Origin of the sequence: Undibacterium sp. Ji42W (assembly GCF_049340405.1) — a bacterium.
GTDB lineage: Bacteria > Pseudomonadota > Gammaproteobacteria > Burkholderiales > Burkholderiaceae_D > Undibacterium.
In genome coordinates, this window is record NZ_JBMPOV010000010.1 from 115,343 (window position 1) to 229,108 (window position 113,766).

General features: G+C 50.2%; 114 protein-coding genes, 1 tRNA gene and 1 pseudogene (2 of these 116 only partly in view). 48 read left to right on the forward strand and 68 right to left on the reverse strand.

Features of this window, described 5'->3' with window-relative positions; translation table 11 throughout:
• Nucleotides 1-621: the 5' portion of a histidine ammonia-lyase gene (hutH, locus tag ACO0LG_RS21455; protein WP_423029595.1), read on the reverse strand. It extends 921 nt beyond the left edge of the window; the window shows 621 of its 1,542 coding nt (coding positions 1-621); the start codon lies at nt 619-621; its stop codon lies off the left edge, out of view.
• 404 nt (nt 622-1,025) lie between these two features.
• Nucleotides 1,026-2,726, reverse strand: coding sequence for a urocanate hydratase (gene hutU, locus ACO0LG_RS21460; RefSeq protein ID WP_423029596.1), 1,701 nt, complete (start codon nt 2,724-2,726; stop codon nt 1,026-1,028).
• 296 nt (nt 2,727-3,022) lie between these two features.
• Here hutU and ACO0LG_RS21465 point away from each other — a divergent pair, with 296 nt between their 5' ends.
• Both ACO0LG_RS21465 and ACO0LG_RS21470 read left to right on the forward strand, forming a co-directional pair.
• Entirely contained in the window at nt 3,023-3,430 is a 408-nt protein-coding gene (locus ACO0LG_RS21465) for a rhodanese-like domain-containing protein (RefSeq protein WP_423029597.1), read from the forward strand.
• Nucleotides 3,427-3,909: a GNAT family N-acetyltransferase gene (locus tag ACO0LG_RS21470; RefSeq protein ID WP_423029598.1), complete on the forward strand. Its 483-nt coding sequence runs from the start codon at nt 3,427-3,429 to the stop codon at nt 3,907-3,909. The genes ACO0LG_RS21465 and ACO0LG_RS21470 overlap by 4 nt, the downstream gene beginning before the upstream one ends.
• 65 nt (nt 3,910-3,974) lie before the next feature.
• Here ACO0LG_RS21470 and ACO0LG_RS21475 read toward each other — a convergent pair whose 3' ends face one another.
• On the reverse strand, nt 3,975-4,754 hold the full coding sequence (locus ACO0LG_RS21475; RefSeq protein ID WP_423029599.1) for a 3-oxoacyl-ACP reductase family protein: 780 nt from the start codon (nt 4,752-4,754) through the stop codon (nt 3,975-3,977).
• 169 nt (nt 4,755-4,923) lie between these two features.
• Here ACO0LG_RS21475 and ACO0LG_RS21480 point away from each other — a divergent pair, with 169 nt between their 5' ends.
• From ACO0LG_RS21480 to ACO0LG_RS21500, 5 genes are all read left to right on the forward strand, one after another.
• Nucleotides 4,924-5,859, forward strand: a complete 936-nt coding sequence (locus ACO0LG_RS21480; protein ID WP_423029600.1) for a LysR family transcriptional regulator — start codon at nt 4,924-4,926, stop codon at nt 5,857-5,859.
• Nucleotides 5,860-5,948: 89 nt separating this feature from the next.
• Complete coding sequence (hutC, locus tag ACO0LG_RS21485; RefSeq protein WP_423029601.1) at nt 5,949-6,659, forward strand: histidine utilization repressor; 711 nt, start codon at nt 5,949-5,951, stop codon at nt 6,657-6,659.
• 399 nt (nt 6,660-7,058) lie between these two features.
• Complete coding sequence (locus ACO0LG_RS21490; protein ID WP_423029602.1) at nt 7,059-7,256, forward strand: hypothetical protein; 198 nt, start codon at nt 7,059-7,061, stop codon at nt 7,254-7,256.
• A gap of 41 nt (nt 7,257-7,297) precedes the next feature.
• Complete coding sequence (locus tag ACO0LG_RS21495; RefSeq protein WP_423029603.1) at nt 7,298-7,960, forward strand: DUF2242 domain-containing protein; 663 nt, start codon at nt 7,298-7,300, stop codon at nt 7,958-7,960.
• A gap of 3 nt (nt 7,961-7,963) precedes the next feature.
• Nucleotides 7,964-8,179 carry a DUF3820 family protein gene (locus ACO0LG_RS21500; protein WP_423029604.1) on the forward strand — a complete coding sequence of 72 codons (216 nt, stop codon included), beginning with the start codon at nt 7,964-7,966 and terminating at the stop codon, nt 8,177-8,179.
• Between the two features lie 110 nt (nt 8,180-8,289).
• Here the strand turns inward: ACO0LG_RS21500 and ACO0LG_RS21505 are convergent, their stop codons facing one another.
• From ACO0LG_RS21505 to ACO0LG_RS21530, 6 genes are all read right to left on the reverse strand, one after another.
• Entirely contained in the window at nt 8,290-8,688 is a 399-nt protein-coding gene (locus ACO0LG_RS21505; RefSeq protein WP_422951212.1) for a hypothetical protein, read from the reverse strand.
• Between the two features lie 243 nt (nt 8,689-8,931).
• On the reverse strand, nt 8,932-9,759 hold the full coding sequence (locus tag ACO0LG_RS21510) for an SAM-dependent methyltransferase (protein WP_423029605.1): 828 nt from the start codon (nt 9,757-9,759) through the stop codon (nt 8,932-8,934).
• Nucleotides 9,760-9,880: 121 nt separating this feature from the next.
• On the reverse strand, nt 9,881-10,150 hold the full coding sequence (locus ACO0LG_RS21515) for a hypothetical protein (protein ID WP_423029606.1): 270 nt from the start codon (nt 10,148-10,150) through the stop codon (nt 9,881-9,883).
• A gap of 106 nt (nt 10,151-10,256) precedes the next feature.
• Entirely contained in the window at nt 10,257-12,014 is a 1,758-nt protein-coding gene (locus ACO0LG_RS21520; RefSeq protein ID WP_423029607.1) for a GGDEF domain-containing protein, read from the reverse strand.
• A 20-nt stretch (nt 12,015-12,034) separates the two neighbouring features.
• Nucleotides 12,035-12,250, reverse strand: a complete 216-nt coding sequence (locus tag ACO0LG_RS21525) for a hypothetical protein (protein WP_423029608.1) — start codon at nt 12,248-12,250, stop codon at nt 12,035-12,037.
• 102 nt (nt 12,251-12,352) lie between these two features.
• The gene (locus ACO0LG_RS21530; RefSeq protein WP_423029609.1) at nt 12,353-14,062 is read right to left on the reverse strand and encodes a M14 family zinc carboxypeptidase; all 1,710 of its coding nucleotides are present in this window, start codon (nt 14,060-14,062) and stop codon (nt 12,353-12,355) included.
• Nucleotides 14,063-14,167: 105 nt separating this feature from the next.
• Between ACO0LG_RS21530 and ACO0LG_RS21535 the strand changes: the two genes are divergently transcribed.
• Together ACO0LG_RS21535 and ACO0LG_RS21540 are read left to right on the forward strand one after the other, a co-directional pair.
• A complete protein-coding gene (locus ACO0LG_RS21535; protein ID WP_423029610.1) occupies nt 14,168-15,271 on the forward strand; it encodes a threonine aldolase family protein in 1,104 nt (367 codons plus the stop codon).
• 116 nt (nt 15,272-15,387) lie between these two features.
• On the forward strand, nt 15,388-15,729 hold the full coding sequence (locus tag ACO0LG_RS21540; RefSeq protein WP_423029611.1) for a hypothetical protein: 342 nt from the start codon (nt 15,388-15,390) through the stop codon (nt 15,727-15,729).
• A 31-nt stretch (nt 15,730-15,760) separates the two neighbouring features.
• On the opposite strand, the gene ACO0LG_RS21545 is transcribed toward ACO0LG_RS21540, so the two are convergent.
• The 3 genes from ACO0LG_RS21545 to ACO0LG_RS21555 form a co-directional block, all read right to left on the reverse strand.
• A complete protein-coding gene (locus ACO0LG_RS21545; RefSeq protein WP_423029727.1) occupies nt 15,761-16,045 on the reverse strand; it encodes an ATP-binding protein in 285 nt (94 codons plus the stop codon).
• Between the two features lie 129 nt (nt 16,046-16,174).
• Complete coding sequence (locus ACO0LG_RS21550) at nt 16,175-16,651, reverse strand: type II toxin-antitoxin system RatA family toxin (protein WP_423029612.1); 477 nt, start codon at nt 16,649-16,651, stop codon at nt 16,175-16,177.
• Between the two features lie 34 nt (nt 16,652-16,685).
• The gene (locus ACO0LG_RS21555) at nt 16,686-17,474 is read right to left on the reverse strand and encodes an AraC family transcriptional regulator (RefSeq protein WP_423029613.1); all 789 of its coding nucleotides are present in this window, start codon (nt 17,472-17,474) and stop codon (nt 16,686-16,688) included.
• A gap of 75 nt (nt 17,475-17,549) precedes the next feature.
• Here ACO0LG_RS21555 and ACO0LG_RS21560 point away from each other — a divergent pair, with 75 nt between their 5' ends.
• Nucleotides 17,550-17,807, forward strand: coding sequence for a hypothetical protein (locus ACO0LG_RS21560; protein WP_423029614.1), 258 nt, complete (start codon nt 17,550-17,552; stop codon nt 17,805-17,807).
• Between the two features lie 62 nt (nt 17,808-17,869).
• On the opposite strand, the gene ACO0LG_RS21565 is transcribed toward ACO0LG_RS21560, so the two are convergent.
• From ACO0LG_RS21565 to ACO0LG_RS21600, 8 genes are all read right to left on the reverse strand, one after another.
• On the reverse strand, nt 17,870-19,162 hold the full coding sequence (locus tag ACO0LG_RS21565; protein WP_423029615.1) for an acetamidase/formamidase family protein: 1,293 nt from the start codon (nt 19,160-19,162) through the stop codon (nt 17,870-17,872).
• A 269-nt stretch (nt 19,163-19,431) separates the two neighbouring features.
• Complete coding sequence (locus ACO0LG_RS21570; RefSeq protein ID WP_423029616.1) at nt 19,432-19,776, reverse strand: hypothetical protein; 345 nt, start codon at nt 19,774-19,776, stop codon at nt 19,432-19,434.
• Nucleotides 19,777-19,957: 181 nt separating this feature from the next.
• The gene (locus tag ACO0LG_RS21575; protein ID WP_423029617.1) at nt 19,958-21,304 is read right to left on the reverse strand and encodes a TAXI family TRAP transporter solute-binding subunit; all 1,347 of its coding nucleotides are present in this window, start codon (nt 21,302-21,304) and stop codon (nt 19,958-19,960) included.
• Between the two features lie 2 nt (nt 21,305-21,306).
• Nucleotides 21,307-22,107, reverse strand: coding sequence for a competence/damage-inducible protein A (locus ACO0LG_RS21580; protein WP_423029618.1), 801 nt, complete (start codon nt 22,105-22,107; stop codon nt 21,307-21,309).
• A gap of 20 nt (nt 22,108-22,127) precedes the next feature.
• A complete protein-coding gene (locus tag ACO0LG_RS21585) occupies nt 22,128-22,973 on the reverse strand; it encodes an EI24 domain-containing protein (RefSeq protein ID WP_423029619.1) in 846 nt (281 codons plus the stop codon).
• The gene (locus tag ACO0LG_RS21590; protein WP_423029620.1) at nt 22,970-23,950 is read right to left on the reverse strand and encodes a sterol desaturase family protein; all 981 of its coding nucleotides are present in this window, start codon (nt 23,948-23,950) and stop codon (nt 22,970-22,972) included. Before ACO0LG_RS21590 ends, ACO0LG_RS21585 begins: the two co-directional genes overlap by 4 nt.
• Complete coding sequence (locus ACO0LG_RS21595) at nt 23,950-24,705, reverse strand: polysaccharide deacetylase family protein (protein ID WP_423029728.1); 756 nt, start codon at nt 24,703-24,705, stop codon at nt 23,950-23,952. Before ACO0LG_RS21595 ends, ACO0LG_RS21590 begins: the two co-directional genes overlap by 1 nt.
• A gap of 52 nt (nt 24,706-24,757) precedes the next feature.
• Nucleotides 24,758-25,732 carry a cytochrome D1 domain-containing protein gene (locus ACO0LG_RS21600; RefSeq protein ID WP_423029621.1) on the reverse strand — a complete coding sequence of 325 codons (975 nt, stop codon included), beginning with the start codon at nt 25,730-25,732 and terminating at the stop codon, nt 24,758-24,760.
• Nucleotides 25,733-26,144: 412 nt separating this feature from the next.
• Between ACO0LG_RS21600 and ACO0LG_RS21605 the strand changes: the two genes are divergently transcribed.
• Complete coding sequence (locus tag ACO0LG_RS21605) at nt 26,145-26,501, forward strand: FKBP-type peptidyl-prolyl cis-trans isomerase (RefSeq protein WP_422951232.1); 357 nt, start codon at nt 26,145-26,147, stop codon at nt 26,499-26,501.
• A gap of 31 nt (nt 26,502-26,532) precedes the next feature.
• The gene (locus ACO0LG_RS21610; protein WP_423029622.1) at nt 26,533-26,967 is read left to right on the forward strand and encodes a VOC family protein; all 435 of its coding nucleotides are present in this window, start codon (nt 26,533-26,535) and stop codon (nt 26,965-26,967) included.
• 104 nt (nt 26,968-27,071) lie between these two features.
• Here the strand turns inward: ACO0LG_RS21610 and orn are convergent, their stop codons facing one another.
• On the reverse strand, nt 27,072-27,668 hold the full coding sequence (orn, locus tag ACO0LG_RS21615) for an oligoribonuclease (RefSeq protein ID WP_423029623.1): 597 nt from the start codon (nt 27,666-27,668) through the stop codon (nt 27,072-27,074).
• A 42-nt stretch (nt 27,669-27,710) separates the two neighbouring features.
• On the opposite strand from orn, the gene ACO0LG_RS21620 reads away from it, so the two are divergent.
• Genes ACO0LG_RS21620 through ACO0LG_RS21635 form a run of 4 tightly spaced genes read left to right on the forward strand, consistent with a single transcriptional unit; the run spans nt 27,711 to nt 30,895 of the window.
• Entirely contained in the window at nt 27,711-28,970 is a 1,260-nt protein-coding gene (locus ACO0LG_RS21620; RefSeq protein ID WP_423029624.1) for a M48 family metallopeptidase, read from the forward strand.
• 10 nt (nt 28,971-28,980) lie between these two features.
• Entirely contained in the window at nt 28,981-29,331 is a 351-nt protein-coding gene (locus ACO0LG_RS21625; RefSeq protein ID WP_423029625.1) for a 4a-hydroxytetrahydrobiopterin dehydratase, read from the forward strand.
• The gene (gene rsgA / locus ACO0LG_RS21630) at nt 29,331-30,236 is read left to right on the forward strand and encodes a ribosome small subunit-dependent GTPase A (RefSeq protein WP_423029626.1); all 906 of its coding nucleotides are present in this window, start codon (nt 29,331-29,333) and stop codon (nt 30,234-30,236) included. The genes ACO0LG_RS21625 and rsgA overlap by 1 nt, the downstream gene beginning before the upstream one ends.
• 23 nt (nt 30,237-30,259) lie before the next feature.
• Nucleotides 30,260-30,895, forward strand: coding sequence for an SMI1/KNR4 family protein (locus ACO0LG_RS21635; RefSeq protein ID WP_423029627.1), 636 nt, complete (start codon nt 30,260-30,262; stop codon nt 30,893-30,895).
• Nucleotides 30,896-30,958: 63 nt separating this feature from the next.
• Here ACO0LG_RS21635 and ACO0LG_RS21640 read toward each other — a convergent pair whose 3' ends face one another.
• From ACO0LG_RS21640 to ACO0LG_RS21665, 6 genes are all read right to left on the reverse strand, one after another.
• Nucleotides 30,959-31,654: an SIR2 family NAD-dependent protein deacylase gene (locus ACO0LG_RS21640; protein ID WP_423029628.1), complete on the reverse strand. Its 696-nt coding sequence runs from the start codon at nt 31,652-31,654 to the stop codon at nt 30,959-30,961.
• Nucleotides 31,655-31,761: 107 nt separating this feature from the next.
• On the reverse strand, nt 31,762-32,262 hold the full coding sequence (locus tag ACO0LG_RS21645; RefSeq protein ID WP_423029629.1) for a 2'-5' RNA ligase family protein: 501 nt from the start codon (nt 32,260-32,262) through the stop codon (nt 31,762-31,764).
• 25 nt (nt 32,263-32,287) lie between these two features.
• Nucleotides 32,288-33,424, reverse strand: coding sequence for an alginate O-acetyltransferase AlgX-related protein (locus ACO0LG_RS21650; RefSeq protein ID WP_423029630.1), 1,137 nt, complete (start codon nt 33,422-33,424; stop codon nt 32,288-32,290).
• Between the two features lie 9 nt (nt 33,425-33,433).
• Nucleotides 33,434-34,831: an MBOAT family O-acyltransferase gene (locus ACO0LG_RS21655; RefSeq protein WP_423029631.1), complete on the reverse strand. Its 1,398-nt coding sequence runs from the start codon at nt 34,829-34,831 to the stop codon at nt 33,434-33,436.
• Between the two features lie 20 nt (nt 34,832-34,851).
• Nucleotides 34,852-35,508, reverse strand: coding sequence for an alginate O-acetyltransferase AlgF (locus ACO0LG_RS21660; RefSeq protein ID WP_423029632.1), 657 nt, complete (start codon nt 35,506-35,508; stop codon nt 34,852-34,854).
• A gap of 39 nt (nt 35,509-35,547) precedes the next feature.
• The gene (locus ACO0LG_RS21665) at nt 35,548-36,207 is read right to left on the reverse strand and encodes an SGNH/GDSL hydrolase family protein (RefSeq protein ID WP_162040678.1); all 660 of its coding nucleotides are present in this window, start codon (nt 36,205-36,207) and stop codon (nt 35,548-35,550) included.
• A gap of 515 nt (nt 36,208-36,722) precedes the next feature.
• Here ACO0LG_RS21665 and argF point away from each other — a divergent pair.
• From argF to ACO0LG_RS21680, 3 genes are all read left to right on the forward strand, one after another.
• On the forward strand, nt 36,723-37,637 hold the full coding sequence (gene argF / locus ACO0LG_RS21670; RefSeq protein WP_423029633.1) for an ornithine carbamoyltransferase: 915 nt from the start codon (nt 36,723-36,725) through the stop codon (nt 37,635-37,637).
• Nucleotides 37,638-38,039: 402 nt separating this feature from the next.
• A complete protein-coding gene (locus tag ACO0LG_RS21675) occupies nt 38,040-39,272 on the forward strand; it encodes an argininosuccinate synthase (RefSeq protein ID WP_423029634.1) in 1,233 nt (410 codons plus the stop codon).
• Between the two features lie 70 nt (nt 39,273-39,342).
• A complete protein-coding gene (locus ACO0LG_RS21680) occupies nt 39,343-39,657 on the forward strand; it encodes a pyrimidine/purine nucleoside phosphorylase (RefSeq protein ID WP_423029635.1) in 315 nt (104 codons plus the stop codon).
• A gap of 43 nt (nt 39,658-39,700) precedes the next feature.
• Here ACO0LG_RS21680 and ACO0LG_RS21685 read toward each other — a convergent pair.
• Nucleotides 39,701-40,015 (reverse strand): annotated as a pseudogene (locus tag ACO0LG_RS21685) (WYL domain-containing protein); the annotation flags it as partial.
• 168 nt (nt 40,016-40,183) lie between these two features.
• Entirely contained in the window at nt 40,184-40,567 is a 384-nt protein-coding gene (locus tag ACO0LG_RS21690) for a glutaredoxin family protein (protein ID WP_423029636.1), read from the reverse strand.
• Between the two features lie 268 nt (nt 40,568-40,835).
• On the opposite strand from ACO0LG_RS21690, the gene ACO0LG_RS21695 reads away from it, so the two are divergent.
• A complete protein-coding gene (locus ACO0LG_RS21695; RefSeq protein ID WP_423029637.1) occupies nt 40,836-41,030 on the forward strand; it encodes a hypothetical protein in 195 nt (64 codons plus the stop codon).
• 170 nt (nt 41,031-41,200) lie between these two features.
• On the opposite strand, the gene ACO0LG_RS21700 is transcribed toward ACO0LG_RS21695, so the two are convergent.
• The 3 genes from ACO0LG_RS21700 to ACO0LG_RS21710 form a co-directional block, all read right to left on the reverse strand.
• Nucleotides 41,201-42,115, reverse strand: a complete 915-nt coding sequence (locus ACO0LG_RS21700) for a LysR family transcriptional regulator (RefSeq protein ID WP_423029638.1) — start codon at nt 42,113-42,115, stop codon at nt 41,201-41,203.
• 295 nt (nt 42,116-42,410) lie between these two features.
• Nucleotides 42,411-42,941, reverse strand: coding sequence for a GFA family protein (locus ACO0LG_RS21705; protein ID WP_423029639.1), 531 nt, complete (start codon nt 42,939-42,941; stop codon nt 42,411-42,413).
• A gap of 63 nt (nt 42,942-43,004) precedes the next feature.
• A complete protein-coding gene (locus tag ACO0LG_RS21710; protein WP_422951254.1) occupies nt 43,005-43,163 on the reverse strand; it encodes a DUF3096 domain-containing protein in 159 nt (52 codons plus the stop codon).
• Nucleotides 43,164-43,426: 263 nt separating this feature from the next.
• Here ACO0LG_RS21710 and ACO0LG_RS21715 point away from each other — a divergent pair, with 263 nt between their 5' ends.
• Nucleotides 43,427-44,050, forward strand: coding sequence for a glycoside hydrolase family 25 protein (locus tag ACO0LG_RS21715; protein WP_423029640.1), 624 nt, complete (start codon nt 43,427-43,429; stop codon nt 44,048-44,050).
• Between the two features lie 530 nt (nt 44,051-44,580).
• Nucleotides 44,581-44,919, forward strand: coding sequence for a c-type cytochrome (locus ACO0LG_RS21720; RefSeq protein WP_423029641.1), 339 nt, complete (start codon nt 44,581-44,583; stop codon nt 44,917-44,919).
• A 74-nt stretch (nt 44,920-44,993) separates the two neighbouring features.
• Here the strand turns inward: ACO0LG_RS21720 and ACO0LG_RS21725 are convergent, their stop codons facing one another.
• Both ACO0LG_RS21725 and ACO0LG_RS21730 read right to left on the reverse strand, forming a co-directional pair.
• Complete coding sequence (locus ACO0LG_RS21725; protein ID WP_423029642.1) at nt 44,994-45,581, reverse strand: NADPH-dependent F420 reductase; 588 nt, start codon at nt 45,579-45,581, stop codon at nt 44,994-44,996.
• A 37-nt stretch (nt 45,582-45,618) separates the two neighbouring features.
• Nucleotides 45,619-46,230: an FMN-dependent NADH-azoreductase gene (locus ACO0LG_RS21730; protein WP_423029643.1), complete on the reverse strand. Its 612-nt coding sequence runs from the start codon at nt 46,228-46,230 to the stop codon at nt 45,619-45,621.
• 98 nt (nt 46,231-46,328) lie between these two features.
• Here ACO0LG_RS21730 and ACO0LG_RS21735 point away from each other — a divergent pair, with 98 nt between their 5' ends.
• The gene (locus tag ACO0LG_RS21735) at nt 46,329-47,258 is read left to right on the forward strand and encodes a LysR family transcriptional regulator (protein ID WP_423029644.1); all 930 of its coding nucleotides are present in this window, start codon (nt 46,329-46,331) and stop codon (nt 47,256-47,258) included.
• A 316-nt stretch (nt 47,259-47,574) separates the two neighbouring features.
• Here ACO0LG_RS21735 and ACO0LG_RS21740 read toward each other — a convergent pair whose 3' ends face one another.
• A complete protein-coding gene (locus ACO0LG_RS21740; protein WP_423029645.1) occupies nt 47,575-48,552 on the reverse strand; it encodes a helix-turn-helix transcriptional regulator in 978 nt (325 codons plus the stop codon).
• A gap of 142 nt (nt 48,553-48,694) precedes the next feature.
• Between ACO0LG_RS21740 and ACO0LG_RS21745 the strand changes: the two genes are divergently transcribed.
• From ACO0LG_RS21745 to ACO0LG_RS21775, 7 genes are all read left to right on the forward strand, one after another.
• Entirely contained in the window at nt 48,695-49,363 is a 669-nt protein-coding gene (locus ACO0LG_RS21745; RefSeq protein WP_423029646.1) for a glutathione S-transferase family protein, read from the forward strand.
• Nucleotides 49,364-49,673: 310 nt separating this feature from the next.
• The gene (locus tag ACO0LG_RS21750; protein WP_423029647.1) at nt 49,674-51,266 is read left to right on the forward strand and encodes a DUF2138 family protein; all 1,593 of its coding nucleotides are present in this window, start codon (nt 49,674-49,676) and stop codon (nt 51,264-51,266) included.
• On the forward strand, nt 51,263-51,988 hold the full coding sequence (locus tag ACO0LG_RS21755) for a DUF1175 family protein (RefSeq protein ID WP_423029648.1): 726 nt from the start codon (nt 51,263-51,265) through the stop codon (nt 51,986-51,988). The genes ACO0LG_RS21750 and ACO0LG_RS21755 overlap by 4 nt, the downstream gene beginning before the upstream one ends.
• 9 nt (nt 51,989-51,997) lie before the next feature.
• Nucleotides 51,998-56,647 (forward strand): alpha-2-macroglobulin family protein, encoded by a 4,650-nt coding sequence (locus ACO0LG_RS21760; RefSeq protein WP_423029649.1) that lies wholly within the window; start codon nt 51,998-52,000, stop codon nt 56,645-56,647.
• Nucleotides 56,625-58,385, forward strand: a complete 1,761-nt coding sequence (locus tag ACO0LG_RS21765) for a DUF2300 domain-containing protein (RefSeq protein ID WP_423029650.1) — start codon at nt 56,625-56,627, stop codon at nt 58,383-58,385. Before ACO0LG_RS21760 ends, ACO0LG_RS21765 begins: the two co-directional genes overlap by 23 nt.
• A complete protein-coding gene (locus tag ACO0LG_RS21770; protein WP_423029651.1) occupies nt 58,382-59,161 on the forward strand; it encodes a YfaP family protein in 780 nt (259 codons plus the stop codon). Before ACO0LG_RS21765 ends, ACO0LG_RS21770 begins: the two co-directional genes overlap by 4 nt.
• 11 nt (nt 59,162-59,172) lie before the next feature.
• Nucleotides 59,173-59,967: a YfaP family protein gene (locus ACO0LG_RS21775; RefSeq protein ID WP_423029652.1), complete on the forward strand. Its 795-nt coding sequence runs from the start codon at nt 59,173-59,175 to the stop codon at nt 59,965-59,967.
• 451 nt (nt 59,968-60,418) lie between these two features.
• On the opposite strand, the gene murJ is transcribed toward ACO0LG_RS21775, so the two are convergent.
• Nucleotides 60,419-61,972, reverse strand: coding sequence for a murein biosynthesis integral membrane protein MurJ (gene murJ / locus ACO0LG_RS21780; protein ID WP_423029653.1), 1,554 nt, complete (start codon nt 61,970-61,972; stop codon nt 60,419-60,421).
• A gap of 102 nt (nt 61,973-62,074) precedes the next feature.
• Here murJ and ACO0LG_RS21785 point away from each other — a divergent pair, with 102 nt between their 5' ends.
• Complete coding sequence (locus ACO0LG_RS21785; RefSeq protein ID WP_423029654.1) at nt 62,075-63,169, forward strand: serine hydrolase domain-containing protein; 1,095 nt, start codon at nt 62,075-62,077, stop codon at nt 63,167-63,169.
• Between the two features lie 105 nt (nt 63,170-63,274).
• Here ACO0LG_RS21785 and ACO0LG_RS21790 read toward each other — a convergent pair whose 3' ends face one another.
• Nucleotides 63,275-63,814 carry a glycine zipper 2TM domain-containing protein gene (locus ACO0LG_RS21790; RefSeq protein WP_423029655.1) on the reverse strand — a complete coding sequence of 180 codons (540 nt, stop codon included), beginning with the start codon at nt 63,812-63,814 and terminating at the stop codon, nt 63,275-63,277.
• A gap of 129 nt (nt 63,815-63,943) precedes the next feature.
• Nucleotides 63,944-64,609: a hypothetical protein gene (locus ACO0LG_RS21795; RefSeq protein ID WP_423029656.1), complete on the reverse strand. Its 666-nt coding sequence runs from the start codon at nt 64,607-64,609 to the stop codon at nt 63,944-63,946.
• 115 nt (nt 64,610-64,724) lie between these two features.
• Here ACO0LG_RS21795 and ACO0LG_RS21800 point away from each other — a divergent pair, with 115 nt between their 5' ends.
• On the forward strand, nt 64,725-65,723 hold the full coding sequence (locus tag ACO0LG_RS21800) for a type II secretion system F family protein (RefSeq protein WP_423029657.1): 999 nt from the start codon (nt 64,725-64,727) through the stop codon (nt 65,721-65,723).
• Nucleotides 65,724-65,757: 34 nt separating this feature from the next.
• Here ACO0LG_RS21800 and ACO0LG_RS21805 read toward each other — a convergent pair whose 3' ends face one another.
• The 4 genes from ACO0LG_RS21805 to ACO0LG_RS21820 form a co-directional block, all read right to left on the reverse strand.
• A complete protein-coding gene (locus ACO0LG_RS21805; RefSeq protein ID WP_423029658.1) occupies nt 65,758-66,705 on the reverse strand; it encodes an MBL fold metallo-hydrolase in 948 nt (315 codons plus the stop codon).
• 200 nt (nt 66,706-66,905) lie between these two features.
• Nucleotides 66,906-67,655, reverse strand: a complete 750-nt coding sequence (locus ACO0LG_RS21810) for a hypothetical protein (protein WP_423029659.1) — start codon at nt 67,653-67,655, stop codon at nt 66,906-66,908.
• Between the two features lie 422 nt (nt 67,656-68,077).
• A complete protein-coding gene (locus ACO0LG_RS21815; protein ID WP_423029660.1) occupies nt 68,078-68,557 on the reverse strand; it encodes an NUDIX hydrolase in 480 nt (159 codons plus the stop codon).
• 36 nt (nt 68,558-68,593) lie between these two features.
• Nucleotides 68,594-69,070: an Lrp/AsnC family transcriptional regulator gene (locus tag ACO0LG_RS21820; RefSeq protein ID WP_423029661.1), complete on the reverse strand. Its 477-nt coding sequence runs from the start codon at nt 69,068-69,070 to the stop codon at nt 68,594-68,596.
• 478 nt (nt 69,071-69,548) lie between these two features.
• Here ACO0LG_RS21820 and kynU point away from each other — a divergent pair, with 478 nt between their 5' ends.
• Both kynU and kynA read left to right on the forward strand, forming a co-directional pair.
• Nucleotides 69,549-70,814 carry a kynureninase gene (gene kynU, locus ACO0LG_RS21825; protein ID WP_423029662.1) on the forward strand — a complete coding sequence of 422 codons (1,266 nt, stop codon included), beginning with the start codon at nt 69,549-69,551 and terminating at the stop codon, nt 70,812-70,814.
• Nucleotides 70,815-70,975: 161 nt separating this feature from the next.
• The gene (kynA, locus tag ACO0LG_RS21830) at nt 70,976-71,827 is read left to right on the forward strand and encodes a tryptophan 2,3-dioxygenase (RefSeq protein ID WP_423029663.1); all 852 of its coding nucleotides are present in this window, start codon (nt 70,976-70,978) and stop codon (nt 71,825-71,827) included.
• Nucleotides 71,828-71,840: 13 nt separating this feature from the next.
• On the opposite strand, the gene ACO0LG_RS21835 is transcribed toward kynA, so the two are convergent.
• Nucleotides 71,841-72,380 (reverse strand): alpha-ketoglutarate-dependent dioxygenase AlkB, encoded by a 540-nt coding sequence (locus tag ACO0LG_RS21835; protein WP_423029664.1) that lies wholly within the window; start codon nt 72,378-72,380, stop codon nt 71,841-71,843.
• 2 nt (nt 72,381-72,382) lie between these two features.
• The gene (locus ACO0LG_RS21840) at nt 72,383-76,603 is read right to left on the reverse strand and encodes a hypothetical protein (RefSeq protein WP_423029665.1); all 4,221 of its coding nucleotides are present in this window, start codon (nt 76,601-76,603) and stop codon (nt 72,383-72,385) included.
• 415 nt (nt 76,604-77,018) lie between these two features.
• Between ACO0LG_RS21840 and ACO0LG_RS21845 the strand changes: the two genes are divergently transcribed.
• A complete protein-coding gene (locus tag ACO0LG_RS21845; protein WP_423029666.1) occupies nt 77,019-78,188 on the forward strand; it encodes a serine hydrolase domain-containing protein in 1,170 nt (389 codons plus the stop codon).
• Nucleotides 78,189-78,254: 66 nt separating this feature from the next.
• Here ACO0LG_RS21845 and ACO0LG_RS21850 read toward each other — a convergent pair whose 3' ends face one another.
• The 3 genes from ACO0LG_RS21850 to ACO0LG_RS21860 all read right to left on the reverse strand — a co-directional run bounded on the left by ACO0LG_RS21850 (nt 78,255) and on the right by ACO0LG_RS21860 (nt 80,148).
• A complete protein-coding gene (locus ACO0LG_RS21850; protein ID WP_423029667.1) occupies nt 78,255-78,635 on the reverse strand; it encodes a hypothetical protein in 381 nt (126 codons plus the stop codon).
• A gap of 19 nt (nt 78,636-78,654) precedes the next feature.
• Nucleotides 78,655-79,047, reverse strand: coding sequence for an MAPEG family protein (locus ACO0LG_RS21855; protein WP_423029668.1), 393 nt, complete (start codon nt 79,045-79,047; stop codon nt 78,655-78,657).
• Nucleotides 79,048-79,188: 141 nt separating this feature from the next.
• Nucleotides 79,189-80,148, reverse strand: a complete 960-nt coding sequence (locus tag ACO0LG_RS21860) for a ribonuclease Z (RefSeq protein ID WP_423029669.1) — start codon at nt 80,146-80,148, stop codon at nt 79,189-79,191.
• 159 nt (nt 80,149-80,307) lie between these two features.
• Here ACO0LG_RS21860 and ACO0LG_RS21865 point away from each other — a divergent pair, with 159 nt between their 5' ends.
• Nucleotides 80,308-81,603: a GNAT family N-acetyltransferase gene (locus ACO0LG_RS21865; protein WP_423029670.1), complete on the forward strand. Its 1,296-nt coding sequence runs from the start codon at nt 80,308-80,310 to the stop codon at nt 81,601-81,603.
• Nucleotides 81,604-81,667: 64 nt separating this feature from the next.
• Here the strand turns inward: ACO0LG_RS21865 and sodC are convergent, their stop codons facing one another.
• The 8 genes from sodC to ACO0LG_RS21905 form a co-directional block, all read right to left on the reverse strand.
• Nucleotides 81,668-82,180, reverse strand: a complete 513-nt coding sequence (gene sodC, locus ACO0LG_RS21870; RefSeq protein ID WP_423029671.1) for a superoxide dismutase [Cu-Zn] SodC — start codon at nt 82,178-82,180, stop codon at nt 81,668-81,670.
• A gap of 133 nt (nt 82,181-82,313) precedes the next feature.
• Nucleotides 82,314-83,333: a Rieske 2Fe-2S domain-containing protein gene (locus ACO0LG_RS21875; protein ID WP_423029672.1), complete on the reverse strand. Its 1,020-nt coding sequence runs from the start codon at nt 83,331-83,333 to the stop codon at nt 82,314-82,316.
• Complete coding sequence (locus tag ACO0LG_RS21880) at nt 83,330-84,451, reverse strand: hypothetical protein (protein WP_423029673.1); 1,122 nt, start codon at nt 84,449-84,451, stop codon at nt 83,330-83,332. The genes ACO0LG_RS21875 and ACO0LG_RS21880 overlap by 4 nt, the downstream gene beginning before the upstream one ends.
• Nucleotides 84,448-85,605 carry an ATP-grasp domain-containing protein gene (locus tag ACO0LG_RS21885; RefSeq protein WP_423029674.1) on the reverse strand — a complete coding sequence of 386 codons (1,158 nt, stop codon included), beginning with the start codon at nt 85,603-85,605 and terminating at the stop codon, nt 84,448-84,450. The genes ACO0LG_RS21880 and ACO0LG_RS21885 overlap by 4 nt, the downstream gene beginning before the upstream one ends.
• Nucleotides 85,598-86,962, reverse strand: a complete 1,365-nt coding sequence (locus ACO0LG_RS21890) for a F390 synthetase-related protein (RefSeq protein WP_423029675.1) — start codon at nt 86,960-86,962, stop codon at nt 85,598-85,600. Before ACO0LG_RS21890 ends, ACO0LG_RS21885 begins: the two co-directional genes overlap by 8 nt.
• Nucleotides 86,959-87,813 carry an MBL fold metallo-hydrolase gene (locus ACO0LG_RS21895; RefSeq protein WP_423029676.1) on the reverse strand — a complete coding sequence of 285 codons (855 nt, stop codon included), beginning with the start codon at nt 87,811-87,813 and terminating at the stop codon, nt 86,959-86,961. The genes ACO0LG_RS21890 and ACO0LG_RS21895 overlap by 4 nt, the downstream gene beginning before the upstream one ends.
• Complete coding sequence (locus ACO0LG_RS21900) at nt 87,810-88,814, reverse strand: NAD-dependent epimerase/dehydratase family protein (RefSeq protein ID WP_423029677.1); 1,005 nt, start codon at nt 88,812-88,814, stop codon at nt 87,810-87,812. The genes ACO0LG_RS21895 and ACO0LG_RS21900 overlap by 4 nt, the downstream gene beginning before the upstream one ends.
• 9 nt (nt 88,815-88,823) lie before the next feature.
• Nucleotides 88,824-89,822: a 3-oxoacyl-[acyl-carrier-protein] synthase III C-terminal domain-containing protein gene (locus ACO0LG_RS21905; RefSeq protein ID WP_423029678.1), complete on the reverse strand. Its 999-nt coding sequence runs from the start codon at nt 89,820-89,822 to the stop codon at nt 88,824-88,826.
• Nucleotides 89,823-89,973: 151 nt separating this feature from the next.
• Here ACO0LG_RS21905 and ACO0LG_RS21910 point away from each other — a divergent pair, with 151 nt between their 5' ends.
• Nucleotides 89,974-90,708 (forward strand): helix-turn-helix domain-containing protein, encoded by a 735-nt coding sequence (locus ACO0LG_RS21910; RefSeq protein ID WP_423029679.1) that lies wholly within the window; start codon nt 89,974-89,976, stop codon nt 90,706-90,708.
• 7 nt (nt 90,709-90,715) lie between these two features.
• On the opposite strand, the gene ACO0LG_RS21915 is transcribed toward ACO0LG_RS21910, so the two are convergent.
• Nucleotides 90,716-91,429 (reverse strand): ArsR/SmtB family transcription factor, encoded by a 714-nt coding sequence (locus ACO0LG_RS21915; RefSeq protein WP_423029680.1) that lies wholly within the window; start codon nt 91,427-91,429, stop codon nt 90,716-90,718.
• 75 nt (nt 91,430-91,504) lie between these two features.
• Between ACO0LG_RS21915 and ACO0LG_RS21920 the strand changes: the two genes are divergently transcribed.
• The 4 genes from ACO0LG_RS21920 to ACO0LG_RS21935 all read left to right on the forward strand — a co-directional run bounded on the left by ACO0LG_RS21920 (nt 91,505) and on the right by ACO0LG_RS21935 (nt 96,799).
• Entirely contained in the window at nt 91,505-91,888 is a 384-nt protein-coding gene (locus ACO0LG_RS21920; protein WP_423029681.1) for a RidA family protein, read from the forward strand.
• A gap of 391 nt (nt 91,889-92,279) precedes the next feature.
• Nucleotides 92,280-95,240, forward strand: a complete 2,961-nt coding sequence (locus tag ACO0LG_RS21925; protein ID WP_423029682.1) for a site-2 protease family protein — start codon at nt 92,280-92,282, stop codon at nt 95,238-95,240.
• A 285-nt stretch (nt 95,241-95,525) separates the two neighbouring features.
• A complete protein-coding gene (locus ACO0LG_RS21930; protein WP_423029683.1) occupies nt 95,526-95,867 on the forward strand; it encodes a hypothetical protein in 342 nt (113 codons plus the stop codon).
• Nucleotides 95,868-96,100: 233 nt separating this feature from the next.
• Nucleotides 96,101-96,799, forward strand: a complete 699-nt coding sequence (locus tag ACO0LG_RS21935) for a phosphodiester glycosidase family protein (RefSeq protein WP_423029684.1) — start codon at nt 96,101-96,103, stop codon at nt 96,797-96,799.
• Nucleotides 96,800-96,865: 66 nt separating this feature from the next.
• Here the strand turns inward: ACO0LG_RS21935 and ACO0LG_RS21940 are convergent, their stop codons facing one another.
• Nucleotides 96,866-97,258, reverse strand: a complete 393-nt coding sequence (locus tag ACO0LG_RS21940) for an STM3941 family protein (protein ID WP_423029685.1) — start codon at nt 97,256-97,258, stop codon at nt 96,866-96,868.
• Nucleotides 97,255-97,425, reverse strand: a complete 171-nt coding sequence (locus ACO0LG_RS21945; protein WP_423029686.1) for a hypothetical protein — start codon at nt 97,423-97,425, stop codon at nt 97,255-97,257. Before ACO0LG_RS21945 ends, ACO0LG_RS21940 begins: the two co-directional genes overlap by 4 nt.
• A 389-nt stretch (nt 97,426-97,814) precedes the next feature.
• Here ACO0LG_RS21945 and ACO0LG_RS21950 point away from each other — a divergent pair, with 389 nt between their 5' ends.
• Nucleotides 97,815-98,189 (forward strand): VOC family protein, encoded by a 375-nt coding sequence (locus tag ACO0LG_RS21950; RefSeq protein ID WP_423029687.1) that lies wholly within the window; start codon nt 97,815-97,817, stop codon nt 98,187-98,189.
• A gap of 288 nt (nt 98,190-98,477) precedes the next feature.
• Here ACO0LG_RS21950 and ACO0LG_RS21955 read toward each other — a convergent pair.
• Nucleotides 98,478-98,552, reverse strand: a tRNA-Arg gene (locus ACO0LG_RS21955).
• 176 nt (nt 98,553-98,728) lie between these two features.
• Between ACO0LG_RS21955 and ACO0LG_RS21960 the strand changes: the two genes are divergently transcribed.
• Nucleotides 98,729-100,639 (forward strand): ATP-binding cassette domain-containing protein, encoded by a 1,911-nt coding sequence (locus ACO0LG_RS21960; protein ID WP_423029729.1) that lies wholly within the window; start codon nt 98,729-98,731, stop codon nt 100,637-100,639.
• A 198-nt stretch (nt 100,640-100,837) separates the two neighbouring features.
• A complete protein-coding gene (locus tag ACO0LG_RS21965) occupies nt 100,838-101,593 on the forward strand; it encodes an SDR family oxidoreductase (protein WP_423029688.1) in 756 nt (251 codons plus the stop codon).
• A 2-nt stretch (nt 101,594-101,595) separates the two neighbouring features.
• Here the strand turns inward: ACO0LG_RS21965 and ACO0LG_RS21970 are convergent, their stop codons facing one another.
• Nucleotides 101,596-102,129, reverse strand: a complete 534-nt coding sequence (locus tag ACO0LG_RS21970; protein ID WP_423029689.1) for a thioesterase family protein — start codon at nt 102,127-102,129, stop codon at nt 101,596-101,598.
• Between the two features lie 89 nt (nt 102,130-102,218).
• Nucleotides 102,219-102,926 (reverse strand): SDR family oxidoreductase, encoded by a 708-nt coding sequence (locus tag ACO0LG_RS21975; RefSeq protein ID WP_423029690.1) that lies wholly within the window; start codon nt 102,924-102,926, stop codon nt 102,219-102,221.
• A gap of 300 nt (nt 102,927-103,226) precedes the next feature.
• Between ACO0LG_RS21975 and ACO0LG_RS21980 the strand changes: the two genes are divergently transcribed.
• Nucleotides 103,227-103,907 (forward strand): hypothetical protein, encoded by a 681-nt coding sequence (locus ACO0LG_RS21980; protein ID WP_423029691.1) that lies wholly within the window; start codon nt 103,227-103,229, stop codon nt 103,905-103,907.
• Nucleotides 103,908-103,935: 28 nt separating this feature from the next.
• Here the strand turns inward: ACO0LG_RS21980 and ACO0LG_RS21985 are convergent, their stop codons facing one another.
• From ACO0LG_RS21985 to ACO0LG_RS22015, 7 genes are all read right to left on the reverse strand, one after another.
• Complete coding sequence (locus tag ACO0LG_RS21985) at nt 103,936-104,469, reverse strand: isochorismatase family protein (RefSeq protein WP_423029692.1); 534 nt, start codon at nt 104,467-104,469, stop codon at nt 103,936-103,938.
• A 75-nt stretch (nt 104,470-104,544) separates the two neighbouring features.
• On the reverse strand, nt 104,545-106,077 hold the full coding sequence (locus ACO0LG_RS21990) for a hypothetical protein (protein ID WP_423029693.1): 1,533 nt from the start codon (nt 106,075-106,077) through the stop codon (nt 104,545-104,547).
• Nucleotides 106,078-106,099: 22 nt separating this feature from the next.
• On the reverse strand, nt 106,100-107,353 hold the full coding sequence (locus tag ACO0LG_RS21995; protein ID WP_423029694.1) for an ATP-grasp domain-containing protein: 1,254 nt from the start codon (nt 107,351-107,353) through the stop codon (nt 106,100-106,102).
• 4 nt (nt 107,354-107,357) lie between these two features.
• Nucleotides 107,358-108,821 carry a pyridoxal phosphate-dependent decarboxylase family protein gene (locus ACO0LG_RS22000; RefSeq protein WP_423029695.1) on the reverse strand — a complete coding sequence of 488 codons (1,464 nt, stop codon included), beginning with the start codon at nt 108,819-108,821 and terminating at the stop codon, nt 107,358-107,360.
• A gap of 203 nt (nt 108,822-109,024) precedes the next feature.
• On the reverse strand, nt 109,025-109,957 hold the full coding sequence (locus tag ACO0LG_RS22005; protein ID WP_423029696.1) for a hypothetical protein: 933 nt from the start codon (nt 109,955-109,957) through the stop codon (nt 109,025-109,027).
• An 11-nt stretch (nt 109,958-109,968) separates the two neighbouring features.
• Complete coding sequence (locus ACO0LG_RS22010; RefSeq protein WP_423029697.1) at nt 109,969-110,361, reverse strand: flagellar protein FlaG; 393 nt, start codon at nt 110,359-110,361, stop codon at nt 109,969-109,971.
• A 221-nt stretch (nt 110,362-110,582) separates the two neighbouring features.
• Entirely contained in the window at nt 110,583-111,449 is an 867-nt protein-coding gene (locus tag ACO0LG_RS22015) for a LysR family transcriptional regulator (protein ID WP_423029698.1), read from the reverse strand.
• Between the two features lie 122 nt (nt 111,450-111,571).
• On the opposite strand from ACO0LG_RS22015, the gene ACO0LG_RS22020 reads away from it, so the two are divergent.
• The 3 genes from ACO0LG_RS22020 to ACO0LG_RS22030 form a co-directional block, all read left to right on the forward strand.
• The gene (locus ACO0LG_RS22020; protein WP_423029699.1) at nt 111,572-112,564 is read left to right on the forward strand and encodes a quinone oxidoreductase family protein; all 993 of its coding nucleotides are present in this window, start codon (nt 111,572-111,574) and stop codon (nt 112,562-112,564) included.
• 1 nt (nt 112,565) lies between these two features.
• Entirely contained in the window at nt 112,566-113,096 is a 531-nt protein-coding gene (locus ACO0LG_RS22025; protein ID WP_423029700.1) for a lipocalin-like domain-containing protein, read from the forward strand.
• A gap of 151 nt (nt 113,097-113,247) precedes the next feature.
• On the forward strand, nt 113,248-113,766 hold the 5' end (the start) of the coding sequence (locus ACO0LG_RS22030; RefSeq protein WP_423029701.1) for a YjgN family protein. It continues 564 nt past the right edge of the window; the window shows 519 of its 1,083 coding nt (coding positions 1-519); the start codon lies at nt 113,248-113,250; its stop codon lies off the right edge, out of view.

Sequence of the window (113,766 nt, forward strand, 5' to 3'; positions counted from 1 at the left end):
CAAGGCCAGTGCCGCCGATACCTGCGTACCATTGATGAGCGCCAGACCTTCCTTGGCAGCCAATACCACAGGTTTAATACCAGCCGCAGCCAGTGCTTCTTTGGCAGGCACAATTTTGCCATTGACACGCGCATCACCTTCACCGAGCATAGCCAGCGTCATATGCGACAATGGTGCCAGATCGCCGGATGCTCCCACCGAACCCTTGACCGGGATAGTCGGCATGATGCCAGCGTTATACATGGCAATCATGCTATCGATCACAGATGCGCGTATGCCGGAAAAGCCACGCGCCAGGCTAGCGATCTTCATCGCCAATATCAGGCGCACGACTTCATCATCAATCAATTCGCCAGAACCGACGGAATGCGAAAGGATAAGATTGCGCTGCAAGAGTTCCAACTGGTCGTCAGGAATACGGGTCTTGGCAAGCTTGCCGAAACCGGTATTGATACCATAAGCCGCATCACCTTTTGCCACAATTTTATCTATCGTGGCGGAAGCGGCATTGATGGCAGCATAGGCAGATTCTGCCAGCTTCAAAGGTTGGGATTTGGTCCAGATGGCGCGCAGGTCGCTCAGCGTGAATTGGCCGGGTTGAATTTCAAAATGATTACTCATGTTTTTTTCCTGAATACTTTAAATATCGTCGTTCCAGCCCAGGCTGGAACCCAATGTCGTTTGTGCAGTCAGGAATATCGACCTACCTTCCAGACCGCTAAAATCACTTTACAGCGACTGAGCTCTTAGATTCGCCCAACCTTAAATGGGACACAAAATATAAGATATCTGCCACTTCGCAGGTTGGGCTACGCCTCATCAGCCCAACACTGGGCCTTTGATAAAAAATACGTTCTTTAAATGCTGAGTGTTGGGCTGGTAAACCGTAGCCCACCCTACGACTAGCGTCCAACCGGCGATTACTATTTTACTCACACTAACTTCAGCTTTTCTTGGCATTTAGCCTTGAACTGAAGAAGCACAGGCAATTCTGTCACCGCTTAAATTCCAGTGACTGATTATGCTTACTTACTACCCTTAATCATAGGCAAATTCAAGCCCTCACGTTCAGCACAAGCAACCGCCTGCTCATACCCCGCATCCGCATGACGCATGACGCCAGAACCGCAGTCATTGACCAGTACGCGCGCGATGCGCTTAGCGGCAGCTTCGGTGCCATCAGCAACGATGACCATGCCAGAATGCTGGGAATACCCCATGCCCACACCACCACCATGATGTAGCGAAACCCAACTGGCGCCTCCTGCAGTATTGAGCAAAGCATTCAGCAAAGGCCAGTCAGATACTGCATCAGTACCGTCAAGCATTCCTTCAGTTTCGCGATTAGGGCTGGCAACCGAGCCTGTGTCCAGATGGTCACGACCAATGACGATCGGTGCTTTCAATTCGCCATTTTTGACCATTTCATTGAAGGCCAGGCCAGCAATATGCCGCTCACCCAGACCCAGCCAGCAAATACGCGCCGGCAAACCCTGGAAGGCAATGCGTTCGCTCGCCATGTCCAGCCATTTGTGTACGCCTTTATTTTCGGGGAACAGTTCCTTGATCTTGGTATCTGTCTTGCGGATATCTTCCGGGTCGCCAGACAAGGCTACCCAGCGAAACGGGCCTTTGCCATCGCAAAATAAGGGGCGGATATACGCAGGTACAAAGCCAGGGAAGTCAAAGGCATTCTTGACGCCGGTGTCAAAAGCCACTTGGCGGATGTTATTGCCATAATCAACCGTCGGTATGCCCATAGCATGGAAATCCAGCATGGCTTGCACATGCACAGCGCAGGCTTGTGAAGCATCGGCAGTTAGTTTCGCGTGCTGGGCAACGTCTTGTTGCGCAGCCTTCCATTCAGCGACGGTCCAGCTTACAGGCAGGTAGCCATTGATAAGATCATGGGCAGATGTTTGATCTGTTACCAAGTCAGGTTTCATGCCCCCCGCTTTTGCGCGCTTGACCAGTTCAGGCAATATTTCTGCGGCGTTGCCTAACAATGCAATCGACACCGCTTCTTTACGATCGCAATGATGCTTGATGAGCTCCAGAGCATCATCCAGATCCTTGGCTTGCTTGTCGACATAACGGGTACGCAGGCGGAAATCTATGCTGGATTGCTGGCATTCGATGTTAAGAGATACCGCACCGGCAAAGCTGGCCGCCAAAGGTTGTGCGCCCCCCATGCCACCGAGGCCAGCTGTCAATATCCAGCGGCCACCCCAGTCACCATTGAAATGCTGGCGGCCTGCTTCTGCAAAGGTTTCATAGGTACCCTGAACTATGCCTTGCGTACCGATATAAATCCAGCTACCGGCGGTCATCTGACCATACATGAACAGGCCCTTGCGGTCGAGTTCATTAAAATGTTCCCAGTTCGCCCATTTTGGTACCAGGTTGGAATTGGCGATCAGCACGCGAGGCGCATCTTCGTGGGTCTTGAACACGCCTACCGGTTTGCCGGACTGTATCAGCAGGGTTTCATCTTCGTTCAAATCTTTTAGCGACGCCAGGATCTGGTCATAGCACTCCCAGTTGCGGGCTGCGCGGCCTATGCCGCCATAGACGACCAGATGTTTTGGATTTTCAGCAACGGCAGGGTCAAGATTATTCTGAATCATGCGGTAAGCCGCTTCGGCTACCCAGGTCTTACAGGTTTTTTCTGGGCCATGCGGTGCGTGGATTACGCGGCTGGCATCCCAGCGTGGATCGTTGTTCATCGTCTCTCTCCATCAGTTAAATACAGGATAGCGGCAATTCAAAGATATGCCGCCCAAATATAAAAATCCGGCGAGCGCAAAAACTGCATACAGCCGGACAAAGCTGAATCACGAACAGAAATTTTAAGTTGTATATACAACTTTTGCAAGTGATTAATAAGGCGGGTGTGCAAAATTTTAGTCGCACTCATATTTGGCGCGATATTACCGTATCATGCCGTTAACGCCACTTTGCGTTTTAAACAGAGAGGCCGACAATAGCCACATGTTCAAACCGCTCATGAAAGGCAAAAACCATGTCCGTCGTCACTGAAGTCGCCGCAGCCAGCAACCAGGAAGCCATCGCCCATTTTGCAGACAGTCTGCGGTTTGAGACTGATTGCTGGGATACCCACCACGCCATGTCTGAAGGCAAGACTGATTTTGTCTTGCTGGACGTGCGCAGCCCAGAGTCTTATGCCCAGGGCCATGTATCGGGCGCGATCAACCTGCTCAGGGGCAAGATCATTGCTTCCAAACTGGCCAGCTATCCGGCAGATACCCTGTTTGTGACTTACTGCGCTGGCCCGCATTGCAATGGTGCAACCAAGGCGGCGATCAGGCTTGCACAGCTTGGCCGCCCGGTTAAAATCATGATAGGCGGCATCACCGGCTGGCTGGATGAAGGTTTCAGTCTGACAACAGAAGTGGCGGAACTGGCATGAACATGGTAGCAAACTGTGCATCTGCTTTTATCGTTCGCTATGCAGAGGCTGCCGATGCTTCTGCCCTGCTGGCAATGATGCGCGAGTTGGCCAAATTTGAAGGCTACCTGAAATCCTTTCGCGTACAGGAACAAGATTTGCTGGCAGGTGGCCTGGGGGAAGAAGCGACACAATTCCACGCCTTGCTGGCATTTTCAGCAGATGGCGTGCTGCTGGGCTATGCCGTGCTGGTAGAAATTGCGTTCACATTTGATTTACGTGCTGATTGCAGACTGAAGGAATTGTATGTCAGCCCGGCAGCAAGAAGGCTTGGTGTAGGCGCGGCATTGATGCAGGCTGTGCTAATGCATGCCAGATCACGCGGCTGCGGTCGCCTGAAATGGGATGTCTTGCCTGGCAATGAAAATGCCAGGCAATTTTATCGATGCTATGGCGGCAAGCCCGATACTGACTGGGAAGCATGGATACTGCCCTTATAATGGACTGAAGCAATTTGAGCACCCAATCCATCGCCAGAACCTTCTCCACTCCTCACCGCGCAATATCAGGCATCAAAGCCGCCATCCGCTTTCAAGTTGGCACCCGTGATAAATGCCGCGTCCTCGCTCGCCAGGTAAGCAACCAGGCTGGCGATCTGTGTGCCTGTACCGTATTTCCCCGTCGCCATGTAGCTGCGCATGGTATCCGCAAAAGCACCGTTGGCCGGATTCATTTCTGTATCAACCGGGCCGGGCTGTACATTATTGACAGTGATACCACGCGCACCCAGGTCACGAGCCAGGCCGCGGGTGAAAGAGGCTACAGCGCCTTTGGTCAGTGCATACAGGGACAGGCCAGGTACGGGCACATAATCACTGTTGACACTGCCTATATTGATGATACGGCCGCCCTCTTTCATATGACGCTGTGCTTCTTGCGACGCGACAAACACGCCTGTCACATTGACAGCGATCAGGCGTTGATAATCATCCATGCTGATATCTGCAATGCCACCGGCGACCAGTGCACCCGCATTGTTGACAAGGATATCGAGACCGCCAAATTCTGCGACCGTTTTTGCCACTGCCTGTTTAACCGCATCTGCATCTTGCGCATCAGCACGAATAGCCAGTGCCTTGCCGCCCGTTGAGCGTATATCCTCGACCAGTTGTTCTGCCTGCTGCGCACTGCTGGAATAAGTGATGGCAACTGCTGCGCCATCTGTTGCCAGCTTGCGTGCAATGGCTGCACCTATGCCGCGTGAACCGCCGGTGACCAGGGCTGTTTTACCCGCCAGGTTTGCTTTGGATGCATTATTTGCTTGCGTGTTGAATGCTTGTATCATGTCGTTCTCCTGTTTAGCTCAGCTTAATAAAGCTTGATTCGGTTGAATTTCTGTAATCCGTGATTGGATGAAGCTATTTTGTGCTTTTTTAATGATTACAATTAGTCCATAATCAATAACATTACTTTCAACCAAAGGTTGAAAGTAATGACTAAAAAAAGAGGAAATCATGGAAACGCTGGCTAGCATAGAATCTTTCGTCCGTAGTGCTGAGGCGGGCAGTTTTTCCCAGGCAGCTCGTAACCTGGGCCTGACGCCAGCGGCTGTCAGCAAGAACGTCGCCAAGCTGGAATCGCGGCTGGGCATACGCCTGTTCCAGCGCAGCACGCGCAGCCTGATGTTGACGGAGGCGGGAGAAGTATTCCTGGCACAGATCAAGGGTGGGCTGGACAGCATACAGGCCGCATTGGCAAATGTAGAAAATGTCGCAGGCAAACCCGCTGGCGTCTTAAAGATCAGCCTGGCGCTGGCCTTTGGACGCGATTATGTTTTGCCTGCTGTGAATGATTTTATCAACACCTACCCTGATGTGATTCCCGACCTGCATTTTGATAACCGCAGTGTAGATCTCATCGCTGAAGGTTTTGATGTTGCCATCGGCGGTGGCATAGAACTGGTGCCGGGTGTTATCGCGCGTGAAATCGGGCGCGCCCATGTCATACCAGTTGCCTCACCTGCCTATATCGCGGCGCACAATATGCCAGCAAAACCTGAAGACCTGGCTAAGCTGGATGGTATCATGCGCCGCTCGCCGCAAAGCGGCAGACTGCGCTCCTGGACGCTACGCAATGCTGCGGGTGAAGAAGCGCACATGGAACTGAAGACACGCATCATCATGGACGACCCGGAAGCCATGTGCAGGGCTGCCTTGCTGGATTTGGGTGTCGCCATGGTGCCGAGACTGCATGCGCTGCCTTATCTGGAAAGTGGCACATTGCTACGCCTGCTGCCCAGCTGGTATGCGGATATTGGCAACATTTCCCTCTACTACGCCAGCAGTAAGCTGATGCCTGCCAAGACCAGGCTGTTTGTCGATTTCATTCTCATGCGCTTTCGTGAACTGGATATTGCCGGTAAATTTTCTGCGTCACCGCACAAAAAATGACAGTAAGTGACAGTGTCGTCCAATATATTCGCCATCACTGCTGTGCTATGAGAAAATGCAGGCACCCATCACTCTAAGCCTCCTATCCTGTGAAACCCAGTAAGCCAGATACTCCAGCGTTTCAAGTCATCAAAGATACCCTGCTCCAGGAAATCCAGTCCGGCAAGTGGAAAGAAGGTGATGCCATCCCTGCTGAAACCGCACTGGCCAGCCAGTTTGGCGTCTCGCGCATGACAGTCAACCGCGCGGTGCGCGAACTGACCAGCGAACAAATCCTGACGCGCATACAGGGTTCCGGCACTTATGTGGCACAACAAAAATACCAGGCAACGCTGGTCGCCATCAAAAGCATTGCAGAAGAAATCCGTTCACGCGGCCACACTCACCGCAGCGAACTGCATGAGTTGAAAGCAGAAACCGCGAGCGAGCAACTGGCAGCAAAATTCCAGGTCAAGGCGGGCCACAGCTTATTCCATTCCGTCATTGTCCACTTTGAGAACGAAGTGGCGATACAGGTCGAAGACCGCTGGGTCAACTCCAGCGTAACGCCGGAATACCTGCAGCAAGACTTCAGCATCATGACCCCGAATGAATATCTGGTGGCAGTCGCCCCGTTGCAAGGGGTTGATTACAGCATAGAAGCCGTGCTGCCACCTAAACAGATCGCTGAGATGCTGCATATCTCAGCCAAAGAAGCTTCTCTGGTCTTGCATAGAACTACCAGATCGCGCGACATGATCGCTACCTGCGTAACGATGTGGCACCCGGGTAAGCGTTATCAGTTTGCGGGGAGTTTCTAAGACCTTTCAACACAGAGACATTGAGACACAGAGTTTGCACAAAGGATCACAGGGAAATTTTGTAGGAGCGGCTTTAGCCGCGAACATCTGACCATCTCTATTATTTTGGTTATGACGGACATTCGCGGCTAAAGCCGCTCCTACATCGATAACAAAGAACTCAAGTGACACGTTGCCTGCTTATGGAACGATGATCCTTTACAAAAAAAGAGCACTCCTATGTGGTGAACTCTTTGGCCTTAAAATTTTCTACAATACCTGTCACCCAAATCATGCCCCGCCACGTTATATCTTAATAATCTGGCACTTGTAATTGTGCATTTAATGTAGCGGTAACACCTTGCATGTGCTGACAAGTTAAAATACGGCTTACGCATATATAAGCAAGAAAGAAACATCATGGCAAAAAAGAATGAACTGGACCCGGAAACCGAGGCGCTGATTGCCTGGTGCACGCAAGTAGAAGGCTTTCTCGTCGATGGCGGTGCCACCGTGAGCCAGGCCCAGGATCATATAGAAGAACAGATAGAGTGGTTCACCGATCTGTTCTTTGATGGATTAACTCCGGAAGAAGCCGCTAAAGAAGCGCTGGCCTGAATGTCCGCGCAATGCGCTTTATCCGTACAATTGAAATGAAGATGATTCACCGCACATTTTTACTACCTCTCAGCCTCACCCTGGGCCTTAGCATGTTAAGCGCCTGCACCACCACCAAGCACGCTGGCTTGCAGCACGAAGAATTTGGTGCTACTGGCGTATTCACACGCGCCTTCCCTGGTACTGAAAAAAGCGCATGTGAAGCAGCGCGCCGTGCCTTGCTCAGCCAGGGTTACGTCATCAGTGAATGGAAACCTTCAGTACTCAAGGGTCGCAGAAAATACCAGCCAGAAGCAGACATTCACGCAGAAATTGAATTTAACGTCGTCTGTGTGGCCAACAACAAAGGCAGCAATAGCACGACCGTTTTTGCGAATGCCGTTCGCGACCGTTATTCCCTGAAAAAGAGTAACACTTCGGCCAGCATAGGCGTCAGCGCCCTGGGTTCAGTGTCACTGCCATTTGGCTCAACTGACGATGCCCTGGTCAAGGTCGCCAGCGAAACCATTCCTACTGGCCAGTTTTATGAGCAATTCTTTGAACTCGTTGATCGTTACCTGGATGCGGTTCCCTATATCCAGGATACGGAAGAAGAAAAAAAGACTGTTGGTGTAACGCCTGCGGCCCCAGCGGCAACGAGCGCAAGCCAGCCTGCTACCAGCACGCCGCCGCCCGTTGAGTCTGGCAAGAAATCCGAGGACTAGCTTATGCAAGCGGACGATCTGCAAAGACTGCTGAGTTTCAAGATGCCGTATGGTATGTACAAAGATACTGTCATCGCCGACCTGCCCGGTAATTACCTGGGCTGGTTTGCGCGGGAAGGTTTCCCCAAGGGGGAGATAGGCCGGCTACTGGAATTGATGTATGAGATTGATCACAATAACCTCAAAGAATTGCTGAAACCATTGAGGAAGAAGACCTGAGAGCGCTCTCCTCGTTTGCCACGGTCATGGCAGCAAATCGCAATGGCCACAAAATAAAAAAGCAGACATGCTCAACATATCTGCTTTTTTTGCCAACCTGAACTAATTGATTAGTTCGTTTTGACTTCTTTGCTTTGACGTTTGCCAGCAGCAGTTGCAGGCAGATATTTCATAGGATCATTCACGCCTGCTGCATACGCAGTTACCAGGCTACGCTGTCTCATGCAAGAAGCACTGAGTACTGTTGCATCAGGTGCAGCAGAGTTCACGCATACCTGCAAATCCTTGACGGTATCCAGAGGAATACCGGCTGCGGCAGCAACAGAAACGATGGATTGTGGATTAGCACCGCTGGCGACCAGGTTATCGACCGTAGCCTGCAAATTACTTGTCGTTGTCAGCGCATTGAAAATGCCATCAACAGAAGTATCTACGCCTTCCGCACAAGCTACCGACAAACCACTGGCTAAAGCCAGACCCAGCAATGTATTTTTGATCATTTTTTTCATCAGTATCCTCCAACTTGTTGACAAACCATTTTGTCGCACGCAAATGATTCTAATTAAGTGTAAATCAAATTGAAAGCAGATATTTGTAACCTGCGGGCTCAGATCAATATATTGATCAAATTAGCATTTAGCTACTTTTTAAAGGATTTTGTCACTGCTATGCAAGCAATAGCATTTATAGGCCACTCCTGTTTGAAGGGCTTTCACGCAAGAGCATGCGCAAAACCTAAGCTATCCTGGCTCTTAAGCTGCTTGCTGGATCTGCCCTCTCTGTGCAGCGATTGCATTGAGCTCATCGATAATTGACTGGTCTCTTTCCAGCGTTTTGGATGGAGGTATCACCAGCGTAGTTATTTGCTTGAGTTTCATTCGTGGTAAGTCTCCAAGACGAATCTTGTCTATACGTGTTTTTTCCAAAGGATCAGTGGCAGCTTCATATAAAATCACTTCATGATCCAATGAATAACTACGTGCAAGCTTGTTGACCAATATCTGTAAATACTCTTCATTGGTTTCAAGTTTTTTCAATGCCAGCTCACCTGCAATACCTGGCTGCCACAGTATCAGCAGCGCCGTTGTATCGATAGTGCGGTGGTAAATCATGAATTGTGTTGATTCCATCGATTGCATACCATGGGTACCCGGGTCTATACCCAAGTCTGCAACCAGGCAATCGAGGGCTGAAATACCGGGCTCCATATGTGCTTGATATCCCTCTGCTCTCGCATCCGCAATAGCCATGTGAGAAATACAGGCAAAAATTCCGGGGTGACCATAAAAGGCAGCGCATACTCGTTTGCCTGAGCGCATTTCAGACAATATGGTGTCTGCCATGCGCCTATATGTGTCCCGTCTATTTTTCCCGTCAATTTTCATGTCTTCATAATAGGAATTCAGGCAGATATATTCTTTAGCTACCCCTTGCAGCCATTTATGCGTAAAAATATTCGGCACCGCCGCAACGACAACGTCAAAAGATTCGATATAGCTTTGCGCAATTGGCGTCAATTGCCCCGCCATGCGCATGCCAGTACCCACACAGACGAGTGATCCTTGTTTTTGAATTGTCATAGATGTGAATGTAAGGGAGTTGGAAATAATTATTCAAACGATCCAAAAAAAAGCCATGCAACGAGTCACGTAAAAAGCACATGACTCATTGGCAGCAATCTATCTTTAACTTTAATAGCTATTAAGAAGGCACGAGCTCAGCTTCATTTTTCAAGCTAGTTTGTCCTGCATCAAGACTAGGCAACGTTTCAATGCTATCAATCGCATCGAAATCTTTGAAAGGCAAATCCAGAAAGGCGGATATTTCACGTCTGTCCTGACGCAGTATAAGAACCTGCTCATCTACGGACAGACCAAAATCAAGTGCAGCCTGCAGCGGGTCTTTTTTGTGTGCTTCGATAACTACTGCACTGGTGTCAAGAGCATTCAGATAATCTAACAACTTAGACATACTTTTCTCCTTGGTTGGCAAAACTTTCAGGAGTAATACCAAGAACGATTCTAAGCTCAAGCATTAACTAAAGCAAAACTATTTTAGTAAATTATCATCAGAAAATCTATGGTGTTTGCCTGAAGACACTAACGCAGTTTCTACCTTCGGCTTTGGAGATATAAAGTGCCTTGTCAGCCGCCTCCAGGGTTTCATCAAAATTCTTGAGCCCATTTCCATCTACTGTCGCTACACCAAAACTGGCAGACAGTGCGAATTTATGGCCGCTAGGTTCTGTATCTATCATTGTGATTGCCATACGACAGCGCTCTGCCAATTGAAGGGCTGAGGCCTGGCTTGAATCTGGCATGCAAATACCAAACTCTTCACCACCCAGCCGCCCAAATAAATCAACCTTGCGTAAATGCGTCTTGACGGTTTCACTAACGTTCTTCAATACCCAGTCACCCGTAGCATGGCCATACGTATCATTAATATTTTTAAATAAATCCATGTCAAACAGGATAATGCTGACGCTACCTGTACGTAATTTGAATGCTTCATTGGCGAAGCTGATGAAATGCATGCGATTGGCTGCCTGGGTCAACCCATCTGTTTGCGAAAACTGGCGGAATTGATTTTTTTGCTGTAAAGCCTTGAGTAACCAAAGACTCAGCACAACCAGAAAAATTATTACTAAGGCAACCAAGAGCAGGAGATTTTGATTATTCTTTTTTTCCAATTCACGCTCAACCGCCAGTATCTTATTCTTCTGTTCAAGCAGACTCATTTGATTGGCTTTGTCTTGAGTATCGAACTTAACACGTTGATAAGCAAGATTCTTATGAAGTTGATCGTCTAGCACACGATTTTTCAATACTAAGGCCGCTTCGTAATACTCTAGTGCTGCTAAATACAGTCCTTGCGCGCGCTTAATAGTCGCCATCGTTTCGGCAGTCTTTTCCATGAGATAAACAGCATTTCCAGCCTTTGCATGCTGGTAGGCCTGAAGACCATAACGTTCGGCAAGCTCTAAATTGCCAGAATTCATATACGCACGAGACAACGCGTCTTCAAGTTGAGTGAGGTAGTCAGAACTTTGATTAGTCTTTGCGAACTCGGCCAGCAAAGGTAGTCCAGCACCTTTACCTTGCAGATAATTGCCAGAATCAATCAAATCCACGCTTGCCAGGGAACGCAGAATAAGAGCTATAAATTTCCTGTCATGCTCTTCACAGACCTGTAAAGCTTCAGGCAAAATTGATCGTGCACGTTGTCTTTCACCCCGCATGAGATTAATCTCAACAAGGTTTGCCAAGCCTACACATTTTGATCCGCTCTCTTTGATTTTTAAATCAAAAGAAAGCATTCTATCGGTATAACTTAAAGCTTCGTCATATGCACGCAAGGAATTCAGTAAGGTTATCGCCGATTGCAGCACATCCACTTTTGCATTTTGATTTATCAGTTTTGGTAGTAAAACTATGCTCTTGTTCATCGCAAGCAAAGCTTTTTCGTACTCCCCCATGCTGGTATATCCAGAGGTCAATTGATATAACAATCGAGCCTGAAAATCAGGATCTTTTGCTTTTTCAATATATGACTCAACTAGCTCTACTCGTTCTTTATGTCGTCCTTTGAACCCCAGTGCGGAAGCACTGAGCAAATAAAAGCGGCTGCGTTGAACATCATTGAAACCTGACTCAAGCAATTGCAATTTACCCAAAGTATCAACAGCTCTTTCGGGTGCGGTACGGATATCCTGTGCGGCAGCTGAAAGCAAATCGTCAATGTTTTTTTCACTGCTTGTTTGTGCGTGGGCAACAGGGTTTCCGGCTACAAGTAACAATACAATTAAAAATGTCAGGATCCTAAATGGAATCATCACTTGAGCCGGAAAAAATTTTAGTACGCGGTTTCTGTAGTATCAATTGCAGGGACATCATCCGCAGAGATTCCCAACAATCCAGCTACCGTGTTTTTGTCGCCAGACAATACTGCATCTTGCTCTTCAGCAGTCAATCCAAAATTTGTCATAGCGGACTTTGCTCCACTTTTATGAGCATCAAGGGCATCCGCATCTTTATCCAGTGTATTCAAATATTCAAGCAATTTAGACATGATTTTTAACCTTTCAATAGACTTCCGTTATATAAAACACGAGGTAATACCACGGAAGATTCTATTATGTTTCTGTAAAAACTTGTAACAAATTTCAAAAAATCAATGCATTATGCGCAACACAGGGTAGCGGCGCCATTCTGGTTCCTTGAATCTTGCACAGCGGCTAAAAATAAAGTCGAGAACGACCTGTTGGTCGCTGAGTAAACCTGGATTTTCTTGCTTCCATTGCTCGAAGGCTGCCCTGACTTCTGGCTCGGTGTTGAGGATATCGGTGGCGGTGTCTTCAAAGACATAATCTGAATAAGCTTCTTTCTTTTCCAGTACGCTATTGAAGAAGCCCCAGCGGAAAAAACTGTCGTGCGCCTGCGGTTCCAGAGTTTCGACTATATAGCGTGCCGCGGGCTGATCCAGCGGGACCAGATAATCACCTGCATTGGCAATCATGCTAGCGCTGGTCGGCAGCAACTGTACATCGTCATGGAACATGTGACCTTCATAGGCATGTGGACGTGATTGCACTGACTGTATGTGATAAACCTCGGCCTGCAGGTTGGTATCGGCTTCCAGCCTTTGCATTTGCACACCATTCCATTGCAGGCGCTCTATGACTGCGCGCCAGGCTTGCGGTATCAGGTAAGCACTGGCTTGCTTGACTGTGATATCAGCGACAAAGTGATCGTAATAAGCGATGGCTTTTTCCCATGGCTGGCTGCGGTCGTAAGACAAGCGCGTGTAATTACCCAGCACGCTGGGGCTATATACCGCCTGGTAACCCTTGAACATGAAGCTGGAAGCCTGCCCATGGTCGGCAACCCAATGTACTGCTGCCTGCTGTTGCTGGCTGGCGGCCTCGCGCGCCTGTGCACGCAATGCTCGTATCTCTGCACCATGGGCGACCGTGAATGCCAGCACGGTTTCCACCAGGGCGCGCATGGACGCATAGCGGTCGGCAAAAGGCTTCAGCATATGGGTTTCAGGCATGAAACCGATGGTGTGATGCAGGGCTGCATAACCAGTAGAAAAACGTGGCGTTTCCAGGAAATCTTCTATGCCATGATCAGGGCTGTCCTTGACGGGATTCACATAGGGGCAAGTCGGCCAGCCACGCTCCTGCATTTCGGTATAAATGGCAGGCAACATGGTGTTGCGCAAGTAGGGGCCGAGACCATGGCCCAGTTTGTCTGCCTGGGTTTGTATCAGGGTCATGGTGTAATGATAGTCAGCGCCATTTGAGGTGTGCGTATCAACCATGACATCCGGGCTCCATTCGCTAAAAAAACGGTTGAAGACCTGCGCATTTTCACTATCACACTTGATGAAGTCGCGGTTCAAGTCCAGATGCAGGGTATTGCCGCGGAAGCCGAACTGCTCTGGCCCGTCCTGATTGACACGCGAAGTATCCTGACGGTTCAGGCAGCCATCAACGTTATACACAGGGATGAACAAGAACACCGTTTTACCCAGTGCCGCAAGTCGCTCAGGCTGGATACAAAAATCGCGCACCAGCGCCATACAGGCATCGATACCTTCAGGCTCACCAGGATGTATGCCATTATTATTAAAAAATACAGTGCGGTGCTCCTGTTTGATGCGCTCACGCTCAAATGCGCCATCGGCGGTCACGATACCGGCATGAATGGGCTTGCCATTATCAGAAACACCGATCTGGCTGAACTGTAGAATGTTTGGAAATTGCGCTGCGAGGTTCTGATAAAACTGTGTGCAGGCTTGCCAGGTGGTAGTCTGGTTCTGGTTACCGGCTTCAAAGGGTGTGATGAAGGCGGTAGTATGGTCTGTATGGGATGACATGCGGTACACCAGTTGAAGTAAATATATCCCACGATTCTAGCGTACAAGTGGCGGTACTGGCATGGCATACTGATGCTTGATTGAAACAAATTGCAGGAGAAACTGATGACCAATGCTGAAATAAGCGCACTGCGCCAGAATTGCCATACTTCCTTGCCAGGGCACCTTGCCATCACGCCTGCCGACACCTTTGCACGCATGGCAGCCTGGTCAGAGGAGCATCAGGTACAACATGACATCTATGGTGAAGGTGAATTGGTGCAGTCTTTCGAAAGCAAGATCGCTGCTTTACTGGGCATGGAAGCAGGTCTGTTCTGCATCACCGGTACGCTAACCCAGGTTACCGCCTTACGTCTTGCATGTGAAGAAAGGGGCAGTCCGCTCGTCGCCTTGCATGCGAGCTCGCATATCCTGGTCCATGAAAAAAGCAATTATCAGTTGCTCGATCATTTCAAGGCCGTGCAAATCGGCAATCCTTACCGACCCTGGACACAGAAGGACTTACAGGCCCAGCCGGAGAAAATCGCTGCGGCGCTATATGAATTGCCCATGCGCGAAATAGGCGGCCAATTGCCGGACTGGGAAGAACTGAACACCATCAAAGCACATTGTCGCCAGCAAGATATACACCTGCATATGGATGGTGCGCGCCTGTGGGAAGCTGCCGCCGGTTATGGCCGCAGTCTGGCAGAAGTAAGCGCAGGTTTTGACACGGTATATGTCTCATTCTACAAAGGTATCGCTGGCCTGGGTGGTGCCATGCTGCTGGGCAGTGCCGATTTCATTGCTAAAGCTCGAGTCTGGATGCACAGGCAAGGCGGCAGTGTATTCCGCCGCAGCCCTTATGTTGTCGCTGCCGCCATGCAATTTGATCAAAGGCTGGCAGCTCTGCCCGCCTGCTTTGCCCGCACAAAATGGTTGTTTGAAGAATTGCGCGTTTATCCTGAGTTCAAAACCAGTCCCGCAACACCACAATGTAATATGTTGCACTTGTATCTGCCAACTGACCGGGAAACAGCCATTGCCATCCGCAACCAAGTCGCGCAAGAGCATGGGATATGGCTGTTTAATAATGCCGCACATACAGCCTTGCCTGGGCAGTGCATGTTTGAGTGGTATGTAGGCGATAACCTGCTTGCCATGGAGGACGAAAAACTAAGGCAGGCTTTGCAGCTACTCGCGCAGGCGCTCGAAAAAGACCCCCGCTGAAGCCACTTTCAAGCAGCTTGTGGTCGTTATGTGAGTTATCGCACATACAAAACTTTATATCTTTATTAAGCTCCTTGCTATCGTTTCATTTTTTCAAGAAACGCCAAGGAGAAATAATGATAAGCCTGCTCAATCTGCAGTCTGACAAGGTCAAGTACAATCCCAATCACCTGTTTGATACACTCATCAGGCGCCTGCATCTGAAAAATGATGCGGCATTGGCAAAAATGCTGGATGTGGCACCACCCGTGATCAGCAAGATTCGTCACTTGCGCCTGCCCATAGGGGCGTCGCTGATGATCAGCATGCATGAAATTAGCGGTCTTACAATCAAGGAGCTACGTGCCCTGATGGGAGATAAAAGGGAAACCTTCCGTATCACGGATTCGCAATTAAAATCCACGCTTGCTAAGTCGCATCCCAAAAGCAAAGAACAGTCCATGAGCCAACTGTACTAATACAGGAACACGCTCATGCTTAACTCAATGATCAAGAATATCTTCTGGGGAAAGTCAGGCCAAGGCGGGCACCGGAATATTCGCTGCGGCCTTCGCCATTAGCTATTTCGTAATGGCCGCCATGTAACTCCACTATCGCCTTGATAATGACTGAGCCCAGGCCAAGCGACATTCCCGTCTGCCTCCTTGGCAAACCCTGGAACAGGAGGCGTGTATCGCGCCTCTGGCCAAAGTGGACCATGGCATCGGCAGACAAGCCAGGGCCGTCTTCCTTAATACGCAATGTCAGCACTGCGTCAATGGCAGAAAGGCATATACGAACCCTGCTTTTCGCCTATCTGGCGGCATTCTCAACAACATTGCGCAGGAGTCTGGATAAGACAGCCGGGGCTTATGTGGAATCGGTCAAATGGGTCGGCAGATACGCAAGGCCTTCATGAATGCATTATGAGGCAAGCGGATGCGCGCGTGGCAAGACAGCAAATTGCCGCTCTGCATAGGCTGTCAGTGCGACGATGCGCTTTTCTGTCTCGCGTTTGAATTTCAGGCACAAGATAGGTGTCAACAACCATGACAGCCAGCGAGGTTTGGCCGTTAGGTTATAGGAAAATCTTACACGGGTAAGCCCGTCAGACAATGCCTTGAAGTGCCAGCCGCCAGCGAACTGATCAAAAATATAGGGGCCGCTGACCATCTTGACGGCGGCCACTTCGTTTGGCTTATACGACACATATTCAATATCCATCGCCAGGCCATTGCCGTCTATGCAGCGGGACTGCACACCTACCTCGGCCTGCTTTGCGTTCAACAGATAGGATTCGGTAGTCAAGGTGTCCCATTCTTGCCTGAGAGTGTAATCCTGGGTCAGGTCAAACAGATACTTGGCACTGGCCCGGACTTCAAATTCATGTTTGATCAGCATATCTTGTCCTATGATGTTAATGGAAGAGAACTCATTAATCGCCTGCCAAAAACTGGCTCGGTGGCACGCCAAAGTGCCGCTTGAACATGGCGATGAAGGCGCTCAGACTATCGTAACCCAGTTCAAGTGCGATATTGGTAACGGCAACCCCTGCAGCCAATAATTCCAGCGCCCGCATGAGTCTGGCGCGTTGCCGCCAGTCAGAAAAACTCATGCCCGTTTCGTCAGCAAAATGGCGGGTCATGCTGCGTGGTGCAATGCCTGCCCAGGTCGCCCACTCTTGCATAGGACGGGGGTCGCCGGGATTTTCCAATAATGCGCTGGCGATGTTGACGAGGCGGTGGTCGGTGGGCATGGCGAGTACAAAATCCTGAGGTGGCAAGCTCGCTACTTCATCGACGATGATGGTAAGCACACGCTCTTGAGCTGCGTTCAACGGATCGCTGACACCCCAGCTCGCCGCGCGCAAAACCGCTTCCCGCAATAGACCGGATACTTGAAACACCTGGGTTTTGGCAGGCAGTGCTTCTAAAGGTGCGAGATAAGCACTCCAGCCATTGAACAGATGGCTCGTACGCAAGGCATGAGGAATAAACGGTGGTAGCCAGATGGCATGGCCCTGAGGTACAACCAGATGCTGCTGTTCTGCTTCGATCACCAGCACACCTGTCGTTGCCGCCAGCAACTGTCCGCGGGCATGGCTGTGTTCTGGCGTCATCCTCGCATGGGCCTTGCTGGAGACAGCGTAAGCAATCGCCCCGCCATCCGCATTGGCGTGCTCAGGATTGATCAAGGGTAAGGGCCTGGCCTCAGTTCGACACATGTTGGCATTATATCGCAAGCGACTTTTGGGCATGAAGCGCAAACTTCAGTCTCCATTCACCCACAAGGAAACAATATGAAAGCCGAAGACATACTCCCGGATCACATCAACACGACCACTATTAACGGCCTGACTATCAGAAAAGGCACGGTCGCTGCCTTCGTGGTCAATGCAAAGACCTATCTGCAGCCAGACAGTTCTGCAGACGAACGCGCGAATGCAAAAGCGGCCGTAGTCGAAGCCCTGCCCGCCTTGAAGGCCTTGGGTATATTTGATGTGTTCGCTATTGCAGATCCTGACCTGCGTGACATGCTGGCCACACATCAGTCGTAATCAGGCTCTGGCCATGCAGATCGTCAATGAGGCAAGCCAGCCCTCCCCTCTCGTCATTGCCCTCATTGACGGTGCAAATTTGCCAGCACAGTCTTGTCGAGTTTTGCTGCCACACCTACGCTGCGCCCCGCTAGATTGGGAATACTGAAATGAATTGCACTACCCAAAATCTGCGCGCACTCTGACAGGCTGAGCCCATAATCCTGTTGCAGCCACTGCACCATACCGCCGGTTGCTGCCCGCAGAGCATCATCCAGCGAGCCTGCCTGTCCCAATACCATGATCTGCGTTGGCGACTCTACCCTTGGTGTATTGACAGATTTCCCTTTAATGACATCGACGGTAAATTCCACATCCATGGATGTTTCCAATGCATATTGCGAAGTCTCTCCATCTCCCTGCAAGGCATGGGCATCGCCCAGATATAGCAAGGCACCGGGTTGCTGCACAGTCAGATAAACGGTATTACCTTCAATGACCTCATTAAAATCCATATTACCGCCAAAGCGGCCGGTGTCACCTGTAGATATAGGTGGAGAACCATTGCCCGGTGCAACCGCCAAGCCCCCCAGCATGGGGCGCACTGGCAAACTCAAATTACGCAAGCCTTCTGTTGGTTTTTCCGGGCTGGCCAAACCACGTTCCCTATCCAGCTTCCAGCGTATGGGCTTGCCGAGATTTGTAGCCTTGGCTGCCAGTGCAGTACCCATTGCCCTGCCGACGATACTATCAAGGCTGTCTGCATAATCACGGTTCAGGCGCAAGCGCTTGAGGTGTATCACAAGCGTATCACCAGGCTCGGCAGTGCCGACAAAAAACGGGCCAGTCTGTGGATTGCCATACAATGCTTTGGTGATGCCATTTTCATCGACGCCGCCAGAGTCTATGGTCTTGGTATGCACCGTATCACCCGGCCAGATCGTCAGCACTGGCAGACGGTGCGGGTCAAATTCATTGGAATAATCCGTGGGCTGGAAATCGTATTTTCGTGCCGCTCCGGCAGGGCGATCAGGTATCCTGCGTGCGCTGAATGTGTGTGCAGCTCTTGCCTGCGGGTGATTTGTATCAGGAAAATCAGCCGTGCCCTGCATGGCATCCTTGCTGACTGTGCCGACATAGGAGTACTTTGCCTTGTCAGCGTCCGTTACCGTGAACGCTATGCCTTTGGCGGTGCGCGTACCAGCAAGTTGGTCATCATCAAGCTTGCCGCTGATACTGCTACCATTCATTGTCAGGCTCAAGGTCTGATAAGAACGGTTTCCCCATCTATCGACTTGCAATAGCCAATGCTCTTCATCTGCAGCAGTCGCCAGACAGGGGGCAAGAAAGATTAATAGCATCGCGTATCGCAGCATGTTTTTTCCGTGAAAAAATTAAATATAGCTACGATACTAAATTATTCTGCGCCTAAGCTTCATTAAATGCGATGAACTGCCAATTACCATGCACAGACTGCAAACACATCATTAGGACTCACGCAAAACCGCCCCAGCTGCGTTGCAGCGCCTAGCCGTACTAAAGTACTGTCTTCGTCGCTACGCCTTGCTGGGACAATTTTGCGTGAGTCCTAATCATTTAGTTTGCGTTAATTTGCGTTGGGTTACCTCACCGACGCGTGATGAAATCATGGTTTTGCCTTGCTTTGATGAATTTCCAGTGCCTTGGCTAGTAATTCATCAGCACTCCAGTGCCGCGTCAGCCACACCGTAAGTGCCTCGCCAGAGATGTGCCAATTCACCATACAGCGGTCTCGCAGATGATCGTGATTATAGTTTCTGGCGACATACCAGGCCAAGCGTGAACCAGCCGGATAGGGCTTATCCAGCAACAGAGAATATATATCATAGGGCGTTAAGACCTCTACGTGTATAGCTCCCTGCTCTTTCAATCCTTTCCAGATCAGCGTCTTCTTCTCAGGGCTTATCACAGCGATTTTTGCAGGCTCGGGTCTGCCTGTTATGTTTGACAAACCGTATGCATACCATAGCCAGGGGCCACACACCAGCATCAGAAATGTGAGACACAAAACTGCAGCCAAGCTCTTTAAGAGTAGCCTATATAAGCGAGGTACGGCAAATTTGCTTCCACTGATAGTTTTTTTTCTCAAGCATAAATATGCCTTGAAAATCCTTACTGGAAGCACAGTCCCATTACTGCACCGCCTGCCCTATAGAAGCGGTCAGCATCGCCTGCACCCTTGAGCGGACAAAAGCGATATGGCTGCGCAATCCATATAATTCTTCTGCATAGGACAAGGGTATGGTGATACGGTTGACTTTCTCTTCTATCTCATCAAGTTGGCGCAATTGTTTCTCTGCAACGCTATGCCTGTTTTCTGCTGCGACCTCCTCTATCGCCTGCTCCACGAGCCGCAATTGTCCATACCAGCGATAAATGCGTGAGCGTATGCGCCAGACATACAGGGGTGGAATAATTTTTGACAGTGGCAGGAACAAGGCACCGAGGGCGACGATGACGACCCACATGCGCTCGATGAAGTTGGCAATCCAGAAGCTCAGGTAACGTTGTAGCACGGGCGGACCGTTTTTATAGAATTTTTCAGCCTCATGTGCTACTGGTATTTCAGTATATTTATCGGAGGGGAACTCACCCTGGCGGCTGAACCAGTCGGCACCGCTATGTATCCTGTGCGCTGCCTGTAGCAGCAAGCCCATCAGGGCCGGATGCAGACTTTCATGGGCGACCAGGGTCGCTGTTGGTGCAATCAAGTGATAATCACGAGCAGGAATATCCTTGCCTATATCGACAATACCGCGCGGCAGCACGACATGCGACAAGAACGGAAAACGCCTTGTATATGCCTCTGCCTGGACGAAATCAAACAGGCGTATACCGGGAGTCAACAATAACATTTGCACCAGCGGCGAATCACTGGCAGAGCTAAAAATCAATACATCAACTTTGCCATCCAGCAAAGCAGCCGTGCCCGGTGTATCAGCCAGTTTTTGTATGCTGACATCTTCTTCTGACATGCCGTTGACACTTAAAATCTGGCTGAACAGTTTGGCGACTCCGTTGCCATCAGGGCCAACATTGACAGTCTTGCCCTTGAACTGGCTAATCGTTGTGACTTCTTTGGGGTTGCGGTAAAACACCCAGATAGGCTCATAAAACAGACTGCCCAATGAGATCAGGCCACGTTCATGTGCTTGTGCTTCATCACTCGAACCACTGCGCACAAAGCCCACTTCAATTTCAGAATCAGGGTCACTGATGCGGCTCAGGTTTTCTTCTGATCCTTGCGACACTTGCTGGCGCAGGGTGATCTGGTTTTTTTGCAGTTCTTGCGCATAGCGCTTGGCAAAGCGCTCATAAGAACCATTTTCCTGCCCACTGGAAATATCGATCACACGCGGTGGCGCAGGATCTACCAGCCAGTAACCAACGCCACAGACTATCACCACCATGAGCGTGACCGGGCCAAATGCAACCACCAGATCACGCAGACTGAAGAGAGTGAATTTAATCTTTTGCATGCTCAACCGGACTTGGCAGGGGTGGGAATATATTCCGCCTTCAACTGCTGCAAGCCTTCCAGCATTTTTTCGTAAGCGGCAGGGACTTGTCGCTCATCACCCTTGACACCCAGTTCTATATGCCTGCGCTCTGTCTCACTGCCAACAGTGGGTAAGCTGAAAACTTTGATCAGTGGGAAATCAGCTTCAAGTTGTTCCATCAAAGGGGTGATGATGGATTCGGCAATTTCATACACCAGTACGGATTGTTCAAACTGTGCATGCTGATTGAACAGGTGAGAAAAATACGTATCGAGCACCCACTCCAGCATGGGCCAGGCCATGACCGGAAAGCCAGGAACAAAGAAGTGGTTACGTATGGAAAAACCGGCTATCTTGTTGAAAGGATTGGGAATAATATCCGCCCCAAGTGGAAACTCCCCCATCTTCAACCTGTGCAAATGGTCAGGCGTGCTCAGGTCAGCCACTTCGCCTTTTTCTCTGGCGATATCCATGATGCGTTCCTGTATCAGGAGTTTGGCTTCTGGATGCAAAACCACAGGTAAATCCAGCGCTGCTGCCGCACATTGACGGGTATGGTCGTCTGGCGTTGCACCTATACCACCGGTAGAAAACACCACGTCACCACTGGCAAAGCTGCGCTTCAGGGTCGTGGTAATGCGCTCACGGTTGTCGCCTATATACTCAACCCAGTCAAGCTGCATGCCACGCGCCTTCAACAAGGCGATGACTTTGGACATGTGCTTGTCTTCGCGTTTGCCAGATAAAATCTCATCGCCAACGATAATCAGACCGATTGCCACGATTTCTCCTTATTTTTATATTATAGGCTGGGCAGCGTTTGCGAAACTGACGGCCCTGCCTGGGGCGCTACGCTACGGTGACGCTGCAAGGCTTCCAGGCAATAATGCTGGAACCACAGTCCGGTAAAGACAAACACCAGTACATAAACCCAGATCGCCACGCCTGCGATGACAGGCAAGAACAGGGTAGAGACAACCCCGCCCAGCCACAACAAACCAGGTGCTGCGCCGAACAGGCCAGCAATGATGCCTATAGACAGCAAAGACCAGCGATGCTCCTGCACCAGGCTGGCACGCTCATCTTCATCCGCATGCAGTGCCAGTGCATCGTACACCATGACCCGGTAAGTCAACCAGCCCCATAAAAGCGGTTGCAGCACCAGGCCAACGAAGGGGATCAGGTTCAGCGGCAAACTCACAAACCAGATCAGCGCAAAAATGAGGAAAGACAATAAGGAATGCCCCATGCTACCCAGCAAGCTGCCACCATTCTTTTGCTCCAGCTCAGGGTAATCACGCATGCCCACATGTTTGCTGATGGCAGGCATGGCAAACACCGCTATGCACATCAATGAGGTAAATATCATCAATGGCAAAAGTACCCACATGGCTACCAGCGGTACGACCACCATCTTGATAGCAATCAGGCCAGCTATGTTGAGGACACTGCTTACCCTTGCAAAACCATCGTGTTCGCTCAGCCATGCCTGGATAAAATCCATCATGCTTTGCAAGCCCCACCACATGGCTATGCCCCATAAAACAAGGGCGATCATAAAAGGCAAAAAAGTCAGCAGCAGCATACGGTAATGCAATTGTGCTGCTACTGCCCTGCCCCAGGCCCGCATCACGGATGCGATATTCATGATTGCTTTTCCTTGTCAAATCCAAACATGCGCTTTAAACCCAGCCATTGTTGTGACCAGAATCCTTCACCATAGTTGCGTGCGCTGCCTTCCGGTGCAGGCAGTTGGTCACGTATGCCGGTCAGCGAAAATTCTTTGGCGAACAGGGCGGTACCAAACAATACATCCCAGATGGGGAACAACACCGCAAAATTATGCCCGCCAAGGGTGCCCTTGCCGTGGGTCTCATGCCCTATGCCTATGGCATGATGGGTACGGTGATATCGTGGTGACACCAGCAAATATTCACCTATACGGCCAAAATGGATGCGTACATTTGCATGTTGCAGGCTTTGCAGCATTTGCGATGCCATAACCAGCATGACATATTGTCCAGGCTCGACGCCGATGGCGATGGCGATCAAGCCCATATAGATATCACGGATAAAATCATCGAGCAGGTGATTGCGGTTATCGCTCCACAAATTCATGTCGCGCTGGCTATGGTGCAAACTATGCAATGCCCACCACCAGTTGAACTGGTGCTCGGCACGGTGATACCAGTAATCAAAAAAGTCCAGCACCACCAGATACACCAAAAACAGCAAAACCGGATATTGCAACATGCCTGGCCAGATGTTTTCCAGGTTGAAGGGGTTCACGCCTTGCAGGTGCAGCAGGGCTGTGAGTTGATCCAGTAAAGGGTCAAGCACAAAAAACACCAGGATAGAAAAAGCCCCCAGCCTGTGCAAGGCGGTATAGATAAAATCATTCCAGCGCGCATAGCGGTTATTGAATTTATGCACGGGTATCCAGGATTCCAGTGGGCGCAAGATGATGAACAGTACAATCAATTGCAAAACACCGAGCATGAACCATTCGACGCCTTCATAGGAGTCTTCCACAAACTCACCCAGCCCCAGATTGAACATGGCGGGCTGTACTATCGTTTCAAAAATCCAGGCTTGCAGATTTGTGAACAGATCGGAAATAGTCATTATTTTTTCTGTTGATGTAAATTTTGATAAGCGGGGTGTTCACGCAGAGTAGCAAAACAAAAGGATTTTTGCTCAAGACCACTGAGTAAGGGCTCAAGGTTTTCTGGCGCCCAGGCCTGTTTGCGTGACCATATGCCCAGATGCGCCATGAAAATATCGCCGTCCCTGAGCTTGTCGAGTGTCCGCCTGAGCAGCATGGGATTGCTGAATTTTTCGCTGGATAATTCATCCCCAGAAAACCCGGCTGGTGACCAGCCTACGTGCACGTAGCCACATGCCTGCCCCGCCTTCAACAAATTAGGCGTGAGTTTGCCACCTGGCGCGCGCCACAAAGGATCCAGCTTTTTACCGGTCAGGGCAAAAAACCGCTGATCAACACGGCGCAACTCCTGGCAATACTCTTTTGCAGTCCATTGCAGGGTCTGGCCAGCTTGCGCACCAAATTGCGGCTTGACTGCGATACGGCCATCAGGCAAATCGCCCACGACATATACATGATTAAAAGTATGGGTACCAAAAGCGTGGCCTTCTTCTGCCAATTTTTTCCAGTAGGGTGACCAGCTCATGTCCAGCGAATAGTCGCCTTGCACGGTCTTTTCATTTGCCAGGAAAAATGTCGCCTTGATTTGATGACGGCGCAGAGTCGCAGCTATCAGGTCTGCCTGCGACTGGCTGCCAGTATCAAAGCTCAGGTAGATGGTCGCTTTACAGTTGCCCGCTGCCGTCGCTGCAATCACCGCAGGTGAACACAGCATGGCAACAAAGGCCACAATGGGCACAACGGCCACATATGCAGGCCACTGCAATTTACATATTTCCGGCACGATTGGCAAAGAACACGCCATGCGGGGAGCGGCCAACCGGAATCAGCTTGATCACCTTGCGGCTGGCAATGTCAATAACGGCCACCTTCTTGATCCAGCGCAGGGTTGTCCACAGGGTTTTGCCATCTTCGCTGACTTCCATACAGTCAGGACCACCTGGGACAGGGATAGTGCCCACAATTTCCAGTGTCTGCTGGTCAAGGATATTGATTTCATTGGAAGTGCGGTTGGAGACAAAGGTATGACGCTTATCGCCCAGAGCACGGAAGTTATGCGTACCCTCGCCCGCCTTGATTTTCTTGACGATTTTCTGCGTGCGCCAGTCTATTACTTCAATATAATTACTGCCCATGATGCCCACGAGCAAGTATTTATCATCAGGTGTCATGGAAATACCTGCGGGCAGCTTGCCAACAGGGATAGTCCATTTGATTTTTTGAGTCGCCAGATCAATGGCAGAAACCTGGTCACTGCCTTGCTGGGTGATAAAAACCGTCGTGCTGGCGGCATCAAAAGCCATATGGCTAGGCAATTTTGCCAGGGGTACACGTTGTACCAACTTCATTTCCTGGCCGTCGAATTTATAGAAATCAACACGGTCGAGGCGCAGGGAATTCGAGATAAACCATTTTTGATCCGGTGAAAAACCAATTTGATATGGGTCTGCAATATCCTTCATGCGTCGCTGTATCTGACCAGTTTTGGGATCAAGAAACACCAGCTCATTGCCAACCGCATTCGCCACGATCAGGGATTTGTTATCTGGGGTGGCCATCAAATGATGGGGTTCCTTGCCTACAGGAAAGGTGCTGATTTCTTTATAAGTGTCCTGGTCAAGCAGGCTCACAGTGGCATCGCGCGAATTGAGCACCACGACCACATTGGCCTGTGCAGAAAAGGCAGAGAATGTGGAAACCAAAGAAAACGCCAAAGACGACAACAAGATACGACTACGCATGAAAAAGACCGCAAAAAAATAAATCGAACTGGCATTTTACAGCGCATGACAATAAGGAAAGAGCTTTCCTTCAATTGTTTTTCAGATTTTTCACCTAATTTGTCCAAAATCAAGCTTGCATCTATTGCTGCCGAGGCAAGAAAACAGGTGCAAGTGACCAAATTCTTTTCTTTTGCTCTACAATTGCGCCAGCTTTTTTTAAGATCAGAGATGACGATTCCGGTATTTTATTAGCGGATTTTTTGAAAATCACCGTAAAAATTACTCAATAGCAATATTGATCAGCATGGCGATCGGTCAAAAATATCGTTTTCATAGGTCGAATTAAAATCCAGGCTTGAAATCGGCAGTTATGGAATTAAATAACAGCAACAAATTTAAAGCGTAAAAAGACGCGATATAAAGGAAAATAATGAGCACTATTACAACAGTAAGCGGTTTGCAATACGAAGATAAAGTCATCGGCGAAGGCGCAGAAGCAGAAGCCGGTAACCACGTTGATGTTCACTACACAGGCTGGTTGCAAAATCCTGACGGTAGCGCAGGCAAAAAGTTTGACTCCAGCAAAGACCGTGGCCAGCCATTCTCGTTCCCATTGGGCGCTGGTCATGTAATCAAGGGCTGGGATGAAGGCGTCCAAGGCATGAAAGTGGGCGGCACCCGCCTGCTGACAATTCCCTCCAGCCTGGGTTACGGCCCACGTGGCGCTGGTGGTGTCATTCCTGGTAATGCAACCCTGATATTTGAAGTGGAATTGCTGGGCGTTTAATCTCCTCCTGCAAAATCCCGCAAAGATCAGCATGCCGGACTTGAACAAGCCCGTGGCAGTTGTCACGGGCTTGAATCATATTACCCTCTCGGTCGCTGACCTTGAGCGCTCTTTTCGCTTTTATGTAGGTATTCTGGGCTTGAAACCAGTCGCCCGTTGGAAAAACGGTGCCTATCTGGAAACTGGTAATGACTGGATTTGCCTCTCGCTGGACCAGGATTGCCGTACCAGCGCTCTCCCTGAATACACCCATACTGCATTTTCTGTAGACCTTGCGTCCTTTGCCATTTTTAAGCAAATGGCAGATGCAGGCGAATTGACGCTATGGAAAATCAACAAAAGCGAAGGTGCTTCGCTTTACCTGCTTGACCCTGACGGCCACAAGCTGGAATTGCATGTCGGTGATTTGCAATCACGGCTAGAGAGCTTGAAACTCAAACCCTATGAGGGACTGGTGCTGTTCTAAGACCGCTCAAATAAGCACAAAAAATAAACCAAAAAGACAAAAGCCAGGGCTTAGCCTGGCTTTTGTCTTTTTTGCTTATTTGCTACAAATTCGGTGAATACAGCTTATTCTTTAATGAAATGCTCGCGATAGTATTTGAGCTCTTCGATGGATTCCAGAATATCCGCCAGTGCCGTGTGCTTTTGGTGCTTCTTGAAGCCAGAAGCCAGTTCCGGCTTCCAGCGGCGGCACAGTTCTTTCAGTGTCGATACATCCAGATTACGGTAGTGGAAGAAAGCTTCCAGCTTGGGCATGCCACGCGCCATGAAGCGGCGGTCCTGGCAGATGGTATTGCCACACATAGGTGACTTACCTGCTGGCACATAGGGCTTCAAAAAGGCGATCAGGGCGGCTTCAGCATCTGCTTCCGTCACGGTAGAGGCTTTGACCTTGTCGATCAGGCCAGAGCGGCCATGCGTGCCCTTGTTCCAGTTATCCATCTTGTCCAGAGTCTCATCAGATTGATGAATTGCAAATACGGGGCCTTCTGCCAGTACATTCAATTGTGAATCCGTTACCACCACGGCCACCTCAATGATACGATCTGTATCCGGGTCCAGGCCTGTCATTTCCATGTCCAGCCAGATCAGGTTCATTTCATTTGGACGTGCTGGCGTGGCAGGAATTGCAGTGTTTGTTTGAATGTCGGTCGCTTGTGACATAATTCTTCCTTGGCTATTACTTATCGAATGTCACATTTTCCCATGATTTCATCCGTTTTTTCGGTTTTATTCGTTTCCTTCCTGCTGTTGACGCTGATTATTCAGTTCTGGCTGGCCTCCCGCCATATCCGGCATATCCTGTATAACCGTGCTGAGGTGCCTGCGCAATTCGCAGAAAAGATAGGTCTGGCCTCCCATCAAAAGGCGGCAGATTACACCATTGCCAAGACCAAGCTGGGCATGGTCATGCTGCTGTTGAATGCAGCCATCCTCATGGGTTTTACTCTTTTTGGCGGTTTGCAATGGCTGTCTGTACATCTGGTGAAGCTCACTGGCCCGGGCATGTGGTATCAGATCAGCCTGCTGGTGGCATTTACCATCATCAGCAGCGTGATCGAATTCCCTTTCAGCTATTACTCGCAATTCGTGCTGGAAGAAAAATTTGGCTTCAACAAGATGACGCTGGGCCTGTTTTTCACCGACATGGTCAAGAATGCCATGATAGGTGCAGTGCTGGGCCTGCCCCTGATCTGGGTGATACTGACCCTGATGGAAAAAGCTGGGAGCCTGTGGTGGCTGTATGCCTGGGCATTCTTCATCGGTTTTCAGATGCTGATCATGCTGATCTTCCCAGTCGTGATCGCCCCCTTGTTTAACAAGTTCTGGCCACTGGACAATGAAGAAGTACGTGAACGCATAGAAAACCTGAGCAAACGCGTCAGTTTTGCCCTGAAAGGTATCTTTGTCATGGATGGTTCCAAACGTTCTGGTCATGGCAATGCCTACTTTTCCGGCTTTGGTGGGGCCAAGCGGATCGTGTTTTATGACACCCTGCTGGAGCGACTTGCGCCAAATGAAATTGAAGCCGTACTGGCTCACGAATTAGGGCACTTCAAACTCAAGCACATCGTCAAGCGCATGGCCGTCATGTTTGCCCTGTCGCTGGTTTTCATGGCCATGCTGGGCTTTTTTAAAGAACAAATCTGGTTCTACACTGGCCTGGGTGTAGATCCCATGCTACTGGCAAGAAATGATGCAATGGCCATCATCTTGTTCATGCTGGTCTTGCCGGTGTTTACTTTCCTGTTTTCACCGCTGAGTGCAATTACTTCACGCAAACATGAATTCGAGGCCGACGCCTTTGCCGCCAAACACACGAATGCCAATGACCTGGTTACAGCCTTGGTCAAAATGTATGACGACAATTCATCTACCCTGACGCCCGACCCCCTGCATTCGGCGTTTTATGACTCACACCCATCAGCATCGGTGCGTATTAATCACCTGCTGGCAGCACAATAACGGAGATACCATGATCAAATTCACAGACCTGCTGGCGAAGAAATCACAGCATACAGAAACCGACCTGGATGATGCCAGCCTGCCAGCCTACTTTGCGGCGACACCACAGTGGACACAAGACGGCCCGCGTATCGTCAGGACTTTCCAGTTCAAGAATTATTATGAAACCCTGTCCTTCATCAATGCGATTGCCTATGTAATCCATGCGGAAGATCATCACCCTGAACTGGTGGTGACCTATAACCGTTGCGTCATCAAGTTTGATACGCATACCGTCAATGATGGCAAGGGCGGAATTTCAGAAAATGACTTTATCTGCGCTGCCAAGATAGATGCCATTTTTCAGCAGAGTTTTTCCTGATGGCGCGTTCACAAGCTTTAGTCATTGCCGCCCATGGCCGCCATTATCTGGTACAGGCAGAGATTGATGGCGTACAAGTCAAGCTCCATTGTGTCACGCGCGGCAAGAAAAGTGATGTCTCGGTTGGCGACATTGTTGAATACGCCCTCACATCAAAAAACCAGGGCGTGATAGAAGCCATCACCACACGCAAGACTTTGCTGTATCGCTCTGACCAGTATAAATCCAAGATGCTCGCAGCGAACCTGACACAGTTGCTGATCGTCGTTGCGACCGAGCCCAGCTTTACCGATGACCTGGTATCGCGCGCCCTGGTGGCGGCGGAATCGTCTGGCATCAAACCGCACCTGATCCTGAACAAGGTCGATGTCACTGCTTCCCTGCCCAAGGCAAGGGAGCGCGTTGGCCTGTATGCCAAGCTCGGCTATCCGGTACATGAAGTATCAGTCAGAACAGATCCAGAAGGTACGCGCCAGCTCATGCATAATTTGATGCAGGGGCAAAGCACTATCCTGATCGGCCAGTCTGGTATGGGTAAATCTTCACTGATCAATTTGCTGATTCCTGATGCAGAAATCGCCACCCGCGAAATCTCGGCAGCGCTGGATACCGGCAAACACACGACCACCTTCACCCGTCTGTATCACATGGATGAAAACTCCTATGTGATCGACTCACCAGGCTTCCAGGAATTTGGCTTGCATCACCTGAGTGAAGGGATGCTGGAACGCGCCTTTCCAGAGTTTTTGCCACATCTGGGTAAATGCAAATTCTATAATTGCCACCACCACACCGAACCTGGTTGCGCGATCCTGGCTGCAGTCAAGGATGGCGAAATCTCGACCATGCGGCATGACATGTTTGAACAACTGGTGCATGAATCGAAGCAGACAATAGGATATTGATATCTGAATTTGGCAAAAATAGTATGCAAGACGAATTGAGTTCCGACCACTGGCCACCACCAGGCTGCCCTAGCCTAAGCTGGCCAACATTAAGCTCAGCTATTGAACGCGCAGACTGGTATCGCGCAGTCATTACAGCTTACGCTGCATTGTGGGAAGGGCATGTCACCCAAGCCCTGTTCGCCCCTGTCAGTGAGGCTAAAATTCTCGATCTGGAAGCACGTTTGTCTTGCCAGTTACCACCTGCATTGACGGCGTACCACCTTGATTTTGGTGCCCTGTCATTGGCAGAAAAATTATGCAGCATCAGCCCTGACGGCGATACCCCTATCCAGCCTTTGCTGGAAGCATACCCAGGCATCGTTGATATGCTCAAGCACGAAGATGAGCAAGTGCTGGAGCTGTTTAAAGATATGGTAGTCTTTGGCGACTACCTGGGCAACGGCAATATGTTTTGCTTTCTTCGTGACAGCGGCGAAGTCTTTTATTTTGACCATGATGATGGCAACATGCTCAGCCCCTTCTTCAATTCAGTAGAAGAATACCTGGATGCGCTGATGATACGCTGTCTCGCAGAAATACATGAGGACGAAGACGCAGGCCTTGACCTGCTGGCTCAGCGCCACGGCACCGGGCTTGTGAGGAAATGGCTGTATTAATTATCCCATTCCTGTCAGGACGCGTGCGTATCTGAATCAGGATAGAGGTTGCAATTTTGGTGTTCAGCCAACCAGCCTTGACATAAGAATGGAACAATACTGCTCGCCTTGCCTCGCATGAACCTGAAGCCAAAAGGCAGCTTGTCTATTGCCAGTGCAACCAGTATTTTCTCTGCCCTGCCCCTCGCGCCCCCTGACCAATGAGGCCGCCGGAAAAACGGTCAAGGAGGTGCCGACCACGAGAACTTTGGCAGCGGTTGCGATATGTCTTCTGGATTCGTCCAGATATTCAACATCTTCACCAAACCAGACTATGTCAGGGCGAAGTTGGGTGCCATCTTCACAGAGCTGCCCCAATTGTATAGGCGCGGCATCAATACGGTAACGCCTGCGCGCTTCAGAAGTGCCGCGTGCATGATTCAATTGTCCGTGCACATGAATGACGTTTGAAGAACCAGCTCTCTCATGAAGATCATCCACATTCTGGGTGATCACAACAACTTCGTAAGCTAATTCAAGTTCAGCAAGAGCAAGATGTGCGGCATTGTGTTGTGCCTCGGCTGCCTGCAACCTGCGTTCATTATAAAATTCCAGCACGACTTCAGGATGGGCGCGCCAACCTCTGGGACTGGCCACAGCTTCCCATGAATAGCTATGCCACAGGCCATTTGCATCGCGAAAAGTAGGGATGCCGCTCTCGGCGCTAATGCCAGAGCCTGACAAGACAACGATTTTATTTGTTTGTATTTCGGCTTTCATAAGCAATATTGGCGCACTGAAGGAATTTTTCCGTGAAAATTCAACTCCACGGTATCAAGTGGAAGCTCAGCATATCATATGTCGAAAAAAAAGCCTCCCGAGGTAGCTCAGGCACCATCACTAAATGCATAAGTCTCCAGGACTCGCCAGGCATGATTACCGCTTTGTTCTATCAGAAAAATGCTGGGAAAAACAAGCTGCAAGGGTGTCGTCAGACTGGCCGTAACTTCCAGGGAATTGTCGGGGGCCTTTGGGTTTCTGGGGTGGGCCAGAGTCAGGTGTGGGTGCTGTACCCTGATGTCTTTTGAATCCAGCACAAACTCACGCAGATGAAGAAATGCATCCTCTCCGGCTATGCAATGCATGATCAGACCGTGTTCGTAGAATATTTCTGCAGGAGAAAAACTCAGGGATATGGCAGGCAACTGCAAGTTTTGCAGCCTGCCCCTGATTGCAGATAGTTCCCTTATTTCATCTTCGCGGCATAAAGTTATATGCGCCGGGATAAGACTGCTCTGTACAGGATCGACTACCCGCCGCACTTGCTCCAGCTCTATGGCGGCTTGCACCGGCACAAACATACTCAACTGCTGACGTGACTGTAGCATGGCCGAAATCCCAAGCAAATCAGGATTATGACTTAAAAGTCTCCAGCCATTTTTTTTCTGATGCAGTCAGCGTTTTTTGCAGCATACGCTCTGGCACTTCCCAGACCACGACTTTAGGTGGTTGAGTTTTGAATTCTTTACTGTTCAGATAAGCGTAAGCTGCGCCATCAAAATCACCGCCATCCTTGGCCAGGTTGGCAACCGGGGCGCCGAGGTGCTGGCTCAGGAAAGGGACAAAATTCGCAGCACGGCTAAAGGATGTACCAACCAGGGCCACGGTCGGCAAGCCTGCATCGCCAAACAAATCATCACTAGCAACTGCCACAGGAGCAACCTTGCTGACCTGGGTGACTTCTGTCGCTGGGCGCATCCATGCAGGCAAGCCTTCAAGATTGGAGACGCGCATGAGGTCACCGGAACGCTCGGTCGTATTGCTTTGTATGGCCTTGGGGTCAGGTGCTGTTGCTGGTTTATCGACCAGCTTCAAAGACTGCAAGCGGTCAGCCAGGATCGTCGCTGCAACATTGGCGCCACGCTCGTTCCAGTGTGAATCACTGCGGTAATAACGCTCGCCTGACATGGCTGACAGCGCGGGTGCAAAGTTCAGCACTTCAACCTTGTTATTTGCCAGTGTGCCGACCCAGTCATTCAAACGGTTGGCAAATCCTGCGGGGCGATGCAAGCCACACAAATGGTTTTCTTCTATGCGGGTTTTGTCGGGCACGACGGCAACCACCAGTTTGATGCCACGCATTTGCAGGTCAGCGGCAGTCTGGGTGATAATTCGGGCCCTGGCTGCTGCGTTCTCTGCTGCATGGGCATAAGGGGTCAGCTCATCTGACAAAAACAGCCAGCCATCGCAGCCACGACGCACAGAGGCGCCGGTGTCACCGGCGATTGTCCATGTCACGCCACGTTCAATTTTTGCGAATGGTTTGCTTAACAGGAAGTGCTCATTCAACTGGGTTGAAAATTGCCGCGTTGCTTCGCCATCCAGTAAACGGTGTATTTTGCCTATACCTTCCCATTTCTCTTCTGGCACATCGCGCAGGGACGTCTGGGTAACAGCAAAACCACCGAGCATGATGACGCCAAAGGCCGCAACGGGGATAAAGCGTGTCCAGCCTGCTTTTTGGGGATCAAAACTAAAACACTCACTCATGATGATCTCCTAAAACTGGAAATACAGGAAGGGAATTGCTTTTTGCCCGGCCAGAACCACGACAGCATAAGCAAAAGTCAGCACTGGCCAGGTCATGCTCCAGCCCGCATAACCGAGACCGCCCCGCTTGCCAATTTTGGTAGCGGGATAGACGACGCAGATCAGACCCAGCACAAAGGTCAGGATGATGCTGGGGCGCAGTGCCTGGGCAATTGCGTCACCCATGGCAAGGCCGTGCATACCGAACTGGCCTGCCCAGATATCAGTGGCAGTAGCAAAACTCTCGGCGCGGAAAACTGTCCACGCCAGCATGACTACCAGCAAGGTCAAAGTGCGCGACAAATAATTGGGCATGGACAAACCACGCTGGGTAAATGCGCGGTCACAGCACAGTGCTGTGCCCTGGATAATGCCCCAGATCAGGTAATTCCAGTTCTCGCCACCATGCCAGAGTCCGCCGATTGCCATCGTCAGCAAAAGATTGATGTAGGTGCGGGCTGGGCCGCCGCGATTGCCACCCAGACTGATGTACAGATAATCACGCAACCATGACGACAAGGTCATGTGCCAGCGTCGCCAGAAATCCTGTATGGACACGGCCAGATAGGGATTATTGAAATTTTCCTGAAAATCAAAACCCAGCATCAGGCCCAGACCTATCGCCATGGCGCTGTAGCCAGCAAAATCAAAATACAGTTGCAGGGTGTAGGCGGCGCAGGCAGTCCAGGCATCGATCAAACTTGGATTATGCAAGCCAAATCCCAGGGTTACGATGGGTGACAAAGTATCTGCAATCAAAACCTTCATCGAAAAGCCGACCATGAAGCGGCGCACGCCGGCAGCAAACTTGTCGATGGAAAAAACGCGCTCGCGCAATTCGGTGTCGATGACCTTGTAGCGCACAATCGGGCCGGCGATCAGATGTGGGAACATCGCCATATAGGCGCTGAAAGAAATGATGCTGTACTGTGCATCCACCGTTTTGCGGCGTACATCAACGATATAAGAAATCGCATGCAAGATCGTGAAGGACAAGCCTATCGGCAGCATCAGGTTTTCCCACGGTATGGTGGGCATGTCACGGCCAGTCAACATGGTATTGAGTGAATACACCAGCATATTGGTGTATTTGTACCAGACCAGTGATGACAGATTGAGGACGATGGCAATCACCATCAAGCGGGTTTTGCGTTGTTCGCTCTGGCTCTTGTCTATCAGTATTGCTGCACCCCAGGCGAGTACCGTCAAAGCGATAATCAGCAACAGGAATTTTGGTGTCCACCACGCATAGAACAGCCAGCTGCCTACCAATAAAGTGTGATTACGAAAGCGCTGGGGCGTGACGAGATAAAGTGCAAAGAACAGGGGTAGAAAGAGAGTCAGAAACTCCAGGGACGCAAATACCATGGCCAGAACCCGTAATCAGATCAGGACGTACTGTCGCGTACAAAGAAAGTCTGGCGTGCTTTTTTGCCAGGCATGACAACCACGCTATAACGTTCACCTGGTTGCAACTGACCCAGGTCTATGGTTTTACCCACGTCCTTGGCATCACAAATCGCCTGGGTTTTCAGGCTGATGGGATTAACCAGGCGACGCTGCAGGCTGGCTGGTTTCACTGCTTCCAGTATGGCGGTATTTTTTTCTGCCACATTCAAACCAGCAGCATTGCAAGTGCTGTCCAGATTGAGCAAGGCAACCGACGCTTTGCTGGCATTGAAATCTGTCGGCGTATCTTTGACTACCACCGTTGTTATGCCGGTGCCATTGCTGACGATGGCAATGGTGACAAATTCACCTGGCTTGGCAACGACTTCGACAGAAGTCTTGGCGCTACCGACCTGCACATTGGCTGCCAGTTTGGCACCCGCCTTGACGGGATAAAAACGGGAAACCCTGGCGTCACCCTGGGCAGCCAGAGCCACTTTGGCTGCGCCATTGACCACATTCGCTTTATCTTCGCTTGCATTGAGAAACCTGACAAAGGATGAATCCTGGGCAGGCCCGGTTTCATACAAAGGATTGTCAGCATGCGCTGCCAGAGTCAAGGCTGAAGTCAGGCAAGCAAAGATAAGCTTTTTCATGTGGGTCAGAGTCCGTATTTATTTTTTATGATTTTTAAATTATTTTTTGATGGTTTGCAAAACCGCAGGAGAAGAAATGGCATTGCCAATTGCAGTACCCCAGGCTTTGTAACCAGCCAGATCAAAATGCTGGCCATCAGAAGATGCCCATTCACCCGGTTTGGACATGGTCAGGGAATCGATGTAAGTACAAGGGGCGACGATCTCGGACAAATAGCCTGACATTTCTTTGGCGCGGGCAAAAGTCTTGTTGAACTTGCCGCCTTCAGTACCCCAGGCTGGGCCAACCCAGACGCAACCTACTGCATTGTTTTTAACGCCTTTGGTCAGGCGGGATACCTGTTGCCAGATCCATGTCTTCGGCAATTCAGGTGCGGCATAAGATGCCATGGTGTCGCCATTGACGACAACCACCAGATTAGGCTTGTAGGTTTTGACCAGTTCATTGAAGGGTCGGGTCATCGCATCTTGCCCGGTTTTCACTTCTACCGGACCATCCTTGATACGGGTAGCACCACCGCAAGGGGACTGGCTTTTCACCATCCAGTCTCCAGCAGCAACACCGCAGGCACCAAAGGAATACACTACGGCACCCTTGCTCATCAAGTCATCGTGCAAAGTGGTGATCAGGTAATCCGGGGTGGACATATGGCTATCGCCAATGATCAGGACGGTCAGTCCGGCTAACAGAGCGCTCATAGTTTGTATTCTTTACAAAATCATTTAAAAAATATTCGCTGTTGAGTCCTTCATCATTTCTGGAAGACTTATCAGGCGAACGTCATCTGCAAGATGTTTCATTTATTAACACTTGATTGCATTTGCTTACAATTGCCTCGGAATTTCGCGCAACCGCGGCGCTAATCACCGATATTTATGCAAATACAGCAATGAAATCTAGTTTAAACAAACCAATATGAAATTCCAGCTAGTTGACGAAAGTTCACAAATGCAATTTTCCTTGTGGCAACTTTTTAAAAATGCCCCTTGTTGCGAGGGTTATTCCTTCTATCTGCCTAAAACCATCATTTGATGCTAAGCTTTGGGAGAAGGCAGTAACAAGAAGTGCAAGATCTTCTTTTACGGGCAAACCCATGTAAAAAGGGTCAAATTTGCCTGCTCCCAGAATTTAATATGGGAAGCCTCGATTAATCCCTTATAATTAAGCAGTTATGACAAGCGGCGGCAAGCTTAACTTGCTGCCCGTTTTATTTATGGCTATCAAACATTTCCTGCAGTTTTCCGATTTCAGCCTGTCCGAGTTTGAATACGTGATGCAGCGTGCCCGCATCATCAAACAGCGTTTCAAGGCTTATCAAACCTACCACCCATTGCTGGACAGAACTCTGGTCATGGTGTTCGAGAAAAACTCGACACGTACCCGCCTGTCCTTTGAAGCAGGCATGCATCAGTTAGGTGGTGCAGCGATTTACCTGAACACCCGCGACAGCCAGTTGGGCCGCGGTGAACCGGTAGAAGATGCAGGCCAGGTCATGTCACGCATGTGTGACATCATCATGATCCGTACCTTCGAGCAAGAAATGATAGAACGCTTTGCCGCAAATTCGCGCGTGCCTGTCATCAATGGCTTGACGAATCAACATCACCCCTGCCAGGTACTGGCCGACGTGTTTACTTATATTGAACACCGTGGCTCCATCACAGGCAAAAAGGTCGCATGGATAGGTGATGCCAATAATATGCTGTACTCCTGGCTGCAGGCAGCCCAGGTATTCAACTTCCATCTGCACATCTCTACGCCAAAAGGCTACGATATCGATATGGCGCAGGTGACGGCAGACCCATCGCAATACACAGTCTTTGACAGCCCATCCGACGCTTGCGCCGGTGTTGACCTGGTCAACACCGATGTCTGGACCAGCATGGGTTATGAAGATGAAAATCAGGCCCGCCTGAAAGCCTTTGATGGCTGGATAGTCGATGAAGCCAAAATGGCCCGCGCCCGTCCCGATGCCCTGTTCATGCACTGCCTGCCCGCACACCGTGGTGAAGAAGTGTCTGCAGGTGTGATAGATGGCCCGCAATCAGTGGTCTGGGACGAAGCCGAAAACCGCCTGCACGTGCAAAAAGCCTTGCTGGAATATTTGGTAGTGGGCGAGATTCGCTGATCTTGTTACGACCACGGTAATTTTTTGGAAAAGACCTCTCAACACAGAGGCACAGAGGAAAAACCGGAGAAAATCTTGTTACGGCTCATCTAATATGAGTCAAAGAATTTGCGACTTGGACAAGGTCTTTATCCAACTCCAGATTGTACAAGACTGGTATCTGTGATTTTGTTGGGCTGATAAAGCGTAGCCCAACCTACAAGAGATTTGAGTTGGACAATTTTGCTGACTTCTCTCTTTTTAAGTATTTATATAGCTGCAAATTAATTTAAAGAGCAAGCAGACTCATACTGACCAAGAATCGACCTGGATTTTCTCCAAGTTTTTCCTCTGTGTCTCTGTGTCTCTGTGGTGATCTTTTCGGTCTTAAGCCTTAAGTTTTAATTTTTTCGAAAGCACATCATGAGCGATACTAAAAAAGTCGTCCTCGCCTATTCTGGCGGTCTGGATACCTCTGTCATTTTGAAATGGCTGCAAGATAATTATCAGTGCGAAATCGTCACCTTTACCGCCGATCTTGGTCAAGGTGAAGAACTGGAGCCAGCGCGTGCCAAGGCCATCAAGTTCGGCATTAAACCTGAGAATATCTACATCGATGATGTACGTGAAGAATTCGTACGCGACTTCGTCTTCCCGATGTTCCGCGCCAATACCGTGTATGAAGGTGAATACCTGCTGGGTACCTCCATCGCCCGCCCGTTGATCGCCAAACGCCTGATCGAAATCGCCAAGGAAACTGGTGCTGACACTATTTCCCACGGTGCGACTGGCAAGGGTAATGACCAGGTTCGTTTCGAGCTGGGTGCCTATGCGCTGATGCCAGGTATCAAGATCATCGCTCCATGGCGTGAATGGGATTTGCTGTCCCGTGAAAAATTGATGAAATATGCTGAAGATGCAGGTATAGAAATCGACCAGAAGCATAAAAACGGTGGCGCGCCCTACTCCATGGATGCCAACCTGTTGCACATCAGCTTTGAAGGCCGCCACCTGGAAAACCCTAGTGCCGAAGCCGAAGAATCCATGTGGCGCTGGACGGTCAGTCCTGAAGCTGCACCGGACCAGCCAGAATATCTGGATGTAGAATTTGAACGCGGTGACATCGTTGCGCTGAACGGTGTAAGCATGTCGCCAGCAACCGTGCTGACGGAATTGAATCGTCTCGGTGGCAAGCACGGCATAGGCCGTCTGGACCTGGTGGAAAACCGTTACGTCGGCATGAAATCCCGTGGCTGCTATGAAACACCAGGCGGCACCATCATGCTCCGTGCCCACCGCGCGATAGAATCCATCACCCTGGACCGTGAAGTTGCCCATCTGAAAGATGATCTGATGCCACGCTACGCCAGCCTGATTTATAACGGCTACTGGTGGGCACCCGAGCGCGTCGCGCTGCAAACCCTGATTGATCATACCCAACACACTGTCAATGGCTGGGTACGCCTGAAGCTGTACAAAGGCAATGTCATCACGGTATCGCGCGATTCCAAAACCGATTCGCTGTTCGACATGAACATCGCAACTTTTGACGAAGATGGCGGCGCCTACAACCAGGCAGACGCTGGCGGCTTTATCAAACTGAATGCATTGCGCATGCGTATTGCCGCCAATGCCCGCGCAAAACGCGGTCAATAATCACCAGAGTCTATTATCCCGAACGGCCCGCCCATTCATTTGCGCGGGTCGTTTTTCTTGGAATCCAAAAATGTCTACTCAATTTGATCAAGTCAGCGTCGTTAAAAAAGCCAATCTGTATTTCGATGGCAAATGCGTCTCCCACACCGTCTTGTTTGCTGATGGCAGCAAAAAAACCATAGGCATCATCTTTCCGTCCAGCCTGGTATTCAATACGGCTGCAGCAGAGATTATGGAACTGAATGCAGGTAAATGCCGTATCCGTCTTAAAGGCGAAACTGAATGGAACAGCTACGAAGCTGGCCAGCAATTCAATGTACCGGCCAATTCAACCTTTGATATTGAAACTATTGAGACGCTGGATTACGTTTGCCATTTTATTTGAGATAAGTTAGCAGGCACTGACATTCGCAGCCCGCTTGTGTCACTCAATCCTGGCAAGCTGTATCTCCATTTAATTGGTAACACTGCCAGGATAATTCCCGCAAACGCTGGCGCAATGCCAGCGGTGCGATAACTTCCAACTCCGGCCCTATTCCCAACAGCATTTGCGCGGCGTGCTCTATGGTTTCTATGGGCCGGCTCATGGTTTGCCATGATTGATCCGCCCCATTGACTGTGGATTCCCTTTGCATTTCTACTGCCCGTGCAGCAAACGCACCCAGCTTGCTTATCCTGTCCAGACCTGTGGCTGACACCCGCAGATGTGCGGTCTTTGATCTCAGTTTTTTTTCAAACCTCGCTGTTGCTTCATTCCAGAATTATGGAAAATAAAAAATATCCGGTCTGTCAAAGTGCACATCCAGCATGGACTGAGTACGCACAAGCTAAGTCCAAAGTACAGCTAATTGCCTGGTGCGCAGTGAACCGCGGCAGGGTCGCTACCAGCCGCGCTCATGACGCTCAAACCATCAATGGATTTTTTCAAGTGCAGAATCCATTACCTCGGGTTTAAAACCACGAATCTGACGATTACCCACTAGTAGCATGGGAACCATTTCACCATTCAATTGCTTGAATTCTTTCCTGGCTTTTTCAGATTCGTTAATGTCCAGTTTCACATAAGCAATATTTTTTGCTTTCAGGTATTCCTGTGCTTTTGCGCAATAGGGGCAAGTCGCCGTTGCATATAATACGACCTTGGTTTTGGCATCAGGGAAATAAGCACTATAGTCGCCTTCAATATAAGCAGGTGCCAGCCAGCGTGGCACATTTGCTGCAGCCAGCCCTACTGCCAGGCCTGCAACGAGGATCAGGACATATGAAGCGATTGATTTCAATCTCTGTTTTAGCATTTTTCATCTTCCATTGACAGGTCAACCTATTTTTTGCAGGCTGCGCTTTGATGAACTGCGACAAAGCCAGCAAAACATTCATAGCCTGCATCACGATACACGGCTATGAACAATATTCCGGCAAGGCAAATATTGTCAATATAAATATTTAATAAGTATATTCAATAAATAAATATTGACCTCTTGATATTGTTAACATAGCATCAACCCGTTGAGATTACTCTTGACACTACGGCATTTGACTTTCATACAACCCCAGGAGTCAGTAATGAGCAAAATGAAAAAAGCATTGTTTACATTTTTTGTCGGTGTTGGTATTGCATTCGGTTTCGCAGGCAGTGCATCTGCCCTTATCCCATGTGAGGTTTGTGTAGCCTGGTTTGAAGAATGCCAGAATGGCAATCAAGATTCTTGCAATCTGTTCTACGCACCACGCTATCGCTGCGGTGGCTGCGTAGGCTAATATCAGCCTGGCTCGTCAGTTCAGCCTGCCGAGATGTAACAGCCTTGTGTGGGCTGCAATGCCAACACAGGCTGTTCTACCAGATTCCTTGCTTCTTCGTGAAATCTCCATTGCGACGTCTGGCAATCCTGTGCTCCGCATAAACAAGACACTATAGTCCTGTGTATTGTTCAAAAGTCTTCCCAATATGGCCGTTCACCAAAACAAGCCTTCATGTGCGCGATAAACAACTGCGCCTTGGCAGTATGCGAACGCCCGGGCATGCGCACTGCATGTATCCCTGTCTGGGCCGCTTTGGCTGGCATGGGCAAATCCGGAAACAAGAGTTTGAGCTTACCTGCGCGCAGCATATCGCACACCATCCAGCTAGCAAGATGCGCAATGCCCATACCTGCAACGGCGGCAGCGAGCAGCGCTTCAGTATCATCACTTTTAAAATTGCCATTGACAGGCAAGGCCGCCTCGTTTCTGACACCGGCAAAACTCCACCAGCCATACGGCAAGGGTATCGATGCAATATTGAGGCAATTGTGTTGCAGCAATTGCTCGGGAGAGTCTGGCCACCCATGCGCAGCCAGATAAGCCGGGCTAGCACAAGCCAATCGGTTGATGGGTGCCAGCCGGGTAGCAACCAGGTCACTATCAGCCAGCACACCTATACGTATCGCCACATCCACCCTGTGCGTGAGCAAATCGACAAAGTCATCACTCAGATGCAAATCTATCTGCATTAAAGGGTAGCGCTCAAGAAAACTGGCCAGGGCCGGTACCACATGCATGCGTCCAAACGCTGCTGGCGCTGTCACGGTCAGCAGGCCTCGCGGATCAGCATGCAGGTCAGCAAGGACATGCCTGGCCTCTTCCATTTCAGCAACGATGGTACGGGCACGCGGCAGGAATTGATTACCGGCATCAGTCAAAGTAATGGAGCGTGAACTCCGCGCAAACAGTCTGACACCCAGATCGGCTTCCAGCGCATCAAGTTTGCGGGTAATGGAAGAGACCGCCAGATCATGGCTGCGGGCGACAGCACTAAAACTGCCCTCAGTAGCAACAGCTATAAAGGTGTTGATTTCGTCCAGCATGGTGATTCTGCTTTCTGGCCAAACCTGACCTATATTTCCTTATTTTGTAAAATACTTATTTTATTTGAATTGATCTTACCGAAATACGCAATCGATCACAATGACATTGCTATTCAAGTCCAAACATACGAAGAACCCATGAGGGGCAAAGCAAACGTTTTATCTCATTTGAAGCAAGTATAGAATTGAGGCAGCACCTGTACTATCTGAACCGGACTCATGCAATGAGTAAAGTCTGTGTGAAAATTGATGTTGGTGCGTCGCACATGTCAAGCGCCCGCAGTTGCGGGCTTTGTTATTTCGTAGCAACTTGTTTTTGTTCGGCCTGGTAAGCCTGGATCTGAGGCAGGATGGCCGCGCGGCGGGCGAGGCTGTCGGGCGGCCAGATTTGTTGCCTGTCGTAGCATTCCTCCACAACAGGTATATCACCTGATAGAGTGAGCCAGGCTTGTTTTGTCGCGGTAAAAATATGTACATCCGGCGGCAAAGATCCAGCCTGATCGAGAGTACCAACACGGACAAAGCGCAATAGCGGGCCAGCGCCCGCATAATTACTCCAGATAGCAATGTGGCAATGAGGGCAGCGCGCAATTTTCTGGCCTTTGCCACTGGCCGATGGCGTGTCCATCAATTCCGGCTCTGCCCCAGTGTGAATGACACGGTCAGACTCTATCATGGCATTAAGGGCAAAAGCGGCACCGCTCTCACGCTGGCACCAAGTGCAATGGCAGCAATGCACAATCAGTGGTGCGGTAATCATGCGGTAGCGTACATGACCGCAATCGCATCCACCGTCCAAGGGAAATACTGTAGACAGGCTATCCATTATCACCTCGTTTTAGCGCACTGGATGACCCGTCCTTGCAACTGACCGGGCAGCATCACGGCTTTATAAATGAAACCCCAGCCGCCCCAGGCCAAGTATGCCTATCACGCCGACAGCGATCAGATACAGGGCAACGATAAGGCTCACCAGTTTGGGTTTGATCAGAATACAGATGCCAGCGACAAGTGCAAGAACGGGCATGAGGGACAAATGAATATTCATGAATAACTTCTTAGTTAAAGAGGCTGCTACTTTACCAGTGCAATTGCCAAAGTAAAATACTCTGCGCAAAATTTGAGGATAGAACTTTTGCGTCTTATCCCTGCGATGTATATCAGACAGTTTTATTCCTGATAGAAGGATGCAACTGAAACGATAACCCGATGTGCGCTGACTAACATCATATTAACTTTTACATAAGTCGTTATAATGCTGATATCGTACGAACTTGCAATTTGATCTACAATTAATTTATGGAGAATGCAATGGCAATCAATACTCAGGTATCAGGCATCGATGTTTCGCATTATCAGGGCACGGTCAACTGGCCTGCTGTCAAGACTGCGGGTATCGACTTTGCCTTTGCCAAGGCAACCGATGGCAACACCTACACCGACCCACAGTTCAAGACTAACTGGGCTGGCATAAAAGCGGCAGGCATATTGCGCGGGGCTTATCATTTTTATGAGAGCAATGATGACCCTGTGACGCAGGCGAATAATTTCATCAAGGCGGTAGGCAGTATTGCCATTGGCGACTTACCGCCTGTGGTGGATATTGAAGTCAACAAAGGTGGTTTTGGCAATGCAACGCTGGCTGCCAATCTGCAAATATGGCTCAACACGGTAGAACAAGCACTGGGCCGCACACCGATGATTTATACCGGGCCATCATTCTGGAACCAGAATATGAACAACAGCTTTTCCAGGTATGCACTATGGATTGCGCAATATGGCGCGTCACAGCCAACAATTCCTAGTGGCTGGAGCAGTTGGACCTTCTGGCAAAATTCTGAATCTGGCAGCGTGGCTGGTGTCACTGGCAGTGTCGATACCAACGTCTTTGCGGGTTCCATGGCGAACTTGCTGGCTTTTGCAGCGAAAAAATAAGATCGTTCACCGACCCGATGCAAGTGAAAGAGTCAGATCACATTAATCCGGCTCTATCAAAATCAGTCAACATCAATCACCTTCAATCTAGCTTCGTCCAACCCAATCCACCTCCTTCATTCAATATGTACCCCTCTCCTGCTGCACTCTCGTCGCGCCATTCCACACAGCAAGTAATTATCAAGTAATTAAGACTTTAATTTCTTTCTGGCAATTTTTAAAAATTGTGAATCCAGTCTCCACCTGCCTGCGTATATTCCCAAGCAGCAACAGGACTGCGTATTTGAAGACGAAGAGAACATCATGACAAATTTGTATATTTCCACCATGGCAGACAGGCGCTGTACAATTTATTGCAACACATGCCGCGACGCGATGACCGCAACTGAACTGGCGCATCAATGATGGCGGCACTTTTCAACGCCAGGGTTTTGTCCGTGCAGCAGAAAAAATCAAAGCCGGATAATGGTTTTAGAAAACTGCTCGTATGCCTGCTGCCATTAGGCGTAGTACTGACAGTTGCTGATGCCATGGCAACAAAAGCAGATGAGATACAGGCGGGCAAAATCATCTATGAATCACGCTGCCTGGGTTGCCATACTGTAGAAGCCAACAATATCGGCCCCAGACACGCCAATGTATTTGGCCGCAAGGCTGGCAGCATTGCAGATTTTGAGTATTCACCAGCCTTGCGCAATGCCAGGATAGTCTGGAATGAAAAAACCCTGGACCGCTGGCTGCAAGACCCTGAAGCCTATATCCCCGGGCAGCAAATGGATGTCAGCGTCAGTAAAGATGGCGACAGGAAAAATCTGATCGCTTACCTGAAAACTCTGACCATGAAAAATGATAGGCACAATCGACATTAGTTGAGGGGCCAGGCCGTTGGTTGTTAATCCCGGCTTTTGATCTTCACGACTCCATCCAGCGTCTGAGCCTATTTTTAGCCCAGTTTAATTAAATTCTGAAGCAAGAGTGGCCCATTCAACTGCAGCAAGCGGCCACCTTCATCTATCCTGCCCAGTTGTATCGGGGCAAAACCAAACTGGGTAGCGAGATGGGCGATGCTGACACTGGCTTCGGCATCATCACTCGCAACAAACATGACGCGGCGACCTTGATCGTATGCAGGGTTAACGGCCAGCAATGCAGCAGGCAACTGGTTAAAGGATTTGACCACGCGTGCACCAGGCAATGCTATCGCCAGCACTTCTGTTGAGGCCATGCCTTGCAATTCTTCCGGCGCAATGCCATAAGCGTTCATGGCATCGACGACGATTTTTCCGTTCCAGTTGGCTAAAGCGTCAGCGACCTCTCGGTGCGCGCGAAATGGTATCGCGAAAATGATAGTGTCAGCAGCGAGTGCATCTTGCAAGTTTACTGGCGTCACTGTAGATCCTAATTCTTTCACCAGATCTGCGAGGCTGGTAGGACCACGGGAATTGGCGATCGACACTTCGATACCTGCGTGCGCAAAGTGGCGAGCAAGTGCGATGCCAACCTTGCCTGCACCAATAATAGAGTAAGTCATGTTTATTTCCTTGGTCAGATTTTTTGGATTTTTGGAATCAGGCAGCCAGCGCTGCGATCTCATTCAATGCCTGTTTGATAGCAGTTTCCTTGGCTTCCAGGCCAAATGCCAAGCCCTCTGCGCGAATTACAGTGATGTCAGTGACTCCCAAAAACGACAGCACCGCCTTCAAATAACTGTCGTGATGTTCATAAGCTGCTGCTGGGCTGCCTGCGGAATACACACTGCCACGCGCCGCGGCAATAATGAGCTTTTTACTCTTGGACAACAGGCCTTCAGGGCCATTTGCGCCATAGCGAAAAGTCTTGCCGGCAACCGCCACCCGGTCTATCCAGGCTTTGAGTTGGGTAGGAATAGAAAAGTTATACATGGGCGCGCCTATCACTACGATATCTGCAGCGATCAACTCTTCCATATAGGTGTCACCCTTGGCGATGTCATTACTCAGAGAACTATCTTCCAGCGCTGCCCCCTGGCGCACTGCCATGTGTGCGCCTGACAAATGGAGTGCGGCATCTGCCGCCAGGTCACGGTAAATGACTTGAATGCCCGGATGCAGGGTAATTTCGCGCGCCACGATTTCGGAAGACAATTGACGGCTGACGGAGTAAGCGCCAAGTATGCTGGAATCAAGATGTAAGAGTTTCATGACAGAACCTTTAATGTAGAAAATGTGAACTCAATGATGCTGCCAATATTTGAATCTGAAAAGATGATATATTGAGATACATACCATCTTTATTTGAGATGGGCAAAGAGAGAGGAAAATCAACCATGCTCGATGGTGTGTCACTGGATCAACTCCGCACCTTTATCGCCGCTGTGGATGAAGGCAGTTTTTCAGCTGCTGCGCGGAAGCTGAACCGGGTGCAGTCTGCCGTTAGCGGTTGGGTTAATAGCCTGGAAGAACAGATAGGTGTGCTGCTGTTTGACCGCTCCGGGCGCTACCCGAAACTCACACCAGAAGGTGTTTTGCTACTAACCGATGCGCGCAATATTGTGGCAGGTGTCGATACCTTAAAGGCGCGTGCCAGGCTCATGGCGTCGGGCCTGGAGCCAGAATTGTCGGTGGTGGTGGATGTGTTTTTTCCTACTGCCGTGATTGCCGCAGTAGCCAGGGATTTTGCCATGCAATTTCCTCACACTCCTTTACGTCTGTATGTTGAGGGTTTGGGCGCTGCCTATCAGCCGGTGCTGGATGAGCGCTGTAGCATAGGCATCGTGGCATCCCTGCCTATTGACTTCCCGACCCTGAGCACCAGGATCTTGGGCGAAGTTGCCCTGCTGATGGTGGCCTTGCACAGTCATCCATTAGCGACAATCAGCGGCACCATCCCAAAAGCTGAATTGGCAAAGCATACGCAACTGGTCGTTACGGACAGGTCAGAATTAATGGCTGGCCAGGACTACGGCGTCATGTCGCCCCATACCTGGCGGCTGGCGGATCTTTCGGCCAAACATGCATTCATTCTCAATGGCGTGGGCTGGGGTGGTATGCCACTGCACATGGTAGAACACGATCTTGCGGCAGGCATCTTGCAAGTGCTGGATGTAGAAAGCATGCCCCATGGTGGCAAAAAACTGACCATGCAGGCGGTATATCCACAAGCCGCGCCACCCGGCCCGGCTGGACGCTGGTTTATCGATCAGGTGGACTTTTATCTACATCAGGCTTGAGCCAGACTGAGATGCAACACTCGCTTGTTTGGACATCAGTCCTTAAGCCTGGTATTCCATGGTGTATCTGGCTGTCCAATGTTGCCTGCAGTTAATTTTAAATCAGAATATCCCATAAAAGCCACAACATAATCATTTTGTCGATATTTTATAAATAAAACGTATATAATTAATTATCGTTTTGATTTTTTAGTTTTATCTGTTTGAGCATACATAGTTTGCTCTTCAGGGTTTAAGGTATTCCTCTCCAAAAGGTGTTCGCCCACAACTGGCAACGGTTGTGGGATTTTTTTATGTTCAAGGAAATGACGCTTGCTTATTTACTTGCAGGCTTGCTGTAAATCATCGCCATTTTTCCTACATGCTCTCTCACCTTGCTCACCAACTCTGGTGGGTCCAGCACCTCGGCATCTTCACCAAAACGCAAAATTTCTGCGCATGCCATCATTAAAGAACCGACTGGCATGGTCGCCTTGCACCAGCCGTCTTCGTCAAGCTCACTGGCCAACTGCATTTCAGAAAAAACATAGGGAGACAGGAAATGCTCCCTGAATTTCACCCCTCTTGGTGACAGGCGCACGGTTGCCATATTCCTGTGCATGTCTTGCTCCAGCCGCTCGGTAGCTTTGCGCCAGTAGGCTGCCAGATCGAAAGGCGCAGGTCTTTCGAAGCGCTCTTCAAGCACCGACAATTCCAGCATGCGTGAGATGCGGTAAGTGCGTGGTTTGTCCTCTACCTGCCCGACCAGATACCAGGAACCGCTTTTCATGACCAAGCCCAAAGGCTCGACGACACGCTCGTTGATACCTTTCCAGCTCTGGTAACGTATCTGTAAGCACTTTTGCTCCCACACCGCATCGGCCACTTTGGGCAAGTGCGCAGGTTGCTCTGACTGACCAAACCAGGCCGGTGCATCGAGATGAAAGCGCGAACGCATTTGCTGCGCACCTTCACGTAAAGAGGCGGGCATGGCTGACAACAGCTTGTTTTGTGCGGCCATCATGACAGAGCCCAGCCCCATGTCAGTAGCGGCTCCTGCCAGCCCGCTCATGAACAGGGCCTCAGCCTCTTTGGCCGACAAGCCATTCAATTGCGTGCGATAACCATCCAGCAAACGATAACCGCCACCTGAACCACGCTCGCTATAGATGGGGATGCCCGCCTCGCTCATGGCATCGATATCACGATAGATGGTACGCAGATTGACTGCGCATTCATCAGCCAGCTCTGGTGCGGTGACAAAACCACGCGCTTGCAGGATAGTCAGGATGGAGATAAGTCGGCTGGCGCGCATGGCAAAAATTGCTCCTTTGCATTATTTTTTTAAACATAAAGGAATAGTAAACCAACCTGACAAAAGATGTCAGGTATGAAGGCATATTCTTATATCAACGGCCAGGCAATTCCGCCACCGCGATAAAAAGAAAGGTCTTATCATGAGCAATGCAGACAACATCACCCTGTTCTATGCCCCACAAACCCGCGCGACGGGAGCGCTGATTTTGCTGGAAGAATTGGGGGTGCCTTATCAATTGCACGTCTTGAACATGAAGGTAGGAGAGCAAAGACAAAACGCCTATCTGGCCATCAACCCCATGGGCAAAGTGCCTGCGGTACAGCATCGCGATGAGCTGATCACTGAACAGGTCGCCGTCTTTTTATATCTGGCAGACCTGTTCCCGCAGGCAGGCCTGACACCTGCACCGGATAGCCAGTTGCGCGGCCCTTATCTGCGCTGGATGGCGTATTACGCCGCATGCTATGAGCCAGCGCTGGTAGACAAATTTGCACAACACGCCCCAGCTGCGCCATCGATGTGCCCTTACAGTGACTTTGACACGATGCTGGGTGTCATCAAGTCACAATTGGAAAAAGGGCCATATTTACTGGGTGAGCAATTCACTGCTGCAGACGTACTCTGGGGCAACGCCTTGCGCTGGGGTACCATGTTCAAGCTGGTGCCAGAATCACCTGTCGTCATGAATTACATTGAACGCGTCTGCAGCCGTCCGGCCTTTATCAAAGTCGGCGCCATCGATGCGGCCTGGGCAGCAGAACATGAACGCATCGCCAATGAAACCAAGCCTGAAAACAAAGCGGCCTGAGCTTTAGTCTAAGAAAACAGTGCATATTGCCTGAATGCCTGTCCAGGCAATATGCATGCATGAGTAGTTTATTCCATATATTTTATTTCCCGCCTTCAGCTTCCCCTGCTTAAACATGCCGCGCATGTCCGGAAAAAAATATTGCAACAATACAAATTCCCAAGGCGATGCGTGGCACAATTGCCAGTTACAGACTTTACCTGCACGCTTACATAAAATTACCAAATAGACAGCCGCAAACGATTGTCTTGCAGGCTTGCTTTGGATAGTATCCGTGCAATAAAAAAGCCATACCCCAGAGGGAGAATTCATGCGTCGTATTTGGATCGTCACCGGCACTGTTGTTACAGTTGCCGCTGCTGCTGTTGCCTACCAGTTGAGCAAGCACTGGAAGGATTACCACTATGTAGGTACCCGCCTCATGGTGGATATGTCCCAACCGGATGCCTTGATACGCACCAGCAGTTTATCCAGACTGCCGCGTGACTTGCTGCAAGTACCCATCGCCAAGGATGTGCTGACCGAAGACCTGGCATTTTATTATGAACAGAATGAAGACCGCCTGGGTTTGAACGGTGCAGTCAAACGCATTGCCTACGAGCATGACCTGGATTGGCAAGACAAGCTGTATGCCAGCATTTTCAATGAACCGGCTGAAGTGGCTTTCTGGCGCGATGGCAAAGGCGCCTTGCGCCACTATGCCCTCGTCATGCGCATGGGCCTGTTCAATAAAGCCTTGCAGGAAGCTGCCAAGGTAGCGATGAAAGATGGTCAGCTCAAACTGGCTGGCGAGATCAGCACCAGCAATGGCAAGGCCCAGATCATGGCGCTGGAAGTCAATCCGCGCCGTACCCTGCTGTTGATCAGCCAGGGTGATCGCGTCGTGGTCTTGTCTGACCCTGGTCTTTTGTTTGATGATAAAAACGGCGTCGTGACAGAAGCCCGCGCTGCCGTTGCCAAGTGGCTGGAACATGATGGCGCGCTGTCGCTGCAATTTGATCTCGACAATATCGCCCCTGCATCAGCCCAGGCTGCTGGCACGGCAAAACATACAATGGCGATAGGTGCCCCTACCATGGCTTTGGGCTATGGCGCTTTTGTATCCGGCTTCAAGGGCATGCGCTTTGACTTTGGCGGCAACTGGTCAACCTCGGTCTGGCTGGATTCCAAAAAAATCTCATCGACACAGTTACTTGACCCAGCGTTGTGGTCTGCTGCACCAGCAAACCCCAGCGCATGCATTACCGTGCCAATTGACTGGAGCATGGTCAATACCGTCTTAAAACAAGCTGATGCCAAGCCCAAGTTGCCAGACCAGGCATTGGCACCACTGTCCGGCCCCGGCCTGGCGTGCTGGTACCGCGAATCAAATTTGTATTCCCCCGTCTTTATCACCAAGTTACCTCTGAACACCGCCAACCGAGATGCCACCTTGCAGGCCTTGGCGACCTGGGCGATTGCTACTGGTGAACAGGCAACGCCAGGCAAAGGCACGACCAAGGCCAAAGCCGACCAGAAACTATGGCGCAACGCCAATAGCAAAGCCACGCTGGCTGCCAGCGGTGACTTTGTGGTGTTCTCACCCGATGGCGGCCTCGTAGATAAAGTGGTCGATACTATTGCCCGCAGCAACCCTAGCGTGGCTGACCAGACATCTGGAGCACAAAACACCCTGGGCCTGATTACACCACGCCCTTTGTCAGAAATGGCGCAGCGTGAAATCTATGCAGCGCTGGCAAAGCCTGAAGATGCCAACTTCCTGGAAGCAGCAAAGACACATCTGCCCGCCCGCATCAAAGCCCTGGCGACTTACCCGCCCATACGCCTGGAATTGAGCAAGGCCCAGGCCAGTGGCAAAGCCTGGCAAAAAGTTGAATGGATCGGCAAGGAGAAATCCAATTGAAACGCCGGCATGTACTGACTGGCATGCTCGCCACCAGCACCATGCTGGGATGGCACAGGCTGGTGCTGGCCAATAAAGTCACTCCACCTGTTGTGCCACTACCTTCCACCAATGCTAACAAAGTTGCGACAATTACGGCACCGACAGTTACTGCACTAACATTGACGCAAGCCCAGTCGCGCAGTTGCCGCGCCTGGATGACACGTATCATTGCTGCCCAGTTGACTGCAGGCCCGACACCGCGCTGGCAACAGCGTGATTGCGTGGGCCTGGTGCGTTTTGCTGTCGCTGAATCGCTGCGCGAGCATGATGAAAAATGGAAGCGGGCGAATGGCATGCTGGGTACTGCCCTGCCGTCAGAAATCGATCTCGATCAAAGTACGCAATCAATACGCCATCAATGGCGGCTGGCTGATGGCACGGTCTCGGCCTATGTCAGCGCCATAGAAATGGTGCAGGAAAATGCCAGGTTCCGCGGCAAGGACTGCAATCTGGCATCCCCCGGCGACCTGCTGTTCTATGACCAGGGCGACGCCCAACATCTGATGGTGTGGATGAATTCTTACATCGCCTATCACACCGGTACAGTCACACCAACTGACAATGGTCTGCGCGCTGTCAAGTTGCGCGACTTGCAAGCCTGGCGTGATACGCGCTGGCACCCTATCCAAGATAATCCCAATTTTGCTGGCGTGTATCGCCTCAATTTCTTGTCCGCCTGAAAGCGCCCAATGAAAGCTACATTCAAACAATCCCGCTACTTCACTTTACTGACAGCACTGTGTGCCTTGTTACTGTTCATGCCTGCCGTGGCGCAGGATGGCGGTGGCGGCTCGTCTTTCTTCCTGCTCAGTGATGCTGCCTATGGTTCTGGCGATACTGCCATGGTGCGGCTGGAAGCCCAGGACATGGGGCAGATTTCTGAACTCGGCGGTGTCGATGTCTATGTTTATAAGGTCAAGGACCCGCTGGAATTTTTAAAGGCACAAAAGAATTTGCACCGCATTGATGCCCAAGGCAATTACAAGGGCAAAGGCGTAGCCGATGCGCTGGCACGCACTTGGGACAACTGGTGGGACGCATCACGCCGCATGTGGCGCAAACTGTTTTCATCGGATGCCAGAAAAGCAGTGACTTCGCAAGCACCGGAAGTACGCCTGCACCCGCTGGTCAAAGCACCAACACCACAGCAAATGAACCCGCTGTACCAGCCACTGAAGGCGCATACCCTGGTTGATAGCTTCCGCTACCCTGTACATATCGCCCAGCCGATACAACCACCCAAAGGCGTCAAGCTCGATGGCAGCAGCAGTGAATTCATTACTTCGCCAAAAGGCAATGTGCTGATACCGCTGGGTAAAAAAGAACCGGGCCTGTATCTGGTCGAAGCCATGGTTGGCAGCTATCGTGCAGTGACCTTGGTATTTGTGTCCGACTCTATCGCTGTGACCAAGGTCTCCAGCAAACAAATGCTGGTCTGGGTGGCTGACCGCCGTAGCAGCCAGCCAGTGGCAGATGCAAAAACAGTCTGGACAGATGGCGCAGGCATCCTGAGTACGGGTGTAACTGATGCCAGCGGCATCGTCAATTTTGAACGTGATGCGCCTGAAAAGACCTATGTCTATGGCGAAGACAGCAAAGGCGGCGTCTTTGTCGCAGAAAATTATTATTACGATAGTGAAATCTATAACACCAAACTGTATGCGGTGACTGACCGTCCCTTGTACCGACCTGGTGAAACCGTATATGTGAAATTCCTTGGCCGTACTTTTGTGTCGGCCCGTGAATCTACTGCCATTACCGCCGGTGAATTGAAGTTGCAGGTGTTTGATGCAAATGGTTTCCCGGTCGCAGCGCAGACCCTGCAAATGACACCGCAATCTGGCGGTGATACGGTATTCCAGTTGCCAGACAATGCGGTGGCAGGCGGTTATGAATTGCGTTTCAGTTACAAAGGCAATAGCTATGGCGCGGCTTTCCGTGTGGCTGAATATCAAAAGCCGCATTTTGAAATCAATGTCATGCCTAGCAAAAAGGATTATAAAACCAATGAAGAAATCAAGGGGAAGCTGCAACTGGTTTATCCCGATGGTAAACCGGTCGTCAATGCCAAGGCAGACTTGACTGTACGCGCCCAGCGCCTGACCATCGTTGAAGGCGATCTCGGTTACGCAGGCCAGTTCCCAGTGCAGATGAGCACGACGACATTTACGACTGATAGCAGTGGTTTTGTCGATTTCAAACTGCCTGCGGCGACTGAACCCAGTCGTTATATTCTGTCAGTGTTAGCCACTGATGGTGCGGCTTATCGCGTGCGTGCCACCAAAGAAATACTGGTGGAACGTGGTGCTGGCACCTATAGCCTGAAGGCCGAGCGTGCATTCTCTGCCGTTGGCGAAAACATGAACTTTGCCATGACTGCACTGCCGGTACCTGGCAATACTGTCAGCACAGTCAGTGCGCCAGCAACATGGGACTGGGTAAGACTGGAAAACCAGAAGAAATCGAACGGCAAGCTCGCTAACACCAATAAGCTAACGTTGGCTTTTGCTGAACCCGGTACCTATACCCTGTCAATACGCGATGCAGCAGGCAACATCCTTGGTGCGACTTCGCATTATGTCAGCGGTGCTGGCGTCAGTGCACCACAAGGCTCGATAGAAATGGTGTTTGACAAGGCCAGCTACAAGCCAGGTGAAACTGCCAGTGCGCTGATCACCTTCCCGCAGCAAATTGACCAGGCACTGTTCACACTGGAACGTGACAAGGTAGAAAAGACCGCCTTGATGAGCAATGCCAGTGGCTGGCTCAGCGCCAAACGTCTGTCACCTATGCAGTGGAAGGTCGAGCTTCCTGTCCAGGATACCTATGGCCCCAACATCACCTTGTCTGTGGTGTATGTCAAAGGCGCCGATTATGTATTCCAGAACCTGGGCTTGAAAGTTGAACAGCCACGCATCAATGTCGCTGTCAAAGCAGACAAGGCAGTTTATGCTCCAGGTGACAAAGTCACGCTGGACCTGACTGCCATGGTGGATGGAAAGCCAGCCGCAGGCAGCCAACTCACTGTTGGTGTCGTCGATGAAATGATTTATGTGTTGCAGCCTGAAATTGCACCGGATATTTCTGACTTTTTCTATCACCCACGTCGCAATAATGTACGTACCTCGGCCAGTCTGAGTTTTATCGCCTATGACCTGGCTGTGCCGCCATCCAAACTGGCTTTGCCTGCCAATGGGCAAACCCATGAACGCGCCATCAAGGTATTGGAAAGACCACGTCGTGAAGACAAGGACACCGCCCTGTGGCAACCGAATGTTACGGCTGACGCCACAGGCCGCGCCCGGTTGACTTTCACCATGCCCGATTCGCTGACACGCTGGCGCATTACCGTGCGTGCGACCGAAGCTGGTGGCAATGTCGGCCAGAACATCGCCTACGTGCGTTCAGACAAAGACTTCTATGTGAAATGGACCAGCCCGAACTGGATGCGCGTGCAGGATGCTCCTAATGCCAGCGTAGCCATCTTCAATCAGGGTAACCAGGATGCCAGCGCCAACCTGAACATCACTGGCTCCGGCGTCAACAAGCAAGAAAGCCTGAAGCTGAAACCCGGTGCGAACTTTATCTCTGTGCCTTTGAAAGCCAATGGCCTCGACAACAAGATAGACCTGTCGCTGGCTGTAGGCGGCAAGACTGTTGATGCCCTGAATGTGCCGCTGAAAATCATCCCTGTGCACTGGCTCAGCCAGCGCTCGGTCAGCGTGCCTGTGACTGGCAAGGAAACAGTCTTGAAACTGCCACCTGATGCCAGCAACCTGCAACTGCAATTCGCTGACAGTGCCAGCACACAGTTCCGCCGCTTGATGGATGACTTGATTGACTACCCATATGGCTGTGTAGAACAAACTTCCAGCCGCCTCATCCCTTACAGCCTGGCCTTGCAATCAACTTTGCCAAGTGAAGAAAGACTGGCAGCGCAATTGACGCAAAGGCTGTACAGCTACCGCTTCCGCCTGGCGCAAATGGCAGGCCCGGATGCGACCTTTGGCTGGTGGAGCGTGCCAGAAAAAGATGGTGATGCTCTGCTGACTACTTATGCCTACTATGCCGACTGGCATGCCAGCCGCGTCTTGAAACTGTCACTGCCAGAAGGCCACTTTGACAAGCTGAATGATATTTACCGCAAAGATGGCGTCAAGCAGTCACATTGGCAGCGCGCCCTGATGCTGTACTGGATGCAGGACATGGGCTTGCCAGTACGTTCCATGGCAGAAGCCTTGAGTGAAGAACTGGGTGCCAAAGGCGCGTTTGCAAAACCTGTCGTCATCACCCCACGCTCCGGCATGAACAGCATGATCTTTGCCAATAAGGATGATGATGTACAACATGCGATGAGCACCTTGCTGGCTGCCTATGTAGTACAGCAAAGCAAAGGCAACCTGACAGGAATTACCGTCACGACCCTGCCGGAAGCTGCTGCCCGCGTGCACCAGGCCGACCTGCCTTTGGGTGAAGCCTTGCTGATACTGACAGGCAAACGCCCTGCCAGTGATGCTGCTGCCGTGCTTGAACGCGTCAGGTCAGAGTCACCTACCATAGACCGCGCCTTGAGCCTGCTGTGGACTTACCGCGCTCTCGGTGGCAAGTCTGGCAACAATGATCCTTTGTTGCGCAACAATATGGCAAAGGTGGAACTGGAAGCTGGCTGGCAGGCGCGTGAAACCGTTACTGGTCAAAACGTATTCCGTTGGAATACCACAGCCGCTACGCCCACACCAAGTGTCATCCGTATGGCGTCTACCCCAAGTGCTGGCATGATCGCCATTGCCCAGTTTGACAGCCGCGAACCAGAAAAATCCAATCTTCCAGTGAAACTGGAACGCCGTATTTACCGCCTGGTACCAGAAGCTGTTGCCGCACCTGCTGCCGCCAGCAAAGGTGCCGTGACACCACCAGCAGTCGCTGGCAAGGCTGGCTTCAAGCTGGAGTTGCTGGGTGATGGCGCCGCACTAAAAACAGATGAAGTCTATCTGGATGAAGTGGTGCTCAGCCGCACGTCTGGCCCTGAACTGAACTTTGGCATTGTTGAAGTGCCTTTACCACCGGGTACCTCGGCTGACCGTTCTACCTGGGGTATCAGCCTGCGTTACCCTGGCGGCAAAGATATGGAAGCCATGGAGCGTGCACGCTACGAGCAAACACCCCGCGGCTATGCCGTGCCGGTAGATGCACTGAATGGTCAGGTCGTGATACGTCACTTGGTACGTGCAGCACAAACCGGCAAGTTCGCCCTGCCTCCTGCCCGCTACTACCACATGTACCAGCCAGACCAGAAAGCCTTTGAGGACAAGCCACGTGCGTTTATGGAAATCCGCTGATCCTGCCCGCAAAGCGACCAGCACCATCATGCTTGCCAGCGCGACCATAGTCACGCTGGCAGCATCTGCGCAAATTGCACATGCTGCAGATATCGCTGGCACAGCTACTGTCGCCTGGCTGCGTGATGGCCAGGTGGAAGTACGCACATTGAATTCTCAAGACAGTAAAATCACAGATCAAAAAATTCCTATGGGCAGCTTGTGGAAACTGTTTGTCTATGCCTACCTGCAAGACAATCACATTCACGAAGCCGCTTACACCTGCACAGCAAAAAAAGAGTTACGCGAAAAACAGGAAAAAAACGAAGACCTGTATTGTTGTGAACCCGGTGAGCAGGTAGAACGCGACTCTGCCCTGGCACGGTCATGCGCTCCGTATTTTTCACCAGCGCGTCTGGCTTTGAACGACAAGTCATGGAAGGCTTACTGGCAAACCCGCAGCGATGCCACTTGGTTGCAGCGCACAGCGCAATTACAACCCGACACCCAGGTCAGCGTAAAAGAATTGTTGGAAACCTTGAGCAAGTTCTCCTCACAAGCCCGCGCCGCTGCCCGCACCGCCCTCCTGGAAACCGCCGTGCAAGGCTATGGCCGCGAAGCCTGGGCGCAACTGGGTACAGGCATACGTTACAAAACCTATTCCTGGCATTTGCCTGACAACAGCGCCTTTGGTGGTGCAGCAGGCTGGCTGGCTGATGGCACACCATTCTGGTTTGGTGCGCGTGGCTCCAGCCGTTCTACCCTCGCTACCTGGGCCAGTGCATTGGCAACTACCCTGCCAACACCTCGTTGGGCAGGTATCAATAATATGGACAATGTCGGTGACGAAACGCATTGCGTAGATGTGGATTTTTTTGCGCGTTATCCATTGCGCGAAGTATTGTCTACATCTGCAACAAGCGCTCCTGCGCGTGCTGGGACACTGTCCGGCAAATACAAACTGCAATTCGCCAACGGCAATAGCCTGGACATCAATAGCAATGGCAGTCTGACGCTGCAACGCGCCCTTGGCATGGCCCCACAAATTACGGGGCGCACCAGCATCAATGACTATGTCGCCCGCGTCATAGACCGCGAGGGCGATGCCAGCAATATACAAGCCGCCCGCAGCCTGGCAATTGCGGCGCGCAGCTATCTGATACAGAATGCCACCCTTGATCACGGTTGCTGGCGCATTGCCGACAGCACCACCCGCCAGCGTGTCAGCGCCAATGCACCATCCGACGCAGCAATGGTTGCCGCTTGGTTCACTGATGACCTGGTATTGCAAGGGGCAAACATTCGCTATCACAATGACAGCGCAGGTACCAACCGCATGTCATTGAAAGAAGCGACGAAGCAGGCAAATCAGGGCTGGAGTTTTGAGCGTATCCTGGCCACCAGCTTTCCGCAAGCCAGCATCGCCAGCTTCAATGGCAAATCCGATTGCAAACCCTTGACCGCTGCACAAACTTGGCTGAGCACCACCAGTGCCAGCAGTAAATGGCAACGCATATTGCGCCGTGAGCCAGGTTTTGAGAATCCAGATACACAGCCTGCGATCTGCTTGCTGGCAAGTGGCAACCCCTATTCAGACCAGAAGCGCATGCGTATCTACGCGCGTGGCTGGCGCAGCCTGGACGAACGCATCACCCTCGCCCATGAATACTTGCACCTGGCTTTACGATTTCATCCGAACGGTGCCAATGAAGACTATGTAGAAAAACTGGCACGCCGTCTCATAGAAGGAACAACATGATCAAGCCCTACCCAAAGCGACTCATTATTTGTATGGCCAGCAGCCTGCTTGCTGTTTTGCCTTTTTGTGCGATGGCAGACACCACGATAGAACTACCACATGGCGGCTGGCGCCATAGTGGCGGTGAGGCGGCAGGCTTTAAACAGCCCGTGCACTACCCTGCATCTTCAGTCAATGCTGAGGGCCAGAATGAAATGGCGCTCATCAAAGGCCGTATCAGCACGAATAACAAGAAAAAACCAGGCAAGCTCATCGTCAATGGTGCTGCCATGCCTTTGTCAATTGGTGAAGGTGGCGAATTTTCCCGCCCCTACTCTTTCAGTTCTGGCTCCAATAATGTGGAAGTACGCAGCCCAGATGGCAGCGAAGTCAAACGTGTACAATTTTTCGACACCAATACCAGCCGACCGAATGCACGCCTGCGCGTAGTCTTGTCCTGGGATAGCGATGGGACGGACCTGGATTTACACGTCATCTCACCTGATGGCCAGCATGTGTTCTACGGCAACCGCGTCGTGCAGAACGGTGGCGCACTCGATGTGGACGTCACTACTGGTTACGGGCCTGAAATCTATGCAAATACTGCGCCCCCAAAAGGCACTTATCACGTCTACGTCAATTATTACGGCAGCGGCGGCAACGAAAAAGACCTGACCATCGCCAGGGTTGCCATCATCAGCCAGGAAGGTACCCTGTCAGAAAAACAGCAAAGCTTTCAGGTACCCATGCGCAAAGCTGGCGAATTGACACTGGTTAAATCTTTTACTTATCCGTAATGACCATGCAAATGAAAACAAAAACCTCCTTGCTAGCTTGTGCACTGCTGGCAGGCGCGATAAATTGCGTGGCTGAAGATCAACCTACCATCAATAGCCCGCGTGGCGGCTGGAACTATGGCGGCCTGACCGATAAATCCAGCGATACCCGTGCCTCTTACCCTTTACCACCGATAGACCGTGGTACGCAAAAAAACCGCACCCTCATCGAAGGCAGTATCCGTGATGCGGGTAAACAGCGCAAGCATACTCTCATCGTCAATGGCAATCCCATGGTGCTCAATTACGGCAAAGACGGTCGCTTTGAACGCCACTATGCCTTTGGCAGCGGCTCCAACAATATAGAGATCAAGGGGCCAGACGGTAAAAGCCTGCAACGTGTGCAATATTACGAAGCCAATACCCAGCAGCTGTCACCGCAACTACGCATCATCTGCTCATGGGATGCACCTGAGGCAGAAGTTGATCTGCACATCATCACCCCTGATGGCCAGCACGCCTTCTTTGCAGCGCCCATATTGAATGGCGGCGGCGGCCTGGATGTGGACAGCGTGGATGGCCCCGGCCCTGAAATGTTCACCACTATCGCGCCACAACATGGCGCTTACCATGTATTCGTCAACTACTGGGGTAACTTCGGCGCAGGTGGCTATAACTTTGATGAAGGCCAACGCAAACAACCCATCATCACTACCCGCGTGACCCTGGTATTCTATGAAAATACCGCCCGAGAAAAACGCGAAAGCTTTGTCATCCCTTTGCGCAAGATCGGAGATTTGAATTTGGTGAAGTCATTTATGTTTTAAATTGGCAGATGCTACCGTCATTGCAGTGGCATGGTGACAGCATCATCATTGAACTGCGCATAGATGTCGTAGAGATAGTATTCCCCGTCATTTGCCTTTTCATAGCTGATGTACGAATCAGATACATATCATACTTATCATCAACAAAGAGGCCCTTCTTAATTTGAGTACCGTGACACAATTCAGTCTTGTCGACCAGATTCATCGGCTTGAATGAGGCCAGAAATTTTTCAAGCGAATTTGTTGGTGGAACGTTTTTTAAAGGAATAACGGTCAAGCCACGTTCATATAAGACACTTGCCAGAACCATGCTTGAGCTAAATGAAAAAGGATAGCAAGCAAAACTGTCTTTGCGAAAAATGAGCGCATGATTTTTTTGGTGCAGGTAAATCGTTTAAGTATAATTGAGATATTGTGTACGATCAAAAACTTCAGAGAATGAGTGCCAGCATCACGCCCTGGTCACCTTCCTGAAATCCCTGGGTCTGAAACCCATGAGTGCCAATGCAGCAAAATAGGTGCTTGCGCAAGCCAGCAGTACCAGGGTTAGATAGGCAGCACGCAAGACAGGGGTGTGGCGCATACCTAACCAATCGAACTGCGCGGAAGTCCATAAGGCTACGCCAGCCATTAATACCAGTGCGGCAAAAAGTTTAACGAGAAACATCAACCAGCCCTTGTTCGGCTGGTAAATGCCGCGCTTACGCAAGCCTGTGTACAAGAAAATCGCATTCACACAGGCACCAAGACCAACGGACAAAGCCAGACCTGCATGATCAAGATAAGGTACGAACACATAGTTCAAGGCTTGCGTCACCAGCATAACGGCCACGGCAATCTTGACTGGTGTGCGTATATCCTGCTTGCCGTAGAAGCCAGGTGCCAGGATTTTAACGACGATGAGTCCAAGCAACCCTACGCCATAAGCAATCAGGGCATTGGACGTCATTTGCACGGCATGGTCATCGTATTTGTTGTGATGATACAGGGTAGATGTCAGCGCATCTGGTATGGTTGCCAGGCCGACAGCCGCCGGCAAGGCCAGCAAAAAAGTCAGGCGCAATCCCCAGTCGAGCAAGGCAGAATATTCGACCGTATCACCGTCTGTATGTGCTTTGGAGAGACCTGGTAACAGTATGGTCCCCAGGGCTACACCCAGCAAGGCAGTAGGAAATTCCATTAGCCTGTCGGCATTGGCCAGCCAGGTCACACTACCGGGTGCGAGCCTGGATGCCAGGCTGGTATTGATGGCAATACTGATCTGGGTAGCAGATACCGCCAGGATGGCAGGTACCATATTGCGCATGATGCGGCGTACCCCTTGATCCTGCCACGCCGTACCTATGCGCCAGCTTATTGAGGGCAACATGCCCAGCCTGATCAGCGAGGGAACCTGTGCCACTAATTGCAAGACGCCACCCACAAAAACCGCAATAGCAAGTGCATAAATTGGTTTTTCAAGATACGGCGCGAGGAACAGCGAACCAGCTATCGACGAAAAGTTATATAAAACCGGCGTGAAGGCTGGCACCTTAAATTCACGCCAGGTATTCAATATCCCGCCCGCCAGTGCCACCATGGACATGAAACCGATATACGGGAACATGATGCGGGTCATGACCACCGCCATGTCAAAAATTTCTGGCTTGTCTCTATAACCTTCAGCAAAGAAATAAAGCAAGACCGGAGCACCGGCAATGCCCAGTATGCAGGTCAATACCAGGGTCCATGTCATCAGGGTAGAAACACGGTCGATCAGTTGCTTGGTTGCTTCATCGCCCTTATTGTTCTTGTATTCTGCCAGGATAGGTACAAAGGCTTGCGAAAAAGCCCCTTCGGCAAACATGCGGCGTAACAGATTGGGAATGCGAAAAGCGATATTAAATACGTCAGTAAGGGCATTGGCACCAAACAACGTGGCAATCAGTACGTCACGTACCAGCCCGGTAATCCGAGACAGCATGGTCATGCCACTGATAGATGCAAGGGTTCTTAATAGATTCATAGTGCGGCATTATAGCCTGAGGCTAAACGCACATCACCAAGGCTAAACTTTTGTTAATATTCAGGCCAGAGCATATGCTCGACTACTGTACCGGAGCACAACATGTCTTACCTTCATCGTCACCTTGTTATTTTTGCCAGTTTTATCATCATTACGACCACCTTGCTAAATCCAGCCAGCCATGCGGCAGCGGCTAAAGGCATCCCGAATCTTGAAGAAGCAGCCAAAAACCTTAAAACTACTGGCTTTCAAGGCTTGGTATTTGCTGCGCATGGCGATAAGGTCTTGCTGGAAAAAGCTTTCGGCAATGTCACCGATACCAAACAAACTTTTCGCTACGCCTCCATCACCAAGCAAATGACTGCCATCCTGGTCATGCAGGATGTTGAAGCGGGCAAGCTGCAACTGGATCAAACGCTAGGGCATTACTGGCCAGACTACCCCAATGTACAGGCACGCAGTGCCACCCTGCGCCAATTGCTGACGCATTACTCTGGTCTTTACAATGAGATGGTCAATCCAGCCGTCCACATGATGGATGCCAATAGCGGTGATGATCTCCAGAAATTTGCCACTGGCCTGTGCGCCGGGCCATCCAATGCCACGCCAGGCAGTAAATTCGACTATAACAATTGCGATTACATTGTTTTGGGCGCTTTACTGGAAAAGATCAATAAACAAAGCTTTTCAAGCTTGCTGCAACAACGCATCTTCAGCCCGGCTGGCATGCAAAACGTGGGTTATTACAATGCGGCCCAGCCTGATGTTAAAACCCATCTTCATGGCACGCTAGGTGGCAAACCTGAACCTGCGGTGAACTTTGCCAGTTATGGGCCTGCTGGGGGCAGCTTTGGAAGCTTGCGGGATTTGTATGCATTTGACCTGGCTTTCATGCGTGGCAAATATCTGTCTGCCAAAAGCCGCGATGAGATGGTCAAGCCGAATAATCTCGGCGGTGCGATCGGTGTCTGGTCTTATCCATTCAAAGCCAGTGAAGATGGTGCTGCGGCCATGATAGTAGAGCGTCAGGGCTGGATAGCTGGTGTGCGCATCTTGAATCTGGTGGATTTGCAAAACCAGAATATACTCATCATCGTGAGTACCAACGGTGATCTGGATTTGTCGCAAACCTGGGCCAACAAAGGCATTGCTGCCGACTTGTTGCGTTCGCTGATGAACACGACGAATGCGCGTTAAAACCAATGCGCATTAAATGAAAACGGAGTGCCAGATATCAAGCTGGCACTCCGTCTGGGTCATGGATTACTTAAAAACTTAAAATCCTATAGGCCTGACATCCTGTTATGGATTTCTTTTTGCAACTTCATTACCGACATAACCGCCACCAACTGCACCAGCGATAGTTGCCAGCGTGCGGCCATTGCCATTACCGATCTGGCTACCAACCAGACCACCAATCACGGCACCCACACCTATACCAACCGGGCTATTCTTTGCCTGCGCAGGCTGTGTTTGATAATTTCTGACAGGCTGATGATGGCTGCTGCTCTGAGCAACCCTGGTTGGAGCTGGTGCAGGCGCAGGATAAGTATTTTGTGCAGTGTTTGCATACTGAGGATTGGCATACTGCGTGTTTGCATAATTAGCCGCAGGTTGATTGCCAGTATTGGCAAGCGGCATGGCAGTGTTGCCTGCGGGATTGATCGCATTGGCATTACTAGTCATGGCTGGCACAATCTCATTGCCCGATGTCGCCGTGCTGTGAGAACTGGGCAATACGCCTGTCAGGGCAGCAGCACCCAAGAGGCTCACCAGTATAACTGAGCATGCAGCACCTGCTAACAAGGGATGTATGCGTTTGCTGTTAGTGGCTAATTCCATGATGTTCTCCTTCAGTTTAATAATGACTCATACTCCAACAACGCATGAGGCTATTAAAAAGGAGACAGGAATAATGTTACGCAGGTAAGCAAATGTAACAAAGTGAGGCTTGCGCATAGGCAAATTAAATTAACAGCCGGTACTTTTGCGCTTGGCCACCAACTTTAATAATTCGCCCTTGGCAGCCTGCCCCGACAAATATAGGCGCAATTCTGTGACGTTATAGTGATTTGATGTATCGATGATGAAATCAAGTTTTCCATCATGATCAAGATCACCTATCCAGATCAGGCGGGCATTGTTGTCTTCCTTGTTTTCAACATAGTCGAACAGGTATTGTTCTGCGCCTGCATATTTGAGGTAAATTTTACCCTCACGATTTTGCAGGCTATATTCATTGCCTTGCAAGTGCATCAGCCTTTCCTGTCCCAAGGATGGCAAGGTCGATAATTCGAATTCTTCGTCTATAGAGCCGCTGACCAATTTTACTTCATCTGAAACACTGACTGCCCCGGCCTTCAAACCGGGATCAGACAACAACATCCTGACATTGGCTGTATTTGCCGCTACCCGTACACCCTCGCCGCTGATGGGGTCAGGTATTTTTCTGAAGCTGGGCTTGACAGTCACCAGCCGCCAGCCCTTGCCTGCCTGCTGCAAACCCAGCCAGGAGCCGGTCTTACCCACCTTGGCTTCGCTGGCATGATAGTCCTGTAGTTCGAGTATTTCAGAAGCCTGGGCATGCCAGAAAAAAACCGTACATAAAACAACGAGGGTTAATTTTGAGATAGACATCAAGTACTCCTTTTTAGACTTGGCTTTTTTTCTAAATACGAGATATTTTCCCTGCAACAATTAAGACTAATGTCATTATATATAGCCCATGATAATCCATGGCACAATAGCATGCATGAAAAATAAGCACCAACTGGCCCTGCCCTACCGTATCCGTGCAGACTTACTGCAACAATTGGCTGCATTAAGCCATGCTGGCATCCCCGCGCTGCAAGCTTTGCCTATGATCAAATTGCCTGCGCCGTATCAAAGCAGGATGACAGCAACCCTGCATGCCGTTAAGCGCGGTAAAAACCTGGCAGATGCAGGCTTGCAAAGTAGCCTTTGGACTCCGCTGGAAGCAGGCTTGCTCAAGGCTGCGCTGGCTGCCGGTGATCCAACCCCGACCTACCGCCACCTGGCCAGTTATTACGAAGAAAAAGCCCAGCAGATAGCCACGGTCAGATCAGGCATGATGCGGCCCATTTTGATGGGCATACTGGCTTTATTTGTCCCGCCCTTGCCACAACTAGTAGCGGGTTCGCTGAGCGTGGGTGCTTATCTCTGGCATGCTGTGCGCAGTATCTTGCTCGCCGCAGGCCTGGTGGTTGGCGGTATTTATGCTTACAGGCGTTTCCAGATGCGCCCTGCGGATGCGCCTGCATCCTGGCTGGATCAGACGCTGCTGGCCCTGCCGGTTTTTGGGGTCATGCACAAGCGGCGCAATCTCTGCGATTTTTGGCAGAGCATGGCCTTGCTGCTGGAAGCGGGCCTCCCCATGTTTGATGCCCTGCCACTGGGCTTGCAAGGAGCAAGTAATGTCTTGTTGAGACGTGAGTTAGCGCGTATTTTGCCGCGCATGCAAAAAGGGGCAACTCTGGCAGAAGCGGTACGCTCTTTACCAACAATCAACAACGACACATTATTGGGATTGATACAAACTGGAGAGGCCAGCGGCACCTTGCCCGAAATGCTGTCCCGTTATGCCAAGGGTGAAAATGCCAGCCTTGTACTGCAACAAAGACAGGTGGCAGAATGGATACCAAGAATTGCGTATGCCCTGATAGCATCAGTGATTGCCTACGGCATTTTACACAGCGGCGCATTTCTTCCGCAAGTGCCCAAGGATGTTTAAGCAGAACGCATTTCAGTTGTGACCATGCCCGCACTTATTTGCCGCCGACGATGATGCGCTGCATATCATTGGCAAACAAAATCGTTCCTGCATAATTCTTGCGTATTGCCGTTGTGCTCTCCATCTCATGTCCAAGAGTGCGTTTCATGCGGTGTGACAAAACCAGCTTGCCTGCTTTTGCCACACCTGCGATGCGGCCAATTTCTGTCGGCATCATGTGCAGTAAGCGTGCCACTTCATCGGTATCGTTTTCGCGGGCGGCATTATGGGCAACCAGCACATCCGTGCCTTGCGCCAGTTGATCCAGCGCCTGATCGGTGTTACTGGTGTCACCGCTAAAGGTGATACTACAACCCTTGCTTTCTACACGCCATGCCAAAGAAGGCACGGAACCATGCAATACACTGACGGCACTGACGGTCAGACTCTCATCAATATCGTAGCGCCTGATTTCTTTAGACTTAAGGCTCACTTCTTCAAGTTCCAATTTGAACTGGCTGCTGACATCAGGGTCAGCATAATCTGCCAGATAGGCATAAGCACCCGTGTCACGGTTAAACAAAGCATGCGTAAATTCTTTGATACCTGGAAAAACCCCACGCTTGGGTGGGCCAAAAACACGCAGCTCTTTATCATAGCCAGCAAACGGCAAACCTTTGACCAGCGAAGGAAAATCGGCCGTATGATCAACGTGAAAATGTGAGAAGAGCACAGCCTCCAGTTCCGCCGGATTGGCGCCGGATTTTTCATAATTCAAGGCTGCGCCACTGCCAAAATCAACCAGTATCCTGGCCTTTTGGTCTACCCATACTAGATAGGAAGTTGAAGCACGCTGGTCACTCAGTTCCGGGCCGCCCGAACCTAGCACCTGCACGACCAACTTGCCTGGCTGACAGATAGCCAGCGCACAGGAACTGATAAGCAACAGACTGGCGCAAAAGGTGGATTGAACAAGACGAACGGGACGAGAAAAAAATGACATGACGGACTCCGCAATAACTGGTACGTGACGAGCAAATTGTGGCAGAAAGCTATCCTGAGCACCAGAAAAGATTCGTATCCGTGCATAACATTAGCGCTAACAAAAGCGCATAACAGAAGTGGGGAAGACAAGAAACCTGTCTTCCCTCATTTTCAACAATCGTTGAAACTACTCGCTGAAGCTATTCAGACAGCAAACACTTATTTCGATTTTCCCGTTGTGTTATTGTCAGTCGCAGCAGCGGAGACTGCGGAGTTCTGACCATTCTTTTCTTGCAAATGTTTTGTCGCATCGGTAGAACGGCTGCTGCGCCATGTATCAAATTCGGTAGAGAATTTTTGATAGCGCTCTTTGCGCCAGTCGTTATAGTCACTATCCAGCGCTTCAATTTGTTGATTACGCCATTGGTGATAATCTGGATCAAAATGACCGCCTTGTTGAGAGTGGCGGGTATCTTCATAGCCACCACGCGTCACTTGCTGGCTGTTGCTGCGATCATGCCTGTCGTGGTCGCCAGCCGTCTGACGTGGATAGGTATTGGGGTTACGCTCATATTGGCCATTGTCATTGGGATGGTAACGGCCATTATTGGCCTGGTTACGATAAAAATCCTGACCGGATTGCTGGCCATGAGAACGACCTGACTGGCGGTCATATTGATCAGGATATGAGCGGCTGGCGCTGTTATCATTCAGAGAGCGCTGGTCTTGTTGGCGACCACCATCCAGGTCATATTGTCCACCATAAAAACCTTGTGAGCCGGTATTGCGGCTTTGCAATTGTTCACGGCCAAAATCATTTGCATAATGAGAGGATGTATGGCGTGCATCATGATCGAAATCATTCTGATGGCCGTAGGTATCATGGCGGCTACCGTTGTTGAGGTGATGTGTGTTGACCTGACGATCGCGGTCTTGGAAAGAATGGTCTTGTTGACGTCCGTTTTTCATATAAATCTCCTGAATACTGGTTAAACAATACGTTGCGCGAAATGCGCACGGGAATGATGAAATCCTTAAAACCTGTACGCGCTATGTCACTAAAGTACAGGCGGCTATAAATTTACAATAACAAAAAGGAGTACCAAAAAACATCGTCATGTTTTTATAACCCACTGAGTTTTTGTTATTTTGAAGTTACTGAGAGTAGTGTAATCAGAACAGCAATTTATACGTATCGGACCAGTCCTAAAAAGCTGTAAGACTCGACTGTCGGACAGGGAAATTTACAAGTGCATATAAAAAATATTCGATGCAAATCAGAAATATTTGATGACGCAAATCATGCCGGCTTGAGCTTGGTTTAAGACATGCCCAACGCAATCGGAAAATTGTAGATGAGCACTATCTAAAGGATTTCAGACAAAGGAGTTTCAGGCAAGTTCACGATGTACCACATGCTGCATAGTCAGTGAAGAATCAGCCAATGCCTGAGCTAAAAACGAAGGGCGAATATCAAGTGCAATCAGTTCTGTCCGTTTAAACCAGGCGAAGGTCAATTGTAAATCTCCCTCATTACCCATATAGGGGCCTGGTGTTGTCAACATTCGGGAAGCAGGCAATAGCTTAACTAAAAAATACAAACCCAGCTCATGGTGTTTTTGCCCGCGGTATTCAAAGAAATTTTCTACCGTCCACAAGAGTTTTTCGCAAGTCATCTGCTCTGATAATTCCTCCTGCATTTCCCGCACGATGGTTGCAGCGGCCATCTCACCGGCATCGACGCGACCACCCGGCACGCACCAGAATGCATCGCCTTCTATCTGGTGCAGGAGTACTTTGTCATCATCCAGAATAATTGCAGCAGCCCGCAGGTTGTAACGATAGCCATCTATATCAAAAGAAATCATCATTTTGAATAATCCAGTCAGTTGTCAACACGGTCGGCCTTATTCTGCCACCAGCAAACTCGTGGCGATTTGCTGGGTATCCTTCAAGGTTTGCAAGACGATATTCGAGCGTATATCAAGTACGCCAGTGGTTTTGTACAAGCGTTCCAGCACAAAGGCAGAATAATGCTTTAGATTACGGGCTCGCACCCGTAGGAGGTAATTTGCGTCACCTGTGATAATGTAGGAGCCTACTACTTCTGGCCATTGTTGCAAGGCTTGCGAGAAATTTTCATGCCACTGCTCTACATCGCGCCGCATGGTGACCTGGACAAAGGCGTCTACTTCCAACCCAACTGCGGCAGCATCAATGACGGCGCAGTAATGGTGAATGATGCCAGCCTCTTCCAGCATGCGCACGCGACGCAGGCAGGATGATGGGGATAAAAAAACCTTGTCCGCCAGTTCCTGATTGCTGATGCGGCCATCGGCCTGCAATTGCTGGAGGATTTTAAGATCGGTGGTGTCGAATTGCATTTGGCAGTCTACTTTATTATTAAGACAAGACCTCTCAACACAGAGGGTCAGTGACACAGAAGCATAGTGGGCTCATTGAGAAAAGCAAAAAAGGAAAGAAAGGCTACTTGTAAAGTAAACAGTTTGTCCTTTCTTTGTACCTCTGTGGTTAGTACTTTTTTAAACTATTATTGCCAATAACTAAAAAGAACAAGTCATTGCAAAATACAAACAGCATGGCGCGTTTTCGCTACGCACAAGCCCATCAGTGCATAATATATCAATATTTTATATAAAAATCGCAGAATATTCTATTAATTCCAATTTTTTTACTTCAATTTGCAAGAAAAATTCACGCAATCCGGCATAAAATCTCTGCATGTTTTTCCAGGAATCATAGTCTTTCTGACGTTGCTACCTGGATGATGATTTGCCTGCCACTTAAACTCGCCGGGTTCAGCGCCAGCCCGGTATGCGCCATACTGAGGAGCCTGCCGTAATGACACAAACCACCACGATCACCACCATCACACGCAGCGATTGCGAAAAGCTGGATCAGCAAGACCCACTGGCCGTCCTGCGTAAAGAATTTGATTTGCCCGCCGGGGTGATTTACCTTGATGGCAATTCACTCGGCGCCCGTCCCAAGGCGGCGCTGCAAAGGGCGCAAGATGTCATCACCCGCGAATGGGGAACTGATCTGATCAAGAGCTGGAATACTGCTGGCTGGTTCGATATGCCATCTACCCTGGGCAACCAGCTCGCGCCCTTGATTGGTGCAACAGACAATGAAGTAGTGGTCACCGACACGACATCCGTCAATCTGTTCAAGGCCATTGCCGCAGCGCTGCAGATACAATCAACTGATAGCAAACGCAAGACGATCATTACCGAACGAAGCAACTTCCCTACCGATATCTACATGGCGGAAGGCATCACCCGCTGGCTGGATCGTGGTTATCAAATCCAGCTGATAGATTCCCCGGAAGAATTATCGCAAGTCATCAATGACAACACCGCACTGGTGATGCTCACGCATGTGAATTACCGCAGCGGCTATCTGCATGACATGGCAGCCGTCACTACCCTCACCCATCAACATGGTGCTTTGATCTTATGGGATTTGGCCCACTCTGCGGGCGCAGTACCTGTGGAACTGAATGCCGCCAATGCCGACTTTGCCGTGGGGTGTACTTACAAATACCTGAATGGCGGCCCTGGCTCACCAGCATTTATCTGGGTACCAGCACGGCATCAGGAAGCATTCCATCATCCATTGTCCGGCTGGTGGGGTCATGCCAGCCCTTTTGCCATGAACCCTGGCTTTACCCCTACCCCAGGTATACGCCGAGCCCTGTGCGGTACCCAGCCTATCACCTCGCTGGCCATGGTCGCCTGTGGCCTGGATACCTTCGGCAAAACAGATATGCAAGCCATACGCAAAAAATCGCTGGCACTGACGGATGTGTTTATCGCCCTGGTAGAAGCCCGTTGCGCCGCACATCCATTGGAACTGGTTACACCACGCCAGCACCAGCAACGCGGCAGCCAGGCCAGCTTTAAACACCCACATGCCTATGCAGTGATACAGGCGCTGATAGAGCGCGGCATCATCGGCGACTATCGTGAACCAGCGATCATGCGTTTTGGTTTTACTCCCCTGTACACCAGCTTTGTTGATGTCTGGGATGCAGCAGAAGGCTTGCGCGATATACTCGACAGCAAAGGCTACGATGCAAACGCTGAGCGCAATGCAGTGACTTGATCGTTAAGACCTCTCAACAAAGAGACACAGAGAGACAGAGAGACAGAGAGAAAAAAAGCAAAGAGAAATCCATATATATGAAATATAAGCAGATTTTCACCTTTCTCTGAGTTAGCTCTGTGCACTATGGCTTTACGTGTGAAAAATTTTAAGGAAATAACATGAGCAACAACGAACAAGCTGGCAAATGCCCTATGTCATGGCATGGCGCACAGCTCGACTTTAGTGAATCCATGAGCTATGGCGATTATCTGGGTCTGGACCAAATACTGACAGCGCAACACCCGCGCTCACCCAATCACAACGAAATGCTATTTATCATTCAGCATCAGACCAGTGAACTGTGGATCAAGCTGATGCTGCATGAACTGCATGCCGTGCGTCAGCACATACGCAGTAATGATCTGCCTCCAGCCTTCAAAATGCTGTCACGCGTAGCCCGTATCATGGATCAACTGGTGCATGCCTGGGATGTTTTGTCCACCATGACACCTAGCGAATACACGGCAATACGCCCTTACCTTGGTGCTTCATCAGGCTTTCAATCACATCAATACCGTGAACTGGAATACCTGCTGGGTAACAAGAACGTCACCCTGATGGCTGTGCATGAAAGCAATCCCGAGTTATATGCGACTCTTGAGGCATCCTTGCGTACACCATCGATTTATGATGAAGCCATCATGCTCTTGTCACGCCAGGGATTTGTTATAGACGCCGACCGCTTGCAACAAGACTGGTCACAAGGCGTGGTCGCCAATGAGTCCGTCAAGGCAGCCTGGTTGCAAGTCTATCAAACACCAGAAAAATATTGGTCCTTATACGAACTGGCAGAAAAACTGGTGGACATGGAAACCGCTTTCCGCATCTGGCGCTTCCGCCATGTGACCACGGTAGAACGCATCATCGGCTTCAAAGCCGGCACAGGTGGCACAGCAGGTGTCAGCTATCTTCGCAAGATGCTGGATGTAGTGTTGTTTCCGGAATTATTTACTTTGCGGACGGCTTTATAAACACATGTGTTAGTCAAGGCTCTGTCTGAGCCTTGTTTAATATTTTTCTGAACGTCAAACTGATCCGCTCGCCTGCACCTGCCTCTTTAGGAATGGCTTGCAGCCATTCCTCCTGAATACTTGCCGACATATAAAGCAGTCCTCTTGCTGGCAAAGGGTAAAGATATTCCTGGCTTTTATCTTGTTTGCTGCGGTAGGCAATACGCCGCAAACTACCAAGCGAGACAATGGCAACGCCACTTCCTTCTGCCAGCTCATCAGTAGAGTCTGAATGAAAACCCATGCTTGAGTTACCGTCCGGGTAAAAATTCAACAAATAATTATTGGGCAAAAAACCGAGTTCATTTTCCACTTCCTTACAGATCACCTGCAGAAATTCTGGCATGCTGGTTTCAGCATACGATATTTGCGAGTAATCATAGGCAACACCAAAACTCGCGGTTTTGCGGGCGCGCAGTCTTTCATCCCAGATGACCTCTTTTTTCAAGAGATCAAACAAGTCCTGCGGTGCTGTAAGAAAATTTGGCTTCAAATAAATATTTGGTGTTGACATGATTATTTCAGTGGCGTTTGCTCAGGTAGCGGCTCCTCTGCATTGACGGTAGGTTCATGCAAAATAGTGTCAGTCTCCAGCACACGCTGCTTTTGTTTCCACAAGCTGCCGCTGGCAAATGCCGACCAGCCCCATTTCAACCAGCCCAGTAATGACCACGCCAGCCACAAGGCCCACAGCAACATCAGGCCTCGATAGACCAGCATGGGGAGTGATAATACCCAGGCGGTTTGCAGGTCTGCCATTGTCCTGTCCAGGTACCATATAAGACTATTGGCGCTGGAGCCATTGCCGACAACTTGCATGTCGGGTTGGCCCAGCAAACCGCTCTGCACGGCATCCAGCAAGATGCACAGCATGATCAGGGTCAATACCGCCAGACCCAGCTGACGCAAATTGAATTGCCACCTGCTGATGACATCATCAGCCCTTGCGGCGCGCCGGACAAATGCAAAGAACCAGGCAACTACCAGGGCTGCGCACCACCAGGTAACCTGGGTTAAACCCAAGGTCAGCAACAACCATTGCCGGGTCGTGACAGGCAAATTTGCATAACGGCCAAGGACGACCGCAACCAGCAGCAGAACGATGAGCTTGCCCCAGAACAGGATGGCAGGCCCTATGCCGGGCCCACTGGCGAGCAACAGCCAGCGGTCTCGTGGCAAGATCAATTGCAGGGTGTGATTAACACTGGCCTGCTGCAAATTCACAGTAGCAGTCGTATAGCTGACTACTGCGCCCTGATCGAGACGCCATTGCACTTCTATGTCTTGCGCACCTGGCACTACCGGCAACACCAGTTGCCTGCCATTTGCACGCAATGACCTTAACTGATGATTAATATTCACACGCTGTAATACCGCGCCCTCAGGCAAGGTCAGGGTATAGTCGTCGCCACGGCTGCTGCGCAAATGCAGTCTCAGTTGATAATCTGTAGCCCTGCTGCCGGGGCTGACGAGCAAGCGGCTTTCATCTATGGTCAGGGTTTGTCCGGGAATGGCTTGCGGACGTTCTACACTGATAACCAGGGTCTCGCCCGGCCATGGCCGGAACACCAGATCAGCACCGCTCTCACCATTACTGGCATCACTGGCGAGTGGTGGCAATCCTGCCGTGCCCAGGTGCCAGATACCTGAGGCAGCGATGACCCAGGTTTCTATCCAATTGCTTTGCTGCGCAAGATTCAGTTTAAGCTGGGAAGTTTGTGGCAAATTCGAACGCCACTCCATGCTTTCGTTCTGCGGGCCCAGATTAACCGCGACCTTGCCATCCTTAATATTCAAACCAGCAGTGGTAGCCGCTTCGCCAGGCAATAAGGGGATTTGTGCCAATACAGGCTGGCCCATAGGGGACAGCCGCGAGACCTTGGTTTCGACCTGCCATTCCTTGTCCAGTATCAAACGACGTGTGACACGTAAAAAACTGGGCAAGGCAGTTGCTTCTGCCTTGTTACTGGCCTTGATGCGGCGGTTGAATTGCAGGGTATCGGCAACACCAGAGTCGTCTGACAAACCTGCCACATCCCAACCATCTGCATGTACATCGACCTGCCTGGGCTTTTGCGGCAGGGGTAATTGCAAGGTATCGCTCTGCATCAGTTCGCCTGTCAGTTCCAGCCTGTGTCGTCCTGCCGGGGCCAGCAACCATATGGTTCCATCGTCTGCACGGCTTATGTAGGCTGGCTTGCCGTCCAGTTGCGCCTGCGCAGGCAGCCAGTGTTTGATACCACCAGGCAGTGGCAAGGCAAGCTCAATGGCGGCATCAACATCCAGCCCCAGCCGGACATTGTTGCCATTGATTTGCACCATCATACGCGAGATTTCTGCACAATTTGGCAGGCAGTCTGCCGGACGGGTTAATTTTTGTTTTAACTCTTCCAGCTTTCCATTATCCGGCATCTGGGCATGTGCAGCTTCGCTGTACACAACAGGAAGTGCAATCAAGCTACACATCACCAACAGGGATGCGGCCTTGCCGAAGCCACGCCATGGCCATCTGCCAGCAGCTTGTTTGTCACTGTCCGAAGGCCCCTGATTTGATCCTTTTCTCAACTCGCTCACGCACAGCAATAAGAAGCCCAGCAGTATCAGGCGTAACACAACCAGCAGTTTATTTGCCCAGGGTGGCAACAGCCATAAATCCAGTTGTTGATCTTGTCTGACCGGGCCGTCAAAGATCAACTGATGGGAACGCCAGTTCCAGGTGGGTAAGCCCGGGCCAGTCTGCACCTTGGCATCGGGGTCCAGCACTTGATAGTTAGTTGCGCGCGAACCGATAAGTGCCTTGGGCGTGGTCATTCTATAGGATCGTACTGCGTCCCCTTTAGCGAGTTTTTCGGCAGCGCGCTCGGCTGGTTTGACTTCCTCTACCATCCTCGCTGGAGGCGGAGGTGGTGACGCAATTTCAGCATTGCTACCACCCTGCACTTCTGTATTAGCATCGACTGGCATTGCAGCTGGCGCAGCGGCAGGTGTTGGCGACATGTCGCCTTGAACTGCCTGATACCTATAAGCTGCACTACCATCGGTCTCAAGCACAGGGTACAAAGCTGAACGTACCTGTTGCGTGGCAAATGACAGCGTGAGCAAGACCAGCACCAGCAAACTGACTTGCTGCAGACGCTTGATCCAAATCTGGAAGCGACTGGCTGGCAAGGCGCGCAAAATCGCGGTCAGCGCCAGCAAGACTATCCATGAATAACGTGGTGCATCTGCCTCCTGATACGACAGCACCAGCGCAAACAAGGCAAGCGCGCCCCATTGCCTGCCCCACAATTTGCCCGCAGCCAGCGCAATTACCAGCACCAGGAAAAAATCCAGCAAATTCCAGCGAGACAACCAGGCTCCTTCGGCCCGGTCAGTTCCGCCAGCATGCAGTAAACGCCAGCCTGCCGGCAAGATCAATTCTATGGCTAGCTTGTCAAAATCCTTTTGCCAGGTCACGGCAGAAAGCTTGCGGGTGCTATTACCGATCACACTGTCAGCACCCACATCAATGCTGCCGCGCTGGATTTCTATGCCCGCCAGCTTGTCACTGCCACGGGTGATCAACTGGTCTTGTCCGGCTACGCTGACACGACCAAGTTGAGCGATATTGCCCATCGTCAGGCGGTTGGAATGACTGATATCACCTTTGATCTGGTCACTCATGGTCAGCGTGGAGCCATCAAAACTCAACCACAAACGTCGTTGCAAAGACAGTTTATCCGGCGCCGGATCACTGTCGCCACGGCGTATCTCCTTGAAGTTAAATGTGCTGCCAGCACGCATGAGATATGCTGGCAAGTTAAGCCATTCTGGCGGCAAGGTGGTTTGTTGCGGATCAACGGTGGCTGGTCCTTCTATCGCCACTGTGCGTATCAGGGGCATCGCTTCATAAGACCAGATTTCTTCCTCAGTACCTTCTGGCATGCTGAGGGACTTGGAAGACCCTGACTGACGCGCCAGCAAACGTATTTCCCACTTGCCTGCCCTGACCTGTACTGTCATGCTGCCGTCCGGCTTCAGGCTGGCAGGTAATCCAGAGCGTAATTCCAGCGGGATCAAATCTGGCAAGAGTGCGCGTTCCAGCTTGATCTCCCTGCCCTTGCCGGAGACTTCGAGCCGGATATAAGTCTCTACCATAACCGGCACGCCATCCGTGATTTTACGGAAGGTGCGTATCTGGATTTGTTCGCCACTGTCTGCATCGGCTTTGCGTTGCAACCACAACTGATTGCTTTCATCCAGCACAGGGAAATTCACTGCTTTGCCATTCAAGTCAAGCTTCAATAAAGCCGCATTTTGTGGCAGGGGTAAAAACTCTGGTACTGTAGTCCAGATAAATTTACCTGCCAGTTTATAGGTGCCACGAGTCAGTTTTATAACAGGCATTTCATCGCGTGCCAGTACTGCCTGTGGTTTGCCATTGACACTGACCTCTTGCGGCCAATGCAGGGCGCTGCCCGGCAAATAAACCCATGTATCTCTATGCACTTGCATATCCTGGGCAAAACTCGCCCCCTGCGCATTTACTTTTATATCCAGCAGGCCGGGCCATACGCATTGCTTTTGGCTGGCGTCGGCACCTTGTTGCGGACAACCGAAGTTTTCTACACCATCCAATGCCCATGGCACCCAGGCCTTTAAGGGGTCGGGAACGGCACCGACAGGGAATTCAGCAGCACGGCTGAGCAATGAAGCGAATAAAACGATGACTAAGGCTGCAATGCAATTCTTCAGCATTCTGTATCCTTGATGGTTAAGATATGGTCACGGCGATTATAGTGGCATATTTTGCAATAGCACCCGGCGTTGGTGATTTTTATTTGCAAGCCTCTTTGCCTGGCTAAAACAGAAATCATTATTGACCTGCCTGAACTTCACAAGCTCTACATGACGCCGGCATGACGCCTGAATGACATAAGGCACAGTCAGAACCGCCAGGTTCTACCAAGCAATACTTGTCGTTTTATAAAACTATACCTTGTACGAAAACATGGTTTATTAACAAATAAGTAGCGATACTGCGCCCGCTGCGGTGCCTGTACACCAACACTCTGCAAGCCTGCATACAGATTGATCAGAATTTACACAGGCGCCCGGCATTCCATTCTTTTCTGAAGATATTGATGGCATACTTTTTTATGGGACCATGCATATGCGCTTGAACAATATACTGATTGCCGCCTCCCTCTGCGGCATGCTCGCTGCCTGTGGTGGTAGCAGCTCCAACTCTACGGCCCCCGTCACAACGCCAGCCGTAGAAGTACAAAAACCGGTAACACTATTGACCGGAGAAGCACTGCGCGCCGAGGTTGAGCGCTTCCGCAGCACCAACAATTTTCCCGCAGTTTCTGTCACTATCGTCAATCAGGATAAAGTAGAAAATGTCGTGACAGGTACCAGACAAGTCAATGGCAGCCAGAATGTACAAAGTACAGACCTGTTCCAGTTGGGGTCATTGACCAAAGCGGCCACCGCCACCCTGGTAGGCCGCCTGGTGGAACAAAAGAAGCTACGTTGGGATAGCACGATAGCAGAGATATTCCCTGCCTGGCGCACGCAAATCCGTCCTGAATATTTGAATGTCACGGTAGAACAATTACTGCGCCACCGTTCAGGCCTGCCGCGTGAAGTGAATAACAGCACTTTAGAAAAAGCCCTGCCCTTGCTGACTGGCGACTTGCTGGCAGACCGCCGTGACCTCGCCGTTTTGTTATTGCAGGATGCTCCCGAATACCCAACTAATAGCAAGATGGTGTATTCAAATGTAGGTTACACCCTGGCCGGTATGATGGCCGAGGTCGTGGGCGGTGACAGCTATGAAAACCTGATGCAGAAAGAAGTATTTGCACCACTGGGTATCAAGGGACGCTTTGGTTTTCCTGAAGATGCAGGCGTCAATAACAATATTGGGCATACCCTGGTGGATGATAAATGGCAGATCACACCTCCGCTCGATCCCCGCTACGCATTTTTTATCAATGCTGCAGGTGGCATGAATCTGAGTCTGGCTGACTATGGCCTCTTCTTACGTGAACAACTACGCGGCTTACAGGGCCAGAGCACTTATTTGACACTAGCCAGTTTCCAGCTGATGCACACGCCTGTCGATAATTATGGCATGGGCTGGGTTATTGCTACTGTTCCTGGACTGGGTAATGTCAGCATACACAACGGTACGGAGTTGACTTATTACGCCAGCAACAGAGTGATTCCCAGCAAAAACGTCGCGATTGCCATCGCCTGCAATTGTTATAACGAGGCTGCCATCAGCAAGCTGGACGATTTTGCAGACTCGCTGATGCAGCCGCTGATACCTAAATAATGACAAACCGGCTGAGGCCAATAAACTGATGCTTTGTGCCCGGTGCAGGCACAAGGCATCAATGCATCATTGCGCGCAGGTCATGCAATGGCTTGCAAAGACAAACCGCACCAGCGCCAGTGACAATGCAAACACATATGCATTGATGAAACGCCAGAGACGCAAGCCATCACCAGTACGCCATGCGGCAAAAACTGCGGCCAGCAAACCCATCAACAACGGCGTCAATATCAGGTTGATGATGCGCCCGACACTGCTATGAATGAATGCCTGCGGAAATATCCATATGCTGGCGAAACCTGCAATGAAACCGAGTACGGCATACATAATCGCTGCCACAAGAGGAGAGCGTGGCCCACGCTCACGCTTCTCTATCCCTGTGGTGAACACCAGCTCAAGAATTTCAAAGACCAGCTGCAATAGAATTTCAAAGAAAAATTCAATCATGGCGTCCCATCACGTCTGACTAATGCACCAGCAATTGCACGGCAACCATGGCCTGCGCGACCACACCAGTTAAAAAGGCCAGCGTACGCACCCAAGGTATGCCAAGGGTATAACACACCGCATGTACTAGACGGGCAGCAAAGTAGAGCATACTGGCATTGGCAATTACCGCATTGGAGAAATTCATGGCATTGGCCAGCAGGATCAGGGTAGCGAACACCACCAGGTTTTCTACCGCATTGCTATGCGCCTTCATCAGGCGCACTGCCCACTTTGATTGAGGCTTGCTGTTATCTGGATAACCAACCGCTGCCAGCAGGCCACAGGTCAGCACACGGTCAAGTATATAAGGTATCCATAATACGCCAGTCAATATGGTGACATAGCTCAGGTACAGCAATTCTGTTTTCATGCTCGCTCCTCGTCTCAGGTTGGATTATCATCGACCGGGCGACTATATCAGCGCCCGGTGCCAGCGATTATGCTATGACAACAAGCACTTGTGCTTATTTTTTCAACAAGCTCAATTTTTGGCATGAGAACAGCAACAGTTTTATGCAATCCTGCTTAAAACTCCTGTTTTATCCAGGCGAAAACGCGCGAAGTCCTCAGCCAGAAACAGATTGCCCTGATAATGCGCCCTCGCCTCTGTCTCTATATCGCCTATGAATGGTGACCTCTCGCTGTCATGCTGATAGCGCGCACTGAAATGCGTTAGCACCAGGTTGGGCAAGGCAGCAGTAGCGGCAAAGCTGGCAACGGCGGCAGCAGAACAATGCTGGACGCGCGCGCTCACTTTCTCTGCTACTTCTTCTGTATAAGTCGCTTCATGTACCAGCACATGGGCTTGCTGACTGGCTTCCATTAACAAGCCTGGCTGGTCATTATCACCACCGACGATGATGCTTCGTAGCGGATAAGGGTGATGCAAATAATCGTGGCTGATTAATTTTTTCCCCTCATGAATGACGTCTTCACCCTTTTTCAAACGCCCCCAGACCGGGCCCGCAGGTACGCCCTCGGCTTGCAGTTTGGCAGTATCCAGTACTGCTTCAGTATGCTTCTCACTAAAACGATAGCCATGCGAGGGCACACGGTGTGACAATTTGATTGCCTGCACTGTCACGGTATGATCCTGCCAGACATCTATATGCTCAACGTCCGTGAATAGCAATTCATACGGCAAGAAAGATTCTGACATTGCATGCGTTACCTGCAACCAGTGTTGTATACCTGCAGGTGCAATGATCTGCAAAGGGGCTTTGCGACCATGCATGGCAGCGCTGGCCAGCAAACCTGGTAAACCATAACAGTGATCGCCATGCACATGGGTGATGAAAATCGCTTGCAAACCATGGATGGATAAAGAGGTATGCAATATCTGATGCTGGGTAGCTTCGCCACAATCAACCAGATACCATTCACTGCCCTGGTCAGGCAATAGAGCCAGGCCAGTGACATTGCGTTGTCGGGTAGGTGCACCTGCCGAGGTGCCTAAAAATAAAATATCCACAATTTCCTTAAACTTGATTCTCTGTTTTTTGCCGATTTCCGCCGCTTGCATTTGAATGCTAGTCTGTTGCAAATTCTAACAATACAGTCTTTCGCATACTATTCTGTATGCTGTTTTGCGCTTATGATGCAAGCTCACTATTCATCATCTATCTGAGACATGAAACTTCCTGCTGCCCTGCAATCCCTGCAGTCTGTTACCAGTGCCGTTACCAATGCTTTGAGAGAACGCCAGAAAGAACGCAAGCGTCTGCGTGGCCCTGCTGACTTGTATTATGCCATTGCTGACTCCATCAGCATGCTTGATGCAAACTCCTGGCAGGAACTGGCGGCACAATCCGGTTTTTTCATGTCGCTGGAATATCTGGGCGCACTCGAACAGGTATTACCACTTAATCTCTCAGCCCGCTATGCCCTGATTTTTGATGGCACGGGCGCAGACCGCCAACCGGTTGCCGCCGTGTATATGCAAATTGCCGATATCAGCCTCGCGCAGGCAAGGCCAGAAAAATCAACTGACACGGATAAAAAATGGGCACTGCCACTGGACCAACTGGCCCAGCATGCCAAACAGCGCATACTCAGTTGCGGCAATTTCCTGACCTTTGGGCAGCACGGCATTGCCTTTGCCAAAGATGTTGACCCCAAGCTGGCATGGCATGGCGTGGTCGAAGTGTTATACCGCGTGCGCCAAGCAGAAAAACTCGCGGGTAAAACCCATTTTGTCATGATCAAGGATTTACATGATCCTTACATAGACCAGGCAGCCCATCTGGAAAATCTCAGTTACCGCTATGTAGAAACTGAGCCTAACATGGTGCTTGAGCTGGCACCCGCCTGGAAAAACTATGATGACTATCTCGCCAGCCTCGCATCCAAATACCGCAGCAATATCCGCAATGCCATCTTCAAACCACTTGATGAAGCTGGCTGCAGCGTAGAAAGGCTGGATGACCTGAGCCCGGTGCTTAACGATATCTTTGCGCTGTACAAGGCGGTACAGGTGAATGCCAACTTCCGTCCATTTGAATTATTGCCTGAATACTTTCCTGTCTTGCAGGCCGCCGCTGGCGACAATTTCAGGTGCAGCGTCATCAAGCGCGATGGCCGCTTGTTGGGCTTCTTGATTTCCGTCGCAGACGGTGACACGGCGATTGCCTATCACATAGGTTTTGACCGCGCCGCCGCAGAAGAATTGCCCATCTACCTGCGCCTGCTGCATGCAGGCATTGCCGACGCGATAGACCTGGGTTGCAAACGTATTTCTTATGGCCGCACAGCACTGGAACCCAAGGCTGCACTGGGTGCCAAGCCACAAACCTTTGGCGTATTTGTACGCCACCGTCAACCCGTACTGAACAAACTCATGAAACGCCTGCTACTGGGTATAGAACATGAAGATGCACCTGGCCGCAATCCTTTCAAAAAAGAAAAAGCGGCCAAAGCTGAAGCATAATCCTGAAACCTCGCTCAAGCTGCTGTCTTCAGCAGCTTGAACGATAAGCGATAAACGCAATAAATCAGGATACGCCGCACACTACGCGCGCGCCGCCGCCGCCTAATACTGCGGGGTGATCAGAGTGGTTGTCGCCACCTATGTGTATCATTAGTGAGCGACCCCTGAGGTCAGTCAGTTTCAAACGTGGTGCCAGTACAGGCTGGTTGGCATTGCCACTGGCATCGACATACAAAGGTGGCAAATCGCCAGCATGACCATCGCCCCACGGCGTGCCATGGCGATTGCTGTTTTCTGGATCATAATGGCCACCTGCACCCAGGGCAGCAACCAGCTTGCCATCTTTTTCCTTGGCGCTGCAATCTGCATTCTGGTGTACATGGAAACCATGCAAGCCAGGTGTCAATCCTGTCAAGGCAGGCGTAAACACCAGGCCGTATTTGCTTTCAGAGACAACAACCTGCCCCAGTTTGGTGCCGACACCAGCCTCACTAACCTGGTTCATGTTCACAGTGACATCCGCCGCTGCGATCAGTGGCAAGGCGCTTAACAAGCAAAAAATTAATTTGGTTTTCATGGTCTTATTACCTTCTTTTACCTTAAAGAAATACAATCAACGCCAACATCGTAACGTATGGAATGAAAATATACGCGACTGGCATGCGATTGGCAATTTCGAAAAGCCGCTTATAGCCGGGCCTTACATGGCGTTACAAATATAAGGTAATGCTATTGCTTTGCGGCAGCTTGCTATCACTATCCAGCCAGAATTTTTCAATATAAGGACGCACCAGATCAAGCTCGGTCGAGGCATGGCGGGCGTCTGGAAATCTCTGCAGATTTTGCGTTTGCAAGGCAAGTACCTGCGCATCCTGCGAGGCAACCCGCTTCAGGAAGGGCCACACCAGCAAGCGCAATAGCCAGGCTGGTGCCCAGCGGTTTTCAATATGCATAGTGGCAAATACGTGCGTCACATCCGCAGACTGTGGCGTGAAATGCAGGCTGATACGTACTATGCTGCCATCCTGATAGCGATATTCAATCTGGGTTGAACCCGCATGCGCATAATAAGCCCGCTCCGAGATTCGGGCGGATTCAAATAATCTATAGAGTATGCCAGATTGCTGCAACTGCCCGCGATAATCCACGAAAAAACCATCTGCAGTCTCAGTGAGAAGTGCTTCTACGCTGTTGCGCTGATTATCTTTGCGCACCAGGCCAGGATGAACAAAATGCGTGTGCAAGGGATCAAGAAAATTTTCCAGTGCATTAACGATATGTGAAGACCAACGGGTTTGCCACAGAAACCGCCTGGACCCCGCTGGTAAATCAGTAATCAGTTTGGGCAACTCTCTTTCGACATCAGCATGCCTCGCCAGCCTCACCCAGATCAACGCATCAAATTCTTTGACATCAAAAGCACGCGCGCCAACTTGGGGCAGGCAAGCATGCGACGGCAAGCCAGGCAGTTTGACACAGCGCCCGCCACTACCAAAGGTCCAGCCATGGTAAGGGCATTGCAAGCCCTCTGCGGTCATCCGGCCTTGCGACAAGGGTACCTGCCGGTGTGGGCAGCGATCTTCAAGCGCCAGCAACTCACCAGATTGCAGGCGCACCAATACCAGCGGCTTATCAAGTACCGTCACCGCCACTGGTTTTTGCCTGATATCAGCACTGCAGGCAGCGACGAACCAGTGTGTATAAACAGCAGGCTTCCACTGCCCGTTCATAATTGATATTTCTTCATGACAGGAATGCCTATTTTTGTCGTCAGCCAGCCCAGGCATGCAATAACTGCCCGCGTTCGTATGGGTAAATGTGCAGACCATACCGCACTGTATTCAATAGCGGGCTTACCGCCACGCAAGCGTTTGAAATGCGCAGCGCCGGCACTGAGATTGACGATCAGTTTGTTTTTGATTGCATGCTCGAATACGGCAGCCATGAGCAAGCGGTATAAGCCAAGTTCAAGGGGCAGTGCTGTGTTATAGCCGACGATGGGTGCAGTCGCGACGCCCTGCAGTTGAAATAAACCGACAACAGCTTGCAGCACACCATCATCTGATTTAAAACCGTAAAAATGCAAGAGACCTGTTGCATGCCAGGCTTGCATGAAACTAGCTGTATATTCTGGATTGAGCTGTGAATATTTATCCATATAAAGTAGCTTGTACAACTCTGCAATACGGACATAGTCCTGCTGCCGGATTTCGCTGTCGCAGATACGTAATAGCGTCGTCGATTTGAGTAAATGCATGTCACGCTGCAAATTCGCATGTTGCCTGACACTACGTGCAAGATCGTCAAACAAATATACCTGGCGACTTGGTATTAACGTAAACCCCTGTTCACGCAAAGCGCTGAGCCAGTCAGCATTTAGTTCCTGGTTCAGTGAACGAAACCAGATGCCGTGGCCTGGCCACTTCTCGCGGGCGCTCGCAATCATTTGCATCAACGCTTCTTTGTTACTAAATTCTGGATAAATATTGGTGCTCAAGGCCCAGTTATTGATGGTGACAGCCTTGTCTATCCTCGCAAATTTCAATAAATATCCATACACATGGCAGATCGATGAAAACAAGAACCCGCCCATGACATGGGCGTAGCGCGACATTTCCTCTTGCGCATAACGCCAGTAAGTAGTCAGGGGCGAACACACCCAGGCATCATTGAATTTACCTGAGTTCACCGTCACTGGCAAAACCAGATCATCAAACCGCAGCACATCCATATCTGCATGCACATTATTGATCAATGTTGCGCGCGCATGGCTGGTATGAATTTGCGCAAACTTCTCTGCGCTGGCAGTAAATTCATGGCCTATCTGGTTTTGCTCAACAAGCATCATGGTTCAGCCAACTCCTGTCCGTCCCACTCTATGTCTCTAGTTGCGGCTTCACGTATGGAGCATTTTTGTTGCCATGCTATGAGGGCGAATGAACTCATATCAGCCAATGCACCAAGCAAAGGCAAACGATCTTGCGCGACTCCTATCACTTCAACCGCTGTTTTATAGTCAGCCCACCATGCATGCAATTTTTTCTCTTGTATTGCCTTTATCAGCCCCGCACTCAACATGATCGCTGTCAGCATGCGTGGCGTTGTCCCAGATGGCTGCACACAGGCGTCCAGTTGCCCTGCCAGTGCAGATGGCAGGGCATCCTGTATCCGAAACAGATGTACACCGCTGACAGCCCTGGGGTTACATTCAATCACGCTGGGTATGCCATCCGGTGACTCTATCCAGTCAAATGATATCTGCCCTGTGTAGTTGATTGCTGCCACCAGCTTTGTGACGACATCGCATATCAGCGGCGCATCATAGGGTGCAAAGTAAAAACTGGAACTCTTGCCCAGTCTGTGCCTGGGTTCATACACGACGTGGGCCAGCAAGCGCCCCTGGTCAGCAACGCTGTATGAACAGAGTTCGCGTCCGGGCTTAAAATGTTGCGCCACCCAAGCTCCCTGCTGCCCCAATGGGGATTCGTTGTCAGGCATGCCTTGTGGGTGGAGACGGACATGCACACCAAAGCGGGAATATTCAGGTTTGAGTACCAATGGTGTATTACCAGCCCACGCACGGGCCTGTTCAACACTGTGAACGAGGCTGCTGGGTGGCGGGTTGCCACCATATTGCTCTGCCAGTTTCAGAAAATGCCATTTGCTGTGGAGAGTCCGTAATTTATCAAAATCATCGACCAGCACCCTGACACTGACAGGCAGGTATTTTCTATAGCGCGAAAGAAAAAATACTTCCTCGCAAGTCGGCATGAGCAAATCAATTTGATATTGCGCTATTGCCCGATTCAAGCCATCGATAAATGCCTGAGGATGATGGCTGGGTGCAGCCAGCTGTATGCTGGCTTTTACCGCCGATGACCAGCCAGATAAACGACAAGGCACACTGTCTGCGATATAAGCAGCCCAGCCCTGTTGAGAAAAACGGCGCGCATGATCAAGTGCCACCGGTGCCCTGCCGCCCAGTATCAAGACATTAGGCATGTACCACCTCTGCATTTTCTTCAATGATTTTCTGCGTGTCAGTGCGACTTACGCAGCGTATGCGCCGACGCTTACTACTCGCCTCTCCAGCTACATAAGTCATGCTTTTAAAAATGGGGGGACGTAGTCCCAGGCGGTTTGTCAGACCTGTGACGACCTCAGTCATTTCGTCCATCATTGCAGCCTGACCAGATTCGATAGCAATTCGCAATTCATTGCCATGTTGTTCCATCCGGTAATCAGGCAAGCTGATTGACGCCATGGTAATAGCATGCCTGAGCATATCGGGATAGACCGCGACCAGCTCCTGGCTATCGCACTTTTGCCACCACAATATGTCATCGCAACGCCCCTCTATTGCCGCCAGCGCCAGACTGACACGGCCACACTGGCATGGCGTATCAAGAATGCGCAATACATCATTGAGCCTGTAGCGTATGATTTTTTGGGTGAGCCGGGTAAAGTCAGTGATGACGGGAACAAAGCGGGTTTTCTCCTGATCCAGCCATTCTGGTTCTATGTGGACAAACTCTTCATTCAAATGCAAGACACCCCGTTCGCAAGTGTAGGCTAGAAAACCCTCTGTACATTGGTAAAGCTGATGCACAGGCAGGCCAAATGCGGCTTCTATGCGCAACTTGTCGTCTGGCTCCAATACCTCAGCCACGGAAATGACGCGCTGGGGTGATATAGGCAAATCGCCTTGTAACTTCAATTCAGCAAGACGACTCAAGATATGTGCAGGGGCGACCAATATTGTCGGCATCTGCATTTGCAGTTCTGGCAGATGTAGGTCCACTCCTTTATATAAATCATAAAACTTGAAATGTATGCGCTTGCTATTCAGGGTGGTATAAAGAGTGCTGTTAGCCCGCAGGAAGAAGGCGATCTTAATTGGTGCCGAGGAAAAAATCAGCTTGAGTAACAAATCCGCAGGCAAGGTTCTGGCCATCATGATGCCTGCCCATTTCGCGCGTTCTTTACTTGAAGTCAAAAAGACACCGCGTGGACCTTGAGTACCGCTGGACAAACCAACGGTAATTCCATCCAGTTCAGCAGAAAAATTACGGCTATTTTCACCCTGCATTGCAATAGCGCTGGCCTGTTCCAAACTGATATTCGCCACATTCATCTGATGGAAATATTCGAGCGCAATGGTTTTATCGATTACAGGTAATTCTTGCAAAGTCAAACCAGCATACTGTTGATAAAACGGCGTCAATGGCAATTGCTGCTTGAGAAAGGCTGCAATCTTTTTTTGTTGCCATGCTTGCAAAGCAATCCTGCTAGAAAAGCGTAATAGCCAGCGTGTCCTGACAAAATGAAATACCAGTCTGCAAAGATCAGTCAATTTCATGTTTGCTGCCCATCATTCAACTGCTCCCAGCTTTGCTGACAATGTGAAGGCAGTAGCAATGCGCCATCTGCTATGGCGGCTACTTTTCGCAAACCCAAAAAACTTTGTTGATATTGCCTGACACTGCTAAAAATGCGGCTGGCAAACCAGGTCGGCAACTGATTTTTTTTCAACGCATCCATAGACCAGCAGGCATCCGCGACCAGGAAAATACGTCTGTCATCATGACGCTTGAAGCTGACACCTATCTGCCCTTGGGAGTGACCAGGCAAGGGTATGGCAATCAGGCTGCCATCGCCAAAAATATCAAAACCGGTACCAAGCGCAGCAAGCTCGACAGGTAGATCCAGGTAAGTACTGTCCTCCACAAAAATCACCCTGTCGGCAAAATCTGGTGGCAGCAAGGCAGAAAGAAAACCGTGCATCAAACCACTCACGCGCGACATGCTGCTGGCACTATCGTATTCAGCGCGCGAGATGATTAACTTAGCATTGGGAAAATCGCGCAGCCCGGCAATATGGTCACCATGCATGTGTGAGATCACGACATAATTGATATCGCTCGCCTGTATGCCCAATTGTGAAAGTTGTTGGGTCAAGACTTCTTCCGGTGCCAGTGTCATCGGCGTCGTCCAGCGGTACAGGCGCTCAGGAAATGGCTGGGTCGCCTGCAGGAATTGCTGGCTATAACCAGTATCAAACAGGATATTTCCGCGTGATGGATGTATCAGTAAACCACACAAGGCAGGAAACATCACGCTCTGCCAGCGCCCGCCACGCATGGCAACACATTCTGGATGATGGCAATGTCCGGCTTTCAGCCAATGGAATTGAAGACGCTGCGTGATCATGCCTGTACACCTTGCTGCTTCCACCACTGCGCGGTGCGGGCTATGCCTTCGTCAAGCGTCACAACAGGACTGTATCCTAGTAGATCGCGTGCGCGCGACAAATCCAGGGTTTGTGAATAAGCCAGGGTTGCCAGTGAATAACGGGTAAATGGCGGCTCCCACTGCGGCCTGATTTTTGCAGCACATTCCAGCAAGCGGGCAAACAGGTCAGCCACGATATAAGGCCGTTGTACCGTGTGCAAGGGAATACCAAATTGCTCCGCCATTTTTGCAAACAAGTCAGCAGCGGCAATCGGCTCACCATTGGAAATATTGAATATCTGTGCTGTGTCTGATGGTACCAGCTTCATGGACAACTTGACAGCGTGAACGACATTATCAGCATAGGTCATATCCAGCAAAGCCCGCCCGCCCCTCAACAATGGCAATCGTCCATACCTTAGCAGGCGTAGCAAGCGCGGCAGCAAGGCATTATCCCAGGGACCGAAGATGGCTCTGGGTCTGAGTGTTACGCGCAAAGGTATAGCCGCAGCGATGACCAGTCGTTCAGCCTGTTGCTTGCTGCGCGCATATTCGTTTACACCTGCTGGCAAGACACTATCTTCGCGTATGCTCAACTGATCGCGAAATTTAAAATAAATGCTGGGCGAAGAAATATTGATCAGGCAAGGAATGGCATTTGCCTGGCATGCCGCCAGCACTTCGCTGGTGGATGCGACATTGGCACGGCGAAAAGCAAGGTCGCTACCCCAGGGCGAAGTCAGTGCTGCGCTGTGTATCAGTACATCAGCGTCCCTGCTGCAAGCCAGTAATTGTTCACGCGCACGCTTGCTACCATGTTCGAGAGAAATGAACTCAATTGGCTTTGCCGCAGCCAGCGCTATGCTGCGGGCGGCATCTGCATTGCGCCCCGTGAACAAGATCTCATGGCCATCTCTTGCGAATTGCCACACCAAATGCCGCCCCAGAAAACCTGTGCCACCCGTAATAAGAATTTTCATATCAATGCATCAGTAAACCAGTACCATGCCACCCAATGTCAGGCCTGCGCCTGAACCTATCAACATCATGCTGTCACCTCTTTTCACTTGCTGCCCTGCTCTACAAAGATGCAATGCCGTCGGCAGAGAAGCGCCTACCTGATTGCCATAGTCCGCAAAAATATTCATGACCTTTTCACCGGATACTTCCAGACGCTTGGTCAAATGATGTATGGCCAGTTGGCTGGCCTGATGCGGCACTATCTTAGTGATCTGTTTCATCTTCACATCGGCAGTTGCTAGCAAACCTTCTACAAAACCAGACATTTCAGCCGCGATAAGTTTAAAGGCCGAGCGCCCTTCCATCTGGAAAACTGACAAGGGATCAATCGATGTCGATATCCTGCGCGGATGGTAGCGCGAACCACCAGCTGGTATTTTGCAATGCTCTACCCCGGCAGATATTGTGACACTGCGCGACGACAATATGCGGGACGACTCCGTCGGCAATGAGCGCCGTATCACTACCGCTGCTGCGCCATCGCCAAAAATACCGCATTCTGTCAGGTTATTCCAGTCCAGCCCAAAAGTGGCGATGTCTGATGACACCAGTATCACGTTTTTGTAGCGCCCGCAGTCAACCAGGTAACTCATGGTATCAAGGCCAGTCAGAAAAGACATGCAACTGGCACCGATATCAAAAGTCGTGGTGCGGTGGCCAGACAATTTTAACTCGGCATGAATCAGGGCAGCGTTATAGGGCAAAGCCTGGTCCATGGTGGCCGAGGTGGCGACCAGACAATCAATATCTTCCCATGCCAGGCCGGCATCTTGCAGTGCCTGGGTGCAGGCACGCGCCGCCAATTGAGCGGCAGTTTCTGTGGTCGATAAAAAGCGCCTGCGCACGCCGGTTTTTTTTAAGCTGGTTCCGGCCCTTAAACCCAGCTTGGCGTCCAGCGCAGCACTGCTGACTTCCTGTGCTGGTACAGCCATTCCACTTCCTATGATCCTGACATGACGCGTGTTCAAACAATTCTCCATCTGGCTAACACCCAATTGTGTACTCATATAATGAGCCCATCATAAGCAAAAGCATCATAAAAATAAATATTTCTGTAAAAATCGATGACATATAATCTAAAAAGGATCAAATATTAATACCAATTCCATATATCACCTTATGACCGAAGCTAAACACCTGCTGGCAACACTCAAGCGCCTGCTCAAATCACGCGGCTACACTTACCGCAAAATCGCCTCAGCACTTTATCTCTCAGAGCCCACGGTCAAGCGTCTTTTTTCAAATGGAAACATATCGCTGGAAAGACTGACACAACTGGCAGCACTGGCCGACATGACGATACACGAACTGGTCAACGAAGTAGGCAATGACGAGCCCCGTATCGTGCATCTGAGTTTGCAGCAAGAAAAAGAACTGTCCGCCGACAACATCTTATTGCTAGTGGCAGTTTGCACATTGAATCAATGGAGCATGTCAGAGATCGTCAAGGCCTACCAGATTTCAGAACCGGCATGCCTGCAACACTTGCTGCGCCTCGATAAACTCAGGCTGATCGACCTGTTGCCAGGCAACCGCATACGCCTCAATATCAGCCGTGATTTTGACTGGCTGCCAGAAGGACCTATACGCCAGCTTTTCCGGCAGCAGGCATTGGGAGATTTTGTCGATGATGGTTTTCATGCGGCCAATGATAGTTTCGTTTTTTTGAATGGCATGCTGACGCATGCTGCCGCCCTGCAATTTCAGGCGAAATTAAGAAGGTTGAAACAGGATTTTGCTGACCTGCATCAGGAAAGCCTGGCACTGCCCCTCACACAACGCCATGGTACCGGGCTGCTTTTCGCTATGCGCGTTTGGGAACCACAGGTCTTTAAAACGCTGCGTCGTCTTTAAGAAATAATTACGCTTCAAAAATTTGCCGTAAAGCCTGCTGGCCTTTGGGTGTCAAACTAACCACTCGCGTACGTGATGTACGCATTATCCAGGCTTCCCTGACAAACAGATTCAATAACTCCGCACCCAATACACCCGCCAGATGTGGGCGGCGTTGCGTCAGGTCTATACAGCATCGAGCATACACGCGACGGCTCTTGCCATGTTCAGGGCTAGCAACACCTATGGCGACGAGTTTTTCATGGCCCAATGAAGTCAGTTTGAAATCTTTAGCTTCTGGCTCCAGCCATTTTGCTTTCAACATGGCATCCAGTAATTGCACAGCCAATTCGCCAGCGAGGTGGTCATAACAAGTCCGCGCATGCAAAAACTGGGGAGGCATGGTGCGCACCAACGCAGGCTGAGGTGGATAGCGTGACGCCTTAGTATGCATAGCAGCGCCAAGAACTGCCATTGATTCTATAAGACTGGCAGCTTCGGCGCTGGCAATACGAAAATAACGATGGCGCCCGTGAGCCTGCGACAATAATAAGCCACCTTCCACCAGTCTCGCCAGATGCGCACTGGCTGACTGTGCTGACACATTTGCTGCGAATGCCAGTTCACCTGCAGGACGCGTGGTGCCATCAATCAGTGTCCATAGTATGGCTGCACGCACAGGGTCTGCCATCAAAGCGGCAATGCGGGGAATAATACCGGAAATATTGTGCGCGTCGTCCATACTTCATCCTGGGCTGAAATGTCGGGATGACATCTTGCCCATAATGTACATCACTATCCACAACGAAAGATGACCATGCATACTCCCCACAATATCGGCATCGCCAGCCAGATCGGCAAATACTCTGATGCGCAGGAAGTGCCTGTCCATGCCAGGTGGTTATTTACCTCGGGCACACCGGGTTTGGATGAAAATGGCAATTTGCCTGATGACATTACCGGTCAGGCCGAACTTGCCTGGCGCAATATTATCCGCATGCTGGACAGCAGCAAGATGACGATGGCTGATATCGTCAAAGTCACCCATTATCTGACCAGGCAATCCGACATCGCAGAGTATGTCAAAGTGCGCAGTCATTATCTTGGTGACGCGCGCCCTGCGTCCATGTTGATGATCACACCAGCCTTGGTCAAACCAGGCTTTCTGCTGGAAATAGAAATTATCGCTGCCCAATATTGATACTTACCTTGATACCTGCCTTGACACCTACCTGATACTTGATTGAGGCTTGCTATTTGATTGGCGATGTCCTGGCAAATGCCAGAACATCGCCACATCTATTTGTATTTTTATACTGGCGCGATCACATATCAGGGCAATATCCGGAAAATAAACATGCTGCTCCAATGTAAATTGTATAAGGACATGTGATTCCAGCATTTGCAGAACCTAATTTCATAATTATTATCGAAATGAAAAAAGTAGTGCTGTAACGCGCAGGATTCATGCAATTTCAGTCATCTATTCGATTGAATTATCTCCTAATTCTATTCACACGCTCGCAATTTCACACTATTTAGCTGACAATGCTGCTGATACTTTGCGCGTGGAGAATTGGGTGGAAATTGGGATGGACCTGTTGTGGGTTGTAGGTTTGACGGTCATTGCCGTTATTGTGCTACTGAAGGTGCTGGTTCTGCTCATAGGCATGAACCGTTTACTGAAATTGCAATTATGGACGCCACGTAAAACGCCATGCCTGCGCGCAGCCAGTGGCGACCTGTTACCAGTACTGGATGCCGCCCGCACTGACATGGAGCTGGCTGGTTTTCGTTACATGCATAGCTGGCGTGAACGCTCGATGATCGCGGCTGATGATATTCCTGCCAGCTATTGCGACGTTTATCATCATCTGGCGCAAGATGTGCATGCCGAAGTTTATCCCAGCGAATCACCTTTCGAGCAACGCCTGTACACCGTCTATCTGTGGAACACCTATGTCGATGGCAAGGCCTTGCTGACTGTCAATGGCCAGTTGCAGAGCATGGTACCTTATCCCTCAAGGGTAGCCGTCATCAGCGATAAAAGCGCAGACCTCGCTGGTCAACTGGTAACGCATCTCCATGTACGTGAAATGATCAACGTACAACGCAGTGATCCTGCCGACGCGCCAAAAATTGCGCAAAATCTGGCAGAACGCTGGCTGGTAAGACTGGACAGAGAAGCCAAGGTTTATCAACGCAGCCAAAGTGACGACGAAAGTATTTATGGATTCCGTTTCTGGCCTTCACTGAAAATGGCATGGCAAATGCGCAAAGCAAGTGCGCCTAAATCAGCAAAACAAAGGCCCACGCCAAGTGATGCAAGCACCGCCACCAAACCACTGATAGATATGCGGGCTGCACGTCAATTGCGTGACCGCTATTCTTTCGTCCGCACCCTGTGTGCCCTGCGCTCCATGCTGGCACCACGCTGGTATCAATCTACCGGTTTTGTCTTGTCTGCTCTCGCCTTCGTGGCGCTTGGCACATGGTGGTGGGGTATTACCGGCGCGTTGCTGATCGGTGGCGTTATTGCCTTGCATGAAGGCGGACATTGGCTAGCCATGAAGCTAGCCGGATTTCGTGATGTCCAGGTATTTTTTGTGCCAGGAATGGGAGGTATGACGAGTGGTGAAAAGCATGAAGCCGCCCCATTCACGCACATGCTGGTGTATCTGGCGGGTCCCATGCCTGGCTTGCTGCTCTCACTGGCCAGTATTGCGTTGGTAGTCAAAGAACCAACGATCCTGAATACAGTCTGGGGACCATATCTGACAATGGCAGCACTGGCCTCACTGCTTGTGAATGGATTCAATCTCTTGCCTGTGCTGCCACTTGATGGCGGCCGAGTAATCGAATTACTGGTCATGGCCCGCCTGCCATGGTTACGTTTTTTGTTCTCACTATGCAGCGGTGCGGCCATGCTGGCATATGGCTTGCACTCCAGTGACAAGATCCTATTAGGCGTAGGCATACTCGCGCTCATCAGTGCACAATTTCAGTACAGGCTAGCCAAGGCAGCATCACTACTATCAAGGCAAAGTACCGGCACAGCGGATAACAACAGAAGTTTTGCTCACGCTGCCGGCGACTTATTTGATTTTCTAGGACACGCAAGTTTCAGTAAATGGAGCTATGCCACCAAACTTGCCGTGGGCCAGACTTTACTGCAACGCTATCTTGGAAGGCAGCCTGGCTGGAAGGAAAGCTGTGCCGGTCTGGGCTTGTATATCGTCTGCATCATTTTGCCCGTGGCTATGTTGTTTAGTTTTATTCATTCTGCACCGACGACCATGTTAAGCATGGCAGGCCAGGGCTTGTCTTCTTTATTGGCGTCCAGTGATGCTAACAAGCCCGTCACAATCGCGGGCCATGAAGACAAGGATAGTGCAGACGCCTTGCAAGAAGACCGAATGGCATCCAGACAAGCGCGCGCCGAAAAAATTACCGCAGCACAGGGAAGTGAGCGCACGGCCATACTCAGATCGGTCCTGGATGAAGCCAGCGACAATGATGCTGAAGATGCTTTGCGCATCGCCAAAATTTATTACGCTGAAAATAATAATTCCCTGCAAGCGACCTATCTGCATGCCGATGCCGCTTTGGCCATGGCAAATGCAATACGCAACTGGTCCGACCAGGACGAGCCAGAAAATGCCAGAAAAAATGAGACCGATGTTGCCAACTATCTGCAAGAAGCAGAAGCTATTTTGCGCGCAAGATTGCGCGCGCAAAGTGACAGGCGTGATACACGTTTACTCGCCGAAGTTTTGCAGGCACGCGACATAGACCCCGACAACCCGGCACAACTAATATTAAAGGAAGAAGTCGTCAGCCTGTTCGCCAAAGAAAAAACTGAAGATGACACGCAACTCTTGCAGGCACACCAGATGCTGGCACGCGCTTACTACAAGAGCGGGCGGGTCGATGATGCAGAACATCAGTTGCAAACTGCTGAGGATGACTACGCCTGTCAGAGCAAAGATAAAGCTGATTTTTTCTGTCACACTTTAAAAATAGATGAAGCCTGGTTACTGCTCAACAAAAAGAAATTTGCTGAAGCGCAGACATTACTCAGCCCTGTTACAGACAAGGAAAAACAGCCAGGCCAGAATGATCTGGCAAATAGAGAGCGCCACCAGATCAAATGGATGATTGCCATGTTGCAGAAAGATTACAGAATGGCAAAAGAAGAAGCCATGGCGCTGACTCAATTACGTGAGCCGGGCACCGGTATCTGGCTGATAGACCTGTACATTCAACGTAACCAGCCCGCAGGCAATTTGCCAGCCGACCTGATGCTGATAGAAACTCTGCGTGCGCGAGGTGAACAGGGAGAAGCAGACAAAATTGCCGAACGCCTGCTGGAAGCTCAACGCAAAGCACATTCAGAACCGGGCAACCTGAGATCTGGCAATACTGAAATGGCGTGCAAAATCTATCCTTATGGAAGCCTCTGGAAAAACCAGTTACAGCAAACGCTGCTCAATATTGAACAAAGAGAAACCCACTGTACGCCCCGCGCTGGTATGGGTCATATGTCACGTTGAGGCTGAGAAATGAAGCACAGCCTGACTAATGTCAGCTGTGTTTCTTATCAAGCTTCTTTCGCTACATTTCAGCCCCCACCTGGGATTTGATTACTGACTGATGTTCATACCGTAACCTGACAGTTACAAAAATTGTCGTGCAACTCCATCCACGCATGTGGGATTTAAGTCGCCTGAAAATAAATTGCACTTGTAGCAATCAATGATTTAATCAATACTCTTGCCTGATTTGCCTGCAATTATCTGCTCATCCAAACGAGATTTGATCAAAATACGACCGCTAATATGTATTCTTCCATCAAAAATAAAATCGTCAACTTTAGCCTGTCATTCATTAGTTGCATAATCCTGTTCAATGTCAATGAAGCGCAGGCCAGGGCGGGCGACCTTCAAGGCACAGGAACTGCTTTTGCCATCTCAAAAAATAGTCATTTGGCAACCAACTTCCATGTCATCAATGGTATGAGCGAGATCATTGTTTTTGACCGGGATAAAAAAACCTATACCGTAGAAGTGCTTACTTTTGATGCCGAAAATGATCTGGGCTTTACGAAGAATGTACGCCTCGATGGTGGAACAGGAATTATTTCATTTGATGACAACGGCGATATCCAGCAACCCGTTTAGTCCAGCTGTTTTACCTTTAATCAGACCGAGTTGTACCTGGTTTGCGACACAACGATGTCATCGGTGGAAATTGATAATTGGAACCATATCTTGAAAGAGATGGATAAGGACCGCACCAGCGCTGCCGTCGCAATGCGATGCAAGTAAATCTTCATGTGGCTTGTTTCCGGGAGAAGGGCATGCGAGGCAGTGTAAAATCAAAGTCGCGAAAAAATCTACCGAATCTATCATACTTGAACAAAATCTTGTTGCTGCTGGCGTGTTTGCTGCTCAGCCCGGCGTGTCCGGCTGCCGACTCACGCTTCACCGTTATCAGCGTAGATACCGAACATGAAGAGCTGCAGTTATTCTTGCGTGATGAAGCTGGCAAGGGATACAGGCGCTTTGAGCAACTAAGGAATTCACTGGCAGCACGCAACAAGCAACTGCTGTTCGCGATGAATGCTGGTATGTACCATGCAGACTACTCACCTGTAGGTCTTTTTGTACAGAATGGTGAACAGGTCTCGGCACTGAATTTGAGCAATAACTGGGGAAATTTTTTCCTGAAACCGAATGGCGTTTTCCTGCTCAGCAAATCAGGCCCGCAGGTTGTTGAATCTTCAGAATACCCGGCACTGGCCAAGGATGTTTTACTGGCGACCCAGTCTGGCCCGCTACTACTGAGAAACGGCGTCATACATCCCGCATTTAAACCTGAATCCAGCTCCCGCCTGAAACGCAATGGCGTTGGTGTGACCGGTAATAAAGCTCTCTTCGTGATCAGCGAACAGCCAGTCAATTTTTATGAGATGGCGATATTTTTTCGCGACACACTGCATTGCCAGGATGCCCTGTATCTGGATGGCAGTATCTCAGGCATTTATTCGGTAGAACTCAACAGGAATGATGTGACTGTAGATCTGGGGCCGATCATCGGGGTAGTGCGTTGATGTTCCTTACTCACTCTAGCGTACCTACCCTTTCTGGACTACGTTGGGCTGCAAAGCACTGCTTAATCATTTATCGCCACATCGATGGAAGTAGGCCTGGCTGATCTGCAGCAACTCATTAAAACCCAGCTTCAGGAAATTGGCTGAGATGACGACCGGGCTGCCACACAGCTTGTCATCCATGCGGTTCAACATACGCTTGAGCATGCCACCAGCCACGATATAGCGCTCGGGTTCACGCACCCTGACGACCAGGGTTTTCTGGTTTTGAACTTCAAAAATACTGAATCCAACAACAGCAGGCCAGGGTACAAAGCCTGCTGCAACTGCACTGCTGTTATCGAGCAAACCGGATGCATTCAATATTAACCCCGGTCTGTTATCCAGCAACTTTCTGGTTCTGAACACAGTACAAAATCCAAAAAACAGGATAGCCACTACAGCGATACCATGCATCATGACAGGTTGTTATAACGGCTATGCGCTTCAATATCAGCAACATCCAATTTCACCATCCAGTTACCCATTGCGCCAAACAGAACCGAGCCGACAAACAACAGGCGCAATTTGCTTTTGCTCAGTTTTATGTGTTTTTCGTCCCTGGCATTGATTACATCATCATTCATGAACGCGCCTTATTGATTACCAACATCCATCCATATCGCACCTACATGACCAGCTCGTTAAGAAAGTTAATTTACTTTTCGACATCTTATTATCAAATACCGTATTTGCGCAAATTATACTTCTTATCTTTTATGCAATTAAATAGGATCACACTGGGAAATGATGCATAGTTACCAAATTTATGATGAGTGTCGATTTTGTCGATTAAAATTAGCCAACAAGCAGGAATCGCCATTTTTTTACAATAAGTCATTTACCATCTCGACTCATCATTTGCTTGCTATGAGTTATAGATACCAATCAGCAGGCAAGCGGCCCGAAATTGCTTCAGTAGATTTATTCTGTTAAGTTCTGAGTTCAGATCTTTAAATGCCTTCGAGAATAATTCATGTTTGATCACGTCAAATTCGGAGTCAGTGACTTCACTGCGAGCAAAACCTTCTTCCTCAAGGCATTGGGACCTTTAGGCGTAAAAGTAATCGCCGAGGGGATACCAAGCTACGGAGTCGAACTCTGTGCAAATGATGAAGTGTCATTGTGTCTGTATCAAACAGAAGAAAAACCTGCGCATCTTCACCTTGCCTTTAAAGCGCACAGCAAACAACAGGTGGAAGATTTTTACCGTGCGGCACTTGAGGCCGGTGGCAAGGACAATGGCCCTCCCGGTCTTCGCTCGCAATATCAAGGGCAATATTATGCTGCTTTTGTGATTGGTCCTGATGGTCACAACATCGAAGCAGTTCACCACGAGCCAGAGGTCTGATTTTATTCTTTCCCCCAGTATTATCGGAAATTACCAAGAATCTGCAGGCCAGATGGATATCAGGGATATGGCGGTACTTCCAGGTGCCGGGGCCAGACGCCTCATGGCAGCACTAGCTGAAAATGGAAGCCAATGCACGTCTGTCATTCGCGGCAAAGCTCATTAAAATTTGGGATATTCGTAAATGCTGACAAAAAAAATTTATATTTTTGGCAAAACTGAAATTTCTTTATAGCTCTTTGATTTTATTGAGTTATGTGAAATGTGGTGAGGTGTCTGAAGTACTACTGGTCCCGCCGACAGGAATCGAACCTGTATCTTACGCTTAGGAGGCATACGTTCTATCCATTGAACTACGGCGAGACACGGTGAGAAATGCCCGGATTTGCTTGTGCATTTCTCAATCAGCCCGCCATCTTACCTGAGCTTGAGCCAACAATCAATTCAGCAGATGAGTTTAGATGCCTAGCTAGCGTACAATACTGCTTTTCTCCAATTTATGTCCGCGCATCTCCATGATGCCGGTTCCACAGGGTTTTATGGCAGTTATCTCATTAAGCGATGCCCAATTGGCATTCGGTCACGTTGCTCTGCTCGATCATGCAGAGTTTTCCATAGAAGCAGGCGAACGTGTAGGCCTGATCGGGCGCAATGGTACGGGCAAGTCTTCCCTGCTCAAAATCATCGCACGCACATCCAAGATTGATGATGGTCTGCTTGTCATGCAGCAAGGTATCAAGATCGCCTATGTCGAGCAAGAGCCGCAATTTGACATGGAGCTCAGCGTGTTTGACGCGGTTGCATCTGGCCTGGGTGAACTACCTGCCCTGCTGCAGGAATATGAAGCGTTGACTGGCCAGTTTGGCGGCGACAATGATGATGCCCTGATGGAGCGCATGCATGACATCCAGGTAAAACTGGATGCAGCAGATGCCTGGAGCCTGGGTAACAAGGTAGAAACCACGCTGGACAAGTTGAACCTGTCAAAAGATGCCATCATGGGCACTTTGTCGGGCGGTATGAAAAAACGCGTGGCCCTGGCTTGTGCCCTGGTGAGTGCACCTGATGTCTTGCTGCTTGATGAGCCAACCAATCACCTGGATTTTTCATCAATACAATGGCTGGAAGCTTTGCTAAAAGACTTTAAAGGCAGCGTACTGTTCATTACCCATGACCGTAGTTTTCTGGATAATGTAGCAACGCGTATCATAGAACTGGACCGTGGCAAGCTGACTTCTTTCCCGGGCAATTTTACGACTTACCAGACGCGCAAAGCGGATTTACTGGAAAATGAAGAAGTAGAAAATGCCAAGTTTGACAAGTTTTTGGCGCAGGAAGAAATATGGATACGCAAAGGTGTTAAAGCCCGCCGCGTGCGCGATGAGGGCCGCGTCAAGCGTCTTGAGCAATTGCGCCTGCAACGCACTGCCCGCCGTGACCAGCAAGGCCAGGTCAAGCTGGATGTGACTTCTGGTGAACGCTCAGGCAAGATCGTGGCGGAACTAGAAAATGTCAGCAAGAGTTTTGGCGAGAAAGTCATCATCGATGATTTCTCAAGCATCATTTTGCGTGGTGACAAGGTTGGCCTGATTGGTCAGAACGGCGCTGGTAAAACTACCTTGCTGAAACTGATCCTAGGTCAGGACGAACCAGATAACGGCACGATCAAGCAAGGCAGTAAATTGCAAATCGCCTACTTTGACCAGATGCGTGCGCAACTCAATGAAGAAGCCAGCCTGGCAGACACGATTGCGCCAGGTAGTGACTGGGTAGAAGTCAATGGCCAGCGCAAGCATGTGATGTCTTATCTGGGTGATTTTTTGTTCGCGCCTGAACGCGCACGCTCACCTGTTAAATCATTGTCTGGTGGTGAACGCAACCGCCTGTTGCTGGCGCGCCTGTTTGCCAAACCAGCCAATGTATTGGTGCTGGATGAGCCGACCAATGATCTGGATATCGATACGCTGGAATTGCTGGAAGAATTGCTGGAAGAATATACTGGCACCGTCTTCCTGGTCAGTCATGACCGTACCTTCCTTGACAATGTGGTAACCCAGGTTATCGTCGCCGAGGGCGAAGGCCAGTGGCGTGAATTTATTGGTGGTTACACTGACTGGGAACGCTATCGCAGCACTGTTCCGGCAACCAAAGCAACGAAGACCGAGCAAAAGCCAGCCGTGGCAGCAGTATCGAGCATGAGTGCACCGGCAGCAGCCAAGCCGAAAAAGCTTAGCTACAAAGAGCAGCGTGAACTGGAAGAATTGCCAAAGTTGATCGCATCACTGGAAGCCGAGCAAGCATCCATCACTGCAAAACTGGCCGATGCCAATCTGTATAAAAATGGCCCGGAACAAGCCAATCTCTTGAATGCCCGCCATGCTGAGATCGATGAGCAATTGCTCGAAGCACTGGAAAAATGGGAAGTGATAGAAGCACGTAGCAAAGGCTGATTATCCATAGCAGACGGCATCCCTCGCAACGGCAAGGGATGCATTCAAAAGGGCGCGCCATGCGCACCATCCCACCTTCAAACTCCTTCTAAGTCCACTCCATAAGCGAAAATTCTTCATCCCGGTTACCATAACTGGATGATTTATTTTATGCGTTCTTGATGCATGATTTCATGCATACTATAAGAAGGAGTAATCATGACAAAAGTCGCTAAAGTAGCATTAGTCACCGGTGGCAGTCGCGGCATAGGTGCTGCTACGGCACAACAACTGGCCGCTGCTGGTTACGCCGTCTGCATCAACTACCTGCACAATCATGAAGCCGCCCAGCAAGTCGTGCAAGAGATAGAGGCACAAGGTGGTACGGCGATTGCCCTGCAAGCTGATGTTGCCAGTGAAAAAGAGGTGGTACGCCTGTTCAATGAAATAGATGCGCGGCTCGGCAAACTGGATGCGCTGGTCAATAATGCCGGCATACTCATGCAGCAATGCCGGCTCGAAGACTTGACGGCAGAACGCATCAACCGCCTGCTCAGCACCAATGTCACCAGTTATTTTTTATGCTGCCGCGAAGCGGTGAAACGCATGTCAACCAGGCACGGTGGCAAAGGCGGTGCCATCGTCAATGTCTCTTCAGCAGCAGCGCGCCTTGGTTCAGCCTTTGAATACATTGATTATGCCGCGACCAAGGGGGCAATAGATACCCTGACCAAAGGATTGTCGGTGGAGGTGGCAGCTGAAGGTATACGTGTCAACAGCGTGCGGCCAGGTTTGATACACACCACAATGCATGCTGATGGTGGCGAGGCGAACCGGGTTGAAAGACTGAAAACCAATGTCCCCATGCAACGTGGCGGTGCACCGGAAGAAGTAGCATCAGCCATCAGCTTTTTGTTGAGTGATGGGGCTTCTTATATCACAGGTAGTTTTGTTGATGTGTCTGGCGGGCGATAAGTTTATTGCAAGGTGTTTCGCACTGATGCCATTGTTACCAGCGCCTGATCCCAGGCCAGAAGTTGCGCAGGTGGATCTTCAAAACGCAAGCCCAACAATTCAAATGGGTTTACTGTTAAGCGCCCACGCTTGAATTTCATCCTGACCAGCAACTCGGCATGCAGTGCATCACCTGCATAGAATGCATGTGAAAAATACGCAGATTTTTCATCTGCATGCATGATGCACGTCTCTACCCGTACCCGCTGGAAAATATGTACTGGCTTCATGAAACTGACCAGTTGCGATACATTGACAAAGGCCATTCCGCTACTCAGCATAGGGCGTAACAAAGCAGTTTTAATAACAAAGTCCAGTTGCGCTGATTCTGCGAGCTGGAAGTATTTATCGCTCTTCAAAGTCCCGATGCCAGTATCCCATGGCGTAATCCAGAAATACGAAGTAACACGGTCACCTGCTGTTGCGCGGCGGCGGACTACGAAATAAGACAGCAAGGCCAGTGCGACCGTCAGGAAATTACGGATAAGTCCAGACACGGGCACGTCCCTTACCGGATTAGAAGTTTTACATCATAACCCGGCACAGGCTTTTATTGCACTGCTGCGCTAGTTCACGCTGCTGAATTTTACTGACCACCCTCACGCAGATAGGGTGCAGCGTCCAGCGACAATGCTCGTTTGACTTGCCGGGTGATCTCATCGGCAAACACTTCTTCCCTGCCCTGCGCTATTGCCTCCACGACCTGTACTGCAACTTGCTGCGGCGTAGATTTTGGCATCGCTACATGTTGCGTCATGTCGGTATCGATGAAAGCGGCATGTATACCCACGACCAGCGTCCCCTGTGCACGCAATTCATTGCGCAAACCATTGGTCAATGACCAGGCTGCGGCTTTGGATGCGCTGTACCCATTGATGCCAGCCAGGTTAATCCAGCTCAGGACTGAGAGCATATTGACCAGTGCACCGCCACCATTGGCTTCCAACACAGGGGCAAAAGCCTGGCTCATTGCCAGCATGCCAAAGAAATTGGTGTCGAACTGTGTACGTATGGCAGCCACGCTGTCATTGGCAAGAAATGGCGATGGCTGAGCAATGCCGGCATTGTTGATGAGCAAGTTAACGTCGCCGCAAGCCTGAGCTGCGGCCAGCACCTGCTGTTGATCGGTGACATCCAGTTGTATTGGATGAAGACCGGGCAAAGTAATTTGCGCAGGGTTCCTGGCAGCCGCATAGACCTTTTTGACGCCCGCATCCAGCAAGGCCTTGGCAAATGCCAGACCTAAACCGCGGTTAGCGCCAGTAACGAATGCGACGGTATTCTTGAGTTGCATGATTAATCCTTTTGATAAATAAATTTGATGAATAAGTTTGATTGGAGAGCGTCGCAAGCGAGACCGTCAAAAGCTTGCTTTTTCCCGCCTGAAACCAATCAAATTAATTAGATTATGATCGTCATATTATTAGATGTCAATCATCATTTAAATGGATTTCAAATGCTCATTATGGAAACTGATCAAAGAATGTTACGTAATTTACAAAAACCAGTGGCATCTCTGCCTTTACAGCTCGCCACTGTGCCGGGCAGGATGCTAAAGTAATGAATCTTTATCTCTCTGCATTGGTTAATCATCATGCGCCCCGCTCTCTTTATTTCATTCGCTATTACACTGCCACTGCACGCCGTGTTCATCGTTGGCAGCAGCTTGCCTGGCCAGGCCCAGGCGCAAAACCTGTATCGTTGTGGCAGCACTTATCAGGACAAGCCTTGTGATGGCGGGCAAGGTCAAATCATCAAGAAAAACCCCAGCCCTTCTACCTCGGACAAACCGCCTCTGGATGCCAATTGTGTGCGCCGTGGTGAAGAAGCGAAGAAAATGATCTGGTATAAGGAAGGCGGCGCATTGCAGGATAGAATGCTGTCTGAAGCCAAGACTGCCGAGCAGCGCAGAATCGTTGCCGATGTTTATGCAATGAAAGGCAATGCCAATGACGTACGCATCAAAATCGAAAATGATTGCATGGCTGAAAAAGAAGCCGAGCGTAAATTTGGTCCACGCGCGACTGAAGATGAGGCCAGCCGCCATCAGACTGCTGAGCGCAAGGTAGTGACTGGTGAAAACTCAAAAGACAGCAGCAGGCCAGATCCTGCCGAAGCTACCCGCAAGCAAAAGCAGTGCGATGAACTACGCAAGCAAATCAATGCCTTGCGTAATGCTCAAAAAGCAGGTGGAACGGCACAGGACATGGAAACACAGGCCAATAACAAGCGCGACACTGAAACCAGTTTGAAAGAGCTGGGCTGTACAAAGTGAATACCTGCCTTTGGCATTAGTGCGGTTATTACTGATGAACAAACACTTCGTCCGTAGTACGCACCATGATGCGACTATTAGCTGGAGTCGCAATATTAGACCAAACCCAGTTGTGATGATCGACTATTTTTTCGGCTTTCATATGGGGTCTGTCGCCCGTTGTATGCGCATCAGACAGGGCAATCACATCAAAACCATGCGATGCGGCAGCACGGATTGTCGTATCTACACAAAACTCTGTCGTCAAACCACAAACAATCAGTGTATGCGCCCCGGTGACTTTTAAATGTGTATCCAGGCCGGTACCAGCAAATGAATCACAGGCAGTTTTATCGACGAAAACATCGCCAGGAGCAAATGGCAGTTCCGGTATGACTTCCCAGCCTGCAGAACCAGCCAGTGCTTCGTCATTGGCGTGACGTACAAAAATCACCTGGCCACCATGCTCGCGGGTATGGTCCGCCGCGCGACTGATGCGTTTAATGACATTTATCTTGTCAAAACGCCGGGTTTGACCATGCAACCAAGCATTTTGCATATCGATAATAAGTAAGGTATTCATTGTGGCAGAGCCTAAAAGTACTACACGGCATAAAGCGATATGATACTGCGGATACAGCACCTGGATGCAGCGCCGCTAGACCGATTCAGGCTGCGCTGCCAATTGCGCTGCAGTATCCAGCACCAACAATGCATCTTCGATAACTTTCTCTGCACCATCACCCTCTCCGGCAATGGCGCTGACAATCAGTCGTGCACTGAGGCAGAGGCGAAGTGCGCTAACGGGAATTTGATGGCGTAGACCGCACAGTACTGGTTGCCCTGACTGCATATGTTTTTCTTTTTGCAATCGCCGGTAAACCAGCATGGTTTGCTCGCGATCAAGAAAATGCTGGCCGCTAGTGTCCTTCATCAAGAAAGAGAAGATGGTCGGTAGCTGGTCCCAGGATACATTTCCATGCAAGACATCACGTTTTGGAATGTAGACGGGCAGTAAAGCAAGATGCGCATTATGTTCAAAATAAGACTGGATGGCATGTCCAAATTGCAGTACAAAATGATGAATGGCAGCTTCTGGCAGTTGCCGGAATGCGCGTAATTCAGCGAGCGCAGCAACCCAACGTAACAGCAAACCTGCATTGACATGTCTGCTTAGCTTGTCTGCCCCTGGCCACTCTCGCGGCCAATCAGCACGGCTGGAATAAGCTTGCAAAGCCAGTGGCACACTCAAAATTTTAAGTTTTTTTGCTATTGATGCAGGAACAAACAATGCCCCGGAGAAGCTGGGGCCGCTTAAAAATTTGGAGCCAGTAACTGCGACCAAAAAACCTTGCTGCAAATAGGCATGCAGGCTGGCATTGGAAATGCGGAACTGGCATGCATCTACCATGACATGAAAATTGTGACGATGCCGTTTACTTAAATTTATGGCGACATTAATAGAGGGTGCAATCATGCCCGTCTTGCTGACATCTGCCAGCACAAGCATGACATGCCTGTGCTGGGCTATCGCCGCACCTGTCAATGCCACCACCTCTGCATCGACATCTTTCAGATTGCGCGCACTGCCATCCTTCTCCCTGATGCTTACCGTCTGCAGTTCTGTGGGTAGGGTGCCAGCAATGACATCACCTGAAATAACGGTGACATCAAGAGCAGAACGGCTGCTGAAATGCTGCCCACTTAACGCAGCGGGTACCGAACTACCTGTTTCGCCTGGCTCGACCATGATCACCAGCATGGGCAAAGCAGACTGGCTGGCTTGAGATGACAAGGCCAGCATTTGCGCTGCAATCAAATGCAGATCTGTACCTGAGGCTGCGAAGACAACATCAGTAGTTGCCAGGTCAGCAGATTTAGCCTGCACTGTTAATGCACATAATTGTTTTAGCTCTTGCCTGACAAGTTCAAGCTCATTTTCTATCAGTGGATAATATTCTGCACCGCCATTGACGGATGCCAGCTTTTGATAAACGACGTTGGCAGCAGAACGTGCCATGTCAGAGATGGTGGAGGCAGTCGCGGAACCAAAGGCCAGCGACAAATTGTCTGGCACGATGCCACACCCGTATTTATTATAACCGTCGTCATCCAGGGCTATACGCGCATCACCCCCCCCAGTCAACAGTTGATCCAGCGTTGGGAATGGGGCATGAGTTTCGCTTGGCATGGGTTGCACAATCCGGTGCGGTCTAGCCTTGATAGGCGGGTGACATTCTGGCTGTCTTGATCAGCAAATCCCTGAATGCTGCAAATAATTTTTGCATGGGTTCCTGTTTATAAGGGAACATATCGACAGGGTCCATCGCGTGCACGATCATATCGCTGTCAACTTCAAAAATCAGGAGTTTGCCATCCTGGGTTTCGCCACAGTCTATGCCTACATAATCAAGGTCAAGGCGTTTGAATATTTCTGCAAATGCTGTTGCATGCCGGGGTACAAAATCTTCATCAAAGCTTTGCATGAAGCGTGCTTCTTCAGCACGTTTTTCTGCACTGTCTGTCATGCCTGCGTTCAGATAATGGATCATCCAGTGTTTGGAAATGCCCATGTGCGAGATGAACGGTTTGCCATCGATCAGAATAATGCGGTATTTCCTGAACTGGCCATCTGCAAGAGTGCGGTAATCGACAAAGCGGGCGATATAAAATTCTTCACTTGGTACTGCTTGCAGATAATCTGGCACATCTTCAGCCGACAATACTTTGCGCAAGCCGTGGCCCGCATGTGAACCCAGGGGGCGGGCGATAATGGGAAAATCATCGCCACCCAAAATACTGCTGACAGCCACCTCGCCACCACCTATCTGCTCCAGCGTTTGACGGCTGATGCGGGCCGATGTGGGCATGGCTACGCCCGGTGCATCTTGCAGCAAGGCGCAGGCGCGGTCACGACCCAGGTGGGTGATACGCTCAGGCGCGTTCAATACCGGTGTGGGCCAGGTCTGGATAATTTCTTGCAGGTCAAGCAGCAAGCTATTCTTGTCATCTGCCTCGCCAACGGCAATAAACATGACGTCATGCGGCGGCACTTGTTCGACCGCGGGTATGCCTGCACCGACATATAACAAATCAAGTGCGATATCAGAATCTTCCACCAAAAATTCAAGCGGGGTATTGGCCATCAGGTCCCCATCTGTCATGAGCGCCAGCAAGCGCAAGGCAGGCTCTCGGGTCGTGGGCACTGAATAAAGCGGTTGCAATCGCAAAGCTTCCATCTGGGTGGTCAGGGCCGCATCACGATGCCCCAGCAAGATCAATACCGTTGCCAGGTTCATGAGTGCATGCGCGTCATGCGGATGTTCCTCTGCATAGGCGATCAATTCTGTCCCCAGTGGTTTTAAATCGCCACCAGAAAATGCGATGCGCATCAGAGGAGCCAGGCCTATCAATTTACTTTGTACTGGCTCGCCCGTTGCCGCGCCAGATTCGTCGATGTTCGTCATATTCTCAATCGCCTGAAGTATGAATTTGCTCGCCAATGGCGAGAGTTGCATTAAGCAAGGCGTCGATATCGGCAGAGGTGGTTCTGTGATTGACGATTGCCGCGCGTATGGCAAGCCGCTTGTTGATGATGGTGGTGGATGGTGCTGCGATACCGGACTCTTGCAAGGCCATCACGATATTGGCATTGAGTACATCACTTGCCTCATCACTGAGGCCGTCAACACGGTAGCGGAAACAGACAATATTCAAGGCAACCGGTGCCATTAATTCGAATTTTGAATTCGCCAGGATACTGACTTTAAGATACTGCCCCAGCTCGCAAGTATGAGCAATCATCTGGCCCAGATGTTCTGCGCCGTATACCTGCAAAGTGAACCAGGTTTTGAGTGCCCTGAAACCGCGTGATAAATCAGGCCCAAAATCACAGGGCCAGGGTGAGCCCCCAGCCAGGCCTTTGTTCTCACGCCGTAAATAGCTGGCTGGCGTGGCAAAGGTCGCATAATGAGCATCGCTGTCACCCACCAGAATAAAGCCTGCGTCATAAGGTACTTGCAACCATTTATGAAAATCAAAGGCGATGGAATCAGCGCGCTCTATGCCAGTCAGGCGTGCAGCAATACTGGGCGACAGCATACCCAGCGCACCAAATGCACCGTCGATGTGGAACCATAATTTTTCAATGCTGGCAACATCTGCCAAGGCCTGTAAATCATCAATCGCACCAACATCCACTGAACCGGCAGTGCCTACCAGCATGAATGGCGTTAATCCCGCGGCGCGGTCTGCAATGATTGCTGCCTGCAATGCGCCGACATCCATTTCAAAGCTGGCATTCATGGGGATGACGCGCAAGGCGTTTCTGCCCATCCCTGCCATGTCCATGGCCTGGGCGACACAACCATGGGCACCGGCTGAAGTATAAGCTACCAGCCGCTCAGGAAAAGCCGTGAGCCCCTGATACCTTACCTCTGCGCCCAGAGCACGCGCCCGTGCTACCAGTACGGCAATAAAATTAGCCATCGACGTGCCTGTAACGAACAGGCCGCTGGCAGTATCCGGAAAATGGAATAGCTCGCTGACCCAGCGGGTTATCTGGCGCTCGACTTCTATGGGGATATGATCACGCCCACCCAGATTGGCATTCAGGCCCGCTGCCAGCATCTCTGCCAAGGTACCCACGGGGTTGCCACCGCCCTGCACCCAGCCCATGAAGCCAGGATGGCTATTGCCTACTGAATACGGCAAGATATTTTCCATGAATTGTTGATGCACTTCGCTAAGCTCAGCCGGCGCAGCAGGCAAAGTCGACTGGAATTTTGCGCGCACTTTATCCGGTATTACTTGCCACACTGGGCGTTCGCGTATGTGTTCTGCGTAATCAAGGATATCGTCCAGCATGCGATGTCCCTGCGCACGCAGGGACTGCCAGTCATCGGGGTCCAGTGAGTTCTTTGGCGGTACGGTCATTCAAATATCCATCCGTGAATAATTGCAGCGCAAAGACGGGAAGCGTCCAAGCTTATTCACATTATGGATGAGCGGATAGAAAATGAAGTGTCGAATAAAGCAAATTTTGCTGCTTTATTGATGCGAACGAATAGTTCAATCGCGAAAAGTGGCCTAAAGGCAACAGACTTGAATCTACAGATTCGATGATTGCGCAGACTTGATTAGCCAGACAGGTAGTCTGCCAATAACTGTTTCCTGGAGCGGGCGCGTGGGCTGGACCAGTAATCTGCCACTTCCATGACGATCGCATCGCCTGAACGGATGGACAATTGATAAGGCTTGCCCATCATCACGCTATGCACATACATGGCAAAAGCCTCGGCAAAATCATCATAGGCATTAGTTGCGGCATACAGACTGGAGAAGCCGGTTTTTTCCATTGCCTGGTAGATGCCGGGGATTAAATCACCCGCAACTTGCTGATCACTATAGAAACGCAAATTCTTGCGGTACTCAAAATCATGTCTGAGTAAAGGAATGATGTCGCCATTCATGGCGATTTGCCAGGACAAGCTCAAGAAACTATATTCATCAGTTGATCTGAATTTTTGCGAACCTATCCACCAGTCGGGTAAAAATTCGCTATTGGCCGTCAGCACATGACCAAATTCATGCAAGAGTAAGAACTGCATGGCATTTTTGCGGTGATCGTTTTCCGGGGTTTCAATTTGCAGACTGACTTGAAAAGCTGAGCCTGGCAAAAATGGCGTATTTTCTTTCCAGCTAGCCCAGTCATTGGCTGTGCGGCATAAGAAAGCGTCGGCATCCATGAGTGTCACGACGCCTAGTATCTTGCCATCAGGGTCTGAGACAACGTCCGTCACAGCAGATGACCCAAGGCCATGTCCAAGATAAACACCTAGCAAGGGTTTATCCAAAAGCCTCAGCACAGCAGGTGGCATATCCGCTATGGCTGTACGGATATCATTTAAAAAATCGGGATTCAGTTTAGCCTGTATTAGCCCTAGGTCGGCGGGAGTGTTATTCACTTTCGCGACATATGCCAATAGTTCTTCGGATGCATTGCCTATCCTGTCAAGGAGAGGCAAACTTGCTTGTTTTAACCAGTATTCAACATCAGAGCTGACAATCACTCTTTATCCATTCATGCATGGTCGTTCAACAAAACACCTTTTTTACCTTCCAGATCACGGGCTATAGCCAGCACTTCTCTGGAGGGGATTTGCCGCAATACGACATTGGTTTCATTATCAACAATCTGCACTACCACTTTACCAGAATCGCTATCCAGATTGAGATTAACGCTTTTATTCAAACCTATGGCACGATTGATCTGGTCGACAGAGTTCTTTAGTTCTTTGGCCGAAATGTCATTTTGGGGCTGACTGTCTTTGCTAACGGCAGTTTTACTGGCTTCAACTGTTACCGGTCCAGATGCAGGTGCCGCTTTAGCAACAACTGGTGCAACCTTGACATCTTGCCGGGTATCAACACTGACACCGCCAGTGGCCCCACCTGCTATTTGATTGATGCTCATTTTGCTCTCCAGCCCTAAATTAAACCACATGACGGATTACTCCATATTGTGTATTACGGTCGCTTTTGTCAAAAGTTTAGGTTTATTCTTGAGAACAACTGAATTTAGTGTCACCACTTGTAAATAGCCATCTGAATCACCAATGAAAGATTGTTAATAAATACAATATTTCAATAAATCAAGATGAAAGCTTATTTAATAATTAATTATTAATTTGACATTCACAATAACAAATCAGTCATCTCTGCACCAGAAAACAAGTCGATCAAACCATCAGCTACCGCCCTTACTCTGGGAGAGCGGCGCACGTCATCGTGCATCACCAGCCAAAGCTTTCTGCGCAGAGGGCAAGCTTGTTGCTCTATACGATACAGGTGGCGATGACTCTGGCGCAAATAATGCGGCAAAACCGTTACGCCAAGATTTGCTGCCGCACACTGTGCCAGCACCATTTGGTCATTACTGCGAAGAACAACTTTGCGTTGCGCCAGATAATCTTCCAGCCATTGATGATGGGGCGTTGCAGAGTGTTTTTCATAAGCGACGAATTCCCAATCGTCTTCCTTGTGCTTTTTCAGGTAGGCTTTGCTGGCATACAGGCCATACCCTACGCTGGCCAGGGGTTTGATGACGAGGCCCGCTGTTTGCGGGCGCGCCATCCGCAAAGCAATATCTGCCTCACGTTTGCCCAGGCTGACCTGATGTCGTTCTGCCTGTAACTCCAACTCCACGCCGGTCAAACTGGCGCAAAGAATTTTAAGCCGGGGGGCGAGTAAAAAGGTCGATAAACTGGGTGGTGCAGAAATGCGCACTACACCTTCCATTTTGCTTGCGCTTAGCGCTTTTCTTTCAAAACTGAACCAGCGCTCCTCCACTTCCCGCGCATGTTCAATCAGATCCTGCCCTTCTGCCGTCAATTGCCAGCCACGCACAAGTCTGTCAAACAGACGCAATTTAAGCACAACTTCCAGCGCATCTATGCGACGGGCAACTGTCGTATGTTCAACCTGCAGGCGACGTGCAGCCCCGGTCAGCGTACCGCAATCGACCAGTGCAAGAAAATATCGTAAATCATCCCAATTCATCATGGTGCAATTATGCACAGTCCAGGCGAATTTTTCAGTAATTTTCTTTCTGTCTGAGTTTGGCTAAGCTGCAAGTCATCAAATCAAGCATGACTGTAATCCAGTCAACCAACCAGAGAGAGAATATGCAAGCCATACAATTTTTTTCACAAGGCTCACCAGAAGTACTTGAATTGCGCGATGTACCGGTGCCCACTCCCAAAGATGGTGAAGTGCTGGTACGTGTCGATTACGCCGGAATCAATTATGCAGATGTTTATCAGCGCAATGGACAAAATCCCGCCACACTGCCCTGCACCCCGGGTGCTGAAGGCGCGGGCATCGTAGTCGAAGGCAGTGCTGACTTGCCAGTTGGTACAAGGGTCGCATGGCTGTCGCAGCCTGGTGGTTATGCAGAGTACATGGCTATTCCCGTATGGAAGTTGATCGCTTTGCCATCAGAAGTCAGCACTCGCGATGCAGCAGCCACGATGCTGCAAGCTGTCACCGTGCAATATTTATCTGAAACCAGTTACCGCATACAGGCCGGAGAGACGGCGCTGGTACATGCAGGGGCTGGTGGTGTGGGCTTATTGTTAACCCAGGTCTTGAAGCAGAAAGGGGCAAACGTCATCAGCACCGTATCCAGCCCGGAAAAAGCGGCATTGGCGAAATCTGCCGGGGCAGACCACATAATTTTGTATACGCAAACTGACTTTGTCGCTGCCACCAACGAATTGACTCAGCAAAAAGGCGTACATGTTGTTTATGACTCGGTAGGTCTGACTACTTGCCTCGGCAGCATGGCAGTCTTGCGCCCGCTGGGCAGCCTGGTTTTGTTTGGACAATCAAGCGGCAATGTGCTGCCCATAGACCCCATGCACTTATGCCGTCAGGGATCTTTGTTTTTGACACGCCCTACTCTTGCGCATCACATTGCTGACATTGAGAGTCTGAAGTACCGAAGCCAGCGTGTTCTGGACTGGTTGCGCGAAGGTGTATTGCGTTTGCGCATACATCAGGTTTATCCACTGGAGCAAACTGTCAGAGCCCATACAGATCTGGAGTCACGCCAGACTACAGGCAAATTACTGCTGGCAATCAGTGACAAAGCAAAAAACGAATGGCAGGGGAAATGACATGAAAACTTCAAACAAGAAAATCATCACTTTGATTTATCTGGCGGCCCTCAGCCTGCCAGTCAGCGCTTTCACAGAACAGGAAGTCGATAAGAACGAACAGGCACAAAAATCCCTGGCAGGTACTTGGGCACTTGTGGCAGCACCAGAAATTCGCGCCGATGGCAGCCGTGGCGAAACCTTTGGGCCAAATCCGCAAGGCTTGCTTATCATTGACGGCACTGGCCTTTATTCGTTGCAAATCTACAAATCAGAACGCAGCAAGTTTGCAGCAGGAGATAAAAGCATAGGTACAGAACCAGAATACCGGGCTGCCGCCCTTGATACCAGTTCACACTATGGCCGCTGTTTCATCGATACAGAAAGAAATGTACTGATTTTCAGGATAGAACATGCATCCTTCCCAAACTGGGATGGCAGTGAACAGGCCAGGCAATTTGAGGTAAAGGCTGACCTACTTAGTTATCGGGTACCCGCCGGCGCAAATGGCAATGGCACTACCGCTATCTCGACCTGGAAAAAACTGCATTAGTAAAGTTGCTTAAACCATTTATTTTCCACGACAGTATGTGGAAAAACATCTGCGATGAGAGGTCGAAAGCGCTATTGCACTTGACTTAATACCAACTCCATGAGATTGTCCATGCTCCAAAAAAATTAGAGTGCATGGGAAAAACACAAGCATGGATAACTTCCAAAACAACGACTTTTCAGTAAGTCAGCAATCTTCAAGTGGTACGCTGCAACTTGAATTCAGGGGAAGTGGCAGCGAATATTTTCGCATATGGATAGTTAATCTATTGCTCAGTATTATCACCCTGGGTATATATTCTGCCTGGGCAAAAGTACGCCGCAACCGCTACCTGTATTCCAGCACCCATCTTGGTGGCAGCAGTTTTGAATACCATGGCAATGCAATTGCCATACTCAAAGGGCGCATTGTTGCTTTTGTCTTTGTCTTTGGCTACCAACTGGCGTTCAAATTCTCCGTGGGTCTGGGATTTGCGATGATGTTGATGATGGTGGCAGTCATGCCCTGGCTGGTCTGGAAAAGCCTGCAATTCAAGCTGTATAACTCCAGCTACCGGGGCATACGTTTTGGTTTCCGTGGCACCGCAGGACAGGCATACAGCACTTTCTTACTTTGGCCCCTGCTGGCTGGTGTTACTTTGTATTTACTGGCACCAGTCTTCCATCAACGC

Excerpts from the sequence above, each read along its gene's own strand:
- ACO0LG_RS21815 (WP_423029660.1), bottom strand. The coding sequence starts at position 68,557 with ATGATGATTTCTTTTGATATAGATGGCTATCGTTACAACCTGCGGGCT.
- ACO0LG_RS21855 (WP_423029668.1), bottom strand. The coding sequence starts at position 79,047 with ATGAAAACAGAATTGCTGTACCTGAGCTATGTCACCATATTGACTGGC.
- ACO0LG_RS21510 (WP_423029605.1), bottom strand. The coding sequence starts at position 9,759 with ATGACAATTCAAAAACAAGGATCACTCGTCTGTGTGGGTACTGGCATG.
- ACO0LG_RS21550 (WP_423029612.1), bottom strand. The coding sequence starts at position 16,651 with ATGCTGATCAAACATGAATTTGAAGTCCGGGCCAGTGCCAAGTATCTG.
- ACO0LG_RS21940 (WP_423029685.1), bottom strand. The coding sequence starts at position 97,258 with ATGATGCATGGTATCGCTGTAGTGGCTATCCTGTTTTTTGGATTTTGT.
- ACO0LG_RS21620 (WP_423029624.1), top strand. The coding sequence starts at position 27,711 with ATGATTTCATCCGTTTTTTCGGTTTTATTCGTTTCCTTCCTGCTGTTG.
- ACO0LG_RS21760 (WP_423029649.1), top strand. The coding sequence starts at position 51,998 with ATGAAAGCTACATTCAAACAATCCCGCTACTTCACTTTACTGACAGCA.
- ACO0LG_RS21835 (WP_423029664.1), bottom strand. The coding sequence starts at position 72,380 with ATGTCAACACCAAATATTTATTTGAAGCCAAATTTTCTTACAGCACCG.
- ACO0LG_RS21900 (WP_423029677.1), bottom strand. The coding sequence starts at position 88,814 with ATGAAAATTCTTATTACGGGTGGCACAGGTTTTCTGGGGCGGCATTTG.
- ACO0LG_RS21775 (WP_423029652.1), top strand. The coding sequence starts at position 59,173 with ATGAAAACAAAAACCTCCTTGCTAGCTTGTGCACTGCTGGCAGGCGCG.
- ACO0LG_RS21555 (WP_423029613.1), bottom strand. The coding sequence starts at position 17,474 with ATGTGTCGAACTGAGGCCAGGCCCTTACCCTTGATCAATCCTGAGCAC.
- orn (WP_423029623.1), bottom strand. The coding sequence starts at position 27,668 with ATGTCACAAGCGACCGACATTCAAACAAACACTGCAATTCCTGCCACG.
- ACO0LG_RS21690 (WP_423029636.1), bottom strand. The coding sequence starts at position 40,567 with ATGCTAAAACAGAGATTGAAATCAATCGCTTCATATGTCCTGATCCTC.
- ACO0LG_RS22010 (WP_423029697.1), bottom strand. The coding sequence starts at position 110,361 with ATGAGCATCAATCAAATAGCAGGTGGGGCCACTGGCGGTGTCAGTGTT.
- ACO0LG_RS21910 (WP_423029679.1), top strand. The coding sequence starts at position 89,974 with ATGACCGAAGCTAAACACCTGCTGGCAACACTCAAGCGCCTGCTCAAA.
- ACO0LG_RS21520 (WP_423029607.1), bottom strand. The coding sequence starts at position 12,014 with ATGATTCCATTTAGGATCCTGACATTTTTAATTGTATTGTTACTTGTA.
- ACO0LG_RS22020 (WP_423029699.1), top strand. The coding sequence starts at position 111,572 with ATGCAAGCCATACAATTTTTTTCACAAGGCTCACCAGAAGTACTTGAA.
- ACO0LG_RS21505 (WP_422951212.1), bottom strand. The coding sequence starts at position 8,688 with ATGAAAAAAATGATCAAAAATACATTGCTGGGTCTGGCTTTAGCCAGT.
- ACO0LG_RS21730 (WP_423029643.1), bottom strand. The coding sequence starts at position 46,230 with ATGAAACTCTTACATCTTGATTCCAGCATACTTGGCGCTTACTCCGTC.
- ACO0LG_RS22025 (WP_423029700.1), top strand. The coding sequence starts at position 112,566 with ATGAAAACTTCAAACAAGAAAATCATCACTTTGATTTATCTGGCGGCC.
- ACO0LG_RS21650 (WP_423029630.1), bottom strand. The coding sequence starts at position 33,424 with ATGAGTGAGTGTTTTAGTTTTGATCCCCAAAAAGCAGGCTGGACACGC.
- ACO0LG_RS21960 (WP_423029729.1), top strand. The coding sequence starts at position 98,729 with ATGGCAGTTATCTCATTAAGCGATGCCCAATTGGCATTCGGTCACGTT.
- ACO0LG_RS21465 (WP_423029597.1), top strand. The coding sequence starts at position 3,023 with ATGTCCGTCGTCACTGAAGTCGCCGCAGCCAGCAACCAGGAAGCCATC.
- ACO0LG_RS21665 (WP_162040678.1), bottom strand. The coding sequence starts at position 36,207 with ATGAGCGCTCTGTTAGCCGGACTGACCGTCCTGATCATTGGCGATAGC.
- ACO0LG_RS21950 (WP_423029687.1), top strand. The coding sequence starts at position 97,815 with ATGTTTGATCACGTCAAATTCGGAGTCAGTGACTTCACTGCGAGCAAA.
- ACO0LG_RS21700 (WP_423029638.1), bottom strand. The coding sequence starts at position 42,115 with ATGCTGGACGAAATCAACACCTTTATAGCTGTTGCTACTGAGGGCAGT.
- ACO0LG_RS21995 (WP_423029694.1), bottom strand. The coding sequence starts at position 107,353 with ATGACGAACATCGACGAATCTGGCGCGGCAACGGGCGAGCCAGTACAA.
- ACO0LG_RS21770 (WP_423029651.1), top strand. The coding sequence starts at position 58,382 with ATGATCAAGCCCTACCCAAAGCGACTCATTATTTGTATGGCCAGCAGC.
- ACO0LG_RS21820 (WP_423029661.1), bottom strand. The coding sequence starts at position 69,070 with ATGCAATTCGACACCACCGATCTTAAAATCCTCCAGCAATTGCAGGCC.
- ACO0LG_RS21695 (WP_423029637.1), top strand. The coding sequence starts at position 40,836 with ATGAGCAAAATGAAAAAAGCATTGTTTACATTTTTTGTCGGTGTTGGT.
- ACO0LG_RS21715 (WP_423029640.1), top strand. The coding sequence starts at position 43,427 with ATGGCAATCAATACTCAGGTATCAGGCATCGATGTTTCGCATTATCAG.
- ACO0LG_RS21635 (WP_423029627.1), top strand. The coding sequence starts at position 30,260 with ATGCAAGACGAATTGAGTTCCGACCACTGGCCACCACCAGGCTGCCCT.
- ACO0LG_RS21850 (WP_423029667.1), bottom strand. The coding sequence starts at position 78,635 with ATGATTGAATTTTTCTTTGAAATTCTATTGCAGCTGGTCTTTGAAATT.
- ACO0LG_RS21740 (WP_423029645.1), bottom strand. The coding sequence starts at position 48,552 with ATGCGCGCCAGCCGACTTATCTCCATCCTGACTATCCTGCAAGCGCGT.
- ACO0LG_RS21490 (WP_423029602.1), top strand. The coding sequence starts at position 7,059 with ATGGCAAAAAAGAATGAACTGGACCCGGAAACCGAGGCGCTGATTGCC.
- ACO0LG_RS21945 (WP_423029686.1), bottom strand. The coding sequence starts at position 97,425 with ATGAATGATGATGTAATCAATGCCAGGGACGAAAAACACATAAAACTG.
- ACO0LG_RS21885 (WP_423029674.1), bottom strand. The coding sequence starts at position 85,605 with ATGCCTAATGTCTTGATACTGGGCGGCAGGGCACCGGTGGCACTTGAT.
- ACO0LG_RS21920 (WP_423029681.1), top strand. The coding sequence starts at position 91,505 with ATGCATACTCCCCACAATATCGGCATCGCCAGCCAGATCGGCAAATAC.
- ACO0LG_RS21645 (WP_423029629.1), bottom strand. The coding sequence starts at position 32,262 with ATGCTACAGTCACGTCAGCAGTTGAGTATGTTTGTGCCGGTGCAAGCC.
- ACO0LG_RS21590 (WP_423029620.1), bottom strand. The coding sequence starts at position 23,950 with ATGACTATTTCCGATCTGTTCACAAATCTGCAAGCCTGGATTTTTGAA.
- ACO0LG_RS21915 (WP_423029680.1), bottom strand. The coding sequence starts at position 91,429 with ATGGACGACGCGCACAATATTTCCGGTATTATTCCCCGCATTGCCGCT.
- ACO0LG_RS21965 (WP_423029688.1), top strand. The coding sequence starts at position 100,838 with ATGACAAAAGTCGCTAAAGTAGCATTAGTCACCGGTGGCAGTCGCGGC.
- ACO0LG_RS21625 (WP_423029625.1), top strand. The coding sequence starts at position 28,981 with ATGATCAAATTCACAGACCTGCTGGCGAAGAAATCACAGCATACAGAA.
- ACO0LG_RS21560 (WP_423029614.1), top strand. The coding sequence starts at position 17,550 with ATGAAAGCCGAAGACATACTCCCGGATCACATCAACACGACCACTATT.
- ACO0LG_RS21795 (WP_423029656.1), bottom strand. The coding sequence starts at position 64,609 with ATGTCTATCTCAAAATTAACCCTCGTTGTTTTATGTACGGTTTTTTTC.
- rsgA (WP_423029626.1), top strand. The coding sequence starts at position 29,331 with ATGGCGCGTTCACAAGCTTTAGTCATTGCCGCCCATGGCCGCCATTAT.
- ACO0LG_RS22015 (WP_423029698.1), bottom strand. The coding sequence starts at position 111,449 with ATGATGAATTGGGATGATTTACGATATTTTCTTGCACTGGTCGATTGC.
- ACO0LG_RS21875 (WP_423029672.1), bottom strand. The coding sequence starts at position 83,333 with ATGAACGGGCAGTGGAAGCCTGCTGTTTATACACACTGGTTCGTCGCT.
- ACO0LG_RS21930 (WP_423029683.1), top strand. The coding sequence starts at position 95,526 with ATGTATTCTTCCATCAAAAATAAAATCGTCAACTTTAGCCTGTCATTC.
- ACO0LG_RS21880 (WP_423029673.1), bottom strand. The coding sequence starts at position 84,451 with ATGATGCTTGTTGAGCAAAACCAGATAGGCCATGAATTTACTGCCAGC.
- hutU (WP_423029596.1), bottom strand. The coding sequence starts at position 2,726 with ATGAACAACGATCCACGCTGGGATGCCAGCCGCGTAATCCACGCACCG.
- ACO0LG_RS21785 (WP_423029654.1), top strand. The coding sequence starts at position 62,075 with ATGTCTTACCTTCATCGTCACCTTGTTATTTTTGCCAGTTTTATCATC.
- sodC (WP_423029671.1), bottom strand. The coding sequence starts at position 82,180 with ATGAAAACCAAATTAATTTTTTGCTTGTTAAGCGCCTTGCCACTGATC.
- ACO0LG_RS21890 (WP_423029675.1), bottom strand. The coding sequence starts at position 86,962 with ATGAAATTGACTGATCTTTGCAGACTGGTATTTCATTTTGTCAGGACA.
- ACO0LG_RS21720 (WP_423029641.1), top strand. The coding sequence starts at position 44,581 with ATGGCAACAAAAGCAGATGAGATACAGGCGGGCAAAATCATCTATGAA.
- ACO0LG_RS21790 (WP_423029655.1), bottom strand. The coding sequence starts at position 63,814 with ATGGAATTAGCCACTAACAGCAAACGCATACATCCCTTGTTAGCAGGT.
- ACO0LG_RS21540 (WP_423029611.1), top strand. The coding sequence starts at position 15,388 with ATGATAAGCCTGCTCAATCTGCAGTCTGACAAGGTCAAGTACAATCCC.
- ACO0LG_RS21470 (WP_423029598.1), top strand. The coding sequence starts at position 3,427 with ATGAACATGGTAGCAAACTGTGCATCTGCTTTTATCGTTCGCTATGCA.
- ACO0LG_RS21565 (WP_423029615.1), bottom strand. The coding sequence starts at position 19,162 with ATGCTGCGATACGCGATGCTATTAATCTTTCTTGCCCCCTGTCTGGCG.
- ACO0LG_RS21660 (WP_423029632.1), bottom strand. The coding sequence starts at position 35,508 with ATGAAAAAGCTTATCTTTGCTTGCCTGACTTCAGCCTTGACTCTGGCA.
- ACO0LG_RS21800 (WP_423029657.1), top strand. The coding sequence starts at position 64,725 with ATGAAAAATAAGCACCAACTGGCCCTGCCCTACCGTATCCGTGCAGAC.
- ACO0LG_RS21750 (WP_423029647.1), top strand. The coding sequence starts at position 49,674 with ATGCGTCGTATTTGGATCGTCACCGGCACTGTTGTTACAGTTGCCGCT.
- ACO0LG_RS21600 (WP_423029621.1), bottom strand. The coding sequence starts at position 25,732 with ATGCGTAGTCGTATCTTGTTGTCGTCTTTGGCGTTTTCTTTGGTTTCC.
- ACO0LG_RS21840 (WP_423029665.1), bottom strand. The coding sequence starts at position 76,603 with ATGCTGAAGAATTGCATTGCAGCCTTAGTCATCGTTTTATTCGCTTCA.
- ACO0LG_RS21585 (WP_423029619.1), bottom strand. The coding sequence starts at position 22,973 with ATGAATATCGCATCCGTGATGCGGGCCTGGGGCAGGGCAGTAGCAGCA.
- ACO0LG_RS21495 (WP_423029603.1), top strand. The coding sequence starts at position 7,298 with ATGATTCACCGCACATTTTTACTACCTCTCAGCCTCACCCTGGGCCTT.
- ACO0LG_RS21725 (WP_423029642.1), bottom strand. The coding sequence starts at position 45,581 with ATGACTTACTCTATTATTGGTGCAGGCAAGGTTGGCATCGCACTTGCT.
- ACO0LG_RS21480 (WP_423029600.1), top strand. The coding sequence starts at position 4,924 with ATGGAAACGCTGGCTAGCATAGAATCTTTCGTCCGTAGTGCTGAGGCG.
- kynU (WP_423029662.1), top strand. The coding sequence starts at position 69,549 with ATGACACAAACCACCACGATCACCACCATCACACGCAGCGATTGCGAA.
- ACO0LG_RS21805 (WP_423029658.1), bottom strand. The coding sequence starts at position 66,705 with ATGTCATTTTTTTCTCGTCCCGTTCGTCTTGTTCAATCCACCTTTTGC.
- argF (WP_423029633.1), top strand. The coding sequence starts at position 36,723 with ATGGCTATCAAACATTTCCTGCAGTTTTCCGATTTCAGCCTGTCCGAG.
- ACO0LG_RS21865 (WP_423029670.1), top strand. The coding sequence starts at position 80,308 with ATGAAACTTCCTGCTGCCCTGCAATCCCTGCAGTCTGTTACCAGTGCC.
- ACO0LG_RS21610 (WP_423029622.1), top strand. The coding sequence starts at position 26,533 with ATGCCGGACTTGAACAAGCCCGTGGCAGTTGTCACGGGCTTGAATCAT.
- ACO0LG_RS21500 (WP_423029604.1), top strand. The coding sequence starts at position 7,964 with ATGCAAGCGGACGATCTGCAAAGACTGCTGAGTTTCAAGATGCCGTAT.
- ACO0LG_RS21710 (WP_422951254.1), bottom strand. The coding sequence starts at position 43,163 with ATGAATATTCATTTGTCCCTCATGCCCGTTCTTGCACTTGTCGCTGGC.
- ACO0LG_RS22000 (WP_423029695.1), bottom strand. The coding sequence starts at position 108,821 with ATGACCGTACCGCCAAAGAACTCACTGGACCCCGATGACTGGCAGTCC.
- ACO0LG_RS21925 (WP_423029682.1), top strand. The coding sequence starts at position 92,280 with ATGGACCTGTTGTGGGTTGTAGGTTTGACGGTCATTGCCGTTATTGTG.
- ACO0LG_RS21535 (WP_423029610.1), top strand. The coding sequence starts at position 14,168 with ATGACCAATGCTGAAATAAGCGCACTGCGCCAGAATTGCCATACTTCC.
- ACO0LG_RS21675 (WP_423029634.1), top strand. The coding sequence starts at position 38,040 with ATGAGCGATACTAAAAAAGTCGTCCTCGCCTATTCTGGCGGTCTGGAT.
- ACO0LG_RS21985 (WP_423029692.1), bottom strand. The coding sequence starts at position 104,469 with ATGAATACCTTACTTATTATCGATATGCAAAATGCTTGGTTGCATGGT.
- ACO0LG_RS21745 (WP_423029646.1), top strand. The coding sequence starts at position 48,695 with ATGAGCAATGCAGACAACATCACCCTGTTCTATGCCCCACAAACCCGC.
- ACO0LG_RS21475 (WP_423029599.1), bottom strand. The coding sequence starts at position 4,754 with ATGATACAAGCATTCAACACGCAAGCAAATAATGCATCCAAAGCAAAC.
- ACO0LG_RS21655 (WP_423029631.1), bottom strand. The coding sequence starts at position 34,831 with ATGGTATTTGCGTCCCTGGAGTTTCTGACTCTCTTTCTACCCCTGTTC.
- ACO0LG_RS21515 (WP_423029606.1), bottom strand. The coding sequence starts at position 10,150 with ATGTCTAAGTTGTTAGATTATCTGAATGCTCTTGACACCAGTGCAGTA.
- ACO0LG_RS21975 (WP_423029690.1), bottom strand. The coding sequence starts at position 102,926 with ATGCAACTCAAGAATACCGTCGCATTCGTTACTGGCGCTAACCGCGGT.
- ACO0LG_RS21735 (WP_423029644.1), top strand. The coding sequence starts at position 46,329 with ATGGGCAAAGAGAGAGGAAAATCAACCATGCTCGATGGTGTGTCACTG.
- ACO0LG_RS21640 (WP_423029628.1), bottom strand. The coding sequence starts at position 31,654 with ATGAAAGCCGAAATACAAACAAATAAAATCGTTGTCTTGTCAGGCTCT.
- ACO0LG_RS21525 (WP_423029608.1), bottom strand. The coding sequence starts at position 12,250 with ATGTCTAAATTGCTTGAATATTTGAATACACTGGATAAAGATGCGGAT.
- ACO0LG_RS21810 (WP_423029659.1), bottom strand. The coding sequence starts at position 67,655 with ATGAAAAACGGACGTCAACAAGACCATTCTTTCCAAGACCGCGATCGT.
- ACO0LG_RS21980 (WP_423029691.1), top strand. The coding sequence starts at position 103,227 with ATGCGCCCCGCTCTCTTTATTTCATTCGCTATTACACTGCCACTGCAC.
- ACO0LG_RS21575 (WP_423029617.1), bottom strand. The coding sequence starts at position 21,304 with ATGCAAAAGATTAAATTCACTCTCTTCAGTCTGCGTGATCTGGTGGTT.
- ACO0LG_RS21605 (WP_422951232.1), top strand. The coding sequence starts at position 26,145 with ATGAGCACTATTACAACAGTAAGCGGTTTGCAATACGAAGATAAAGTC.
- ACO0LG_RS21705 (WP_423029639.1), bottom strand. The coding sequence starts at position 42,941 with ATGGATAGCCTGTCTACAGTATTTCCCTTGGACGGTGGATGCGATTGC.
- ACO0LG_RS21595 (WP_423029728.1), bottom strand. The coding sequence starts at position 24,705 with ATGCTGTGTTCACCTGCGGTGATTGCAGCGACGGCAGCGGGCAACTGT.
- ACO0LG_RS21845 (WP_423029666.1), top strand. The coding sequence starts at position 77,019 with ATGCGCTTGAACAATATACTGATTGCCGCCTCCCTCTGCGGCATGCTC.
- ACO0LG_RS21680 (WP_423029635.1), top strand. The coding sequence starts at position 39,343 with ATGTCTACTCAATTTGATCAAGTCAGCGTCGTTAAAAAAGCCAATCTG.
- ACO0LG_RS21990 (WP_423029693.1), bottom strand. The coding sequence starts at position 106,077 with ATGCCAAGCGAAACTCATGCCCCATTCCCAACGCTGGATCAACTGTTG.
- kynA (WP_423029663.1), top strand. The coding sequence starts at position 70,976 with ATGAGCAACAACGAACAAGCTGGCAAATGCCCTATGTCATGGCATGGC.
- ACO0LG_RS21895 (WP_423029676.1), bottom strand. The coding sequence starts at position 87,813 with ATGATCACGCAGCGTCTTCAATTCCATTGGCTGAAAGCCGGACATTGC.
- ACO0LG_RS21530 (WP_423029609.1), bottom strand. The coding sequence starts at position 14,062 with ATGTCATCCCATACAGACCATACTACCGCCTTCATCACACCCTTTGAA.
- murJ (WP_423029653.1), bottom strand. The coding sequence starts at position 61,972 with ATGAATCTATTAAGAACCCTTGCATCTATCAGTGGCATGACCATGCTG.